The sequence below is a fragment of the Paeniglutamicibacter terrestris genome (assembly GCF_012271785.1).
Lineage (GTDB): Bacteria > Actinomycetota > Actinomycetes > Actinomycetales > Micrococcaceae > Paeniglutamicibacter > Paeniglutamicibacter terrestris.
In genome coordinates this window covers 115,343-230,685 of the sequence record NZ_JAAWVT010000006.1, presented here as the reverse complement: position 1 = coordinate 230,685, position 115,343 = coordinate 115,343, and the positions used below count along the sequence as shown (strand labels likewise).

Sequence of the window (115,343 nt, the reverse complement as noted above, 5' to 3'; positions counted from 1 at the left end):
GGCCACCGTCGACGGGCATATTTATCATGTGGGAGACGCGGAACTACCCTTTTCCATCCAGTCGATTTCCAAGCCGTTCTCCTATGCGCTCGCGCTTGATGACAATGGCCAGGACGCCGTAGATGAAAAAATCGATGTAGAACCCAGCGGTGACGCCTTTAACGAGATCTCGCTGGCTCGAGGCACCGGTCGACCTGCCAACGCGATGATCAACGCCGGCGCCATCGCCACGATCTCGCTGGTCAACGACGAAGAATCCTCGCGTTTCGAACGCATCCTTGAGCATTTCTCCGCCGCGGCCGGACGTCAATTGCAGTACAGCGAAGCCATCTTTGCCTCCGAAATGCGCACCGGGCACCGTAACCGGGCACTGGCTCACCTACTGCGCTCCTTTAACATCATCGAAAAAGACCCCACCCCGGTCCTCGAGGATTACTTCCGGGCCTGCGCGGTCATGGTCAGCACCAATGATCTGGCCATGATGGCAGCAACACTTGCCAACGGGGGAACCCAGCCGCGTACCGGCGAACAGGTGATGAGCAAGGAAGCTGTCCAGCGCACGCTCTCGGTGATGACCACCTGCGGGATGTACGACGACGCGGGGTCATGGATCGCTGCCGTGGGACTACCTGCGAAGTCCGGGGTGGGTGGCGGGCTGATCGCGGTGCTCCCGGGACAGATCGGTCTGGCCATCTACTCCCCCGCCCTTGATCCCCATGGTTCATCGGTCCGTGGACTCGCCGCCAGCGAGCGCATCAGTGCGGATATGGGACTGCACTTCGTGCGCGCGGCACGACTGGGTCGCTCGGTGATTCGCGAGCACTACGACATCACTCAGGTACCTTCCCGCACTCGGCATACCGAGGGCGCGGTGAAACTTTTGGCGGAGGTTGGAATTCGTGCCCACATCGTTGAACTGGGTGGGGACCTCCTCTTTGCCGGAACCGAGTCGATGGTTCGTGAAATCAGCGAACTGGAGGGCACCATCGAATTGGTAATCCTTGACCTGCGCCGGGTAGATGAGATTGATCAGATCGCCGTCCGGATGATTAATCAGTTGGCGGACGGGCTGGCCGCGGAAGGACGCACCCTGGCCCTGGTTCAGGAACATGTATTTGAGCCGTTGGCATCAATTCAGGCCTTCCCCAACCGCAATGAGGCAGTGGAATGGGCCGAATTCACGCTTTTGGCACGCCATGGCAGCCCCGAACTGGTGCCGACCGAAGTGGCAATCCGTGATTTCGCCGCACTGACCCCGCTTGAATCCACGGACATCGCCAGGCTCGAAGCACTCATGGAGGAGAGCCGGATCGAAGATGGGCGGATCCTGCGTACGCCGGGACAAGAGTTCGGCGGTGTGTACTTCATCCTCAGTGGCAAGGTCGTCACCTCCACCGTGCAGGCGGGAAGGTTGGTTCGCCATGCAACACTTTCGGCGGGTATGACCTTCGGCGAGATGGCCTTGGGCGGGGAGGGCGAGCAGACCACCCGGGTGACGGTTGAGGGGCGACTGCATCTGAAGAAATTGTCGGCCGCGGCCATTAACCGTTTGGAGGCCGAGGCCCCCGAGGTGGCGTTGCGTTTCTGGAAGGCAGTTGCCCGTGACGCTTACACCCGGGTGGAAGCCAACATTAAGGATTCGGAGAATCCGCTGCACTAACGCGGCAGCTACACCAGACAATGGATCAATCCTTCGGTCGCGTGCGCTGATCGGTCTCCAACTCCCGCGACGGAAAGCACGCGCGGGTATATCATTTTCAATATTCCAATTACCCCGCCACCGAAGGGTTTTTCGTGAGCGCTGAGACCCCCACCGAAGATCCGGACGTGCCAACGACCCGATTTGGCGCGATCGGCACTCAAACTCCTCACCGACGCACGACTAAAGATGTACCTCTTGCGCTGCTGATCGGCCTGCTGGCCGGCGCATGGGGCCTGCTCCCCTGGTTGTTCACTGGATTACGGCTCCCGCTTCAGAATTTGTGGAATACCGAGGTGTTGCCCGCGCAGATGCCACTATCCCTGCTTCCGTTGAGTCAGTACGAGCTCACCACTCTGGTGGCACTATTGACGGTGGGTGGCGCATCGGCAGGTTTGGCGATACGAATTTGGGCTCCCGAGCGTCGGAAGCTGGCTCTCATCTGCACTGCGGCGGGTGTACTCGTGGTGCAGCTAAGTGCAACTGTTCAGTCATTCATGGTCCTCAAAGCGGGCTTAGACGGCGGAACACGATCGGACCTTTACTTTGCCGGGCTCCTCGCGGGAGTCAGCATTAGCATCATCGCCGCCATGGTGGCACTAATCTTGATTGCCTCCACGTCCCGGGCCATGACGACGCTGGGCGTAGGCCTCATGGCGACTCCACTCACCTCGTGGGTCTCCGAAGCGCTAGTGAATCTGCTGGGGGCAGCAAGTCTGCCCGCCACAGTGTTGATGCTGCTGCGCTGGCTGCCGGCGGTCCTGGTGGGTGCGGGGCTGGCGTGGTGCGGCCTGCGGTCGGTTAAATTCGTGGTGGTATGGCTGGTGAATTTGGTTCTTTTGTGGGTAATTCCCGCGCTGTTCATCACGGTCAATTACGTGCTCGGATCCCGCGTTTTACTCTCGGATCCACAAGAAATCACATCTGCCACTCAGCAGATATTGGCCGCCGCGCTCGGGCCCAACGGAGGAGCCGGCCCCTTGCTGATTCTTGCGCTGACCATCGGGCTCGCTGGTATCGGAGTGCGGGAAGTATTACGCCGGACTAGAAAAGGCTGACGTCATTGGTCGTGCGGTGTGTGCCTTCTGGCTCGTGGATCACTTCATCGTGGCAGCCCCTACGCCAAAGCGTGTCCAACGGGTGCTAGTTTCGAAGCTTAGCCAAGTTCAAAGGAGCACCCCCTCTCGTGTTTTTCCTCGATCAGGATTTGATCTACTCCGCCTCCGACCTTGTGGTCGCGGCAAGTTGCGAGTTCGCCTCGTTGAGCAAGCTTGATGAACGCTTGGGGCGCAGCGCTAAGGTCGACTTCGGCCCCGACGAAATGCTGGATCGCACCGCAGTGCTTGGTGATGCCCATGAGCACAAGGTCCTTGAGGAACTACGTACAAAATTTGGTGACTACGATCCTGCCAGCGGGCGCGGAGTCAAAATGCTTGCCGCCGGGGTCCGCGGGGATCGCGCTTCGCTGCAAAGTGCCCACGACGAAACGTTGCAGGCACTGGTCAAGGGTGCCGATGTGGTGTTTCAGGCGACGTTCTTCGACGGGGAATTTGTTGGCTTTGCCGACTTCCTGATTCGTGAGGACGACGGAAGCTACGCGGTATGGGATACCAAGTTGGCCCGTCATGCACGCGTCACGGCGTTACTCCAGTTGGCCGCCTACGGGGACCAACTGATCACTGCCGGCATCCCCGTGGCCGCTCGCACCACCCTGGTGCTTGGGGACAAGGCCCACTCGATACACCAGATGCATGAGCTACTCCCGGTGTTCAAGGACCGCCGCGCCCGGTTCAAGACCCTAGTTGCTGAGCACCGCGCGGCGACCCAGCCGGTGGCATGGGGCCAGGACGGCATTGGCGCCTGCGGTCGCTGCGACTACTGCTCCGCCCAAGTGAGCGCCCACCGTGATCTGCTGCTTGTAGCTGGCATGAGTACAACCAAACGCAAGAAGCTCATGGATGCCGGGATCACCAGCATCGATGCCCTTGCCGCCAGCAACACGGCGCCGCGCGATGCTCACCACAAGCTCGCCGAGCAGGCGCGCATGCAGGTAGGACTGGCTGCCACCGATGGAACCATCGGCGGAGTTGCCTATAAGATCGCCGGCACCCAAACTATCTCCCGGCTTCCGCTACCGGATACCGGTGACATCTTCTTCGACTTCGAGGGCGACCCCCTGTGGCAGGATCCCTTTGACGAGTCGTGGGGGCTTGAATACCTCTTTGGGATCATCGAAATCGACACCGAAGAACCGGTCTTCAAACCGTTCTGGGCCCATTCGCGGGCCGGCGAGCGCAAGGCCTTCACCGACTTCGTCGCCTATGTTGAGGCTCGGCGGGCCATCCACCCCAAGATGAAGATCTACCACTACGCGGCCTATGAGAAGAGTGCGCTGCGGAATCTCTCGCTGCGCCATGTCGTTGCCGAGGACACCATCGATGCATGGCTGCGCGATGGGTTGCTCGTTGATCTCTACGACACCGTGCGGCATTCCCTCCTGATCTCCGAACGCTCCTATTCCATTAAGAAGCTGGAGCCGCTGTACATGGGTGAGCACCTGCGCGGTGGGGACGTCAAGGACGCAGGAGCCTCGGTGGTGGCCTATGCCAGGTACAACGAACAACTCCTGGTTGATGAAACTGCGGCCCAGCAAATCCTGGAGTCCATTCGCGACTACAACGAATATGACTGCCTCTCCACGCTGCGCCTGCGCGATTGGCTCTTGGGCTTGGTGGAGCATGATGAACGTGCCGAGTGGGTCGAAGAGGCTGCGCTGCCCGGGGTGGATGATGTGGAACCGAGCCCCGAGGAAATTGCGCTGCGCGATTACCTCGAAGCACTGCCACAGGACCGGGCTCTGTCCAACGACGAACGAGCGATCGCCATGGTTGCCGCAGCGACCGGTTACCACCGCCGCGAGGCCAAGCAATTCTGGTGGGAGCACTTCGACCGTTTGGAGAAGCCCTTTGATATCTGGGCGGATACCCGCAATGTGTTTGTCGTTGATGACGCAACGGTCGTTCAGGACTGGCACAAGGCCACGGCCCGTGCCCAGGTGGAAACCCGCGTCACAGAATTGAGCGGCTCCATGGCCGAAGGATCTGATTTCCGCGTTGGCAGTTCCTGGTTCGCTATGTATGCCAGCCCGCTACCGCCGGAGCTGGAACCCAGCAGCGCGGGTCGGGCCGGAATGTTTAATACCGTCGTGCGGGAAAACGATGAGCACTTTGTGATCGCCGAAAAGTCCAATAAGAAGGTGCCCGCCTTTGGCACGCTTCCGGTGGCACTGACCCCTGATCAGCCGATCAATACCACCTCCCTGCGTGAGGCTCTGGCGGAGCTGGCGCGCAGCGTCGGCGGAGCGCTTCCTTCCCTGCCCAAGCACCCGGGCATCGATATTCTGCGCAAGACTGCCCCTCGCTTCAAGAACCTCTCCACGCCCCCGCACCCCGCCCTGGTTGAGGGTCGCGCCAACATCGTGGGTGCCATCGTGGAAGCCTTGATCGATCTTGATCATTCCTATCTTGCCGTTCAGGGACCTCCCGGCACCGGAAAAACCTATGTCGCCTCCCACGTCATCGCGGCACTCGTTAAGCAGGGCTGGAAGGTCGGGGTCGTGGCCCAGTCGCATGCGGTGGTGGACAACGTCCTGACCAAGGCCATCACCGGGGCCGGAGTAAACCCGGAACAGGTCGCCAAAAAGCTCAAGGCCGGGGACAAAACCGAAGTTCCGTGGTCCGGCACCACCGATGATGCCGTGGAGGAACTGCTTAATTCCGATCAGGGCGCACTGATCGGTGGCACCGCATGGACCATGACCGGCAAACGGGTCCCCGAAGGTTCCCTTGACCTGCTGGTCATCGACGAGGCCGGACAGTATTCATTGGCCAACACCTTGGCCGTATCTCGCGCCGCCACCCGGCTACTGCTCTTGGGTGACCCTCAGCAATTGCCACAAGTCACCCAGGGCTCCCACCCGCAACCGGTGGACGAATCAGCCTTGGGCTGGCTCAGCGCGGGGCACCCAACCTTGCCCGAGGAACTCGGCTATTTCCTCGCCGACTCGTGGCGCATGCACCCCGAGCTATGTTCCAAGGTCTCAGCGCTGAGCTACGAATCCAAGCTACAGTCGGCCGCGGTTGCCGCCACTCGCTCACTCGCTCAGGTTCCGGCCGGGGTCGCCACGGTGTTGGTAGAACACCGCGGCAATACGACGGCGTCCCTCGAGGAAGCGCACGAGGTCATCAATCAGGTCCACACCCATTTGGGCTTGTCGTGGATTGGCGGCGAAGGCCAGGCACCGCGTCCGCTAGTCGCCTCGGATATCTTGGTGGTCGCCGCCTACAACGCCCAGGTGAACTTGCTACGCACGGAGCTTGATGCGGCAGCTCTTGAAGACGTCAAGGTGGGCACGGTGGATAAGTTCCAGGGCCAAGAGGCGCCCGTGGTGATTGTTTCCATGGCGTGTTCTTCGGCTGACGATGCCGCGCGCGGCATTGATTTCCTGTTGAACCGAAACCGGATCAATGTGGCAGTTTCGCGCGGGCAATGGCGCGCCGTCATCGTTCGGTCACCAGCACTCACCCACTTTTTGCCCAGCACCCCGGCGGCCTTCGCGCAGCTCGGTGCTTTCTTGGCACTGGGGTCCTGACTCGAGGGGTGCCAGCCTTTCTGCGGTTGGCACCTCTTGGGTTTCATCTCCCGGCCATCGTTCGGCCTTGTTCGGAGGGCATGCTTAGGGGCATGAACAGCTCAGCACCAGATAGCCTCCTCTTCATCACCAACGACTTTGCTATGCGCGCCGTGACTAGCGAGCTGCGTTTACTGAATCTCCATGCCGAAGGACACCACCCAGGAGATGGCAACGGCGGTCTGCTGAGCTCATCGGTCGCCGGTCGTGTGTCAGCTATCCATGTGGACTGATCTGCGGACCATTCTTCTCAGTGATCGCCATCGGTCCTAGCTCAGCGTGAGGTCACTACTCAGAGGCTCCGTGTTGACCGGTGATATCTAACCGGTGAGGTTTACTGAAACGGTTGAGCCTTGGATTCACCGTCCTGATATCTTTTGGCTCGCCGCCAATCTCCCGGGCATCAACTGGCTCAAGGGTGAAGAATGACCTCATGCATCCGCTCACGCCGCGTCTGAAACTGCTCAAATAACCGCAGGGCACGGCGGGCTCCACCAACAGGAGCTAGCTTTTAATGCGGGATGCTCCGTGAGGTCTTAGTGACGAAGTGGGTCGTGCTCGCACCCCCGCTGCACCAAACCCCGTGCTAGAAATGGATGCATGAGACCTCGTTTACTGGCAGGAAAAACCGTCAACCCGCTAGGCTTTGGCGCCATGAATATCGCTCATGGCTACTCTGATTTCCCCACTGATGAGCAAGCCGGACAGCTGCTCAATCGGGTGTTGGACGCAGGTGTTGACCACATCGACACCGCTACCCTTTACGGCGGAAACCGCAGCGAACAACTGATCGGAAAGTACCTCGGCGGCCGGCGCCACGAGTACTTCCTGGCATCCAAGGGCGGACTGGAACTTTCTGAGGGACGCGGAAAGATCGACGGACGCCCCGAGACACTTCGCGCTCAGGTTGACGCTTCGCTATCCCGGCTGGGCACCGATCACATCGACCTGTACTACCTACACCGACTTGACCCAGCGGTTCCGGTCGAAGAATCTGTCGGCGCCTTAGCGTTGGCAGTGGAACAGGGCAAGATCGGTGCCATCGGCCTGTCGGAGATATCGGTCGCCACCTTGCGCGCCGCCACCGAAGTTCACCCCATCGCGGCGGTACAGAATGAGTATTCGCTGGCCACCCGTAACCCAGAACTTGGCATGGTGGACGCCTGCGCAGAACTCGGGACAGCCTTGGTCGCTTTTTCCCCGCTCTACCGGGGCTACCTCTCCGGCAACCTGCGCGGCATCAACGCGCTGCAAGACGGCGACATGCGCCATCATATGCCGCGCTTCAGCGAAGAAAACTACCCCCACAACCTCGCGCTGGTCGACCGTCTCACCGAGCTGGCGACTCGCCTAGAGACCTCCACCGCCGCACTCTCCCTAGCGTGGGTACTGGCACAGGGCGAGCACGTTCATGCCATCCCGGGAACCAAGGAACTGAGCCACTTCACGGAAAACCTTGGCGCCCTTGAGCTCGTACTTTCCCCCGCTGAACTGCAGCAGGCCGGAGAGATCATTAATCAATCGACGATTGCCGGGGCACGCTACAACGTCCACCAGCAAAAGACCATCGATTCCGAGGACTTCGCGCCCGTTTCCTAAGCCGGGACTATTTGGCGGTGGGCCGCTTGGGATCTGCAACCTTCTTCACATCGAAGAAGTACTTCAGCACCGGGCGGTCCCCGCGCTTTTCCTTCTCAAACTGCAATCCGTCGATGTTAATACGTGCTTGGCGTAGGTAACCGGCACCCTGCTGCATCCAATACGGAGTGGTCCCATCCACACCGTAGAAGAAGGAGAACCCATCGTTCTTCAGCATCGTGTACTTTTCACCCGAATATTTGGGGACTCCTGAGATGTCTGCACCAAAGGGGTAAATGAAATGCTCGGTGTCCCCCAGGATGGGGCGCACCTCCGCATCCCACAACTCCATGTCGTTTTTGATGCGCTTAACGGAGCTGGTGGTCATGTTGATGTGTCCCCACGCATGGGAGGCAAACACCCAACCGTCCTTTTTCAGGGCGGTGGCCACTTCGGTGGCTGCGGCGATGTCCTTATCCAAGGTCTTGGAGTCCGCGTATTCACTTTTTGAGGTGCGGTAACCCAATACCCCGTTGTAGCCAGTCAGCGCCAGTATTCCCTTAGCCCCGCGGTACGAGAAGTCGGGGTGCTGCGCAACAAACTCGTCGATGACCGGAGGCATGTCGTAGGCGCCGATGTGCTTATTTCCCTCAGCATCCCGATATTCGTTTTTGACCTTGCCGTCGGCATCAATCATCAGCTTCGTGGCGAAGCCATCACCATCCATATATTCGTAATAGCTCACGTCATCTTCGGAGAGCACCAACGGCGTCTTTCCCTTGGGCAGATGAATGTCCCGATACTTCATCTTCCCCGAGGCATCCAGACCCGCTATATCCTCCGGGCTCACCAGAACAAAGTCGCGCTTGTGCAGTTCGGTGATCATCTTCTTGAACTCGGCCAGGGTGACCATGTAGTCCGCATAACCCTGCTCGCGATCATCCCCATCAAAGGCCCGCTTGGGATCAACGATCAGTGAGTGGACAAAAAGATGGGGGATCTTCGAATTGTCCTTCCACACCACTGCCTTGGATCGAGCTGCCGCAATCTTCGCTTTGGCAGCTGTCGCGGCCTCGGAGTCGAGCCCCGACAGCGTCTTGGTGGCAGCGGCATAGTCGTAGCCAGCGGTGAGTCGCGCGGCTTCCTTGATTCGATCTTCTTCGGTGGGTCCCTCGGCCGTTGCAGACGGCAGCTCTATGGACTGTGGGGCCGAGCCGATGGAGGTCGGGTCATATTGAGTCGGGGGAATATAGGGAGGAGTCTGGCATCCGGACAGGCCCAGCGCCATGACCGCCAACAGGGCAGTCGTTACCGTCAGCCGTTTCACCGGATTCTTCATTGTCACTCCCAACGCATACCGGTCTCGCGGAAAATCGCCGCCCGCTTGTGGGTCACCTGTGTGCTTCAACCGACCCTACTCGTTTGCTGGCAGACCTTAAATGGGCGCGCCGATGGACTAGGATTGTTTGGTCAATCCCCAGCAAAAGGACCGTGATGCGACCTACCCACCAGGCGAGCCCGCTGTGGAGTCAGACGCAACAATTCAGGTCATCAGCCGCCTGGAAATTGCTCTCCACCGCTCCGTGGGCCGTGGCCTTCCTGCGCGCCGAATTTACCAGTGCCAAACCCCGGGTCGGTTTGGAAGTTTTCCATGCCTCCCTCGAATCCTTTCTCAAGGTCGTGCGTTCGGAGGATCCGAGCTTCAACGACTCAACAACCGCCGCCCAATATGCCGATGCCTGGGTGCGTAACCAGTTCTTGGCTAGGCCGCTGCTCGACGGGCACTTCGCCTATGAGCCCACCGCACAGACAGCTCGCGTGCTGAAATTCCTGTCAGATTTCTCCGGGGACCGGACCAACCTGAACTCCTCGCGACTGAATACGTTGCTGGTATCCCTCGAATCATTGGCTCACGAAACTGACCCGGACCCAGCGGCACGCATTCGCGCCCTCGAGGCGGAAATTGCTCAACGACAAGACAAGATCAATGCACTGCGTGACGGAACCTCCCCCGCGGTGTTGCCGCGTGAGGGAGCGTTGGCCGCGACTCGCTCGGTACTGGACATGGCCTCGGGGCTGCCAGCGGACTTTAAACGCATGCGTGATGGGGTCCAAGAGATGCTCCATGCCCTACGCGGAGAAATCATGGAGTCCTCCTCCGTCAAGGGAGTTGCCATTGGTGCGGTGCTCGAGGGCGACAAACAGTTGCGCAGCACCCCACAGGGCGAGACCTTCCGCGGCTTCACCGAATTCCTCAATTCTCCTCAGGCTCAGGCTCGCTTCCGCGAAGCGGTGAATGAGGTCCTCGAGCGCGACTTTGTTGATGCGCTCGATAACCAGGAACGCCACACGCTGGCCAACCTGTTGCGCGAACTACGCCGGCAGGCCTCGGAGGTCCACCAGTCATACGGCAGGCTTTCTGAATCGCTTCACGCCTACGTGCAGTCGGCAGAATTTAAAGAAGCTGCAATTCTGCGTGAGGCGGTACGCAACGCGGAAATTGCCGTTGCCTCTTCCCGCGCCCTGAATTCGCGGACGCCGGTCGCTCCCATCAGGCTTTTTGCCCCCCGTTTCACTTCGGTGTCGACGTTGGGCATCTACGACCCGGACGAGCATGTGGCACCGCCGAAACTTGCCGCTCCTCCGGCACTGTCAGTTGCCGACATCCGGCGCACCCCCTCAACTCCCGCTCCCGATGTCGCAGCGCTCAAGAACGCCATCACGGTCTCTCGCGCCGCGGGCGGCGGTAGCGTGGGACTGAGCAAAATCTACGATTCCCTCGATACCTCACTGAAGCACCTGAACACCATCAGGTACCTCATCGAGGCCGCCCGCAACGGCGGGGAGACCATCGATGTGTCATCACTTGAGGAAATCAGTTTCACCCAGGTCGACGGTGCCACCCGCATTGCCTTGGTACCGGCCATGAGCTTCACGAAGGATCCAGCATGAGCACCCCACTTCCCTCCGGCGCGATCGACGAACGTCGCCTCTTTGACGGCGATACCGGTTCCTTCGAATTGGGCCTGCGGCAGCTGCTGGTACGCCTGTTGCGCGGACCCTACCTTGATGGGGTCGCCGAGCCGCGCCTCTGGCAGCTGGTCCTGGACCGGCGAACGGAGATCTCCGCCTACGTTGCCGAGATCTTCCTGGTGCTCGAGGTTGATGCTAATCGCAAGATCGCGCTGCTGAGTCCCGTTGATCTTGAGGCCGCGCACACCACCGCCATCGCCCCGCGCAGGGCACTCAAGCGCGAAGAAACGCTGCTCGCCTTGCGTCTGCGCCTGCTACTCGAACGGCATGCGGGTTCTGGCACCGACGCGGTGGTGAGCCGGGATGCTGCGCGAGAAATTCTGCTAGAGCACCGCTCCCCCGGCGACACCGATGACAAGAAACTCGAAGAGAACACCGATGCCGCCCTGACAAGGCTGCTGAACCTCAAACTCATCCTGCCCACCGAACTGGCCGACGAATACAAGGTCTCCGGTGCGCTGGCATTGGCCTTGCCGTTCAACACGATCGAAGAAATCCCCGAGTACATCAAGGCCATTGAGCGTGTGGGCACAGATGACACCGAAGAATTTGAGCTGGAGACTGAAGAGCTATGAGCATTGAAATGACCCTCCCGCTCTCCGACGCGATCAACCCCGGTCAGCACCGACTCACCCAGATCCAGGTGATCAACTGGGGAACCTTCCACGGCCGGCACACCCTTTACGTGGACCGTTCGGGCACCCTGCTCACCGGTCACCCCGGCGTCGGAAAATCCACCCTCTTTGACGGCATCGGGCACATCTTCCATGCCGCACCCCGACTCAACGAGTCGGCACACGAGGCCTCCACCCGCAAGGACCGGCGCACCACCTACTCCTATATGCGCGGGCGCCGCTTCAAGACCGAAGCCGGGACGCTATACCAGCGCCCCGGAGCCACCTGGAGCGCACTGGCGCTGGTCTACGAAGACGGGCTGGGCTCGAATGTCTGCATCGGCGCGATCTTCGATCTGCCCGCCAACGGCTTGGAAGGCCAGGTCGGCAAGCACTACGTCATGGGCGACCGGGTGCTGGACACCGCTGCCCTGGAGGACCATGGGGCACGTCGTTTCACCCCCTCCTCATTGCAAAAGTCGCTGCCCGGCTTCGAATCGTTCGACGTGCACCGCGCCTTTGCCGAAAAGTTCCGTCGCCGGTTGGGCATCGATAATGACAAGGCGTTCTCCCTGCTGCGGACGCTGCAGAACGGCAAGGGCCTGGACAAGGGTGTTAACCAGTTCTTCCGCTACGAGGTGCTCGCCGTCCCCGCGACGGTCAAGGCCGCAGCAAGTGCCATTGAAGACTTCTCGCATCTGCGCGGCATCCACCGTCAACTAGAGGAAGCCCGCGCGCAACGTGATGCGCTGGCCTCGGTCCCCGAGCAGAAGCTGCGCCATGATGAGCTCCATACCGAGCTGGCCACCCTCAATACGTTGGTGGGCACGCAGCTGCCAGCCTTTGGTGCCCAACTTGTTGCCCGTGCATTGCAGGGCGAAACCACCAGTCTGACCGCCGCCGTGGAGGCCAACTCCGCATTGATTGAGGAAAGTGCTGCCCGCAAGGACACCCTGGAAACTCGGGTGGCTTCACTCAGCGAACAGCACGAAGCCGGCGGTGGCGCCGGACTGGCAGTGCTGGAGCGTGAGGCCAAGGCCGCCCGCGCCACTCTGGCCGACCGCGAGGCCGTGTTGCAGACCTTGCGGGCGAACTTCGAGGCAGTGGGGCTGAACTTTACCTTTACCGCTTCCGGTCTTCAGGCCATGCGCCGGCAGGCCGCGGTGAGCGCCGAGAATCTCACCTCCATCGCCAAGGACGCACGGACCATGGAGTACGAGGCCATGGCCTCGGTCATGAGTATGAAGGACCGCGCCAAGAAACTGCGGCTCCAGATCGATTCCTACGCCAAGCGCGGCTCCAATATTGATGATCGTTCGATCGCCGCCCGCCGGGCCATCGCCGCCTCCACCAACCTGTCGATCGACGATTTGCCCTTTGCCGGCGAACTGATCGACCTTTCCCCGGCTCACGGGCAGTGGCGAGCCTCGGCCGAGAAGGCGCTGCGTTCCCTGGCCACCACGCTGCTGGTGAAGGGTGAGAACATCAAGGCGGTCACCCACGCCATTGATTCACTCTCGGGCCTAGGCCGGATTCGTTGGATGGACATTTCCAAGTCCCCGCGCGAGGTGACAGCCGGCCCCGGAGACCTGGTGGGCAAGCTGGACTTCAAGCATTCGGCCGCCGGTACCTGGTTGCATGCCAAGATCGCCGCCGATTACCCGTTGGCCTGTGTCGAATCGGACGCCGGACTGCACATCCACGACAAGGCCATCTCCCTGGCCGGGACCATCAAGACCGGCTCGGGGACCTTTGAGCGCGACACTCGAGGCGTGGCAGCCTCCGATTACCTCTTGGGCTTCACCAACGCGGAGAAGATCTCCGAACTCGAGACCAAGCTCGCTGCCTTGGAGGCCGAAACGGCGCGGGCAGCGGCAGTTGCCGATGACCGTTCGGCGGCCAAGGACCAGCTCACGGCCAAACTCTCCCTGTTGGGCACACTGGCCAGCGATGACCGTTCCTTTGCCTCGCTAGATGCCTCCGGCGCGCTGACTATTCTGCAAGACCTTGAGGCGCGCATGGCCGAGGCTCTGGCACAGTCCGGAGACCTTTCCCATGTGCGTCGCGCGCTGGATAAGGCACGCGCGGAGCTCGAGGAGTGTGTGGGCACCCTGGCGGTGGCACGCTCCGAGGCAGCAACGCTGGCCACCAAGCTGGAGCGGGCCAAGAGCTCGCTGCGCGCTGCGCGTGTCCAAGAGAGCAGCACCGAAGAGTGGGCCGTGGAGAAGCTGGCTGCCAGCGAGCAGCTGGCTCCCTTGCTGGCTCGTCTCGAGGAAAACTCCCCGGTGGCCACCGCCGAGTTGGAAGCGGCACTGAACGCGTTGGCGCTGTCCCTGACCGAGTCCGGGGCGGAACTCAAGCGTGAGGCCTACACGCTGGAAGCGGCACTGAAAGACACCTTCAAGTCCTTTGCTCGTGAGTTCGGCAATTCCGCCGCTGTCTCCTACGGAACCTCGGTGGAAGCCGCGGAGCACTACGTGGCCCTGCACCAGGGGATCATCGAGCAGGGCTTGCCGCAGCACGAGGAGGAGTTCCGCGAATACTTCTCCAATCGTTCCTACGAGCGTTTCTCCGACCTTTTGCAGCTGTTGGAGGAGGAGCGACGCTCGATTGCCGAGCGCATCTCGCCGCTGAACCAGATCCTTGCCGACGTGCCATTCGAGCACGGCTCCAAGTTGGCGTTGGAGGTTTCCACCACCATTCCCGATGAGGCCCGAGCCTTCCGCCAGGCGCTGAAGGAGGCGTTGGCCGGTGCCTATTCCTCGCGTGGGGCGGGAACCCTGAGTGAAAGTTACAAGGCACTCGAGACCCTGGTGGATGCGCTGGATGATTCCTCGAAGGCCGCCTGGCGTGACACGGTGCTGGATGTGCGTCAGCACGTGAGCATCAGCTGCAATGAGCACAAGCCCAACGGTGAAATTGAAACCGGTCTTGAACCCGGTACGCTCTCCGGTGGTGAGGGACAGCGTTTCACCTCCTTCATCATGGGTGCGGCACTGGCCTACCAGCTGGGCTTTGCCACCGCGGGCTTCACCGCCTATGGCACCGTGATGATCGATGAGGCATTCATCCAGGCAAACTCCGAATACGCTGCCGCCGGTATCAACGCGTTGCAGGAATTTGGTTTCCAACTGCTGTTGGCCGCCCCGGAAGACAAGATTGATCTCTCCCGGCATCTGGGTTCGGTCTGCGACATCATCAAGCACCCGGAATCCAACGTCTCCGGTTTTGTGGCCTCGGGCCGTTCCCCCGCGGTGGCGACCAGCATTATTTTGCGCTGAGACCTCACATAATGACCCTCCGGCGCGTTTACAGGGTGTGAAGATGACAACAAACCCAGCCTTTGAGGTCGTGGTGCGCGAGCACGGTGGCGCGGTGCTACGCATGTGCACAGCGTTGTTGGGGCCCGGGCCGGACGCGCAGGATGCCTGGAGCGAAACGTTCCTCGCTGCCCTGCGGGCCTATCCGCGCTTGGAGGTGGGAGCCAATCTGCAGGCTTGGTTGGTGACCATCGCGCGGCACAAATCCATTGACGTTTTGCGGGCTAAACATCCGGTGCCGATGGAACAGCTCCCCGAAGTGCCGTTCGCCTTGCCCGAAGGCCTTGATAGCGCCGGGCTTCTTGACCTCTTTGATGCGCTGAATGGGCTCACCGAGTTACAGCGCAAGGTCATTGGCTACCATTACCTGCTCGGCTTTGCCTATGCAGAGATCCCACAGTTTTTAGCCGGTAGCGCCGCCTCGCTGCGGCGGGCTGCCGCCGATGGGATCAAGGCACTGCGTCTGGCACATAGTGATGTGGAGGAACAATCATGAGTGAACTTGAAACCCTGAAGAAGAAGCTCGCCGAGCAAGCGGCAGCTGCTGGACTACTGGATGTTTCCTACCGGCTGCTTGATACCCCGGTGGGCTCGTTGCTGCTGGCGGCGACGGATGCTGGTGTGGTGCGCGTGGCCTTCGCCCGGGAGGACTTTGATACCGTCTTGGGTTCCCTGGCCGAGAAGATTGGGGTGCGGATCCTACAACGCCCGGCCCCGCTTGATGCCGCGGCCCGGCAGCTTGATGAGTACTTCGCTCACCAAAGGACGAGCTTTGAGCTGACCCTGGATCACCGGCTAAGTAGCGGGTACCGCCTGGAGGTCCAGCTGGCGCTGCCCTCCATCGGCTATGGGCAGACCATGAGCTATCGGCAAATAGCCGAGCTGACCGGTCGGCCCGCCGCGGTACGCGCCGTCGGTACCGCCTGCGCCACCAACCCGCTGCCGATCGTAGTGCCGTGCCATCGGGTGTTGCGCAGCGACGGGACGCTGGGTGGGTATCTGGGTGGTGAGGACACCAAGAAGGTCCTGCTCGAATTCGAGCAGGACCTCACTTAGCTACTGTGAACTGGCGAGTGTTATTCGCTCGCCAGTCCCTGGACCGGGGCCAACTTCGCTGCCCGGCGTGCCGGGACGATGGAGGCCGCCAACGCAGCGATCACTGACACAGCGATGACCGCGATCAGCTGGAGCCAGGGGATGGAGATGCTCATGGCCCCAAAGGCACCCATGACCGACTGGGCACCGAGCAAGCCGTAAACCGAGCCGAGCAGTACACCGAGCAGCGCGGCGACGCCACCAATTAATACAGCCTCGGTGGCCAGCATTCGCTTAAGTTGCTTGCGGGTTAAGCCCAGGGCTCGCAGCAGTGAATTTTCCCGGGTGCGTTCAAGCACCGAGAGGCTCAGGGTATTGGCCACACCGATCAGTGCGATGAGCACCGCGACGGCCAACAGGCCGGAGACGATCATCAGCAGCATATCGATGACGGTGTTGAACATCTGCTTCATCATGACGCCACCACCCATAGCCGCTTCTTCCACGCCCAGCGCACTGGCCATGTCGGTGGAGAGCGTACGCAGTGCCGCGGCGTCCAACGAATCATCGGTCTTGACCCACAGAACCGAGAGTGAATCCCGGTCTTTGGCTGCCGAGGCTTCGGTGACACCCAGCATGGTTTCGGCGGTCTGCCACGTGATCACGGGAATCATCGATTCGTTTTCACTCACCAGCAGCTTGAGCTCGCCGGTTTTGTCGCCAAATCCGGTGGCCTTCAGGGTCGTTCCTTCATAGTAGGAGCTGACCAGAACCTCACCGTTCCCGGGCACCTGCTTATTGCTATTGAGGACCGCCTTCAGATCTGCCGGATCGGCAGCCATAATATCTTGGCCTTCCTCGGTGGTGCCAACGCTGGTGAGTTTCGTCAGTGCCTGCACTCCGGCCAATTCCTTGGCCTTGGTGATGGCTTCGGGGCTGAAGGTGGTGCCCTGGTAGTCGTTAACTTCAATGTCCACCAAGAATTCGCTGCCCAGCGCATCACCTAGTGAGGACTTGGCCGTCTGTGCACCGACCATCATCATCGAGACCAGCGTGACACCAATGAGCAGGGCGGTGGCAGTTGCGGTGGTGCGCCCGGGGTTACGCACAGCGTTCAGGCTGGCCAGCTTGCCCGGGACAGTTCCTCCGGAGGTCAACGCGCCAATGGCCGAAACGGTTTTGGGCAGGAACAAGGATCCGAGCATCAGCACTCCGGGGAAGGAGAGCATTCCGCCGCCGAAGGCGATCAGAATATCTCCCTTGATAGCGCCGTAGGCCAGTGCCGCGGCACCGACGATGACCAGCAGCAGTCCCACGATGATGCGGAGTTTGCCGGCCTTGTTGCCTACCGCAGCGTCCTCTGCCGGACGAAGTGCCGCCAGCGGGGAGACCGACATGGCCTTGCGGGCCGGAACCCAGGCCGCGACCAACGTGATGATGGTGCCAGCAAGAATCGGCAGGCCAATAGCCATCGGGCTCACGGCCAGTGTTACGAAGGACATTTCCGCGACGGTATTGGCCAGGATCGCGATCAGTGTCGCCATGATGCCCACGGCCAGCAGCACGCCGGCGGCCGAGGCCAACACACCAATCACGAGGGCTTCAACCAGTACGGAGGAGCGGATCTGTGACCGTACGGCACCCAGGGTACGCATCAGGGCCAGCTCACGGGTGCGCTGGGCGATGAGTACGGCGAAGGTGTTCATGACCACCAGCCCGGTGACGACCAGGGCGATGAGGGCGAAGACCAATAGAACGATGGTGAGCTGGTCGCTGCCGCCGGAGAAGCTGGCCACGTCCTTGACGATTTGCTCATCCGGGGTCAGCACCTGAGCGTATTCCACCCCAGTGCCTTTAAGTGCTGCGGTGATCGAGTTCTTGGTCGCAGCAATATCCGCTGAGTCGCTGAGCTTCACCACGATCTGGCTGTACTCCACTGGATCATCGCCATCGAGTGCATCAAGCAGCGAATCGGTGATGGTCAGGTTCATGACCGAACCCGACATCGGATCATTGGAGCTTGCCGTTGTCCCAGTGACCTTGACCTGACGGTTGATCTGCTTGTCCGTGGACGTCGCAGCTCCCAGGTCCAAAACATCGCCGATGGAGATGTTGTATTCCTTGGCGTAGGTCGAGTCCACCGTCGCTTCGTCGCTACCGGTTGGCAACGAACCTGTTTCCAGTACCGTGTTGCTCAGCTTGGGGTCCTTGGCCGCGGTGTTGAGAGATGCGTAGTAGTCCTTGCTTCCCGCGCGTACGCTCACGCCGAAGTTGCTCGCCGCGTGGGTGGCTTCAACGCCAGCAACATCGTTGATGGCGTTTCGGGCTTTTGCTCCGAGCGAGTAGCTGCTGGACTTTGGTTCGCCAGCACTTTGATTCGCACCGTCCGAGGTGGTCTCGCTGTAGGGATGTTCTGCCTCGTAGGCATCGTAAGCGGCCGTATAGTCGCCGGTCACCACGAGGTCGGCGTTGGCATAGGCGGAGCCAAGGCTGTTCTTCAGCGTTTCGGTGGCCGAGGCATTAACCATCAGCGTGGCGGCGAGGAACGCCGTCCCGATCATGACCGCGAGCGTCACCGCAATGAATCGCCGCGAATAGGTCTTGAGGTTGGCAAAAGCTAATTGCAGCAAGGTTATGCACCCAGCCCGGAAAGAGCCGCGGTCACCGAGTCGACGGTGGGGTCTTCGAGCTGACCGACCAGCTGACCGTCCTTCATCAGCAGCACCGTATCCGCGTAGGAGGCCGCCACCGCATCGTGGGTGACCATGATGATGGTCTGGCCCATTTCTCGGGTGGAGGAACGCAGCAGTGAGAGGACCTCGGCGCCGGTGCGTGAATCCAAGTTTCCGGTGGGCTCATCGCCGAAGACAACCTCGGGGCGAGTGAGCAGGGCACGGGCGACTGCCACACGCTGTTGCTGTCCACCGGAGAGTTCGTGCGGCTTGTGGGCCAATCGGTCACCCAGACCCAGGGTCGTGACGATTCTCTGCAGCCACTCCTTGTCGTGCTTCTTCCCGGCTAGTGCCAAGGGCAGCAGGATGTTGGCTTCGGCGGTGAGGGTGGGGACCAAGTTGAAGGACTGGAAAACAAAGCCGATCTTTTCCCGGCGCATCTTGGTCAGCGCATCATCATTCAGCTTCGAGATATCCGTCCCGCCAATGTAGATCTCCCCACCGTTGGCGTCATCCAGGCCCGCGAGGCAGTGCATCAGGGTGGATTTACCCGAGCCGGATGGGCCCATGATGGCGGTGAACTTGCCGCGAACAAAGGACACGTCGACCCCGCGCAGGGCTTCAACGCGGGTGGTTCCTTCGCCGTAGATCTTGCTGAGGTTGGTGGCGTAAACAGCGATATCGGTGCTGGTATGTGGTGCAGTAATGGTCATAGTTCAACGTTATGTTGCCACTGTATGGTTTCGGATCATCCCAGCGGACCCTTTTATCCACCGCATAGCTCATACCCGGGTATGAGACAGCGACCTCACAGGGTCCATGGATACGCTGAGAAACATCATGCTCTACTTCGCCGTACCCACCGTTGCCCTGCTCATCACCATCGGGCTTGCACTGAGCGCCACCGTTCTAGTGCTACTTCTTGTGCTCGCTGCCAATAACAATCGCAAGGCCATCCGCGCCATCCTCTGGGTGGGGATCCCCTTGTGGGCGATTGGACTGGCAGTGGCGGTATTACCAGGAGCCCCGTCGCCCGACCCAAGCATCCCCTCGGGTACCTTCAACTGGATTCCCTTCTTGGCACAACGCGAACGCGATTTGAGCGTGGAGCTGCTGGCGAACCTCGGCCTCTTTGCCCCGTTGACCCTGATGCTCGCCTTTGTCTGGCGCCGCTACGCGGTCTTCAAATCCACTCTTCTGGTCATGGGTCTTTCCATGAGCGTCGAATTGACCCAATTGCTGCTGCGCAATAACCGGGCATCGGATGTCACTGACATCCTCACCAATACCACCGGTGCCTTTGTGGCGGCACTGGTTGGTTGGGCACTGCTGACCTTGGTGAAACGCCAAGGGGCGCCCCGAGAGCTAACCCAGCAGGTATCGATACTCGAAAATTTCTCTAGCTAGCTCATCGTCAACTCCGTCGAAGTAATCGGGTGAGGTTAGGCATCGACGTGATCATCATCTACTTGCAAGAACTGCTGAAATAGATTCCGTCTCCAATCACCGAACTGGTTCAGCCTGTTCGAATTACCCGAAGCATCAAAAGCCATAGCTGACTCTGCTAGCTCGCAGCACAACCGCTTCGTCGCACGATTCGCACGAAGCCCTACGGTAGGCACATGACGCCCCCGGTGTACCCAGTCGAGTTCCCATTGCCGTGCCGTGCCCACCATAGGAGGCATGGGCGTGGCGCGTTTTTCGTGAATCTTGCGCAATGCCTCGTTTCGGAGTCCCGGCATCAACCGAGAGCAACACCTCATTGATTCCACTTGTCCCTTCAGAATTCAATTTGAGCGCCCACAAAACACGTACGGCAACCCCGATAGTGGCATGTTCCGACGGTTCATCTGATAATGCCGATAGACTGGGCTGAATTTCCGATTGTTTGGCTTGGAGAACCCGATTTGGCTTTGAATATGTCTTTCCAGTCGCAGATCTATCGTGCCTTGCCCGAATTGGAACGTTCTGATGCCATCGTCAACCGCATCTCCAAGGCGATCACGCTTGGCATGCTGCGCGTTGGCGAACGTCTGCCCAACGAAATCGAGATGTCCGAGATGTTCGGCGTGGCAGCGGCCACCCTGCGGGACGCCCTAGCCGTGTTGCGCGACCAGGGAATCGTCGAGACCAGACGCGGACGAAGCGGCGGAACATTCATCCTGAAACAACCGCAATTCCAGCCGGAGGCCATGCGTGAGTGGCTGATGTCCACGTCGATTGCCGAGATCCGGGATCTGGGCGACGAACAGTCAGCCATTGCAGCTGCCACAGTGCGCTTGGCGTGCGACCGAGCCGAGCCGCATGAATTGGAGAGACTGCAGGACATGGCCCGCTCGTTGGTCTTGGCCGAAGGTGCTCCGGCAAGGGCACGGGCCGACAGCCGCTTTCACATTGAATTGGCTGTGACCGCCCAATCCACCCGATTGGCAAATGCAGAAATCCGTTTGCAAGCCGAAACGGTTGAGGTTTTGTGGTCACCGTTGATCGATGAATTCGACGCAGAGCGGGCCACCGCGGAACATCTGGCGCTGGTACGCGCTGTATCAGATAACCGAAGTCAGCAAGGGCAACAATTGGTGATTGATCATATCCGGCGCAACACGCATCATCTCATTGATACGAAGCTGGCCCTGAGCTACTCAACCGACGTGAAGGCAAAACCATGAGTCTCTCCCTACCAGCAGCCGCAGCTTTGGGATCCATTTCCGCTTGGTTTAACGAGGCATCGGCGGCAACCTGCGCAATGGCCGCCGCGGTCACCGAATTGCTCACTCACGATCTCGCCCCGGGATCACTAGTCACGAAGAGCGACCTCGCCGGGCTCAAGGCTCTCGCCTCTGATTCCCTGCGACGGCATCCATACGCCGTTGGATCTGGCGCAACATTCTCCTCGGCGCGGATGAGCGAGGGACAAGGCGTCCTTGAGTGGTGGGCACCTGGACCCAATGGGGCCGAAAAGCTGGCATTTGACCTAGACCCGGGGGGCGAGCGGTTCTACGACTACGAGCATCTTCCCTATTTCAGCGACGCTGAGAGAACTGGCGAGGTAACCATCTGGGGACCATATGTCGATTATTTGGGATCCGACGAATATATCCTCACGCACACCGCCCCGTTCAAAATTCATGGGGAATTCGCAGGGGTTGCGGGCTATGACGTGACGGTTCGGGCATTGGAGGAAATCTTCCTTCCCGCATTGCGTTCGATCCCCGGCCATGCTGCCCTACTTAATTCCAGCCATCGGGTCATCATCGGCAACTCCGGTGCTTACCTCGTTGGCGAAAGGATCAAGGCCGCACCCAGCGAAAGTCGGATCATTCCCTTGGAAGTCCCGCATCTGGGCTTGTCCATGTTAGTGCCTGCTTAGCCGCGTGGCGGGTCGAATATATTCGACCCGCCACGCATATCAGGCGGTCTGCACGTGTTGAGCCAGTTGTCGGCGCCGTAGAAGGCCCTGTTCAACTAGTGCTCCGAAGATCGCGCTGCGGTCTTCAACGGATCCGTCCCGGTCTTCCGGATGCCATTGCACGGCCACGGCCCAGGTTTTCCCAGGGTGCTCGGTTCCCTCCACGATCCCGTCGTCGGCCACCGCGCTGACGATCAAGTCAGGGGCCACGCGATCCACGGCTTGGTGATGACCGGAACGCACAGTGACTCGCTCACGGCCAAGGATCCCGTGGATTTTGCTGCCTTCTGTCAAAGTCACCCCTTCGTCGAGGAACATCGGCTGGCCGAGTTGTCCCTGGTGCAGAGTCGAGGGAACGATATCCGGTACCAATGTCCCGCCGAGAGCCACATTTAGTAGCTGGGATCCCCGGCAGATGGCGAGCAGCGGTTGGTCCTTTTCGAGGGTCCGATGGATCATGGCGATGCAGAATTCATCGGCAGCTAGGTCCACCCCGTAGGCCTTGGGAATCGGCCCTTGAAGTTTGTACAGCGAGCCGTCCACGTCGCCCCCGCCGAGAAACAGCACCGCGTCGGCGTCTTCCGCGGCCAGGGCTGCCTGTGGGTCAGCCGCGGAGCTGTCGATCAGGACAGCTCGGGCCCCGCTTTCCAGCAATTGGTCGAAGGCGCTGCGAGTGAAATCACGCATGATCCTGTAGCTTTCACCGGCCATGCCGGGGAAAGTCAGTGAGACCACCACTGCCACCAGCGGAGCATCCTGCGGAAGTAAGTCGAACCCTTCCGGGATGACTTCTTCCAAGGTCAATACCCGGTCTTCGCGTGGATCGGTGCTCATAAACTCAATTCCTCCAAGGTATTCGTGCCTTCGCGGGAGGACACCCTGGCCCGGCGGGCCAGAGCTGCCTCGACCACCCAACTGAATAGCGCATGATCGGTGGCCGATGCCTCGGCCAAATCCTCGGGATGCCATTGGACTGCCAGCAGTGAAGCGTTGGGACCCTCCAAAGCCTCAACGACTCCGTCCTGCGACCTAGCGGCAACCCGCAACCCCGCGCCGACGCGGTCGACCGCCTGATGATGGTACGAGGAGGTCCGCACTGGGGCATGCCCCAAGACCGAAGCGAGGAGTGTGCCGGGCTCGCAGGTCACCGGATGTTCGGCGCCGCGGTGCTGGATCTCGCCGGGTACCAAATGGCCCACCAGTGTTCCGCCGTGGACGACGTTGAGCAGTTGCATGCCCCGGCAGATGGCCAGAGTCGGGATCCCTGAATCGAGGCAGGCCTGCAGGAGTCCTGCCTCGTAGTCGTCTTGTCCCGGGTAATCGGCTGGCCAATAATGTTCGTCCGGCTCGCGTCCGTAGCGGCTAGGGTCAATATCGGCGCCGCCAGGAATGACCACCCCGTCCAGTCGGGCGAGCTGGTCGGCCGCCGACTCACTGCTTCCCGGAAACAGGACCACGGGTTCCCCGCCGGCCCGATCGATGCCGGCCAGCACCCCGACGGCCACTGCCGCCCCAGCGAAGCGCATGCCCTGCACCTTGGCCGACCACATGCCCGGGACGCCTATCAACGGGCGACGGGCGGACCCTGGAGCGCCCGTCATGTCCGACTGCCCGCGATTGCTTCGAGGCTGCGCTGCAACGGAAAATCGAGCGTTGGCATCCAGATATCCCATACCTCTTCTAGGCTGCCATCGGCAATCACGGCAGCCAGTGCCACGTTGAGTTCCTCGCGCAAGAAGGGGGCGTCCTTAGCGACCCCTATCCCCCACGGGTTGCGAGTTGCCACGGTAAAGGCCACGTCGTAGCGCGGGTCATCGCCCAGGGGCACCAGCACCACATCGTCATCGACCATGGCATCGACGGTCGCGTCGGCGAGAGCAGCCAGCATGTCTTCGTAGACGGTGTCTCCGCTAAAGGGAACGATGATCGCTCCCTCGAAGGTTCGTGCCAAGGCCATGTTGGCGCTGCCATCAATGGCTGCTACTCGGTAGCCGACCAGATCGGCCGGGCTGCGCGCGGGGTCACCCTTACGTACTAGCACCGTTTCGTCGAACACTGCGTACGGGCGGGTGAAATCTACCACGGCCTGACGCTCGGGAATGATGCCTTGTCCGCACCACACCGCGTCCACCTGGTGGTCGCGGACCGCTGGCAGCATCTCGTCCCATCCCATGGTGACCCAGTCGATTTTTCTCCCCATACGTGAGGCAACTAGTTCGGCGGCGGCCGGCTCGTAGCCGGTGCGTTGGCCGTTGGGATCCATGAGCGAGAAGAGCGGTGGTGCAACCGCGTCGATGCAGGCCAGTTTGAGCGTTGTCATTACGGCATCGTCTCCCAGTACATTTCGCGGTCCCACTCGGTGATCGAGCCACAGTAGCGAGCCCATTCCTCTTCCTTGAGCTTGGTGTAGATGGACACCAGATCCGCTGGCAGTGCCGAGGTGAGGTAGGTGTCCGAGACGAATGCCCCGATGGCGTCGCCAAGAGTCAGTGGCAACTGCGCTCCGAGCGCTGGGGCGCTGTCACAGGCCTCGTCGGGAGCGCCAGGTTCAAGCTTGCGGTTGATCCCGTCCTCCATCGAAGCGATCAGCAACGTGTGGGACAGGTAGGGGTTCACCGCGGAGTCCGGCACCCGATACTCCATCCGTCCGTTGGCGGAGATGCGGATCAGGCAGCCGCGCGAGTCAAGGCCCCAGTTAGCGGTGGAGGGAGCGAACTGCCCTGCATCCCAGAATCGCTTGTAGGAGTTCACGGTGGAGGCCATCACGGCCATGGATCCCTGGGCGTGGGCCAGCATGCCGCCAATGGCGTGCCGGGCGGTTTCCGAGACATGCAGTTCCACGCGTCCGGCATCTTCGATGACGTTGGTATCCCCGTCCCAGAGGCTGAGGTTGTGGTGGCAGCCGTTGCCCATCTGGCCGTTGTAGGGCTTAGGCATAAACGAGGCAGTGACCCCGAATTCGCGGGCGACCTGCTTGCAGATCTGCCGGTATGTCACCAGTCTGTCGGCGGTGTTCTCCACGCGGTCATACATCCAGTTCAGTTCGAGCTGTCCGTCGTCCTCGTAGTCGCCCTCGATCATGTCCAGGCCCATGGCCTTGGAATAGGTGACAAGCTTCTTGTAGATCGGGCGCATGCGCTCGAGGTTCTCGATCTGGTAGGCGGGGCTGGAGCCGGGCCGTTTGACGACCTCCATGCCTGGTCCTTCCCAAGTCATTTCAGGTTCGGTGCCCGAGCGCACCTCGAATCCGGTGCGTTCGGTAAACGCGGCATGAGTGCGGGCCAGCAGTGAACGCGTGTCGATGGCTAGCGGGCGACCGCCGACCTCCGGCAGGTGCGGTGGTTCGTAGGCGGTACAGAAGATGCGGGCGACCGAGGTGTCCCAGGGCAGCACCACAAAGGACTCGGGCTCCGGCAGCGCCCAGAATTCGCGGGCCTCGATGCCTCCGCCAATCAGGTTGCCGTGGCGGTCGTTTTGCAGGTCGGAGAGCGCCGTGCGGTGGAAGGCGATGCCCTTTTCCAGGTTACGGCGGAAGTGGTTTGCCGGGACCATCTTGGCGACCACGCGCGAGCCAATGGTGGGTAGCGCGTAGTAGATGTACTCGACACCGGCGGCCTCGATCTTCGCCGCGAGGTCCTTGACGATCTGGGGTTCGAGGTTGCGTGCCTGGTGCCGGGAAAAGGCTTCACGGTCCAGCATGGTGTCGGATTCGTTTCTCAGTGCTTGCAAGGTCATGGGACTCAACTCGTTTCTTCTGGAAGTCTTAGTTGGTGACAAGTGCGCCGGCATCGAGCACCAGCTGGCGGTAATGCAAGTGCCGCGATGCCGGCAGACCGGCGTTGACGACTCCTATGAGTGTGTTCCCGCGGTAGTAGCCCACCGCGACTCCCTCCTGGGGCTGGCCGGGGTCGCCCTCAAGGATTCGGGTTTCTTCGGCGTGGGCAGGGGAACCTACGCCGTTGATCCGGGTTCCGAAGATGTCGGTCCAGAAGGACGGAAGAGGGGCAGGGGCCTCGGCCGGCTGGCGGCCAGCGATCCCGGCGACCAAAGCGGGGGCCGCGATCTTGGCGGTGTCGGTGGGTGTCGCCCAGTGCTCCACGCGCCGGGCGGGAAGCCCGTTACGGACATCGGGATAACGCGCAATGTCACCGACGGCGACGACGCGTGACATCGGCTGCCCGTCCGCGGCCAGGACCCGCAGGTTCCTGTCGCATTCCACGCCGTCGCTGAGGTCCAGTCCGTTTCCCTGTAGCCATTCGACATTGGCATGGGATCCCACGGCCTCGATGATTACCTCCGCGGCCACCAGACTGCCGTCGGAAAGTTCGATGCCGGTGCAGGATCCATCTCCCCGGTATGCGACCACGGAGACTGCCGTCCGACAGTCCACACCACGGCGCGAGAACATCTCCCGCACCCCTGAGGAGAGTGCCGACCCCAAAGGTCGTTCCATGGGGCCGGTCCGTCCCTCCACCAGGGTCACCGTGCAGCCCAACGAGGCCGCAGTGGCCGCGCTTTCGCATCCGATGAACCCCGAGCCGATGACCCCGACCTGGGCCCCTGGCACTAGAACCGCGTGCAGGGCCATGGCATCGTCAATGGTGCGCAAGACGTGACGCCCGTCCACGGGTCCGGGAACCACAACTTGGGCCGGACGCAGCCCAGTGGCTATCACCAGTCCATCGAAACCGATTTCTTCTCCGTCTTCGAGGGTGATGGTTCGGTCGGCCAGGTTGGATGCCGTGATGCGGGTTCCCAAACGCCATTGGATTCCGGTGGCGCTGCGCCGTGCCCTGAAAGCCAGCTTGGCAAGTACTTCTTGGGGAGTTCCGGGGGCGGCTAGGACTTCCTTGGAGAGCGGTGGCCTGTTGTAGGGAGGATGGTTTTCCTCCCCGATGACTATAATTTCTCCCACCCAGCCGGCTGCCCGCAGCTGTTCGGCGGCGCGTAGTCCCCCGAGCGAAGCGCCGGCGACGATGATCCGCTGGTCCATGCCTAGTCCTTCACGAAGATGGCTTGAACCGGACACACATCGATGGCTTCCTCGACTTCGTCCAGCAATGCGTCGTCAAAGGTTTCCTCGAATTCAAGGATTCCTTCGTCGTTCATCGAGAAGACTTTCGGGGCGGCGATGGCGCACTGGCCATGGTTGTCGCATAGTTTACGGTCGACGGTGATCTGTGCCATGGTGAAGCTCGTTTCCTTGGTGCTGATGATGATGTGGAGCGGTGGGTAGGCTTAGCGACGCTTGGTGAATCCGATGGGCAGCCGGATGGGACCGGTGTTGCCCGAGTCGGGCAGCCATTCATCCCCGCCGGTCAGGTGTGGGTTGGCGAGCCGACTGGCCAGCAGCGGCAGTGCTTCACTCATATCGGCGCGTGCCACAAAGTGTCCGAGGCAGTGGTGCACTCCCCCGCCGAATCCATAGTGGGCGGGGTGCTCACCAAGTAAGTCCAGTTCTGGGTTGGGGAACGCGAGAGGGTCGGTGCCGGAGGCCTGCGTGAACAGGTGCACGGTGGTGCCCTCGGCAATCTCAAGTCCTTGGTAGGTGAAGTCCTCGACGGCCTCGCGGGTCACCCACGTGACGGTCGGGTTGATGCGCATGACCTCCTCGACGGCCTTACCCCCGAGTTCTGGCCGTTGGGCCAGCAGTTCCCACTGCTTCGGGTTTCGCATGAACGATTGCATGGCCAGGCCCAGCTGGTTCCGAGTGGTGTCCATGCCCCCGAAGATCAGCAGCACGAGTGCGTTGCGGAGTTCTTCGTCGTTGAGCGTGTCGCCATCTCGGCTGGCCAGGACCAGCCGGGAGACAAAGTCCTCGCCTGGGTTCGCTTGGCGGTCCTTGATGAGGTCCTCGGCGTAGGCGTAGAGCTCGGCCACTGCCGCGTCAACCTTATCCAGATCCTGTTTGAAGGTGACGCCCAGTGCCAGACCGATGGTTGAGGCGAGGCGGGCAATGGTTGGCCATTGGCTTTCCGGGATGCCCAACAAGATTGTTAGCACTCGGGTTGCGTACGGTTCGGCGAAATCTCCGATGAACTCGCACGAACCACCATCGATGAAATCGTCGATGAGTTCGTTGGCGAGCGCCTGGAAGCGAGGAACCAGGTCTTTGATCAGCCGCGGGGAAAATGCCGGGTTGAGCAGACGCCGGATCCGGTGGTGATCCTCTCCCTCCAAGACGAGCAGATTCTTGGTCCACCATTCAAAGAACAAGCCGCCGTGCACGCCGTTGTGCGCGGGCCACTTGGCACTGCCCTGGATGAGTTTGGGGCTCTTGAGCAGCTTGCTGACTTCCTCATAGCGCAACACGGCGATGCCGTAGTTGGTTTTCGCATACCAGTTGGTCTCGCGAGCGTTCCGGAGCTCTTCGGACTGCATCGCGAAGCTCGGATCCGAAATGTCGAGATAGGGGACATTGAGTTGATTCGGGGCGGTTTCGACACTCATGGTGCGATCCTCTCGTCGGGGTATTGGTCTAATCTGGGCATTTGGTCGACAGCTGATGGTGGTTGCTTGGTTTTAGCTGCCGCCGGCGGACTCCTGGGTGTCGATGGCATCTGCGGCGGGAGCATTTCCCTTGAGGTGGGGTTTGCGAAGAGCTAAGTACAGGCCGCCGATTCCCACTACAAAGAGCGAAGAAATTAAGACGATGTAGTTGGCGAACCATCCCGCTTCCGGCGACCGAGGCCAGGCCATGTTGATCATGCCTAGGACGCCCCACAGCAGCGCCATCACGTTGACGGGAACGCCCCAGCGGCCAAGTTGATACTTGCCAGCTGGCTTCCATCCCTTGAGTCTGGCCCGCAGGGATGCCAGCACGACCATTTGGAAGCCCAGGTACATGCCCATGGCGGCGAAGGAGATGATGGCAACCAGCGCATCCTCGGAGATCTTGGAACCGATCACGACCAGTGCTGGGAACACGCCGGCAATCAGGAGTGCGTACGGCGGAACATGGCGGCGTTCGCTGAATCTGCTGAGTAGGGTACTGAAAGGAAGGATCCCGTCCCGGGCCATGGAATAGGTCAGGCGGCTCGCGGCAGCCTGCAGGCTCAAGACGCACGAGACGAAGGAAATCAAGACCACACCGAGAACGACCTTGTATCCAATCGGGCCGAAGGCCGCCATCAACACACCCATGAGTGGGTCCGAATCAGCACCCGAAATCACTGACCCAAAGTCGGGGACGGCGAGGATGAGCGAGAGGCAGACGAACATCGCTGCTGCTCCACCAATGTAAATGGTCATGCGCATGGCCTTCGGGATTGTGCGCCCGGGGTTTGGCACTTCTTCCGCGACGTCGCCGCAGGCTTCAAAGCCGTAGTACTGGAATATACCTATCAAGCCAGCGGCAGCGAAGGCCACGAAGTAGTCCGAGCCCTCCCCTGCGCCGAAGGTGTCAAAGAGGACACTAAGGTCGTGGTGACGATGACCAATGAGCAGCCATAGACCGACTACTACGGCTCCGCCGAGTTCAGCGATGAGACCGAGCATGGCGACTTTATTCAGGACACCGGTACCGAGGAGGTTGAGGCAGGTTGCCAGCGCGATGATGGCTAGCGCTGCGAGGATGGTCGCGTCAACGCTGCTTTGCATTCCGAGGAACGCAGCAAGGTAAGGGCCAGCGCCATATGCCACGGAGGCAATCGTCGTCAAGAGTGCGACTAGGTAGACCCAGCCATTCATCCAGCCCCATTTGCGACCCCACAGGCGTCGCGACCATGGGTAGACCCCTCCGGCTACAGGGTAGTTCGATACGATTTCGCCAAAGATCATGGCGACAAACATCTGCCCGGCTCCCACTATGAGCAATGACCAGAACATCGGGGGGCCGGCAGTTCCCAAAGCAATCGCAAAGAGGGAATAGATTCCCACCACGGGCGATAAATAGGTAAATCCCAGCGAGACGTTCCCCCAGAACGTCATTTCCCGCTTGAACTGAGTTTCGTACTCATAGCCGAGGGCTGCCAAGTGCGCGGCATCCTCGTCATGCTCGTGCGGTGAGGCCTCGGGTGCTTTACGTGACTCTATGGACACGACGTCTCCTAGTTGGCTTTCGATGAATTGATCGAGTGAGCAGAGCCACGCATCCAAGTGATTGACATCACGCGGCGTCCGATAAATAAAAACTGTATCTCTGAATGATTTAGACCACAAGGCTTCGGTCGAAAATTCACCAAATAACTCATCCGGCCTTCATCAACAGGAAATTCGGCAAGAAAATACGGGACTCACGAGGATTCCGACGGGAAAATTGGCCCTTCTGGCATACGAAGTGAATCGACGGAAACCCCAAAGTGCAGCCCGGTTGCCCTATTACATTCATTTCTGAATGTAAACTTGAGCATTAAACATCCCGAACCGCCGGTGTGATTCAGTTCAATCCGAGGATGCTTGCCGATGGGCACCTAGCTAGAGTGCAGAGAATAAAGAAAGCGCTTGCGTACTAGTTTCAAAAACTAGTCCACAAGCGCTTCACACGAAGTTTCAGCGTCCGGCCACAATGCTGGGTAGAGAAATCGCTAGTCGTGCCGCTCGTGCTCCGGAGTCTGATGGCTATGCGACTCAATCTGGAACGTCGAGTGCTCGATGCTTACCTTGAAGTGTTGGGCCACGCAGGATTGCAGTTCCCCCAGGAGGGAGGCGGCAGCTCCGTTGTGGAAGGCAGCATCGTCGACCACAACGTGAGCCGAGAGAATGGGCAGGTTCGACGCGATCTGGCTGGCATGCAAGTCGTGGACGGTGATGACTTGCGGATGCGCAACCAAGTGGGCCCGAACGTCTTCAAGATCCAGTCCCTTAGGAGTGGATTCAAGCAAGATGTGGGTAGTCTCGCCCAACAGCTTCAGTGCCCGCGGAATGATCAGCGCGGCTATCAGCATGGCGGCAATGGAGTCGGCACGCATCCAGCCAGTTGTCGAAATGACGATAGCGGAGATGATCACGGCGACGGATCCCAGCGCGTCGTTGACGACCTCAAGGAAGGCTGCGCGCATGTTCAGGTTATCGTCCTTGCCCGAGGCAAGGATGAACATTGATGCGACATTGCCCAGCAGGCCAATGATGCCAAAAATGAGCAGCCCACCGCCGGTGATCTCGGTGGGTTCAAAGAGTCGCCTGATGCCATCAACTAGGGCATAAACACCCACGCCGAGTAGCAGTGCCGATTGCAGGGTCGCCGAGAGAACTTCGGCACGGCGGAACCCCCACGTGCGTTTTGATGTGGGTCGACGCATGATCAATGTTGCAGCGGTTAGGGCCAATAACAGTCCCGTGGCGTCGGTGAGCATGTGCGCGGCGTCGACCAGCAGCGCCAGCGAGTTGGTCAGAAACGCACCGATGACCTCCGCCACGAGGATCGTCGCGGTGATACCGAAGGCCCACGCCAGCTTGGTGCGGTTGGTGGTCACACTGCCGTGGTCATGGTCATGGCTCATGGGCGTGCCGTTTCGAGTTCGGGCTTCACATCGTGAACCTCGGTAAAGTTGTGAGCCTCGAGGTCATCACCGGCGTTACTGGCGATGTAGTTGTTGGCACCATCTAGCAGCGTCAGTAACTGCGTCGAGTTTGCCAGCGAGAACATGCTGGCACGGCCAACGGCCCGGGACGTCACCAGCCCGCAATCCCGGAGGCAGGACAGGTGAGCACTGACGGTACTTTGTGCCAGTCCCAGGTGCTCGGTGAGTTCCTTAACCTTGTGCTCGCCGGTTCGCAGGTGGGCCAGGATCATTAGTCGGGTGGGGTCCGAAAGTCCGTGGAAAAGTGCAGCGGCAGCACCATGGCCGGCAAGCATGTTTTGGTGACCACTTTCAAACTTTTCTAGCATCGTCATATAACGATATTAGCGCTCGTGGACGATAAGGCCAATAATTACGTCATCATGGCAGGATTGGTGAATGAGCACCTCAGTAATCATTGGAGACGACAGCCTGGCCCGTCCTGCGTGGGCCGCCACCGACCCGATGATGCGCGCGTACTACGACACCGAGTGGGGAATGCCGGTGCACGATGAGCATGGCGTCTTTGAACGGCTGAGCCTCGAGGCCTTCCAATCCGGATTATCGTGGGCCACGATCCTGCGCAAGCGCGAGAACTTCCGTACGGCGTTCTCCAATTTCAACCCGGACATTATTGAGGCTTTCACCGAGATTCAGGTCGAGGAGCTACTCGGCAACGCCGGAATCATCCGCAATCGCGCTAAAATTCTTGCGACCATCAAGAACGCCAAGGCAACCATCGCCTTACGCCAAGACGGTGGACTCGCACAATTCGTCTGGTCCTTCCAGCCGGAATCCACTCCCACCCCTAGAACGATGGACGAGGTGCCCACGACGAGCGTGGAGTCCCTTGCCCTATCCAAAGCGCTAAAGAAACGTGGATTTTCGTTCGTTGGTCCCACCACGATGTTTGCCTTGATGGAAGCACTAGGGATCGTAGACACTCACTTGATAGATTCTCATCGCCGTGGCAGCTCGGGGATCTGGCCAGCATGAGCTCGCGATTCTTGTCTTCCAACGGCCCATTGGATCCTGAGCACATGATGCGCACGCTTGGCATCCACTCGATTCCCGCGATCGACATCCATGAGCCCGCCGAGCATCGGCATACCCGGGTGATAGCCGTCGACTCCGGACCGAGGGCCGTTGCGCTGGAGTTCGCCACGAACGGCGTCCAGCTGTTCTGCGCCGGGACTAAAGACGGCGACCTTGACCAGCTTGAAACCGCGGTCCGCGCTTGGCTGGATCTGGACACAGATCTGTCCGGCATGCAGGAGTCTTTCATCCACGACCGCACGCTTGGTCCGCTGGTCGAGGCACGCCCGTGGTTGCGGTTGGTCGGATACCTCAACGGCTTCGAGGCCGCGGCCACCACGATCCTGGGCCAGCAGGTGACACTGGCCGCCGGCAGGACCTTCGGCGGACGCTTTGTAGCGGCGTACGGAAGCGAGGGGCCCGGTGAGCTGCGCGTCTTTCCGACGCCCGAGGCCGTGGTTTCACGAGGCGTTGAGACCCTGCGCGAAACCATCGGCTTAACCAAGACCCGAGCAGGCACGTTGTTCCTCATGGCCGAGGGATTTGTATACAAGGGTTTCACAGGAACGCCCGGGATCCCGCTGGATCGCTCGGAGCTGCTGGCTTTGCGCGGCGTGGGCCCGTGGACCGCCGACTACCTGCAGATGCGCGGCCGAAGCGATCCCGATGCTTTCGTGCCCGGGGATCTGGTCGCGCGTCGGGCCTTGAACAGGATGAGCGAACGCGATGCCGCTACGCTGGCAAGATCGTGGTCGCCCTACAGGTCCTACGCCATGGTCCATCTTTGGGCCGCCGACTCGATGGGCAGCACGCCAGCCTAGACCCTGCCACCCGAACAAGCTGCAACGTTGACGTTCGGCCGTGGCACCAAGGTTGCGCTACCGCAGCAAGGGTTCCATTGGACGGAAGCGCCTCCACGGTCGTTAATCGACCCGAAGGCTACAGGGCGCACGCAACAACACCCAGTTAGTTCTCTTGAGTCCCTGCTCCGGCAGCCTACCTCGACCAACCGTCGAATTTCGAGCGTTGGTTGCTACGTCTGTTTCAAGGCCTTCCGGTCTTCAACGGAGATTCCCTGTCGTGCGAACTGCTCCAGCGTGGCTTCGTAGAGCCGCATATAGTCAACGGCCGGATAACGCAGAAGATCGATCCTTATGTGGGATCGTCCGTCTTTCGTTTTGTTTCTTCGGGTATCCAAGGCCTTGTCAACATATACATCCAGCGAACGGTTGAGATCGGCGCGGTCCCATAGCAGCTGGACTTTCGAATTGTTCTCATATTGGATACTCGTCACCGAGACAATGGATTCCCAGGGAATCTTATGGCCCCCGCGAACGGTGATCCCGCTTGGTTGAACCTTGAGGTCAATGGCTTCTTTGCCCTTGCGCGAGATGCCCGCCGCTGCGGTAATCATACCGATGCACCCGTAGACAAGTGTCAGCGCGCCCATGACCGTTGGGATCCACTGCACGATGATCTGAGCACGGCGACTCGAAATATCTGGCAGGTCATTCAAAATGAGATACAGCCCCAGCGGCAGCAGGACTGCGGCCAGAACCAAAAGTGATCCACTCTTCTGCATTCGAGGCAGGTGCTGCGAAAGAGAATTCACGAACTCTTCGGGCTGAAGTTTTCCCGTTTTCGGATTATTCAAGAAAACACCGGTCCGTTCTCGTCTTCGTCATGATCGTCGTCTGCAACGCCAAAGGTTACCGTTTCGAATAGCGCGATCATCGGTTCCATCATGAAACCCAACGTAGCCAGATCGGAGTCGAAGGCCTCCAGCAGGAACACCATCCCGTGGCTTCGTCCGACGGTTCTCACATGCCCTATCGCCGGCGACATGACCGTCTCGTCCTCCTTCGGAACCTCGAGGGTAATGGCCGAAGTCGTCTGCACGATCTGGCCGAAGACCGCCGATCCATATTCTTCGACTTGCGCTGGGGTCACCGATTCATACGTCGGCAACGCCAACTGGACCAGGCTTTGGCCCGGATCGTCTTGGAGAACAATCAGATGCGCCGTCCCCATCGCATGCCCATCTTCTGGCGAATACCACAGCGTATGCTCGGCCTCATCCACTTGGTTATTCACCACATCCAATGCCATCAGCTGGTAAGCCTGCCGCATGGCATCGCTCTCGGGGATAGCGACTTCTGCGAGGTCCGCTGCCCACTGCTCTGCCGTATCCCATTGCTCGTCCGGGAAGGAACGCGGGACCGGTAGCCAGTACTCCAGATCCGGTTCGATTTCATATTCGATCACTGAACTGGCACCCACCTAAACGTCCCAAAAATTGCATAACCGAGTTCCTGCAAGGCCTCCGTGAGCTCTGCTTTGCCCTCGCCGGCGTCAACCTGAGCATAGGAATACAACAACCACAACCCTGCCTTCGGATCCGGGTCCTCACTCCCATCCGGCAACGGTCGGGGAATCACCATATTCAAGCCCAAGTTCAAAAATTCTGGGGCCTCGTCGGCTCGCTCTGAGGTGCTCCACCGGTACCACGTCGCCCCATCGACGATCTCCGTTTCCACCGGATTTCCGCCCGCGACCCTGCGCACGGCGTCGGGAAGCGTTCCCGAGGCCCCCACCTTCAGCGGAGTCATGATCATGGATGTCGGAATGGCGCCGCCGTTGACCTTCGCTACCGGCAGCGCGAACCCGAGAGAGCCACGGCGCCGCAAATGCTCGAACATTTCATGCGTTTTCTGCCGAATCAGCAGAACGACGTCAGCGCGGCCAAGCGACTTGGCCTCGGCCGTCGCAAGCTTGGTCAAAATTCCTTCGTGCTCGGCGGTCGTCCTGAACTCACGCCATCCCGGCGGGTACACCATGCTGTATCCGATGCCCCGGGGCTTCGGTTTGGTTTCCGATAGGCTCTGGCTCATCGATTCTCCTGCAGTACTAGAGTTTCATTTGTTCAGGCACCGCTCCGTGAGGTGCTCCGAGAAGCTATTTCTGCCGCTCATTCTCGTATATGCCGAGGCCGAAGGATTGCACGAAGGTACCGGAGTCTTCGAGCCTACCGGCAAACTTGGTTCCCATGGCCCAGTCAACGGCCCGAGGGTCAAGGTCGTCGGAGTGCTCCAGAATATAGTCTGCCAATGCCCGGTGCTTGGCGCTGCCGCCGTCATTGACGTAATTGATGAATTTGAGCGGGTTCTCCTCGAAGGACCTGTTGAACCTCGACAAGTACTCATTGCCATGCTGCAACTTGGCCTGCTGGTATTCCCGTTCAAGCTTGCGGTTGTTACGCCTGATATTGCTCCGGGTCTCGCTGTTTCCCCGGATCTTCGTCTTGACCGGACGCTTGGGTTTCCCCTTGAGGGAGGATCTGACAACGCCACGCCCGGTGCTTGCGCGCGACTTGGTAAAAGCCTTAAACGCCTGCCCCGCCCCTCGACTGCGCGCGGCCTTGAATCCGCCCTTGAACACCTGTCCAAGGCCCGAAATACTTTTGCCCAGAACCCTGCCAAACGGGACCAACCCTATAATGGCCAGTCCCAAGCTGGTCCAGTCACCTTCGCCTTGAGTCATCTTGTAGATTTCGATGGCCAGAGCAATCACTCCCACGACCACCGCGATAATGCCCAGAATCGGCCCTAGAACCGTAGAAGCCAGGATGATCGCCAAGGCGCCCAGCACGATGGCGGCAATACTCAAGATGTCGTTGAGCGAGTCGTACCATTTCTTATCGTCGTTACCCGCGGCGTCGAATGCCTCCTCGATGCCGCTCACAGCCTCGTCATAAGCGTCTTCCCAGTAGGTCACGCGGCCATCGAACTTGCCCCACAGCTCGGCGAGCTCTTCATCGGCTTCCTCGCGTGCGGCTTTCGCATCGGTCAGATCGCTTTTCGCTGCGGCCTTCTGCTCATCGGTGCCTTCTCCGATGCCCAGGAAACCGTCGGCGTCGTCCATTGCGTCGTCGGCGGTGTCCTCTTGGTCTCGTTTCGTGGCCGCCGTCTGGTGCGCCTGCTCTATGTCCGCAATCAGCGCGTTCATCGATGCATGGGAATCCACTCCGCCTTGCACGGTGCACATCTGCAAGGCGCCCTGGACCCGGTCCAACGCCTCTGCATACCTTTTCAGGGCCTCACCGGTCTTTTCATAGCGAATAGCTGCCTTGCGCAGGTCGGGAAATACCTCACCGGCGGACTCGCGAACCGTGGCCACGGCATCGGACTTCAAATCCGTGGTGCCCTCGCTGATCTCTTCCAAGCGGGTTGCTGCATTATCCATGGCAACGCCCGAAGAAATCAGCTTCAGGGCGCTGCAGCGCAAATCGTCGGGTTGCCCGCTGATCAGTTCCAAGGTCGTACCGGTGTTCGGTGACTGCAAAGACATACTGTGTACTTCCCCTATCTACTTGGACGCCGCGGGCTCGTTGGAGACTGGAGAGTTAAGGAATGCCTTTTGCGCATCCAGATCCCACTTCTCAAAGCCGTCTTTGATGTCTTTCAAATGCGTATGCACCCCGTCGAGTTTCTCCACCAGCTCATCGCGGTTCTTGTTCCAGTCGTTTTCGAAGTCCTCGACCCGATCTTTCAGCTTCCCTTTGCCCATCGGGTTGCCCACAGAGCTGGCGATGCCACTGACGATCTTCGAGGCATCCTCGAACTCCTTGATGCTGTTGCCCAGATCGGTGACGATCTCTTCAAGGCGTGCCAAATAAATTTCATCGGCCACGGTTCAACGACTCCTTCAAAGGTGGCGAGCAGATTACCGGTCGTGTGATGCGTGGATTTAGGGAAGACAAGCAAAATGTGGCCGCCCCGGCATTCACAAAGACGACCACATGACCCAGTTATACGAGGATCTACTTGCCTGCCATGGAACGGTCAGTATCCTGGATCTGCTCCATCATGTCGCGCAAGGCGATTGCCATGTCGTTAATGCCGTCAAATGCCCGCTTCAGTCCGTCATTCAGTTCCTTGTAACCCTCGCCGAACTGGCCCGAAGCATGCTCCGTGGTGAAGTCGTCGCCCAGCAACTTGTCCACACTGGACTGCAGCTGTTCCAGCACGCCGTCCAGATCATCGCGCCCGGTATCCAATTTGGAGGCCATGGCTTCCATCTCGCCGTAATTTGCCTTGAAATCGCTCACAACAATGCTCCCTCACACTTCGACAGGCCCTATCGCCGGGCCGCTCCGATTCGTACTCAATCTACGCTAATGTGACAACTGGTTTTATCCAATGGGTAGAACTCCCCGTAGCGGATCCGCACCCGGTTAACGTAGAAAGGTCATATGGACGCCGTAGCATTTTCCCTTGCCAAGGCCCACGAACTCGGGATGCGACCGGCCAATGCTCGCCTGCGTGTCTGGTCCTATGTCATCGACTACGCTGTGTCGCTCGCCGCCCTACTCCCGGCCGGCATCGGGTACCTGATTTACCTTGTTACGAAGCAATACTCGGTGGTCCCGCTGGTCCTAAGTGGGACCAGCGCTTTGCTGCTGGTCGTCTACCTGATCGTCTTGCTGAGCCTAAACAGTCGCAAGGGAAGCTCCCCTGGCAAGGCCGCAATGCGACTGCGGGCCGTGCGCCTTGCCGATTTCGCAGCACCGGGCTTCCCGCGGGTTTTCGGTGCAGCCTTGGTATTCCTTGCCAGCCACCTGGTCCCGGTGTTCGGCCCGGTTTTGTTGCTGCTCTCCTGCCTGTTCGATCGCCAGCATCGTCGCGGCTGGTTGGATAAGCTGACGGGCAGCTATGTGCTCGACTTGCGCAGCGGAATCGACTCCACCAATGAGCGGGTTCTTGCCCGCGCCGAATATCTGCTCACCCGCCCCGACCGCGACAACTCCGAGCACCTGCCCAAGTTGGGTACATTGACTCACGGCGCCTCCGTCGAAGAAGCCGCTCTGCCTCCACGCCCACGCTCCAGTGCCGGGATCGTCGGGGCACGGAACAGCGACTGGCACGCGGCAGCGGGCAGCGGCACGCAGGTGGTCCGCCGGGCAGCCTTGGCCTTCGACGACGGGTCCTACGTCCCGGTCCCCGAAACCGGGCTGATCGGCCGTGCTCCGGTGGCGGAGAGCGCTGATCCCCGCACCTTGCTGATTCCATTGAAGGACCCCGAGCGCTTACTGTCCAAGACCCATCTGTCCTTTGGCAGTGATGGGGCGGACGTGTGGATCATGGACTTGGCTTCCAGCAACGGCACCCAGGTCACCCCCGCTTCGGGCCGGCCACACAACGTGCCGGCGCACACCCGAGCGCTACTGAATGACGGCGACATCGTCCAGGTCGGCAGCCGCACGTTCCGCATCACCTTCCAGGAGACCGAGAAGTGAAAATCAAGGCCACGCTCAGGCGCCACGACTCCAGCACCGTCGACGTCGTATTAACCTGCGACGCCACGGCCACCGTCGGCGACGCGGCCCGGGCGCTCGCACGGGATCAGGCCCCGGAACACCCCACGCTGCTGGCCACCGCGGCCGGAACCGCCTCGGTGCAGCTGGACCCGCAGACCCCGCTCGCCGAGGCGGAGTTAGGCTCCGGATTTACCATCGAGGTGGTTCCGACCACCGATGCCTTCGTCTCCGGCGGATCGGCCGCCGCGGTACTGCGGGTAGCCAGCGGGCCCGACGCTGGCATGGCCTACGCGCTGTCCGCCGGAACCTCAACGCTGGGGCGGTCGGAACAAGCCACCGTCTTTTTGAACGACCGTTTGGTTTCCACCAGACATGCGCGCATCGAGGTCGGCAACAGGATCGAGCTGGTGGACCTCAACTCGGCCAACGGGATCTTGGTGGACGGCGGGCTGGTGCAGCGTCTGGCGGTCATCCCCGGACAGCTGATCACCCTGGGCGCCACGGACGTCTACTTCGAGCTGCTGACCGGGCACAACACACGCGAGTCCCCGGTCTACGAGAAGGGCGGTTCGATCAACTTCAACCGTTCTCCGCGGGTCGAGATCCGCTATCCGGGCAAGGAATTGAACCACCCGGCCATCCCCCAGGAGGCCTCACCGAGGCTCTTCCCCTGGCCGATGATCTTCGCCCCACTGATCATGGGCCTGACGATCTTCGCTTTCACCCAGCGGACTCTCTCCCTGATCGTGGTGCTGGTTTCACCGCTGATGATGCTCGGCAACCTGATCGGCCAGCGCACCCAGAACAACAACAAGTTGCGCCTGGAAATTGAGACCTTCGAGCGACAGTTCGAGCAGCTCGAAGACGAGCTATTCACCGGAGAACAAGCCGAACGAGCCCACCGGCGCAGCGAAGCGCCCGCCACGGCCACCGTGTACGACCAGGCTGAGGCTCTCGGCCCGCTGCTGTGGACTCGGCGCCCGGAACACTGGAATTTCCTGTCTCTGCGTCTGGGCTCCGGGCGCGCGGCCAGCCGCAACTCGGTCACCGAGCTACACGACCGTGCCGGGCTGCAGGACTACGTGCAGCGGGTCGAGGAGCTGACGGAGAAATACCGGATGATCGACGACGTGCCGGTCATCGAGCTGCTGCCCTCGGCCGGGGCGATCGGCATCGCCGGACCCCGCGTGCAATCCGCGGACGCGCTACGGGCACTGGCCGTGCAACTCTTCGGCCTGCATGCGCCCAATGACCTGTGCACCGCCGCCATCATCGACCCCGCCTGGACCGATGACATGGAGTGGTTCAAGTGGCTGCCGCACACCACCGGCCCGCGCTCCCCGCTGGCCCAGGTGGCCCTGGCCGATACCCAGACCTCGGGCACCGTGCTGCTCAACGCCCTAGAAGAACTCATTTCCCTGCGCAGCCAGGAAGGGTCATACCGCTTGGGGCCGCTGGCTGTCCCGGCCACCTCCATGGAGCTGGGCAAGGCCGTCGGGGACCACACCGACAAGTCCTCGCGTGCCAAGGACCTTTCCCTGGTCCTGTTCGTCACCAACGATGCCCCGGTGGATCGCGCCCGGCTCTCCCAAGTCATCGAACGAGGGCCGGAGGTCGGCATCTACACCATCTTTGTCGCCCCGACGCTCGAATCACTGCCCGCCTCCTGCCGCACCTTCGTCGATGTCTCCGAGGGACTTGAACAGGCGAGAGTCGGCTGGGTGCGCGCAGGCGAGGAAGTCCGCCAGGTCGCCATGGAAGGAGTCTCCCGCGAACACGCGGAACACTTCGCTCGGCGGCTGGCCCCCGTGGTGGACTCCAGCTCGCTGATCCCGGACGCCTCGGACATCCCCGATTCCGTGTCCCTGCTGCGAATCTTGGGCACGGATTTGGCCGAGTCTCCCGCCGCGGTGCTCGAGAGGTGGCGGCAGAATAATTCGGTCATCGATCGCGCGGCAGAAGCCGGGTCGCTGCCGCGGCTGAAACGTGCCGGAACTCTGCGCGCCTTTATCGGGCAGGGCACCCCCGATGCGATGAGCTTGGACCTGCGCACCCAGGGGCCTCACGCCCTGGTTGGCGGCACCACGGGCTCAGGCAAGTCCGAGTTCCTGCAGGCCTGGGTGCTGGCGATGGCCGCCGAATACAGCCCCGACCGGGTCACCTTCCTGTTCGTGGACTACAAAGGCGGTTCGGCATTCGCCGATTGCGTGGATTTGCCCCACTGCGTCGGGCTGGTCACGGACCTGTCCCCGCACCTGGTCCGCCGCGCGCTGATGAGTCTGCGCGCCGAGCTACACCACCGCGAGAAGCTCTTCCACCGGAAGAAGGCCAAGGACCTGCTGGAGCTGGAAAAGCGGCAGGACCCACAGACGCCTCCGGCCTTGGTCCTGGTGATCGATGAGTTCGCGGCCCTGGCCGGGGATGTTCCCGAATTCGTGGAGGGCGTGGTGGACATCGCCCAGCGCGGCCGTTCGCTGGGCATCCACCTGATCCTGGCCACGCAGCGCCCAGCCGGGGTAATCAAGGACAATCTGCGCGCCAACACCAACTTGCGTGTGGCATTGCGCATGGCCGACGCCGCGGATTCCAACGATGTCGTGGAGGATCCCATCGCTGCGGGCTTCGATCCCTCCCTTCCCGGGCGCGGCATTGCCAAAACCGGCCCGGGACGGCTCATCCCCTTCCAAAGCGGGTACGCCGGCGGTTGGACCACCGACGAACCCGAACAAGCCGAGGTGCGCGTCGAAGACCTGCGCTTCGGCGGCACCCGGGTGTGGGAACAGCCCGAGTCCCAGTCTCCCAATCTCGAGGAGAACAGCGGACCGAATGATCAAAAGCTCTTGGTCACCAGCTTTATCGCTGCGGCAAACGACGCGTCAATCCCGGCACCGCGGCGCCCCTGGCTAGATGACTTGTCGACCACGATCGACCTGCGTGAACTGAACGCGGACAGTGACAGCAAGATCCCGCTGGCCCTGGCCGATATCCCCGAGCACCAAGCCCAGGAAACCGCGTTCTTCGAGCCGGACACCGACGGGCATCTACTGATCTACGGCACTTCCGGTTCCGGCAAGTCCGCTACCTTGCGCAGTATCGCCATCGCCGCCGGCGCCAATCCGGGGGCCGGTGCGGCAGCCGTGTACGCGCTGGAATTCGGTACCAGTTCTCTGCGTTCACTCTCCCCCATGCCGCACGTTGGCGCGGTGCTCGGTGGGGATGATGTGGAGCGCATCCAGCGTCTTTTCCGCACTCTGGCCACACACCTAGATGACCGTTCAGCTCGCTACGCCGCCGCGAACGCCGCTTCCTTGAGCGAATACCGCCAGGTGACCGGGGATCTGGCCGAACCGCGCATTTTCGTGCTGATCGACGGGTTCGGCCAGTTCCGCAGCGACTGGGAATTGGGCCACGGACGCAGCGAGTTCTACCAAGTGTTCATGCGGATTGTGGGTGAGGGTCGGCCGCTGGGCGTGCACGTGATCACGACCGCCGACCGCTTCGGCGCCGTACCTACCGCCATCAGCGCAAATATCACCCAGCGAGTGGTGCTGCGTATGGCGGACGAACAGGCCTACAGCGTGCTGGGCGTGCCAAAAGATGTACTCACCGAACGCAGTGCACCGGGACGAGCAGTCATCAAGGGCCACGAGGCGCAGATCGCAGTCTTGGGCGGTACCGCTAACGTGGCCGAACAGACGGCGCTGACTACTGCATGGGCCGAGGAGCTACGCGCCGCCGGCGTCCCGCATGCTGCCGGAGTCGAGGCGCTCCCGCAGTCCTTCGAGGCCTCCGAATTGCCGGACTCCGCCAATGGGCAGCCGGTGATCGGCCTGTCCGATATGACGCTGGGCCCGTGCGGATTCGAGTCGGTTGGCACGTTCCTCGTCGTCGGCCCGCCGCAAAGCGGCAAGACCAATGCCCTGCGCGCCATGGTCACGGCCCTGGCACGGGCGAATCCGGCGACCCAGTTCTTCCACCTCGGCGGGCGTCGTGCCGAGCTGCGCAGCTGGCGGACCTGGAACGGCGCTGTCTCCGGGCCCGAGGAAACGCGGCGCTTCGCCAAGGACATGCTGGAAATCGTCACGGACGAATCCATGCCGGGCAAGATCGTGTTTGTGGTGGAGAATATCAGCGAGTTTGCCGATTCGGATGCCGAACGTCCGCTGAAGGAACTGATCAAGGCCATCAATCTCAGCGACCACTTCCTGGTGGCCGACGGGGATGTTAATCAGTTCTCCTCCAGTTTCGGGCTGCTCGGCGAGCTGAAGTCCAACCGGCATGGCCTGGTGCTCAAGCCCGATGGCTACGACGGCGAATCGATCTTCAAGGTGCCTTTCCCCCGCGTCAAGCGCCATGAATTCCCGCCGGGCCGCGGCTTCATGGTCCAAAACGGCCAGCGCGCGCTGGTCCATGTTGCCTTGGTAGATCAATAGACGCTTCTGGATCCGGAGCCGGCGGCCACGCATGCGTGGCTGCCGGTCAGCGCCGCCCCTCGCAAAAGCCGAATACACGGTGGCGTGGATGGCGGCGGTGGGATGCGCCAAATGAACCGCCTGGAGCGCATGCTGCTATGTCCCCTGCTGGCTATATGGCTGCCGTGATGGGGCGTCTGTGATGAGTTAGCGGTTCAGGGTTCATCCGTTGCAGCAGGTGCGCGGCAACGCTTACGGCGATGACGGCCGGATCCTTTCCGACAATCTCGGGCAGCCCGATGGGGCAATCGATCCGGTCAATCAGTTCCGGCGCGTGGCCGCTTTGGCCAAGGTTCTTCTGAAAACGCACCCACTTGGCGCGCGATCCGATCAAGCCGATGGAGCCAAGCTCCAGATGGCGCAAGGATGCATCACACAGATGGAAGTCCTCGGCGTGATCATGGGTCATGATCAGCACGTGGGTGCCTGCTGGCAGGGAACTCAAGATCTGTTCCCCCAGCACCGCGGCCTGCGCATGAACCCGAGCCACGCTGGGTTTTAGAACAACTAGTTCGTCGAGGAATTCGGGACGGGAATCGGTCAAGTACAGGTCAAGATCGTGCCGGGAAAGTATTCGGGCCAGCTCCATTCCGACGTTTCCGACACCAAAGATCGCCACCGATTGCGGTACCGGCAAGGGCTCGAGCAAGAGACTCACTTCTCCTCCACAACATTGCCGACCATAGGTTGCGGGGGTCTTGTCATTCAGCCGCAGGGTCAAACTCTGCGGCTCCTGCTCGCCGCAGCCAATCATTTCGCGGGCCCGTCTCATGGCCGTCATCTCCAGGTTGCCGCCGCCAATGGTGCCGAAAATTTCGTCGTCGGCGATCACCATCTTTGTCCCGGCTGCACGTGGCGCGTGGCCACGCACGGCGACGATGGTAAGCATCACCGCCGGGCGCCGTTGGAGACGCAGCGCCGTTACCGCCTCAATCCATGACATGGCTATTGCCTCTTGTCCTTGGCCCCACCGTGTTCACGAACTGATTCGATGGCCCAGAACACCGATTCCGGAGTGGCCGGGGAGGCGAGCTCCACCGAGCAGCCATCGGGACCAAACGCCGCGACGGCCTGCCGGAGTGCTTCACGGACCGAAAGTGCCAACATCAGTGGTGGTTCGCCAACCGCTTTGGAACCGTACACCGCACCATCTTCATGGGCTTTGTCCAACAGTGAAACGTTGAAGATCTCGGGCATCTCGGAAAAGCTGGGAATCTTATAGGTACTCGCCGCCTGAGTTGCCACTCGTCCGCGTCCCGGACCGTCGGAGGTATCCCACCGCAGATCTTCAAGGGTCAGCCATCCGGTGCCCTGCACAAATCCGCCTTCAATTTGCCCCAGATCCACCAGCGGCGACAAAGAGTCCCCGACGTCGTGGACGATGTCGACCCGGCGAAGCGTGTAGGAGCCGTCAAAGCGGCTGACTTCGACCTCGCTGGCAGCCACCCCGTAAACGAAGTATTTGAACGGGCAGCCCGACATCTGACTCAAGTCCCAATGCAGTCCCTCGGTACGGTAGAACCCGGCGGCCGAGAGCTGGACGCGCTGGAAGTAGGCCTCTTGTACAATCTTTTCCCAGCTCAGTTCCTGGCTCTTGCCCAGTGCGCTGATCCGTCCGTTGCCGAATCGAACGTCATGGGATGAGACTCCGAGTAAGCCAGCGGCAATCGGCGCAAGCCGATTCCGGATCTGCTCGCAGGCGTCCTTCACGGCACCGCCGTTGAGATCGCTACTGGAGCTGGCGGCGGTCGCCGAGGTATTGGGCACCTTGTCCGTCCGAGTGGGAACATTGCGCACCTTTTCTATGGGCACTCCCAAGGCTGTGGCGGCGACCTGCAGCATCTTGGTGTGCAGTCCCTGCCCCATCTCGGTGCCACCATGGTTCAGCAACACCGATCCGTCCTTGTAAACCAGCACCAGGGCACCAGCTTGGTTAAAGGCGGTGAGGTTGAAGGAGATCCCGAACTTTACCGGGGTGAGGGCCAGTGCCCGTTTGGCGTATTCACTGCGCGCGTTAAATTCGCTAATTTCAGCCTCTCGTTGCGCAATCTCGGCCGATTCAAGCACCTGTTGCCAAGCCACTGCGAGTCGTTCGGGATGTCGCACCGGTTGGTAGTACGGGGTGTCTTGAGCCTGTGTGTAGAAATTGCGCCGCCTCAGCTCACGCGCATCGATTCCTAGCTGCGGTGCGACCCGCCCCAAAATGTCCTCCATCACTAGCATCCCCTGCGGCCCTCCAAAGCCACGGAATGCAGTTTGCGACGTCTTATGGCATTTGGCAACGCGTCCGAGCACACGGATATTTGGGATCCAGTAGCCGTTGTCGATATGGCACATAGCACGGGTGAGTACCGGCTCGGACAGATCAAGGCTCCAGCCACCATCCGCGGTGAGGCTGGCATCTAAAGCCAAAATCTTGCCTTCTGCGTCGAAGCCGATCCTCCACGTCGCGTAGAACCCATGACGTTTGCCGGTCATAGTCATATCCAAGGTGCGGTTCAAGCGAACCCGAACCGGACGCCCGGTGAGTACCGCGCCCAGCGCGGCCACGGCGGCGTAGCCATGCGGCTGCATTTCTTTGCCACCGAACCCGCCACCCATCCGCAACACTTGCACTGTCACTTGATGGGCCGGGATGCCGAGCACATGAGAGACAATTCCCTGGGTCTCGGTGGGGTGCTGGGTGGAGCAATGAATCATTATTTGGCCAGACTCATCAATGAGCGCGAGCGAGTTCTGTGTCTCTAGATAAAAATGCTCTTGGCCGGAGAATTCAAAGTCCCCCTCAAAAATGTGAGCCGCGTCGGCAAACGCTCCATCGAGATCTCCTTTTTCAATTTTTGGACTCATACCGTGGAAGCTCTGTGCGGCAATGGCCTCCTGGATGGTGATTAAGGATTGGCGTGGTTCATACTCCACGTTGATTGTGTTGGCTCCAGCCTTGGCGGCTTCCAGGTCTTCACCGAGCACCCAGGCCACCGGTTGGCCGTAGAACATCACCTCATCGGTGGGAAGCATGGGCTCATCGTGTTTGGCGCCTTGGTCATTAACACCCGGAATATCTGCGGCCGTAATGACACGCACGACCCCCGGGATGGCACTGGCCCCGGTGGTGTCGAGGTTGAGTATTTTCGCGTGCGCGTGCGTGGACTGTACCGGGTAGGCGTGGAGCACCCCAGTGAATCTTTGATCCAGATCATCGGTGTAGAGCGCGGTGCCGGTGACATGTTCGGTCGCTGACTCGTGTCGCTGACTCTGACCAACAATGGCCGAGGCAGGGCGATGAGATAGGTGACTCATGAGCTCCGCTCCCCGTTGGCTTTGGCGGAATGCAGCAACTGTTCGGCGAAAAAACGTTCGAGCGATGACTTCAGCATGGCTTTTCGGTAGCTTGAGCTGGCGCGAAGGTCATCCATCGGAGTCCCCTCCAGCGCCATCACTTCGGCGGCAGCATTGATGGTGTCCAAACACCATTCTTGGCCCTCCAAGGCAGCTTCAGTTGCCATAGCCCTTAACGGGGTGGCTGCCACTCCCCCCAAGCCAATGCGCGCCTTGGTGATGTGATTGTTTTCGATGGTCACCGCATAGCCGATGGCCACACTGGAGATATCGTCAAAGCGTCGTTTGGAAATCTTCTGGAAACTGGTTAGTGGTGCCAGCGGCAGTGGGATGCGAACTGCGGTGATCAGTTCCCCAGCGGCGCGCACGGTCTGCCGATAACCGGTGAAGTACTGCGCTAGCGGCACAATGCGATTCCCCGCGGCGCTGCCCAACACGAGCTCTGCCTCCAGCGCTAGCAGCGCCGGAGGGGTATCTCCAATAGGCGAAGCGGTACCCAAATTGCCACCAATGGTGGCTCCATTTCGGATCAATCTGGAGGCGAACTGCGGGAAGAGTTTGCCCAATAGAGGGATCTTTCCGGCCAAAAGACGTTCGATCTCACTGAGCGTGCACGTTGCTCCGAGCTCGATATAATCTGCGGTGAAGTGAATCTGGCGCAAGTCGGTAAGCCTGTCGATGGCCAGTATCGATCGGGCACGTGCGCCCTTGATATTTACTTCAACGCCCCAGTCGGTGCCCCCGGCCACGAGCAGAGTTTCGGGTTCTGCGGCCAGAATACTGAGCGCCTCGTCCAAGCTGGCGGGACGCCTGAAGCGGCCAATCGTTCCGGTGGGCGTGTCAGCACGCTTGATATCGGTGGACACCGCCGCCGGTGCAGCTAGTTCACGCCGGGCAGCCAGCACGTCCTGTGCATCCGGTGCGCCCAAAGCATAAGCCGCATCACGGATGGGCCGATACCCGGTGCAGCGGCACAAGTTCCCGGAAAGTGAGTGCAGATCGAATCCATTGGGACCCCACCGGTGCGCCTCGCCGTGATCCGCGCTGTCTGCGGTGTTGGAGTTTCGCTCCGGGCGGTAGTATTCCGCGGCCATGGAGCAGACGAATCCGGGGGTGCAATAACCGCACTGGGATCCACCGCGATTGGCCATTTCTTCCTGCACCGGATGCAGGTTTTCCACGCTACCGAGGCCTTCTGAAGTGATCACTTCCTGGCCATCGAGCGACGCGGCGGGCATCAGGCAGGCGTTCAACGCCGTCCAGCGGGTCCCCTGCCCGTCGCTGCGAGCCACGAGGATCGAGCAGGCGCCGCATTCACCCTCGGCGCATCCCTCCTTGCAACCGATAAGCCCTTCGCCACGCAGGAAATCTAGCGCGTTGGTATGCGGTGGGCCATCGAATTCATGGACGGTTCCGTTGACGGTTATTCGACAGCTCGATCTTTCCGTTGTCTCGGCGGTCATGCCGCTGACACCTCCTGCGACTGAGGGCTCGGGCTCAATGTGAACGATTCGGATGGTGGCCTAGTTTCCGTCGGGGTACATCCCGTGGAAACGCTCGGTGAACAACGCGCGGAGGGCGATGCTTCCGAGTGCGGCAGCGATTAATCTCCGTGCGCGATCTGTCCCTTAGACCAGGCGACACATCCAGCCATGATTAGCCTCCAGATGTCGGTTCACGGAAATTCAAGCCCATTCATCCCAAGTGAAGTGCATCACAGCAAGTAATGTCAACTTTTGATCGTGATCAGGTCAAGCACGTAGCGCGGTGATCGATCCGCGGGCAAACTACACCAAGAACCCGGCCGCACAAGGCAGGGAACGGACAACAGTCAGCTATCCAGCGCACCAAGCCCGTGTAACAACTTTGCCTTCTTGGGTACCTGCATTCGTACATCACGACGGCAGGGGCTACGGCCTGAACGTCCTTCAAAGCCGGCTGACCCCTGCTCGACTTAGGCGGTGAGTGCCTCGGGGAAGATCTGTCCGATGGGCGACTTCTTTTCGGCTTGGAACTCATCCTCGGCGCGACCGTAGGCCCAGTAAGCGGATAGCGACATGGCCTTGCGGTCTACTCCGCGCTCGCCGTTGAGGTAAGCCCGAAGCGATTTCATGGTTTCACGCTCACCATGGGCAAAGACTTGGACGGTCCCTTCGTGCCATTCGGCGTTGCGCACCGTTTCCTCGAGCTTGGTGCTTTCCGGGGTGTAATAGCCGCCGCGGTGCAGCCAATGCAAGGTAACGCCGTTCGGCACATCCAGGTGGACTTCGTCCTCGGGTCCGGAGACCTCAAGATAGATGTCCCCGATCATCTCCGGGGTCATATCCTCGACGGCTGCGGAAATCGCTGGAAGGGCCGTCTCGTCGCCAATGAGCAGGTGACGGTCGAATGCTGGGTCGGGTGCGTAGAGACCGCCGGGGCTGGTGAAGCAGATCTGATCGCCAAGCTTGGCATTCTGCGCCCATGGACCCGCAAGTCCCTGATCGCCGTGGATGACAAAGTCGATCTGCACCGTCTGCGCTTCAAGATCCACACGGCGCAGGGTGTAGGTGCGGCGGACCGGGAAGTCTTCCGGTGCCAACTGCTCACGCAAGGCATCGAGGTCATACGGGGGCACCAGACCAAGTGCTGGCTTGGCGAAGAGGATCTTTACGTAACGGTCCGAGACGACTTTGTCCTGGAAATTCGTGAAACCCGGCCCGCCGAAAGTCAGTCGCACCATGTGCTCGGACAACTGCTCGCTGGCCAAAACCTCGAGAACTACCTGGGGCCGAACCGGACGTGTCGAACGTTGCGTACTCACTAATGACCGCTTTCTTGGATTAGGGAAGGTAAACCTACTCTAATCGACTGACCATCGACCAAGCCAATACCGAGGTCATGCACCCGACCCACACCACCGTCATTCAGCTGATCGAGGCGATTCAAGCATGCCGCTAGTCAAGCACTCGATCCTGCCAGCTGCGCAGTCTCCAGCTCGCCCCCGGTGCGCTTTCAAGGGTTACTACTCCGGTGTTTGCCAGCGGAATCGGAGAAAGCAGTCCGAAGTCGAAGTTGGCGCTCCGCGCCGAAAGCCAGGTCATCAGCATGGCAGCATGGCTGACCACCACCAGCTTCCCGGTGCCGGCCGCCTTGGCCTGCTCAATGACCGCGTCGAAGCGATCCAGGGCGTTGCGAGCGTCCTCGCCGCCGGGCACCTTTGCCGCCAGGTCCCCCGATAACCAGCGGAAGAAGACCTCGCGATAGGCCAATTGAGCATCACGGTCATTGCGCATTTCCAGTTCGCCAGCGGAGATTTCCGTCAGACCCGCGTGCTCGGCCACCATCAGCCCGCGCGCCGCAGCCAAAGGCGCAGCCGTCATCTTCGCGCGCAACAAACTAGAGGAATACACCGCATCAATCTCACCAAGCTCGGTTTCCAAGCGTGCCACCAGACGCTGGGCTTGGGCCAGCCCCGTCTCATCCAACGGTGCTCCCGGCGCAGAAGTATCCAAGGCTTGAGCCACGTTCGAGGCCGTCTGCCCGTGACGAATCAAGATGAGTTTCATTTCATCACTCTAAAGTGTCGGAGAGCTTTTGGTATGCTAAAACCAGCTTCACGAGATGCACGCCAGATTTTGGGCTCCGACCCGGCGTACACACCAACCCCATGCTTCACGGGTGGTTCGGATGACGAAGCGGTCCTGGCAGCAGCCGCTGCCTTGGGGACAAGAGCACACGAAAGGCGCCAGCACTTGCGCACTCACGGAATCCACTCCGACTCCTGCACCTCTTTTCACCCGGGCCACCGCGGTAATCCGCGCGCGGTCCGTAGCCTCATGGCACGCCCCACATTGTGGGCGCCGGCAGATATTGAGGTTGTTATGACTTTGACTCAGGGATTGATCCTGCACATCTTTGCGGGCGGGACTCAGCACCAGGTTTTCAGCCACGACATTGCCGCCATCAACCAGTTGCTGCGGATTGCCCCGTTCCGCACACCAGGGGTCTCACTCGGGCGGGTTAACTTCCATAATGGCGCCATCGCGTTGCCGGCCGATCCGCGGCACAGCGCCGGGCTTCGCTACTTTTCCTTCAGCACCGAACCGCTGACGGCCTGCATTTTCGACAGAGATCCGGAGCTCGCCCGGGACTTCGAATCGTTGACCGCAGACTTGCAGCTGTCCTAGAAAATCGGATCGGCAGAAAAACGCGCCAGCGCGTCCTTATTCTCGGGGCTCAACCGGAGCAGCCGCTTCTCATCCACGGAAAAGAACGCCAGCGTTGTGGTGGCGCGGACGCACACCCCGCCGTCCACGGGGTCATGGAATTCATAACAGATGTCAAAGCTGGCGCCCTTGATGGTGCTGATCCACAAATCTACGTGCGCCGGCACATTGCGGTAATCAAGAGGCTTGAGGTAGCGAACGCGGTGTTCCACCACCAAGATTTGGGTGTTCTCCGGGACGCTGGAAAACAAATCCGTTTGGGGTGCCATACCCGGCTTGCCGGTGCCTCCGGGTACACCAAACCCGGCGATACGCGCCTCTTCCATCATGCGGACCAGATTCACGTTGTTGATATGCCCGTACGCATCCATGTCACCCCAGCGCATGGGGACCTCAACGCGCAGACTCTTCCGATTCACGCAGCATTTCCCGGAGTGTCGATGGGGCCCATGATGCCCAACGCTTCAAGTCGCGCAGCAATACGTGAGCCGTCCGGCTCATAAACCCAGGGAACCCCGGGAGTCGAGTTGAGAATTCCTTGGCTACGTCCACCGGCCAGCACCGCCTCGGAGGGGCTCAACTGCCGAATCACGATGGCAGCGACGTGCTCCGGATAACGCCTGGCAAACTCCGCGTAGAGATATGGATCGTGTTGGCCATCGTCGCCAATCAGGAGCCACTTCAGCTTCGGGAATTCGGAGGCCAAACGGCGCAGTTGATCCGCCTTGTGTTGCATACCCGAACGGAACCAGCCGCGCTCGGTCGGTCCCCAATCGGTCAGCAGTAGCGGACCCTGCGGGTACAGGTTCCGCGAAAGGAAGCGGGTGAGCGTCTGTGCCACGTTCCAGGCACCGGTGGAAAGGTAGAAGGTGGGGGCGCCGTCCTTGTCATGGATCAGCCGGTCCATCATCACCGGCATCCCGGGGGTGGCCAGCCGGGCATGCTCGGAGAGTACAAATGAATTCCAGGCGGCCAGCAGCGGCCTGGGCAACGCGGTGACCACGACCGTGTCATCCACATCGGAGAGCACGGCGAATTCTTGGGCAGCATCAACCATCAAGACCGGGGCACTGACCGCCGAGCGTCCCTCAGCCAAAAGCGTAACGGTGTTCCACCCCGGAGAAAGCGTTGCCGCTACTCGGACATCAAGTACTCCCCCGCGGTCGGCCTGCACCTCGAAGCGCTCGCCGTTGATCTGCACTTCAACCCGGCCGTTAGGAACGATCGGTGAGGTAAAGTTGCGCCAGCCTCGCACGCCGTCGGCAATCGCTTTGGCCCGATGCGGGCCATCCTCGAAGGCGCCCGGCTTGGCCAAAACCACCCGGGCCAAGATCCGCACCCATCCGCCGTCGGTGGCGGAAAGGCCGTATCCGGTATAGGGCAGCACGGTGGCGACCCATCCGCGTTGACGTGCCCGCGCTGCCCGCAACTCGTGGGCGCGGTCCTCGAAACGTGCGGCGATGTGCCGGGCACGCTCAACTCCTGAATCCTTGACCATGATGCCCAGTCTTTCACGATGCGCGGGCAGGCGGTGGATCGGAAGGATGACTCGCCGGGGCGTATTGAGATGCATCCGCCCCACCTCTAGTATTTTTCTACAATGCGTAGAATACTGTTCACATGATGTTTGACCATGATGCAGATAAGCCCGTCCTGGATTTAACCCCCGAACAGTCGTGGAATCTGCTGGAGCACACCAGCCACGGACGGCTTGCCACGGCAGTGGGTGGCGCGGTCGATATCTTCCCGTTGAATTTCGGTGTTTCCGAACGGACCATCTACATTCGCACAGCCCCGGGCGAAAAGCTCGCGGCGTTGACGGTGCACGATACGGTGGCTTTCGAAGCCGACGGCATACTTTCGGACGAAGCCTGGTCGGTGGTTGTCCATGGCACCGCGCGCCAACTTCAAACCGAAGCCGAAATTGAGATCGCGCGGGCCACCGGAGTGTCCCCCTGGACGCCTACGCAGAAGGAGAGCTGGGTAAAGATCGAGGCCACCAACATCTCCGGGCGGCACTTCATTTTCGGCGCACAGCCCGAAAGCTTCTGAGCGCCGCTTTCTTATTTGTAGTCGTAGAACCCTGCGCCCGATTTGCGTCCCAGCTTGCCCTCGGCAACCAAAGCAGCAACACGCTGGTTGGGGGCATCGGTGTCCGCTCCAGTCTCCGCATGGGTGGCCTGAGCAATGAAGTCGATGACATCGAGGCCCACCATGTCCATCAACGCAAAGGGTCCCATCGGGTGACCCAACGCGGTGCGGGCAGTCGTGTCGATGTCTTCGATGCTAGCGATCCCCGAATCGGCCAAGAAAAGCGCCTCACGCTGGATGGCACCCACTAGTCGGTTGGCAATAAATCCGGGAATCTCGCGGTTGATCAGCACCGGTTCCTTGCCCAGTCGCCGTGCCAATTCCATGGTGGTGGCCACCGTCTCATCACTCGTTTCCTCGTGGCGCACCACCTCCACACACTTCATCACCAGGGCGGGGTTGAAGAAGTGCATATTGCAGACCTGCGTGGGCCGGCCGGTGGCCGCAGCCACCTTAGATGAGCCCAGCGTCGAAGAATTGGTGGCCAGAATGGCGTGAGCGGGAGCTAGGACGCCGAGCTTCTCGAAGATCGCCGTTTTGATGTCAAGGCGCTCGGTGGCTGCCTCGATCACGAAGTCCGCGTTGGCCGCGGCGGAGTCCAAGTCGGTGCTGTAGGACAGAGCATCCAGGGCGGCGGTGGCGGCGCCTTGTTCCAGCTTGCCCTTAGCGACCCGGGAAGCGGCCCAGCCCTCAAGTTCGGTACGCGCCGCGGTCAGGCCCTCTTGGGAAATGTCCTGAATGATCGTGCTGAACCCGGCCAAGGCGGCACTCATGGCGATCTGCCGTCCCATGGTCCCGGCACCAATGACCAGGATGGTGGAAATGTTCTCGATGCTGTTTTCTACGCTCATTCTTGGCTCCGTACTATCGTCGATTGTTCGCTGTCTCACGTTTCCGGCCAGGCCCGATGCTTATCCTAGACACGATGCGGGGCACCTGCCGCATCCTCTCAAACCGGATGACGGCGGGTGCCCCACAACAAAGTTCCTTATGCTCCGCGCAGGTAAACCGTGGTGGTATGCGTGAAGAATTCCTTGGCAGCGCCACCCTGTTCCTTCGGGCCGTATCCACTCTTTTTGGCCCCGCCAAACGGAACGTGCGGATCTGCACCGGCCGATTCGGAATTCACATGCAAAATGCCCACGTCAATACGTTCCATCGCGGCCAGTGCCTTGGAAAGATCCTGTGTGAACAGTGCACAGCTCAGACCGTATTCGGAGTCATTCGCCGCTGCGAAGGCGTCCTGCGTGGTGGTGACCCTGCGCACCGCTAATACCGGGCCGAAGAACTCCTCACGCCAGGCGTTGTTCTCTCCGTTCGGCAACTCCAAGACCGTCGGGGCCACGAAGGCATCACCGAGGCCAGCAACATCACCTTCAAAGCGAACCGTTGCGCCGGCAGCGATCGATGCGGCAATGCCGGCACGAATTTCCTGCGCCGCCGAGACCGAGACCACCGGTCCCATCTGCACTGAGGGATCGGTCGGTTCCCCGGTCTTCCACTCGGTGAGGCGTTCGTGCAACCGGGCCATGAAGGCATCGGCGATGCCCTCCTGCACGATGAGCCGCGAGGTGGCTGTGCACTTCTGCCCGGTGGAGCGGAAGGCCCCGAACAGTACCTGTTCCACGGCGAGCTCAAGGTCCGCGTCATCGAGCACCACCGAGGCATTCTTACCGCCCATTTCCGCTTGGATCGGAACACCCAGGCCAGCTGCGGTGGCCGCGAGCTTTCTGCCCACACCCGTGGAGCCGGTGAAAGTGAGCCCGTCCAAATCCGGGTGGTTCACGATCTCATTGCCCAGCGTTCCGGAGCCGATCACCAGATTCAGCACACCCTGCGGCAGGCCTGCCTCGACCAATGCCTGAGCCAGCCGCATCGCCAGCAGCGGCACGGTGGATGCCGGCTTCCACACCACGGTATTGCCGAAGACCAGCGCCGGGGCGATCTTCCAAGCCGGAATTGCGATGGGGAAGTTGAACGGGGTGATGACACCCACGACGCCCAATGGCTTGCGAGTGACCATGATCGTTTCACCGCGGCGCGGAGAGGAAAACACTTCCCCAGCCAGCCGGTCACCCTCGGCCGCATAGTAGTTAAGGATCTGGGCCGCGCGCAGCACCTCACCCTTGCCTTCCACTGCGGTCTTGCCTTCCTCACGGGCCAGTTCATGGCCCCAGGCATCTGCGTTGTTGATGATGATGCCCGCCGCGCGCGCTAGGTACGATCCACGTTCGGCCATCGGCGTTGCAGCCCAATCCGCTGCTGCCGCGCGTGCGGCAGCCATGGCGGTGCGCACGTCCGCCTCGGTGGCGGTGCCGCCGGCGGCAACCACCGTTGAGGGATTGGCAGGAGAACTGGATTCCAGTTCCTTGCCCGAGCCCTCGATCCATTGCCCGTTAATGAGCAGACGGAGTGAAACGGTGTCGATGTGCGTCATGGTTTCGGTCATCTCTTGCCTCTCGAAACGTTGGGGGTGCGTGTTTAGCGGAAGGCCGGGACGCCGGTGAGCTTATTGCCCAAGATCAGCGTGTGGACCTCATCCGTACCCTCGTAGGTGCGTACCGATTCCAGGTTGTTGGCGTGGCGCAACGGCGAGTACTCCAGGGTGATGCCGTTGCCGCCCAGGATGGTCCGGGCCTCGCGGGCGATCTTGATGGCCTCGCGGCAGTTGTTCAGCTTACCCACCGAGATCTGGTGCAAATCTAGGGTGCCCGCATCCTTCATCCGTCCGATGTGCAGGGCCAGCAGGTAGCCCTTGTTGATCTCCAACGCCATGTCCACGAGCTTCTGCTGGGTCATCTGGTAGCCGGCCAACGGCTTATCGAACTGCATACGGGTCTTGGAATAAGCCAGAGCATCCTCAAAGGAATCACGCGCGGCACCCATGGCACCCCAAATGATGCCATAACGAGCCTCGTTCAGGCAGGAGAACGGGCCTTTAAGCCCCACCACGTTTGGCAGCACCGCGTCGGAGGGAAGACGCACGTCGGTCAGCTCGATCTCGCACTGGATGGAGGCGCGCATCGAGAGCTTGGGCTCGATCGGGGTCGCCTTGAATCCTGCGGTTTGGGTGGGGACCACAAAGCCTCGAATCCCCTCGTCGGTCTGTGCCCAGATCACTGCGACCTGAGCGACGTTAGCCAGCCCAATCCAGCGCTTGGTGCCGTTGATGACCCAGTCATCCCCGTCCCTGCGGGCAAAGGTCTTCATCGCGGAGGGATCCGAACCAGCCGTGGGCTCCGTCAGACCGAAGCAACCAATGGCCTCGCCCGCCGCCATCTTCGGCAGCCATTCCTGTTTCTGCTCCTCCGAACCGTGCTTGTAGATCGCGCTCATGGCCAGTGATCCCTGCACGGAAACGAAGGTGCGCAACCCCGAGTCCCCGGCTTCAAGTTCGGAGCCGGCCAATCCATACTCCACCGCGGTTCCGCCGCCGCAGCCGTAGCCCTTCAGATGCATGCCGAGCAGGCCCAGCTTGCCCATTTCCGGGACGATTTCCAGCGGGAAGACCGCGTCGGCGTACCAGGCGGCGATGTTCGGCTTGATGGCCTCGTTCACGAAGGTACGAACCTTGGAGCGCAGCGCGAGTTCCTTTTCGGTGAGCAGCGCATCAAAGTTGATCAAATCTGCCGGGTCCAGCTGGTGGGTTTCGTGGTCATGGATGGTGAGGGTCATGGTGTTCTCCAAAAAAGTTCGGGGGGGGTGATGGGCGAAGGAGGGGTTCTAGTTGGCGGCGTCGGTGATGGCCTGGGCCAGCACCGCGAGCCCGTCGCGCAGTAGTTCCTCGCCGATGACCAGCGGAGGAAGCAGGCGCACGACGTTGCCGTGGGTGCCGCAGGTCAGGGTCAGTACACCTGCGGCGTGGCAAGCGGCGGAGATTTCCTTGGCCTTATCCGCGCGTGGGGTCAGGGTTCCGGCGTCGGCCAGTTCGATGGCGAGCATGGCGCCGCGGCCACGAACCTCGGCCACAATGGCGGTGGAGGAAAGCAGCGGTTCAAGGATTTCGCGTGCGACCTCCTCGATACGGCGGGCGTTGGCCAGCAAGGAACCGTCCTGGAACTGCTCGAAGACCGCCAGTGCTGCCTCGCAGGCCAGCGGGTTTCCGGCGTAGGTGCCGCCCAGTCCCCCGGCGTGCGGCGCGTTCATCAGCTCGGTGCGTCCGGTGACAGCGGAGAGTGGAACCCCGTTGGCCAGTGCCTTGGCGGTAAGGATCAGGTCCCCCGCAACGCCCTCGTGCTCGGAGGCAAAGAGGGCGCCGGTGCGGCCCATGCCGGCCTGAATTTCGTCGATGACCAGCACGATGCCGTACTTGTCGGCCAGTTTGCGCAGACCGGGGATGAAGCCGGCGGCCGGGACGATGAAGCCACCCTCACCCTGGATCGGCTCGATGACCATGGCGGCGAAGGAATCTGCGCCGTGTTCCAGGATGGTGGCTTCAACGGATTCCAGCGCTGCGGCGGCTCCGGATTCAAGTCCCTCTGCGGGGCGCAGCGGGTTGGCCGAGGCGGCACGGATGATCTCTGCCGGAAGCGGTCCGAAGTTCAGTTTGTACGGGTTGACCTTGGCGGTCATCGCCATGGTGAGCAGTGAGCGGCCGTGGTAGGCCTCGTCGAAGACCAGCACGTTGGGTCGGCCGGTGGCGGCACGGGCGATCTTGATGGCGTTTTCCACGGCTTCGGCGCCGGTGGAGAACAGCCCGGTGCGCTTGTCGAAGTCGCCCGGGGTGTTGGCGTTGAGCCAGGCACAGACCTGCGTGAAGGATTCGTATTCGGTGACCATGAAGCAGGTGTGGGTGAAGGCGTTGAGCTGTGCCGACACGCGTTCGGCGACGCGCTTGTTGCTGGCACCGAGTGAGGTCACGGCGATGCCGGAGGCGAAGTCGATGAGTCGGTTGCCGTCAACATCCTCGATGATGCCACCATCGGCACGGGCCACGAAGACCGGCAGGGTGATGCCGAAGCCGTTGGTCACGTGAGCGATGCGTTCGGCGTGTAGTGCGGTGGAGCGCGGGCCGGGGATGGAGGTGGCGAGGTGGCGGGTCTGCGGGAGCGTCTCGGCGTCGACGGCCAGAAGTGTTTCGGTCATGGGCTAAACGTTAGGCGAGAGAGTGACACGCGTCATTGGATGATCCGCCCAAGTTGCCCCTTGATGTTGGATAATTCAACCTATGATCTCCTTGTTGCAATTAGGCGCCGAGCTCGGCCAAGAGCTTTTGCCATGCCCCGGGGCCGAATTCAGCGCTAAACCAGTAACCGGTGTTCACATCTCCGAGTTGGAGGATCCCACCGCGTTTTTAGACGGCGGCGAGCTGTTGCTGACCACTGGCATGCCCTTCACCAAGTCGGCTGCGCTCTCGCTGGCATATATGAAGCGGCTCGGGGAAAAGGACATTCGTGCCGTGGGTCTAGGTCTGGGCCCGTGGCTGAATCAGGTACCCGGGCACGTGCTGGTCGCCAGCCGCGCGGCGGGAATCGAGCTGGTGATCGTCCCGGACGGGGTGCCATTTCAGCACGTCTCGCGTGCCTACTGGCGCCTGTCCACCCGGGACGACACCACGAATCTCATGGATTCATTGGGCACACAAACGGCACTGGCCAGGGCCGCTATGCGCCCAGATGCCACCAGCGCCGTGGTGCGCGGCCTCGCTCAGGCGCTCGGCGGCTGGGCAGCCTACCTTCCCGCTGATGCCGGAACCGAAACCGTGTGGCCCACCTCCGCAGGATCTCTGGTGGCTGACCTGCGGGCCGAGTCAATGCGCTTTAACAAGGCAGGTGTCCCCTCGGCCGCGACGTTCGAGCTGCACGGGCAGCCGGTAGTGCTTTATCCGATCCTGCTCGGCGCTCGGATCCACGGGTTCCTCTGTATTGGTTCGGGGCGGACGCTCACCAAGGCCGATCGACAAATCATCATGACCGTCTCCACGCTGTTAGCCCTGCGGGCCAGACAACGCGAGGTAGTTGTTGGCACCACCAATGCCTTGGGTGCTGCCACCACCAAATTGCTCTTGCATGGGCAAACCGAGGCCGCACACATGGTGGCAGAAGACGTGGGACTCCCCGAGCTTCCCACCAGAGTTCGACTGCTGGGCATCCGACTGTCCACCGGTGATGACCCTGTTATGGCGGCGCGTGCTGCGGTTCGGTTGGCAGCAGATCCTGGCCTGCCGGATCTGGGCGCCACGGTTGATGCCTGCGTACTACGACACGTCCAGGATTCGATCCTCTACCTCGTGCTGCCAGCCTCCGGGATCGGCAACAGGCCGAAGGTAGGAGGTGAATCGCTGGAACAAGACGCCTTGCTGGGGATTTCGCCCCCCGGCGACCACGAAGTCTCCGGGTCGCTGGCAGCGGCCCTGGGCGACCTGGTGAGCCTGGGAGAAATCCCGGGCAACCTTGCGGTATTGCGCCGTGCCGTACTCCAGGCCCCCGACGGCCGTCTGGTTGCCGTGGGCGCCAGCGATGACGCCAAGGCCGCGGGCTGGGTGCGATTGCTGGCAGGCTATCCGCGTGCCGATCTGCTGGGCACGGTGCGGGCCTACCTCGGGGCTCGCGGCACCTGGGAAGATGCGGCGCGAGCCCTAGGCATCCACCGCAATTCCCTGCGCCATCGGATCTCGGTGGCTACCACGCTCATCGGAGTGGACTTAGATGACCCGGATGTCGCAGCGCACCTTTGGCTGGCCATGCGCGACGGCGAATTAGGAACGAGGCAGCGCTAGAGTCACAAATTCTTCAAGTGACTCGACATCGCTGCTCAGCCAGGCGCGGATAAGTTCGCTATGTTCCCCCAGTTGCGGCGGCGCTTCGCTGCGAACGGCAAACTCCGGGGTCCACGTGATCGGATGACGCACCTGGGTTCCTACCGTCTCCCCCGCCGAGTTGTGCACCTCGATCGTGGGTTTCAGCCCCAACGTTTTGGCGTATTCCAACCCCTCATCGATGCCCGCAACTTTGCCAGCGGGCACCCCCACCGCGGTGAATCGTGTCTGCCAGTTGGCACCCGTATCCTCGCGCAGTGCCTGCTCGAGCAGTGGAATCAGCAACTCGCGGTGACTCACTCGTGCTGTATTCGTGGCGAATCGTGGATCTTCGGCGAGCGTGTCCTGTCCGATTTCGGTGCAGAGCTTGGCAAACTGTCGATCATTGCCGCAGGCCACCGCCACCGAACCGTCAGCGCAGGCAAGCAGCTGGTAGGGCACGATCGAGGGGTGCGCGTTGCCCATTCGTTGGGCGACCTTTCCGGCGCCTAGATAGGCCTGACCCTGGTTGGCCAAGGCACCTTGCAGGCTGGAGAGCAGGTTGACTTCCACGTGGGCTCCGGCGCCGGAGGCATTGCGGGCATGTAATGCGGCAAGCACTCCGATGGTGGCATCCTTGGCTGTGAGGACATCCACCAGGGCCACCCCTGCCTTCATCGCTTCGCCCTCGGCATCCCCGGTAATGGACATCAATCCACCCAGCGCCTGAACGATGAAGTCATATCCGGGCAGCTGCGCCCCCTCAGCCGAGCCGAACCCGGAGATGGATGCGTAGATTACCCCGGGGTTCAGTGTGCTGACTTCCCCGTAACCCAGACCCAATTTGTCCATTCCCCCAGTGAGGAAGTTCTCGACCACAATGTCCGCACGCACCGCCAATTCACGGGCAGCATGACGGTCGGTTGGATCGCTCAGGTCCAGGGTCAGTGATTGCTTATTACGATTCACCGATTCGAAGTAGGTGGATCCGGTGGCGGAGAACGGAGGCCCCCAACTGCGGGTGTCATCCCCGATGCCGGGACGTTCGACCTTGATGACGGTGGCCCCTAAATCGGCTAGCGTCATGGTGCACAACGGTCCAGCAAGAACCCTGGAGAAATCAGCAACGGTAATTCCCGCGAGGGGGCCAGTGGTACTCATCGTGTCGTTTCCTCCGTGGCCTTTTCGACCTGTAGGTTACTTTCGCGTCCCACCGGTTGATTTCCGGCGTTGGCTGCTTTCTTGTCTTTGGCCCGCAGGGCCAGTCGGTTCAGCAGTTCTTCTTCGGCATTAATGCCAGGGACCACACCGCGTGGGATTCGGATCAGGAACAGCATGCCCATTCCCCACCACGCGGCAAAAAGGATCCATGGCTGAATGTTGATGGCGGCCGGCATCCCCGGTAGGTAGAGGCTGACCAATCCCAGGCACAAGATCACCGAGGCGACCCCAATGACTTGCCCGAAGTTCCCCTTGCCACCGATGCGCAGCGGGCGTTCCATCATGGGTTCGCGGCGACGAAGGATTACAAATGCCACCCCGACCAGCAGGTAGGCGATCACGATGGATGGCGACCCGGAGTCGACCAGCCAACCGAGCATCGCCGAACCGAAGAACGGTGCGATTATCGAAAGCCCACCGATGAAGAGCAAAGCGTTCACCGGGGTTCCATATTTAGGGTGCAACTTGGCGAACCATGCCGGGAGCATGCCAGATCCTGCCATGGCGTACAGCAGTCGTGAGGCGCCCATGAGCAGAGAATTCCATGAGGTGAGGATGCCGGCGATACCACCGCAGATAAGTACCTTGGCCATCACATCGGAATTGAAGAGCGCGCCCATGGCGTCGGCGGTGGCCAGCTCGGAGCCGGCCAGTGCACCCTGTCCCATGCCGGAAGCCGTAGCCAGAATGACCATGACGTACCAGGCAGTGGCGATGAGTACGGCGATCACCACGTATTTGCCGATGCGCCGCGGCTCGATGTCACATTCCTCCGCGGATTGCGGGATGACGTCAAAGCCGACAAACATGAACGGGACGATGATCATCACGCCAAAGAATCCGGCCACGCCGTTAGTGAAGAAGGGTTCCATGTTCTCGGTGTTACCTGCGCTGAAGGAACCGAACAGCAGGACCGCACCGATGGCGAAGAGGAAGAGCACCACAAACGTTTGTACAACGCCTGCGGTCTTGATGCCGCGGATATTGATCGCGGTGATGACGACCCCACCCAGTACCCCGACCAGCGCCCACGTCAGATACACCTCGGATCCGGCAACGTCCCACAACTTAATGTGGTTCAGGTTCGGGAAGAGGTACAGCACGGATTTCGGCAAGGCCACCGCTTCGAACGCGACGATGGTGATGTAGCCGCCAACAATGGCCCACGATCCGGCGAATGACCATCGGGCTCCCATGGCTCGAAGCAGGTAGTTGTGCTCACCACCGGCCTTGGGCATGGCCGCCACCAGCTCGGCATAGGTCAAACCGACAACGGCCATGATCCCGCCGCCCACGATCATGGCCAGGGTCGCACCCAGAGGTCCGGCTGTGGTGATCCAGTCGCCGGTCAGCACCACCCAACCGAAGCCGATCATGGCTCCGACGCCGATGGCGAGGGTATCCCAACGTCCTAGGACCTTCTTGAGTTTCGGTGCTGCGCTGGCGGAGTGCTCTTGGCTACTGGTCATCGCGGTTCCTTCCGTATGAACGACGTTGCTCACACTACGGAAGAATGGTGACTGACATCTCGGATGATTCGTCTAAGGCGTTGGATGATACATCCGATTCGGTAATCGAGGGACCTAAGGCAAGGCTCCTTTTGGCCGAACAAAAAGGCCCTCGCTGTCAAGGATTTCCCTTACCAGCGAGGGCCTCAGCGGCGCTTCGTGATCGTTTCTAAATGGTTCGGCGCAAAGGAACTTCCTTGATGAATAAGATGCAGATCAGGGCCACAAAGGCGACCGCTGCGGAGGTCATAAAGACCACGCCCGTGGCATCGCCGAAGGCCGTTTCGTACATGGAACGCACGGCCGGTGGCATGCTGCTGAGGTTGAGTGAGGCTCCCCCGGCAGCCCCGGCGGACCCATCGGGGGAGATCAGGTGAGCGGCCACCAAAGCGTCGGTGAGCAGCCGACTCACCTTGTCCGAAAGCATCGCGCCAAGCACAGCCACACCTGCAGCGCCACCGACCGAACGGAAGAAGGCGACAGAGGAACTTGCCGTGCCAATATCCGTCACCTTCACGGTGTTCTGCACCGCGAGGACGAGGTTTTGCATCATGAAGCCCATACCCACACCGTTAAAGAACATGCCGGTGGCGAGGATCCAGTAGTTGGTGTCATGCGCCATGGTGCCAAGCAGAACCAACGCTCCAACGTTGAGAATGGCCCCGATCACCAAGAAGATTTTCCATCGTCCCAGTCGCGAAATGAGCTGACCGGAGAAGACCGAGCCAAACAGGTTGCCGGCAATCATTGGCAAGGTCATGACCCCGGCGATGGTCGGAGTGGCTTCGCGGGCGACCTGGAAATACTGGCCGAGGAAGGCCCCGGTACCGAACATGGCAACACCGATGGAGATGGAGGCAATGATCGCCAGTGCGGTAGTTCGGGTCGCAATAATCCGCAGCGGGATGACCGGCTCGGGTACCCTACCCTCCACCCAGATCAGCAGCGCGATCAGCGCCAGTGAGCCACCCACCATCAGGTATGTCTGCCAAGAATTTCCTTCAAAGTAGCCCTCCTTGCCGACGTAGGAGACCCAGATCAGTAGCGTTGACACCGAAATCGTCACCAGGATCGCGCCCGCCCAGTCGATGTATACCTTGCGGGCAATGTGGGCGATGTGCAGAGTCTTGTGGATCATCACCATGGAAATGATAGCGATCGGGACCCCGATGAAGAAGGTCCAGCGCCAGCCCAGGGGCGAGTCGACAATCAAGCCACCCAATAGCGGACCACCAGCGGTGGCCGCCGCCATGACCCCACCGAAGTAGCCGGAGTACCGTCCACGTTCACGCGGCGGGATGACCGTGCCGATCACTGCCATGCCCATGGCGGTGAGCCCGCCCATTCCGATGCCTTGAATGACGCGTGCGCTCATGAGCATGGGGATATTGATGGCAAAGCCTGCCAACAATGAGCCGAAAATGAAGATGATGATGCCCACCTGCAGCAACTTCTTCTTGTCGAAGAGGTCAGCTAGTTTGCCCCAGATCGGGGTTGTTGCGGCGTTGGCCAAGAGTGCGGCGGTAATGACCCAGTTGAAATCGGTCTGCGTTCCATCGAGCGCATCCATGATCGTCGGCAAGGCAATAGAAACGATGGTCGAAGCCAGCATGGCCGCGAAGAACGAGGCCAGAACGCCAGTGATGGAACGCAAGACCTCCTTCTGGCTCATTTGTGGCTTGTCCGCGGTGCGTTCACGCACTTCTGTGGACTCCGGGTTCGATTCAGTCATTGCTGTTCTCCTCTGGGCCGGTTGCAGCCTTGGTGTTTTTGGTCGCCATCGATTCCAAGCCGGCACGGAGCACGGTTTGAATCGAGTTGACGGTTTCCGCGGCATCCGAAATTTCTGCTTCGTTCCAGTCGTTGAGCAATTCGGAGAGCACAAGGACACGACGCTCATAGGCCTGCTGAATTTCGTCACTGCCATTGGAAGTCAGCGAGATCAGCTGGGCACGAGCATCGGTGGGACTCGGAGCCCGCACCAGAAGTCCGGAGTTTTCCAGCTCAGCCACCTGCCGGCTCATGGCAGCGGGCCCAATGCCAACCCACTGTGCAATGTCGGTGGCGCGGGTTGGCTGATGGCGTTGGACATAGGCCAGCACCCCCAAAGCGGCAAACCCCACCGAGTGCTTGCCTTCGCCAGCTTGCTCCACACATCGCAGGGTGCGCTTAAGCGCCATCAGGCTTTCGACAAGTTCCAATGTTGGTGTTTCACCGCGTGACAACGGATCGCGCTCCTTCGAAAATTTAGTTGACCAAGGCTAATGTTGCCTAAAGCAACCATATTTGTGAATTAGTTGCCCCGTCAAACTATTTTCGTGTATCTCACACCCGGACTAGGCTGGTGGATCGTGAGCACCCATGAATTCAGCGCCCCGGAAACCGTCCTAGCCGCACGGCTGATGTCCATCGCCGTTGACGCTGCCCGAGAAGCCGCACCGCTCCTGCGCGAAGCATTTCGCCAAGACATGGACCTCGAAAATAAGACCAACCCCCACGACGTGGTGACGGCCTTCGACCGGCGCAGCGAAGAGCTCATCCGTGGCCATCTCCTGACGGCAGAAGCGGATTCGTGGGTGCTGGGCGAAGAAGGCGGAAGCACCGGCGAAGGGTCCATCCAATGGATCGTTGACCCCATCGACGGCACCAGCAATTTCAAACACGGGATCGCGTTCTTCTGCATTTCCATTGCCGCCGCGCGCGATGGACGATTGCTGGCGGCAGTGGTACTGGACCCGATCACCGGTGAGGAGTTTTCTGCCGACGCCCAGCATGCGTACCTGAACGGCAGTATTTTGAGCCCAGCCCCACGTCCCGATCAGCATCATGCAAACATCATGAGCGACTATCCCTCGGCGGAAGCACTGGAGATCGACGGCGATGCGGGGTTGAAAGAATTCGGCACCTGGGTGACCGCATTTGCAACGGTTCGCCGGAAGGTATCGGCGGCATTGGCTCTTGCCCATGTCGCGGCGGGGTGGTGTGATGCCACCATCGGCTTCGACACTAAGCCGTGGGATGTGTCGGCCGGCGCGCTGCTGGTGCGCCGTGCGGGTGGAAGTTATATGGGGCGCAGCTATGACGATTTGCTCCGGCCCGACCATGAGGCCCCATGTTTTGTGGCCCTGGGACCTGGCGCGAACTATCCGGTGCTGGAGGACTCGATCTCACGGATCATGGCATCGCGCCGTGCCCGAGGCTACGGAATCTAGTCAGTCCGTTTTGCCGGCGCTGAGTTCCTCGGGGAAATCAATGTCTTCCATCTGGTGCACCAAAACGTCGCTGAGCTCGCAGGTTGCCATTTGGTAGGGGCCCGTCGCGGTGTCTTGGATCAACAGGTTTCCGGCCGAGTCATTGATGCGGCAACTCACTGTTTCGATCTCACCGGTCGGATTAGTGATCGACATACCGCCAAAGAGTGTTAATGCCTCAACCATCTGGCTAAATGGCCCGTTTTGCATGGTTATTCCATCCGGGCCGCCGTCGACTCCCGTTCGCATGTTCACCTTGTACTCCGCGGTTCCGTCTGCGGTAAATTCATAGGTTTGCGTGTTCTGGGCAACGGAGATCAGCGTCGAAAAAAGGATGGTGTATAGCACCGAGACCAGCAACCCGAACGTTCCTGTGACTAGAGCTGTAATGCTGTATCCCCGGCGCCGGTACCGTTGCGCAATCCCGATGATGCCCAGCACCATCGCCACCGGACCCAGCACATAAGCAACGAAGCCAAGGAACGGAACCAGCGAAATTGCTGCGGCAGTTATACCGACAATCATGGCAAAAATTGTCATCCCATGGCTGCGCGGCGGGGACTGCTGACCCCCATTGGGGTAGTAACCATACGCAGGATATTGGCCGGGATAGGAGCCCGGATACGGCTGCTGCCCCGGGGAGTATTGCCCCGGGTACTGCTGCTGACCCGCAGTGTACTGCCCTTGATATCCGCTTGGTGCAGACCACGATTGTTGGTTCGGATCTCCACCCGGGCGGGTATACGGGTCAGACATGAAACTCCTGGGGGCTCAGAGGACGGCGCGACAATAACCAGCCACCGTTCACCAATGAAAATACCCCTTCGGACAAGATGCGCGCAATTACCTCGATTAGTCTGATCCGTCAGCCAGTCGATAGGACGACCCATCTGGCTGGCGCAGCACTACGCCGTAGTCCACCAGATAGCGCCGGAGAAGTACCGGATCATCAGCAATTTCTCCGAGTTTTACCGTCAGTTCGGCCTCGGTGAGATGCTCCCCGTGGCCCATCACGCGCCCTGAGATCAAGCGCAGCAACGAAACACGTTCTTCGTGATTTTTGGGGTAGCGATCCAGCCGTCCCTGTGCATCAAAAAAGCGCTGTTGGCCAACTCGCGGTTCCGTCCTTGCGCCGTGGGCCAACAGCCGCGCGAAGATGCCATGATCAAGGACACCTTCGCTATCAATGAGCCGAGCCTTGCGCAGATTGGCATCAGCCTTAGCCGCACGTTCCGGCCGCAAATCACTTTCCAGACCCAAAACTTGCTGGGCATAAAAACGCCGGGTCTCCTCGTTAGCCAAGGCCCCGAATATCTGGCGCCAGTCGCCGCTGACTTGTTCTTCCGAATCGTTCATCGTCGTTCCCCTCGTATTTCCCGTTTCTTCGTCCTACCCTGAGGACATGGCTAATCTATTTCACCGAAATTCGCAGGCCACCGTGCACCACCACGGAGGCGGTTCGATCATCCTTGGCGGCGTCTTGGCTGCGTTGCTCTTCGCAACATTCGCTATTTTCCTCATGACGTCCCAAGGCACATGGGAACCGATGATTATCGGTTTCACGTTCAGTATCTCGGCCGTCCTTTTTGGGTTGGTCTATCACTACACCCACTAAATAACGTCCGCTTCTCGAGCCACAAATGTCCCGCAAGTACGTGTGGCGAGCACATGGGTGGCTCGATCTATGACCGCGCATCGACCCCGCCAGCGTGCCTACCAGCGGCCCTGCCACTGAAGAGGCAGCCGCCGAGGAACGTTCCTTCGAGGGCGCGGTAGCCGTGGAAACCGCCGCCACCGAACCCAGCCGCTTCACCCGCTGCATACAGTCCCGGAATCGGTTCACCCGCGAAATCAAGCACACGCGAATCCAGATCGGTCTGAATGCCGCCGAGCGACTTGCGGGTCAAGATCCGTAGTCGAACGGCAATCAGCCCGCCACCCTTGGGATCCAGGAGCCGATGTGGTTTTACGCTGCGCACCAGTTTGTCTCCGAGGTAACGCCTGGCCGAGTTGATCGCCGCAAGCTGGCCGTCCTTGCCAAAGGCGTTCTCCACCGCCCCGTCTCTGGCCGCGACTACGGAGGCTACCGATGCCGGATCCAACAGGTTCTCTCCACTGAGCTCGTTCATTTTGGTGACAAGTTCATCCAGCGTGTCACTCTGGATGAAGTCCTCGCCCCGATCGAGGAATGCCTGGACCGGACCGGGGACATCCACGCGCGCCCTCGCGAGCACCGCACGGATATCTTTGCCGGTGAGATCGGGATTCTGCTCGGAACCGGAGAGCGCAAATTCCTTGCCAATAATGCGTCGGTTCAGAATGAACCAGCTGTAGTCGTATCCGGTGCCGCGGAGGTGTTCTAGGGTGCCCAAGGTATCAAAGCCCGGCCAGAGCGGGTCAGGCAGGCGCTTGCCAGTGGCATCGAGCCACAGTGAACTAGGGCCCGGAAGGATCCTGATGCCGTGTCGTTCCCACACCGGATCCCAGTTGGCGATCCCTTCGGTGTAGTGCCACATTCGGTCTCCATTAATCAGCCGGGCACCCGCTTTTTGGGCAATGTCCAGGCCTCGCCCATCAACGTGTGCGGGAACCCCTGCAACCATCGATTCGGGAGCGGTTCCTAACCGTGCCGGCCATGCAGCGCGGACCTTTTCGAGGTTTCCACCGATACCACCGGTGGCCACGATGACAGACGGGGCAAAGAACTCGAAGTTCGCCACTTTGATCCGGTTACTGGCCTTTCCACGTTCGGCGTTGTCATCCTGGAGTATTGTTCCGCGCACCCCGCTGACGTGCCCATCCGCTAGGACCAGGTCATCAAGTTGGTGTCGCCAAAGCATGGTGAGCTGCCCCTTGGCCTCGGCCACCCTAGCGGCACGGATAAAGGGTTCAAGCAGACCCGGCCCCGTTCCCCAGGTGATGTGGAATCGTGGTACCGAGTTTCCCGGGCCTTGCGCCCCGGCGCCGCCGCGCTCGGCCCAGCCCACCACAGGGAAGAACCTCACGCCGCGTTGATGCAGCCATTCGCGCTTTTCCCCGGCGGCCCAAGTGACATACGCCCTCGCCCATTTCCGGGCCCAGTCATCTTCGCTTCGATCAAATCCTGCGGTGTTCTCCCAGTCCTGTTGGGCAAGCTCTAGGGAATCCTTAACACCCAAGCGGCGTTGTTCTGGCGAATCAACGAGGAAGATCCCGCCAAAGGACCAATGGGCTTGGCCACCCAGGTTGGCCTCGGATTCTTGGTCTATCAGGATCACTCGTGCCCCCGACGCGGTGGCTTCGGTGGCCGCCACGAGGCCGGCCAAGCCAGCGCCAACAACGATGACATCGAAGAGCTGCGAGTGCGGGGTTTTCGACATAAAACCACACTAACCCACGTGTCCCAGGACACATCGTCAGCAACGCCCCGACTAAATGCCCCGCCAGCGTCAAGACTCTGGCCGTGTTAACGTTCAAAGGTGCATACAGTCGAACGCGGAACAGGGACTCCCCTCTTGCTGATTCATGGATTTTGCGTGGATCATCGCCTGTTGCTGGGACTCGACCCGGTATTTGAATCACATGGGTCATGGCGCCGGATCTACGTGGATCTGCCGGGCATGGGAGCATCGGTGGCTGGAGCCGAAATCCGCAGTACCGATGACGTCGCAGCCGAGCTGGTGGCCTTTGTCCGGGCCACGTTCGGAAGCCAAAAATTTGCGGTGCTCGGCCATTCTTTTGGCGGGATGCTCGCCAGGCATCTCGTAGCTGAGTTCGGCGATCAAATCATGGGAATGGCGCTGCTCTGCGCGGTGGTGGTTGCCGATAAAGCTCGCCGAGTCTTGCCACCGGCAACAGTTTTGCAACGGGATTCCGCGTTGTTAGCATCTCTGGATCCGGATGATGCCAGCGCCTACGCGGAGTTGGCTGTTCTCCAGAATCAGGAGAATTGGGCGAGATTCCGCGACGGTGCGCTTCCCGGATTGCGCGCATTTGATCGATCGGCCATCGGCCGGATTGCCGGAAATTATTCGTTGTCATGCGAGCCAGAGCAACGAGTCAGCAATTACTCCGGCCCGACGCTCATCATAACCGGGCGCCAAGATCATGTGGTTGGTTTCGAGGACCAACAGCGGCTGGCTAGTTGCTATGCAGACGCCACCGTGCGAGTGCTTGAGGAAGCGGGCCACAACGCGCACCTTGATCAGCCCGATGCCACCGGTGCGGAGCTAATGCAGTGGTTAAACCGTATTCGGCAAGCAGTTTCAGACCGCACACCGGGAAGCGCCTCGGGCCAATAAACGCCTCGCGCAGCGGCAATCAAAGGACGGATGAGGCCCGTGCTGCTCGCGCCTTGCCGACGGACCCGAACCGGGAAAAGTTCTTTTCGCCCGCTTCTCCCCACACCACTAGAACGCGCAACAGCTCATCTCCCGTGTTACGCAGATCGTGTTGGATCCCGGCAGGGGCCAGCACACTGTCACCGATGCTCAGCTCGTGCACCGTGTCACCCACGTGCATGCTGGCGCTTCCAGCAAGGACGAGGTAAAACTCCTCAAGTGCCAACTCGTGAGATTCGTGGGCGTGCATCCCCTCGTACCCACCGGGTTCAATTTCCCACGTTTGGATCGCGACGGGCATTTTCATCTCATCAACAAAATGGAATTGCATCTTCGTCCCGCTGCCCTCATGCAGCCGGTGCCCAAAGGTGTAAGCGCCTCGCGGTTCAAACATCAGAATGTCCCTCATCTTCAGTCGATACGATTCACGATCCTAAGCTGCCGATGCGCCCAACCGCGTGCTGATCTTCCGCGCTGTCTTCACACAGGCAGTGCCAAGTTCGGCAAGTTGTTCTTTCGAGACCCGGTAATACGGGGCGGCAATCATGGCGCAGGCAACTACCGCTCCGCGATGGTCGAAGATTGGGGCTGCCACCCCGACTTCCTCACTGGAGGTTTCCCCGTGGTTTGCCGCGAAACCGTCTCGGCGCACCATCTCTAGTCGTTTCAGGTAGGCGGCACGTGCGGAAGCAGTGTCCGTGGGCAGCACCACCGATCCGGCTTCCAATAACGCCGCCGCACGTGCCGGCTGTTCATGGGCCAAAAAGACCTGCACGGAAGCACTGAGCGCGGTGTTGTACCGGCTGCCCATCACCGAGGTGTGTTTGACCAAATGAATGCTGGGGATCTGCTCGACCGATACCGATTCGGCGCCATCCCAGATGGTCAGCACCGCGGTTTCACCGGTCTGCGCGGCCAGCTGTTCCAGGAACGGGAAGGAGGTACGGCGAACATCAAGATTGGCAAGCAATGGGCCGGCTATCGCGATCAGTCCCAATCCCAAAGCGTACTTCCGGGTCGCCTCGTCGCGGGCCACGATGCGTTCCTGCTCGAGGGTCGCCAGGATGCGCGAAATACTCGACTTGTGCAGCCCCACCTGAGCGGCGATTTCAGTGACACCCAACAGCGGGTTCTCCACGGTAAAGCAACGCAATACATCAATGACGTTGACAATCACCGAGGCACCACGCTGCTCGGTCGCGGGGGCGGGGATAGTGGTGGTGGCAGCCATGGTGGCATCTCTCCATTGGGTGTTGAGTGCTGGTAGTCGTGTTTACTGTTGTACGGTATCGCGCCGCGACGTTCGCCGGGCGCGTTTAGTTCTCTTCGACGCCGATGTCTTCGTTCCAAAGAGCGGGGTACTCGGTGATAAAGCTTTCCATGAGTGCGGTGGCCTTCGGATCGTCGATGACCACGACATCCACACCGCGGGACCGCAGCAGTTCGAGTTCCCCGGGGAAATTCTCGTCCTCCCCCACCACCACGCGCGGGATGCCGAAGAGGATGATCGATCCGGCGCACATGGCGCACGGAGCCAGCGTGGAGTACAGGGTAGTTCCGGCGTAGGAGGCACGGCGCCCGACCTTGCGCAGCGCATCGATTTCCCCATGCGCCGTCGGATCCCCGTTTTGCACTCGGCGGTTGCGGCCGGCCCCCAGCAGCTTCCCGTTCTGAAAGATGCTCGAGCCAATGGGCACTCCGCCCTCTCCTGCACCCAGGCGGGCCTGCTCAAGGGCGATGGCATAGCCGGCGCGGTCGTGTGCGTCCAGGTTCATGGCGTGGGGCTCGATTCTTCGTCGGGTGCGGGAATAGCTACATTAATCGAAAAGGGGCGGTGGTGCGCACGAGTGCACTCCACCGCCCCCATCATGCCAGTTCGGTACTAGGCGTCGATGATGTTGTTTTCCGGACCGAAGCCGAACTTGGTGATGTTCTCCACGCCGCCGTCCTCGCCAATGACCAGGATGTCGTGCTCGCGGTAGCCTCCGGCACCCGGCTCGCCGTCGGCGATGGTGACCATCGGTTCCATGGAGACCACCATGCCCGGCTCCAGGACCGTGTCGATGTCCTCGCGCAGCTCCAGGCCCGCTTCGCGGCCGTAGTAGTGCGAGAGGACGCCGAAGGAGTGGCCGTAGCCGAAGGTGCGGTTTGGCAGCAGGCCGTGGCCGATGAAGATCTCGTTGAGCTCGGCGGCGATGTCCTTGCAGACAGCTCCGGGCTTGATGAGTTCCAGTCCGCGCTTGTGCACCTCGACGTTGGCGTTCCATACCTGCAGCGAGCGCTCGTCCGGCTCTCCGAGGAACAGGGTGCGCTCCAGGGCGGTGTAGTAGCCCGAAGTCATCGGGAAGCAGTTCAGCGAGAGGATGTCGCCGCGCTCCAGCTTGCGGGTCGTGGCCCAGTTGTGTGCGCCGTCGGTGTTGATGCCGGACTGGAACCAGACCCAGGTGTCGCGCACTTCGCGGTGCGGGAAGGTCTTGGCGATTTCGTGGACCATGGCCTCGGTGCCGATCAGGGCGACCTCGTACTCGGTGATGCCCTCGCGGATGGCTGCCTTGATGGCTTCGCCGCCGATATCGCCGATGCGTGCACCGTGCTTGATGACCTCGATTTCCTCGGCGGACTTGATCATGCGCTGGCGCATGGCAGCCTGCGAGACATCCACCAGGGCGACACCCGGGAACGTGTCGGCGATGGCCTGGCGAGTCATGGTCGGCAGGGCGTCATCCTCGATACCGAGTCGCGCTGCCTTCACGCCGTTGCGCTTCAGTGCTTCTTGGAGTCCGTAGTAGAAGTTGTCACGCTTCCAGTCGGTGTAGACAATGTTGTCGCCATAGCTGGTGCGCCATGGCATGCCGGCATCGATGTTCGCGGTGATGGTGGTCGAGCTGTCGGCGGTGACAACCAGCGCGTAGTTGCGACCGAAGGTGGTGTACAAGAAATCGGAGTAGTACTTGATGCCGTGGTAGCTGGTCAGGATGACCGCGTCCAGGTCGTTGGCGGCCATGATCTGGCGCAGGCCGGTCAGACGACGCTCGAATTCTGCGTCGGAGAACGTGAGCTGCTGCTTGGTCCCGTTGTGCAGGGTCTTCAGGCGCTCGAGTTCGGAAACGTTGGTGGCGCTGTTCGCGGTGGTGGTCAAGGTATTGACTCCTTAGAAGTAATCAGGTGGCAATGCAGACCGGCCCAATCAAAAGGATTGCGTGGATTCTTGGGAACCGCCGGAGAAAGTTTCGGTTTGTTGCATTCATTGCAACTCCGTTGCATTCAGAATATGTGTGCCCCAGCTCACTGTCAAGTGGTTTCCGGCGAGCGTCGAAAGATTTCCGATTCGCGGCACACAACCGGGCCTTTTGCCGGTACTTTCAAGGAGGTTTTCCCTCGCGGCAACGGCGAAGGCCGTGGTCTCCGCCATTGCGGACACCACGGCCTTCGCGCGATTAGTTCTTCTCTGGCAGTCCAGTTTCCTTGCCGCCTTCAAAGGCGACCCTGCGGATCGCGCCCTCCTCCCTCGGATCGGGAACAAAGACCAGCGTCGGGTCAGGGTCATTGATGAATTTTTCCAGCTGCCTAATCGCCTTGTCGCGCTTGAGCAGCCTCCGGATCAGGTTCACGATCATCAGAATGATCACGAAGGAGAACGGGAAAGCCCCGATGATGGTGCCGGTCTGCACCGTGTCGACCACCGCGGTTCCGCCCAATGTCAGCAACACCGTGGTGACCGTACCCACCGAAAGCACCAGCACCACGCGGAACACGGGTCCGGATTTGTGCGGCGCCGAGACAAACTCGCTCAGCGCATAGATCCCCGAGTCCAGGGAAGTGACGTAGTAGGTGGCGACCAGGATGGTGGCCACCACCAGCAGGATGGTGCCAACCACCGGGACGGCGTCGAGCATTGCGAACAGGCCGGCGGAGGTATCGACTGCCACTGCTGCGCTGATGCCGCGGTCGGACTTGTCGTCGTAGAAGATGGCGGCCGAGCCGATCACCGCCACCCAGACCATGACGATCAGGGTCGGGATGACGGTCACGCCCAGGACAAACTCACGGATGGTGCGCCCGCGGGAAATCCGGGCAATGAAGCCTGCGACGAACGGGGAGAAGGCAATGACCCAGCACCAGATGAACACCGTCCACCAGCCGTTCCAGCTGTCCTGCCAACTCTCCAGCGTCGTGGCGGCCAAACCCGAGTCCGTCCACATGCTCATGTCCACGAAGTTCGCCATGAAGCTGCCGAAGGTCTGGGACATATTCGAAATGATGAACAGCGTCGGACCGAAGACCAGCACGGCGAGCACCAGCGCGATGCTCAGGATCGAGTTCACGCTGCTGATCCGGGCCATGCCCTTGTTGATGCCCACGATGGCCGAGACCGAGGTGATGCCTGCGAAGACCAGAATGACCATGAACCACATCATCGGGCTTGCCACGATTCCGGTAAAGGAGGTGATGCCGGAGCTGAACTGCATGGCCGCGAACCCGAAGGACGTGGCCAGGCCGAGCACGGTAGCTATGATGGCCAGCAGTTCGATGACGACGCCTGCCCCGCGGCGCGACCAGCGCGGCAGGATGTCGACGGTGGCTTCGCGGAACGTCAGGGTCTTGCCCAGGTTGTGGTGCGAGTAGGCGAGGCAGACCGCGACGACGCAGTACATCGCCCAGGCGGTCAGGCCCCAGTGGAAGTAGGTCCATACGATTGCGCCCTCGGCGCCGCCGCTGGGTCCGGCCGGGATGACCGGGTTTTCGTCACGCAGCATGATGGGTTCGGCGACCGACCAGAAGATCAGCCCGATGCCCTGCCCGCAGGCGAAGAGCATCGAATACCAGGCGAACTTGCTGTGCTGTGGCTTCGCGTTGGGTCCACCGAGACGAACCTTGCCAACCTTGCTCGTGGCGAGCCAGATGCACACCACCACGGTGAAGACCGAATACAGGATGAACAGCCAGGTGAACTTGCCGGTCACGAATGTACGCATTTCGGAGATCGCTGCCGCAGCTTCCGCCGGGTTTGCCAGCACCCAGATGATCACGCCAACGATGAGCACCGGTGGAATGACGCGGATCAGCAACCTGTCAAGCGGCGGGATGTGCCGCCCCATGAAGCGGGGAAGCTCCACCGGCGCTGCGAACTTGGGGTCGTTGTCGCCTTCGGCACTCGCGGCCGGATGCGGGGTCGTCTTGTCCAGTGACATGTTATGGCACCTCCAGGGTGATGTCCCCGAGCAAGAGTTCGCCCTTAAGGGCATCTGCAACCTGGATGACAACCGCATCGAGCAAGAGCTGGCCGCGCTCTGCGTTCGCACCCTTTGCACTGGAAAGGCAGCCGCTGGCCGGTGTCCGCGCCGGGTCCTCGGGGAAGATGTCGTAGGGGGTCACCTTGGCCGGGGGGTGGTCCACGACGCGTGACATGTCCACCTTTTCCGGGTGTAGCAACAGCATCAGGGAGGTTTCCAGCACCCCGCCGTGTTCGATGTCCCAACCCAGGAAGCCATCGGGGAAGACCTTTTCCAAGGTGGCTTCGTCAACGAAGTCCCAGTAGGAAAGCAGCAGTGCCCGCGAGCTGGTGCCATTGGTGCGCGCCCGGGCAACCGCATTGTCCAGACCCTCATAGATGAACTGGTAATTCTCGAAGTGGCCATTGAGGACCACCACATGCTTGAAGCCTTGGGCCAGGAACGAGGAAACCACATCGTCCACCATCCCGGTCAACGCCGCGGCACCGAGGCTGGTGGTACCTACGCGGTGGTTGCCGCCACCCGAACGCGGCTGGGACTTGTAGCCGTACGCGAATACCGGGGCAACCACTGCGCCGATTTTTTCGGCGACTAACCCGGCGATCGCCTTCGACAGCATGGCATCTACACCCAATGGCATATGCGGACCGTGTTGCTCCGTGGCACCAGTCGGGATGATTACGGTCGATCCTTCCTTCGCCACAATGGCAGAGTAGGTTTCTGCGTCGAGGTCTTCAAGAAATACTGAGGTCATCGTTGTCTCCTAGTATTGACAGCGGACGAGGAATATTGGGACTTCGGCGGAACGTCACGAGTCCCGTGGAAGAAGAACTTTCGTTGCGCAAGGCGCAACCCTGTTGCGTTGAATACTCTCAGTGGCTCAGCTCACAGTCAAGCTTGGTTACTCAGGCGCAAGGCGCAAGCCTCCGACATTCGCAACAAAATTACATGGAATGCTGTCACCGGCACTGTCGAATCACCACATTGACAGCGATCCGCCCGGATCCTGGTCCACCGCGGTGAAAACCCGGCGACGACACCCGCTGGGCCACGGGAGGGGTCCCTGCCATCACCGACCAGGCGGATACTCGTCAGACACAAGTAGTCGGCACCAGGAAAAGAATCCCCTACCCTGGCCTCAACAGGAAGGACGCCACGCAATCTGCCCGACCCAATGCAAGACCGCGTAACGCACCCTCCTCGGGCCACTGCGACCAAGGCCCGACCGACCCCGTTTGGCACCCTAGAGAAGTTACGTGAGACAGAGCGCCAGGATCCCCGGATTGTCGGGGATCCTGGCGCTCTTGGCTCCGTCTGGCTATATTCTGTGGTTTCGGGTGTGCTGGTCAATGAGGTCCATGGCCCGCTGTTGGCGGGGCGTGGGCAGGGAGAGCAGTTCGAAGGACGTCTCGGTGCCCGGAACGCTGGTGGCGTTCCGGACTTGGTGGCCAGGTGGGACAGGAGGTCCCGGTAGCTGGTGACGGTGGTCCCGTCACCGGTTTTCCGGGTGCTGGTCTTGGACGCGGCAGCGGCGGAGCGTTCCACCTTGGAGACCGGTTCCTCGGCGGTTCCGGGGCAAGTCCCTGACATAACTTCTCTAGGAAGGAGAAGGCCCCCGGCCGGCTATGCCAGCGCCTTCTTACTGGTTTCAACCGAGAAGGCCACGGCCACCAGAGAGATGACAGCCGCACCCATGAGGTACCAGCCCGGGGCCAGGGCGGTGCCGGAGGAAGCGATCAAGACGGTTGCCACGAACGGTGCGGTACCGCCGAAGAGTGCATTGGACAGGTTGAAGCTCACGGCGAATCCGGAGTAACGGACCCGGGTGGGGAACATTTCGGCCAGGTAGCTGGGAAGTGTCCCGTCATTGAGGCTGAGCATCGCGCCGAGCAGGATCTGCACCAGGACGACGATGAGGAAGTTGCCGGTTTCTAGCAGCATGAACGCCGGCACCGTCAGCACTACGAAGGTGATCGATGCGCTCATCAGGACCTTCTTGCGCCCGAAGCGGTCGGAGAGCATTCCGACCACGAAAATGAAACCGATGTACGTCGTCAGCGCCACGGTGGTGGCCACATAAGATGCGGTTTCACTGAGTCCGATGTTTTGGGACAAGTGCGTGGGCATGTAACTGAGGATGAGGTAGAAACCCACTGCGTTCAGCAGCACCGCACCGACGGCCTGGATGAGTTGGCGCCAGTGGTTCTTGAACAGCGCACTGACCGGGGCTTTCACGGCATTGTCTTCCTTGGCCAGCTCCTTGAATATCGGCGAGTCCTCGAGCTTGGTGCGGATGTAACGTCCGATCAGGCCCATGGGTGCCGCCAGCAGGAACGGCAGTCGCCAGCCCCAGGACTGCATTTGCTCAGGTTCCAGCATGCCCGTCAGCAGCGCAGCGAGCAGCGAGCCGAGCAACAGGCCCGCGGCCGTGCTGGCCGGAACGACGGCTGCGTAGAGGCCGCGGCGGTTGGCTGGCGCATATTCCACCAGGAAGGCGGAGGCACCCGCGTATTCGCCGGAAGCAGAGAACCCCTGGACGACGCGGATAATCAGCAGCAGGATTGGAGCCCAGACGCCGATGGTGTTGTAGGACGGGATCAAGGCAATGCAGAAGGTTGCCGCGGACATGATCAGGATGGACCACGAGAGTGCCTCGCGCCGGCCGATCTTGTCTCCCAGGTGACCCCAGACGAATCCGCCCAGCGGACGGACCAGGAACGAGATCGCGAAGAGTGCGAAGGTGAGCATCAAGCCGGTTGCCGGGTCGGAGTCCGGGAAGAAGACCGCCGTGATGGTCACTGCAAGGTAGCCGTAGACGGCGTAGTCGAACCATTCCACAAAGTTGCCGATGAAGCTGGCAGCAACGACCTTGGTGCGGGTTTTCTTGCCAATCCCGGCCGGGTCCGCACGGTCCTGCCCGCTGAGCGTTGGGCCGAGATCGGAGGCGTGGGTATTGGCGAGCGTGCTCATTGCAGAACGCTCGCGGGCATCGCTGCCGTCCGCGGAGTTGTTGCGCTGAATCATGTGGGAACCACCAGAGTTTATTTTGGTTGCATCCATTGCAACCCTGTTGCGCTCACTTTATTTGTGTCTCGCATCACTGTCAAGGGTCAGGTTTGGCCTGCTTCGCATCCGCTGCCCGTGGCGTCAAAAAGCGTGGGCGCCCGGTCTCCCGGGCGCCCAAACCTGCATGACATTCATGCCCTACGGAACCGTCGACATGCCGGCGCACGCTCGCCGCGAATCCGACATGCTGCTACGACCGGACACAATTGCCGCTACCTGACCGCCAGGGATTCCAGTGACAACGAGTACTCGTCCTCGATGGCCCGGGCCACGCCGTTGGTCACGGCATCCAGGAGCAACTTCCCTCGTTCGGCGCTAGCGCCGAACGGTGAGGACAGGCATCCACTGGCCGGGGTGCGCTCCGGGTCCTCGGGAAAGATGTCGTAGGGCTTCAACTGCGCCGGCGGGTGGTTGACGGCTCGGGACATGTCGACCTTTTCCGGATGCAGCAGAAGCATGAGAGAGGTTTCCAGCACCCCGCCATGCTCGATGTCCCAGCCCAGGAAACCGTCGGGGAAGACCTTCTCCAGGGTTTCCTCATCGACGAAATCCCAGTAGGAAAGCAGCATGGCCCGTGCATCGAGTCCCATTTCCCGGGCACGGCCCACCGCGATTTCCAGGCCCTCGTAAATGAATTGGTAGTTTTCAAAGTGGCCATTGAGGATAACGACCTTGGTGAACCCCTGCCCGATGAAGGACCGGGCAACGTCCTCGACCTGGCCGGAGAGCGTTGCCCCGCTCAGGCTCGTGGTCCCCACCCGGTGATTGCCGCCGCCGGAGCGTGGCTGTGACTTGTATCCATAGGACAATGTTGGCGCGACCAGGGAGCCAAGCTTAGTGGCCACCACCCCGGCAATGGCTCGCGAAAGCATCGCGTCGACGCCCAGCGGCATATGCGGACCGTGTTGCTCGGTGGCGCCGGCGGGGATGATGAGCGTTGCATGGGGCTGGGTTATATAGGCGGCGTAGGTTTCCGCATCGATATCTTCCAGAAAAACCGACTGCATCGAGAGGCTCCTTGTGGTGTTGGTGCGCGGGTGCCCGTCGTTGGTTCGCCTCGCGCACCAGGAGACTCATGGGAAAGGGTAAAGAAGAACTGCGATCAACGCACCCCGGTTGCATCGATCACCGCGATGCCCGGACGTGTCCGCGGCACATGGGAGCGGGTCCCGTGGCGAATTAATCCGCCACGGGACCCGCTGGCCATCATAGGTATTACTGGCCGTTCGTGTGCACTTCAGATGCGGCCTCGGTGGACGCCTCCGCAGTCGGGTCCACGTCGTCGATCCGCTGCTCGGCGAGCAGGAACTCCGCGCTACCGTGCTGGCGAATGAACTCCGCGTCGGAGCAGTCAAGCTTCAGTCCCAGCGGCACGCCCTGTTCGATGCGGGACTTGAAGCGGCTCAAGCCCAGTACGTAGTACAGCCCCGCACTGGTGGCGGTTCCCGCCAGCCAGGAGAAGTCGATGCCGCCCACAGCCGTGGCGATTGGGCCTTGGAGCGCCGGAACCGAACCGTACATGCACATCCAGGTCATGAAGATGCCGCCTGCGAAGGCAATGAATGCCGCGGGGTTGAAGGCCTTGAGCTTGGTCGACTTCGGATCCAGGAACAGGTAAGAGAAATCCTTGTGTCTGCGTTCGAAGACGAAGTAGTGCACCACCATGATGCCGCCCCAGGTGGCCACCCACGCCGCGATGGCAATGATCCAGTTGTGTAGAACCTCGGCAAAGTCATGGGCGAAGAGGAAGGCGATGACGGCACCCATGGCCAATACGCCGACCATGATCGAGAGCTTCTTGCGCGAGACGTTGATGTCCAGAGCCTGCGTGGCAACGCCAAAGGTGTACATGTTGATGATGTTTGTGGCGATCGGCCCGTGAATCACCAGCAGGATGACGGGGATCGAGAGAGTACCGAAGCTTTCAACAATCAACTGGCCGGGGTCGGCCGTGCCATTCTTGGTGGCAAGGCTGGCACCCAGGATGCCGAGCCATACCACCGGGAGGAACTGGCCCAGGACGCTGACCATATACAGCTTGCTCGGCTTGATGCGCTTAGAGACGAAGCGGGAGTAGTCCGGCGCGTAGGTGAACCAACCGATGCCCCAGCCGATGCCGATGGCGGTCATAATCGAAGACATTGCCGCGAGACGCGGCATGCCGGTGAGCACCTCGCCCACCGGGCCCTGGTAGGTCCAGTCGATGTCCAGCTGCGTCCAGGCCAGGATCGACATGGCGATCAGCACGATGATGGTCGGCGGCATGGTGATGCGCTCGAAGCGGGCAATGGCCTTGTAGCCGCGGTAGCAAATGGCCACCTGGATGGACATGATGACCGCCGCCGTCGAGATCTTCCACATCAGGTTGGCTGCGGTTGGGTCGACCCAGCCGATCATTCCGAACAGGGCCATGATCAGGTCGAGGATGACCCAGGTGTTGACTGCCGACCAACCAATGGCGATGACCGCCTGGATGGCGGCCGGCAGGTAGGCGCCGCGGCGGCCAAAGGCTCCGCGGGCAAGCAGCATCCCGGTGGCGCCGGTCCGCTGCCCCAAGATCACGAAGAATCCGAAGCCGAGCATGCCGATGACGTTTCCGGCAATCAGCACGGTCAGGGTGTCGGCAAGGCCCAGTCCCAGGTGGATGCCTAGGGCACCGAGGATCCAGTTGATGGGGGCGACGTTGGCCCCTGCCCAGATCCAGAACTGCCCAGAAAGTTTGGTGGTCCTGGCTGATTCGGGAATCGGCTGAAGGGAATCCTCGACCTCATGGGTCACGCTTTCAGATGAATTGGCGACTTGTCTACTCATTGGTTCACTTTCTCGACTGCGAGGTTGGTTCAAAAAGAACGTATGCATAAGCGTAGAAGTGATCTGCGCCACGCAGTACACTCAATCTGTATGTTTCTTATCGGCGTTGGTCGACAAAGTGTCACCACCCGTGCGTCCGGGGGCACTACCATCGCCGCCACGCCTAGAGCTAGGAACCCCGCATGCTGCTGAACCTCAACGATGTTCTGGCCACCCCACTCTTCATGAAGGCTCGCCCCCGCATCATGGCGGGGGCCGCGAATGCGGCGACCACCCAGGTTCGTTGGGTGCACTCGAGCGAGGTCCTCGAGATCGCGCCGTTGTTACGTGGTGAAGAGCTGCTGCTTAGCGGGGGCCAGAACCTGGTGGCACTTCGGGTCGAGGCCCAGGTCCAGTACATCCAGAGCCTGGCCGAGCGAAAGGTTGCCGCCCTAGCCATTGACACCGTGGGCCTGAACCGGTCGCTGTCCCCCGCCCTCATTGAGGCGGCCGAAATGGCGGGCCTGCCGCTGATCGAGCTGCGCGCCACCGTGCCATTCGTTGAACTGGCCGAGACCATCAACCGGGCCATCGTCTCCGCCCAGGCATTGGCCCTGCAACGCGCCGACGAGGTCTCCCAGAGTTTGGCCCACCGAATCGCCACCTCGGGACCGGGACTGACCCCGCTGGTGGCATTGATCGCCCAGAACCTGGACGTCAACGCGCTGCTGGTCGATATGGGCGGCAATACCCTGGCCAGCAGCCGAGACATCCCCGATGCGCAGATCGAAATGAAGGTCCTCTCCGACATCTTCCTTTCCGACGTTGTCGCGGCGCGGCTGCAGCTGGAGAGCCGCCACGAAGCCGAAAAGGAGTTCTTGTCCACGGTGGCAGAGCGGCTGGGAAGCATCCTGGCGCTCGCACTGTCCCAGCACCATCGGCCAACCCGGTCACAGATTGCCGATTCGGCCCTTATGCAGGCGATCATCCGCGACTCCAGCTCCAGCGAAATCAAGGACCTTTGCGTGCAGATCGGGCTCGACGCCACCGTCCCGGTGGCTGTCATGGTGTTCCGCGGGGTCGAACTGGGTCGGGTCCGCAGCGCAGTGGAGAGGATCCTGCGGCACAACTGCCCCGACATCAAAACCTATCTCGATTCCGAATACCTCTACGGCGTGCTTCCACTGAAGGGGATCTCACCTCGGCAGGAACGCCGGCGGATCCTACTGGGGTTGCGCGCCGAAATCGAGGCGGTGTCGGTCCAGGGCGTCATGGGCCCGTGGGTGCCCGATGCCTCACACGGGCCATGGTCCCTGCAGCAGGCCCTTGTGACCGAGCGGCTCGCGTTGCCCATGCCGAACTCGGGGGCGGTGCGCGATTGCGAGGACGTCGCTCTGGAGCGCCTATGCGAGCGCGATGTCGGGCCAAAAAAGATCGAGCGCTACATCCAGGAAATCCTTTCGGACCTGCTGGTCCATGACAGCCTGCGATCCGGCGACCTGGTCGCCACACTGGACGCCTGGCTGTCGAGCGGGTGCAATTCCACGGCCGCCGCAGCCGCGCTCTTCATGGAACGCCAGACCCTGCACAAGCGACTGAACAAGATCTTCGACCTGCTCGGCGGCGACCCGCGCGGCACCTCGCGCCTTGCTGCGGTCCACTTGGCGACCCGGCTGGCCCTCGCGAACCTGGGCACGCGCAAATGAGGCACGGCACCCGGGAACGTAGCAGGGTCGGGCTCTAGAGCACCGCCCGGATGGTCTGCTCGAAACTGGTGATGTGCGCCAGCGCCAGCGTTTCTGCCGTTGCGGCGTTTCCCGCCACGATGGCATCGAGCAGGTCGACGTGTTCCTCGATGTGTCCGGCCACCGACGGCACCTTGTCCAGGACTAGGCACCAGATTCGCGTGGCCAGGTTGTCCAGGCGGATTAGCGTTTCCTCGAGGTGGTGGTTTCCCGCGGCCCGGTAGATCAGCCGGTGGACGCTGAGGTCGTATTCCATCAGCCCGCGCTTGTCCACCTCCTTCTCCTCAAGCCGCTCGATGTCACGGGCCAGGGCACGCAGGGCTTCGCGGTCGGCATCCGAGGCGCTGAGCGCGGCCTTGCGGGCAGCCAGCGGCTCCAGGGAACGGCGAAGTTCCGAGACGTCGGCCAACTCGGTGATGTCCACGATCGTGGCAAAGGTGCCGCGACGCGGATAGGAAATTACCAAGTGGTCGATTTCCAGGCGCTTGAGAGCCTCTCGCACCGGCGTCCGTCCGACACCAAGCTCAAGCGCGAGCTGCCCGTCGTTGATGGGTTCTCCCGGGCGGATGTCGAGCATGATCAACCGGTCGCGGATGTCCCGGTAGGACTGTTCGGCCAGCGAAATCGACTCGGCCAGCACCTCCGGGCCTGCGGAGACAGCGCTCATGTGTTTTTCTCCTTGTTGTTGCCGATCAACTTTAGTGTGACCGGCGTGGCGACTTTTTCAGGTCGGCTGTTGACACCCTGTGATCCCCATCATAGCATTGAGCCTAGTTCTGATATATCAATAATCAACAACTTGTACTTCAAGGAGTGAATTCTGGATGACAGCCACCAACACCTCGCTTGTCGAGTCAACTCTGACCGAGAGCATTAACACCCTCGATCCGGAGATCGCGGAGCGTATCGACGCGGAGCTCGCTCGCCAGCAGCGTGGCCTGGAAATGATCGCCTCGGAGAACCACACGGCCCTCGCGGTGATGCAGGCCCAGGGTTCGGTGCTGACTAACAAGTACGCCGAGGGTTACCCGGGACGCCGCTACTACGGTGGCTGCGAAGAGGTCGACGTGGTGGAAACGCTGGCACTCGAGCGGGTCAAGGCCCTCTTTGGTGCCGAATTCGCGAACGTGCAGCCGCACTCCGGTGCCCAGGCTAACGCCTCGGTGATGCACGCGCTGATCCGTCCGGGTGACACCATCATGGGCCTGAACCTGGCGCACGGCGGTCACCTGACCCACGGGATGAAGATTAACTTCTCCGGCCGCCTCTACAACATCGTCCCGTACGGCGTTGAAGAGGACACCCTGGTGGTGGACATGGACAAGGTTGAAGCCCTGGCCATTGAACACTCCCCGAAGATGATTGTTGCCGGCTGGTCCGCCTACCCGCGGCAGTTGGACTTCGAGCGTTTCCGCGCGATTGCCGACAAGGTCGGTGCGTACCTGTTTGTGGACATGGCGCACTTCGCCGGGTTGGTCGCCGCCGGGCTGCACCCCTCACCGGTGCCGCACGCTCATGTGGTCTCCTCCACCACGCACAAGACCCTGGCCGGTCCGCGTGGCGGGATCATCCTGACCAACGATGCAGATATTGCCAAGAAGATTAACTCTGCCGTTTTCCCCGGTCAGCAGGGTGGCCCGTTGGAGCACGTGATTGCCGGTAAGGCCGTCGCGTTCAAGATCGCTGCGACGCAGGAGTTCAAGGATCGTCAGGTTCGTACGCTGGCCGGTGCCCACATTCTGGCCGAACGTTTGAATGCTCCGGATGTGGCTGCGGTGGGCATTTCGGTGCTCACCGGTGGCACCGATGTGCACCTGGTTCTGGTGGACTTGCGTCACTCGGAGCTCAATGGGCAGCAGGGTGAAGATCTGTTGGCGAAGGTGGAAATCACGGTGAACCGTAATGCGGTTCCCTTTGACCCACGCCCGCCGATGGTCACCTCGGGGTTGCGTATTGGCACCCCGGCACTGGCGACCCGTGGTTTCTCCGAGGCAGCGTTTGTGGAGGTCGCGGACATCATTGCCGAGACGCTCATCGCTGGCACGCAGGAGAACAACGAGGCTACCCTCGCGGCTCTGAAGGACCGTGTGCACGCCCTGGCCAACGCCCACCCGCTATACCCGAACCTCGCCCCGATTGGAGCCTAAGACCATGGCTGACGTTCTCCCCGAACACCCCGAATTCCTCTGGCGCAACCCCGAGCCCAAGTCCTCCTATGACGCAGTCATCGTGGGAGGTGGCGGACACGGCCTGGCCACCGCCTACTACCTGGCCAAGAACCACGGCATGACAAACATTGCCGTCCTGGAACGCGGCTGGCTGGCCGGCGGCAACATGGCCCGCAACACCACCATCATTCGCTCCAACTACCTCTGGGACGAATCCGCCGGCATCTACGAGAAGTCTCTCAAGCTCTGGGAGCAGCTGCCCGAGGAACTGGAATACGACTTCCTCTTCTCCCAGCGCGGGGTCATGAACCTCGCCCACACCCTGGGAGATGTGCGCGAATCCATGCGCCGGGTCGGTGCCAACCAGCTCAACGGCGTCGACGCCGAATGGATCACCCCCGAGCAGGTCAAGGAACTGTGCCCGATCATCAACATCGGGGACGACATCCGCTACCCGGTCATGGGCGCGACCTACCAGCCGCGTGCAGGCATCGCCAAGCACGACCACGTCGCCTGGGCCTTCGCCCGCAAGTGCGACGAAATGGGCGTGGACATCATCCAGAACTGCGAAGTCACCGGCTTCATCAAGGACGGCAACCGGGTCACCGGGGTGAAGACGTCCCGCGGCACCATCAATGCCGGCAAGGTCGCCCTCTGCGGCGCCGGGCACTCCTCGGTGCTCGCCGAACAGGCCGGCTTCGACCTGCCGATCCAGTCCCACCCGCTGCAGGCACTGGTCTCCGAACTGCACGAACCGGTCCACCCGACGGTCGTCATGTCCAACCACGTCCACGTCTACGTCTCCCAGGCCCACAAGGGCGAACTGGTCATGGGCGCGGGCATCGACAGCTACAACGGCTACGGCCAGCGCGGCGCCTTCCACGTCATCGAGGAGCAAATGGCGGCCGCCGTCGAACTTTTCCCGATCTTTGGCCGGGCACACGTGCTGCGCACCTGGGGCGGCATCGTGGACACCACCATGGATGCCTCCCCGATCGTCTCCAAGACCCCGATCGACCAGCTCTACGTGAACTGCGGCTGGGGAACCGGCGGCTTCAAGGGCACCCCGGGCGCTGGCTACACCTTCGCCCATACCATCGCCAACGATGAGGCGCACGAGCTCAACGCGGGCTTCTCCATCGAGCGCTTCGAGACCGGCCACCTCATCGACGAACACGGCGCCGCAGCCGTGGCCCACTAGAAAGGGATCCACACAAAATGATGCTCATCGAATGCCCCTGGTGTGGGCCCCGAAACGAGACCGAATACGGCTACGGCGGCGAGGCCCACGTGGCCTACCCCGCAGACCCCTCGGCACTGAACGACAACGAGTGGGCCAAGTACCTGTTCTACCGCAAGAACCCCAAGGGGCTCTTCGCCGAACGCTGGGTCCACTCGGCCGGCTGCCGCCGCTGGTTCAACGCGGTCCGCGACACCGTGACCTATGAATTCAAGGCCGTCTACAAGCCAGACGAGCCGCAACCGATCAAGACCACCAACGCCCCGGCACAGGGAGGAACCAAGTGAGCACCACCACGTCGCACCGACTCGGCGCAGAAGCAGCCGTCTCCGCCCGCATCGACCGCACCCGCGAGCTCACCTTCACCGTTGACGGCAAGTCCTTCACCGGTTTTGCCGGGGACACCGTTGCCTCGGCCATGCTCGGCGCCGGCCTCCGGGCCTGCGGGGACTCGCTCTACCTCAAGCGCCCGCGCGGCATCGTCTCTTCCGGCGTCGAGGAATCCAACGCGCTGATCAAGGTCGGCTCCCGCTGGGCCGGACACGTGAACGAATCGATGCTCCCGGCCACCACGGTGGAACTCACCGACGGCATGGACGTCACCCTGCTGCAGGGCCTGGGCCAGTTGGATCCGCGCGCCGATGAGGCCGTCTACGACCGCAAGCATGTGCACACCGACTTGCTCATCGTCGGTGCCGGACCGGCAGGGCTCGCCGCTGCCCGCGAGGCGGCCAAGTCCGGCGCCCGGGTCATCCTCATCGACGAGCAGTCCGAGGCAGGCGGCTCGCTGCTTTCGGCCTCCTCGGAAAGAATCGACGGCAAGCCCGCCGCGCAGTGGGTCACCGAGACCCGCCAGGCAATGGCGGAAGCCGAGGAGTTCACCTACCTTTCGCGCAGTACCGCGTTCGGCAGCTACGACGCCAACTACTTCGTCGCCGTCCAGCGCCGCACCGACCACCTGACCGGAGAGCTGGGTGCCGGGGTGTCCCGCGAGCGCATTTGGCACATCCGTGCCACCCAGGTCGTGCTGGCCACCGGTGCGCACGAGCGCCCGCTGGTCTTTGAGAACAACGACCGCCCGGGCATCATGCTTGCCTCCGCCGCACGCTCCTACCTGAACCGCTACGGCGTGCTGGTGGGCAACAACATCGTCGTGGCAACCACCAACGACTCGGCCTACGCGCTGGTCGAGGACCTGCTGGCCGCAGGCACCACCGTCGCCGCGGTCGTCGATGCCCGCGAGGAGCCCTCGATCCGTGCGACGGAACTCTCCGCACGCGGCGTCCGGATCCTGACCGGTTCGGTTGTCGCCAACACTTCCGCGCGCACCGACGGCTCCCTGGCCTCGGTCACCGTCAGCGGCATCGATGCACAAGGCGCCCTGAGCGGCAGCGTCGAGACGATCGGTGCCGATGTACTGGCCGTCTCCGGTGGCTGGAACCCGGTGGTGCACCTGCACTCGCAGCGCGAACGCCGGCTGGGCTGGGACGAATCGCTTTCCGCTTTCGTCCCGGCACACCCGGTCGCCCACCAGCAGACCGCCGGCGCCATGAACGGCCGCCTGGAGCTGGCCTCCGCATTGGCCGAGGGCGCCCGCGCCGGAGCCGACGCAGCAACCGCCGCCGGATTCTCCACCACCGCCTCGGTGCCCAGCGCCCCGGTGGAGACCCCGGGTGCTTCCCGGGCCCTGTGGCTGGTGCCCTCGCTTGCAGGCGACGGCGCCGACTATAAGTCCCACTTCGTGGACTTCCAGCGCGACCAGACCGTGGCCGACGTGCTGCGTTCGGTCGGCGCCGGAATGCGCTCGGTGGAGCACGTGAAGCGCTACACCTCGATCTCCACCGCGAACGACCAGGGCAAGACCTCGGGGGTCAACGCCATCGGCGTGATTGCCGCCGCCCTGGGCACCACCGACGTGGCGGGCATCGGCACCACCGCGTTCCGCGCCCCCTACACCCCGGTGGCCTTTGCGGCCCTGGCCGGACGCGAGCGCGGGGAGCTCTTCGACCCCGCACGCCTGACCTCCCTCCACCCGTGGCACGTTGAACGAGGAGCGCTCTTCGAGGACGTCGGACAATGGAAGCGTCCCTGGTACTACCCGCTGGCCGGCGAGGACATGGACACCGCGGTCTACCGCGAGTCTAAGGCCGTACGTGACTCGGTGGGCTTCATGGACGCTTCCACGCTGGGCAAGATCGAGATCCGCGGCAAGGATGCCGGCGAATTCCTGAACCGCATGTACACCAACGCGTTCAAGAAGCTTAAGCCCGGACTGGCCCGCTACGGGCTCATGTGCAGTGCGGACGGCATGATCTTCGATGACGGGGTGACGCTGCGCCTGGATGAGGACCGTTTCTTCATGACCACCACCACCGGTGGCGCAGCCAAGGTGCTGGACTGGTTGGAGGAATGGCTGCAGACCGAATGGCCAGACTTCGACGTTACCTGCACCTCGGTCACCGAGCAGGTGTCGACCGTCGCTGTGGTGGGGCCCAAATCCCGCGCCGTGCTGGCCAAGCTGGCCCCCGACGTTGATTTGGATGTCGAAGCCTTCCCGTTTATGGCCTTCAAGGAAACCACCCTGGCTTCCGGGATTCAGGCGCGGATCTGCCGGATCTCCTTCTCCGGCGAGCTCGCCTACGAGATCAACGTGCCGTCCTGGTACGGGCAGAAGGTCTGGGAAGATGTGGCCGCGGCCGGGGAGGAATTCAACATCACCCCCTATGGCACCGAAACCATGCACGTGCTGCGCGCCGAAAAGGGCTTCATCATCGTCGGCCAGGACACCGATGGCACGGTCACCCCGCAGGATGCCTCGATGGGCTGGGTTGTCTCCAAGGTCAAGGACTTTGTGGGCAAGCGTTCCTTCGACCGAGTGGACAACCAGCGCGAGGATCGCAAGCAGCTGGTCACGGTGCTTCCGGTGGACAAATCATTCCGCCTGCCGGAGGGCACCCAGCTGGTGAATGCCGGAACCGCGATCACCCCGGAGGTTGCTCCGGTGAAGATGCAGGGTTACGTCACCTCCAGTTACCATTCCCCGGCGCTGGGCCGTAGCTTCGCCATGGCACTGATTACCAATGGCCGAAACCGCATCGGCGAGGAACTGCAGGCCTATGTTGATGGCAAGCTGGTTGACGTCGTCGTTTCCGAAACCGTACTTTTTGATTCCGAAGGGAGCCGTCGAGATGGCTGAGCAGGTTTTGACTGAAATTTCCGTATTGCGCACCAGTCCGTTGGCGCATCTTCAATCCGCACTTGAGCAGGGTGCGGTACAGGGAGATCGGGGTGTGAGCGTGAGCGAGATCGCCTTCATGACCCAGATCGGCCTGCGCGCCGAGCCGGGAACCGCTGCCCACGTGGCCTTGGCCGCGGCAACCGGTGTGGGCCTGCCCGCAGCGGTGGGCCAGGTCGCCGGGGACGCCAATGGCACAGCAGTGCTGTGGAGCGGTCCGGATGAGTTCTTGTTAGTGGCACCGGATGGCACCGAGTTTCTCGATGACCTGCTCAGTGCCCTAGGGCAGGAGCCAGGTCAGGTGGTTGACCTCTCGGCGAACCGCACTGTCATCGAGCTCTCGGGACCCAGCGCCCGAGCGGTGCTGGAGAAGGGTTGCCCGGCGGATCTGCACCCACGGAGCTTCACAAAGGGAACCGCGATCACCACGGTGCTCGGCCCGGTGCCGGTGTTGTTGTGGAAGAGTGCGGAAGACACTTTCCGACTGTTGCCGCGGGCGTCCTTCGCCGACTACACGGCGCGCTGGCTACTCGACGCGATGGCGGAATTCGCTTCCGCTCCGATCGACTAGAGACAGCAGCACCGCACCAAGAAGGTGGGCGGCCTTTCCCGATCTTCGGGTAGGGCCGCCCACTGATATGGGACTCGGCACCATCTGAACGAAAACGTCTCACCAAATCCGGTGGGCTGAAGCCCCCTGCACCTAAAATGATGTTGCGGATAGATGGATGTCCACTTTTATCGCGGCCCACCGTGGCTCGCACCTTCACGGATCTAACGGAGTGCCACACATGGAAATCCACAATGAAGTCGAACATGTCCTTACCGTCGCCTGCCCCGAACGCCCGGGCATCGTCCACGCTGTTACCGGGTTCCTCCTCGCTCAGGGCCGCGACATCGTTGAGCTTAAGCATTTTGGTGACCGTCGCGCCGGGCAGTTTTTCATGCGCGTCGATGTTGCCGGGAGCGATGACCCCGAACTGACCGAGCGCATGCGCGCCGACTTCGCACCCCTGGCCGACGAATACGGGATCACCTGGACGCTGGAGCCCAAGGGCACCAAGAAACGCGTACTGATCATGGTCTCCAAGTTTGATCACTGCCTCAATGACCTGCTCCACCGGGCACGTTTGGGCGAGCTGCCCATCGACGTGGTCGCCGTGGTTTCCAACCACACCGACCACCAGAGCCTTGCCGAATGGCACAATGTGCCCTTCTTCCACGTCCCGGTCACCGCCGAGACCAAGCCGGTCGCCGAGGCCAAGCTGCTTGAGCTCATCGACCAGTTCGACGTGGAGCTGGTGGTGCTGGCGCGCTACATGCAGGTACTCAGCGACGAGCTCAGCCGCAAGCTCACCGGCAAAACCATCAACATCCACCACTCCTTCCTGCCCTCCTTCAAGGGAGCCAAGCCGTACCACCAGGCCTGGGACCGCGGGGTCAAGACCGTGGGCGCCACCGCGCACTACGTCAACGCCGAGCTCGACGAGGGACCAATCATCTCCCAGCAGGTTCAGGATGTTGACCACACTTACTCCCCCGCTGACTTGGTTGCGGCCGGGCGCGACACCGAGTGCAAGGCACTGTCCAACGCGGTGAAGTGGCACGCCGAGGGACGCGTGTTCCTTTACGAGAACCGCACCGTCGTCCTGCGCTAGGGTCCTACGGACCAGAACCACTTTGATCGGCTTCGGGCCGGCGAGAACCCGCTGGGGTTCCCGCCGGCCCGAAGCTTTTTGTTCCGTGGCTCCGTTGCCGCGTCGCTACCGACCTGAGCCTCGGGCTCCAGAACCACCATGTCGGCCGCACCGACGTTGCAAGGACCTAGTGTCGCGGCATCGTCTTGCGGTGGCAGCAACACGTGCCGCCGTTGCGCGACCCAGGACCCGGCATACCGCAGGCGGGCGACGAGTAAATAGCGCCGAATACCAACTCAGTGGGCAGCTATAGACGGAACCCCCGGGGTAATGCCATCCTATGATCACCAAGGTCCGGCGCCTCAAGGCCTGTCTGAAACCTCGATCACTCGACGCTGTGGAAGGTTGGAACGATGACTGATGATGCACGTCGGCGACAGCTAGGAGATAACAGTGCCCCGGTGGAGGAGGAGATTGAGGAAGCCTTCGACCGTATCATCGAAGAGGGAGCCCAACGTCTGTCCCGTTCCTGGACCACGGTTCTGGTGACTGGAACCTTCGGCGGACTGGAAGTCGGCGTCGGTATCATGGCCTATTTGGCGGTCATGCACGAAACCCACAACTACCTGCTGGCGGGGCTGGCTTTCGGCATCGGGATGATCGCCTTGCTGTTGGCCAAGAGCGAGCTGTTCACCGAAGGTTTTCTGGTGCCGATCACCGCGGTGGTCGCCAAGGAAGCCAGTGTGAGCCAGCTGGTCAAGCTCTGGGGCGGCACACTGGTGATGAACCTCGTGGGCGGATGGGTGTTCATGTGGATTGTGGTGCAGGCTTTTCCCCAGTGGAAGCCCGAGCTGGAATCATCCGCATTGCACTTTGTGGAGGCTGGATTCACGCTGCAGTCGGTGTGTTTAGCCATATTGGCAGGAAGTACCATCACACTAATGACGCGCATGCAGTTGGGAACCGACTCGGATGTAGCGAAGATGGCCGTAGCCGTGGCCGACGGGTTCCTGCTCGTGGGGCTGCAACTGTTCCATTCGGTCCTTGATTCGTTCTTTATTTTTGGCGCGATCCATGCCGGGGTGGAGCTGGACTACCTGGATTGGCTGGGCTGGTTTGGCTATGCGCTACTTTTCAACATTCTCGGAGGATTGCTGCTGGTCACGGTCTTGCGGTTGGTGCGCAATAAGGATCTGATTCGCGAACGCCGGGAAAAGGCACCCGCGGATCCGGAAGCGGCCCGCTGAGTTTTACGGCGCTGTACCCGTTCCGCGCCGGACCGATGATGGAATACTCTCTGGCCTCGGCACCCGGCAAAGCAGGAGTCTGCATTCGTTGACATTGACGCAACGTCAAGCTTTATCGTTGGTCCCATGGAACGTTCGATTCAACAGGTTGCCAAGCTCGCAGGCACCACCAGCCGCACGCTGCGCCACTACGACGACATCGGCTTGTTGTCACCCAGCAGGATCGGGCACAACGGTTACAGGTACTACGACGAATCCAGCCTCATCCGACTCCAGCGCGTCCTGCTGCTGCGTGATTTGGGGCTCGGCTTGCCGCAGATATCCCAGATCATCGAGGCACAAACGGGTGCGGCTTCGGCATTAACAACTCATCTGTCCCTGTTGCGTGCCGAACAGCAGCGTTTGGCGCGGCAGATTACCGCCGTTCAGCACACCATCAACTCACTGCAAGGAAAAGGAAAGCTCATGGCCGAGGACATGTTTGACGGTTTTGACCACACGGTCCACCAGGAGGAAGTTGAACAGCGCTGGGGCAAGGACGCCTACGCGCGTTCAGACTCCTGGTGGCGCGGTTTGGGCAAGGACGGACAGGCTCAATGGAAGCGCCAACTCCAGGAACTGAATAATGACTGGATGGCCGCGTCCAAGGATCCGGCGATTACCCCGGATTCACCGCAGGCCCAGGATCTGGCAGTACGCCATGTTCAGTGGTTAACTAGCATCCCGGGAACCCCCGCGGGCTCTGCGGACGGCACCAAGGCTTATGTCCTCGGTCTGGCAGAGATGTATGTTGCCGACGAGCGCTTCGCCGTGAACTACGGCGGGAGTGAGGGCGCATCCTTTGTACGCGATGCCTTGAAGGCCCACATCACGACGATGCGGTAGCGCCATAGCGCCGTTCGCAACGTTAAGCGTGAAAGCCTCGGGCTCCGATGACGATGGCAATCGTCATCGGGGCCCGAGGCTTCATTGGAGGTTGCGGTTACTCCAAGTGCGTGGGGGCAAACATTTTCAGCAGCGTCTGGACCACCACCACGTTGGGGCCTTGCGCGCTGAATGATTCGCTCAGCGCAGCCCCCACGTTTTCTGGCTCCACGTACCGGGCGGGAATCCCGAAGGACTGTGCCAGGGCCACGAAATCGGGCCGTGCCAGCTCCGTAGCAGTGGCCTTGCCGAAGGCACCGACCATGTATTCGCGCAGAATCCCGTAGCCACCGTCATCAACGATCAGCCAAGTGACAGGTGCATTGTGTTGCTTGGCGGTGGCCAGTTCGGCAATCGAGTACATGGCCGATCCGTCACCGGATACCGCCAGCACACGAGCCTGCGCCGGGGTCTTGCCGGCGACCTGAAGGCCCAAGGCGCCACCGATGGCTGAGGGGAAGCCGAAGCCGAGCCCACCGGCACCCTGCGCGGAATGGAATTCACCCTGCCGGGCATCCCAGCAGCTCCAACCCCAGTAGGCCGAAATGGTCATATCCCAGAACGTCTGCATGTCATCGGGCACAGCGGCACGAATGTCGGCCATGAAGGTGCGTTCCTTGGCCAGGTCCTGGGCGTCAAGCCGTGCCATGACCTTGGTCAAGGTCTCGGCAACAACGTTTTCCGGAGTGTGTCCGTGCCAGTCCGCCGCGACGGCGCCGTCGAAGGTTCCCAGGGCTTCGCCCAGGTATTCCAGGGCAGCCTTAGCATCGGCTCGAATGCCCAAGGCGGGACGGTTTGATTCGAGGACCCGCGGTTCGGCATCAATCTGGATCAGGTGCCCACGTGGTTCAAGGGTGAAGTAGTTGCTAGTGACCTCGCCGAGTGCCGAACCCACAACGATCAGTACGTCGGCGTCTTCGAGAACCTCGGTCACATGCCGGTCCTCAACCCATGATTGCAGGGACAGCGGATGATTCCAGGGGAAGGCGCCGTTGCCTCCGGGCGAGCACACCACCGGTGCGCCTAGGGCCTCGGCCACGGCAAGTAATGCGTCCTTGGCCCCGGCCCGGCGCACTCCTCCGCCGGCCACGATCACCGGGCGGCTGGCCTCGGCCAGCCAACGCACGGCTTCGTTAATAAGCTCAAGTCGTGGCGGGTGTTCATAGGCCTCGGCCAGGGCATCAACAACCGGCGGCACCAAAACCGGGGCCAGCAGCACGTCCTGCGGAACTTCAACCCAGACCGGACCTTGCGGGACGGTGATCGCGTCGGCCCAGGCATCCTGGATGGCCGATGGAATTCCCGAGGCGTGGTGCACGGTGCGTTGGGACTTGGTGACGTTGGCGGCCGAGGCCTTCTGATCATCAAGCTGATGCAGCATGCCCTTGCGCCTGGCGCCAAGTCCGTCCAGCGGGATCTGACTGGCCACCACCACCATGGGCACACTCGTGGCATAGGCTTCCTGAAGCCCGGCCAGAGAGGTCAGCGCACCGGGGCCTGTGGAAAGGAAGAGCACTCCGACCTCACCGGTGGCACGAGCATAGCCGTCTGCGGCGAAGGCCGAGTTGTTCTCCACTCGCGAGGAGACGAAGTGCAGCTTTGAGCGGGAAAGCGCGTCAAAAAGACCCAGTGCGTGCTGCCCGGGGATGCCAAAAACCGTGGTGGATCCCAGTGCCTCAAGCGTCTCGATGACCAGATCCCCGCCATTGCGTTGCGCAGCTTCGGGCTGATTCACCTGGCTCATGCCTCGTTCGCTAGGTCTTTGGCGCGCTGGTCGTTGGCGCGCTTATCGGCAATCAAGGAGACAAGGTCGTAGGCGACGTGCGATGCGGCAACGCCGGTCATCTCGGCGTGGTCGTAGGCCGGTGAAACCTCAACGATGTCTGCGCCGACAATGTTCAGTCCGCGCAGTCCGCGGATAATTTCGAGCAGTTCGCGGCTGGTGATGCCTCCAGCTTCGGGAGTTCCGGTGCCCGGAGCGTGGGCGGGGTCGAGCACATCGATATCTACCGAGATGTACAGCGGACGGTTACCGATCCGGTCGCGCAGCTTGTCAACGATTTCTCGCACGCCTTGGTAGTAGACATCCGAGCTGGTGACGATGCCGAAGCCGAAGCGCTTGTCATCTTCGAGGTCTTTCTTGCCGTAGAGCGGGCCACGGGTTCCTACGTGGGAAATCGCTTCGGTATCGAGGATGCCCTCTTCCACCGCGCGACGGAAGGGGGTGCCGTGGGTGTATTCGGCTCCGAAGTAGGTATCCCAGGTGTCCAGGTGCGCATCGAAGTGCAGCATGGCCACCGGCGCTCCGGCGCGTTCGCTGGCCGCGCGGAGCAGTGGCAGGGCGATGGTGTGGTCTCCACCCAGGGTCACCAAGCTGGCGCCGTCGGCGGTGAGATCCAGCGCGTTTTGCTGGATGGTTTCGATGGCTTCGTTGATGTTAAACGGGTTCACTGCCATGTCTCCGGCGTCGGCCACCTGGGCCACGGCGAAGGGCGAGACATTCAGCGCCGGGTTGTAGGGGCGCAGCAACCTGGATGATTCGCGGATGTGGGTGGATCCGAAGCGCGCCCCGGGGCGGTAGGAAACACCGGAGTCAAAAGGAACACCCACAAGTTTAATGTCGGCCGCAGTTACCTGGTCAAGGCGCGGAAGCCGCGCGTAGGTTCCCAGCCCTGCGTAGCGCGGGATCTGCGAGGCATCAATCGGGCCGATGTTTCCGTTTTCTTCAACACGGATTTCTTGCACGTTTTGCTCCCTAGGGGTTTCCGGCTTCGGAGTGAACCGAACAGTGATTGTTGCTTCACATGAAACAACTGTTGCCCTACATGCTATTTGTGGTGTCGCTTACAGTCAAGATCGCTTGTCTTTTTACCCCTGATTTTCGAGCATGTCGCGTAACGCAGCAACATGCCCCACATAGGCGCTTCGTCCGGCGAGTGTCAGTGAGGCGCGAACATGACTGCGCCCCGCCTTGGAGAATCGCTCGATCTCGACATAGCCGGCATCGGCCAGCTGCTTCATGTGCTTACTGAGTACTGAGTCGGCCACCGCCAACGCGGCGCGCAGCTGGGCAAATTCCGCCCACTGCACCGGTGCCAGGCTGGCGCAAATACGCAGCCGCGCCGGAGCATGAATCAGGTCATCAAATTTCGGAGCATTAGACGGAGTGCTCATTGGCGTCCTTGACTCGACTCTTGATGGCAGCAATCCGCATGCGAGAGATGCAGAAGTGCAGCAGGACGAACACGGCTATCCACTTTGCCCCGATTTCCCACCAAAGATGCGCCTCCCAGAACCTTCCTGCCTGCGTCACCAGTACCATCAGCAGCGCGTAACGCATATAGGGCCCGGAGTGGCTGAGAATAGTTCGAGGTTTAGGCCGCTTGCGCATGGTCATGAAGTACCAGATGCTCAGCGGGATACCCAGACCGAGTATCGACAGTGAAACACCCCACGGAACAGCGTGAATCAGAGCCATCACGGTGGAGATGATCGCCACCAAGGAGATCATAAAAAGGCGCGAGGGTTCAGCTTTTTCGGCCATGGAAATTGAGGCACGTTCAACTTCAGCAAGGGCCTTGAGTGCTTCGGACGGATGAAGCGAAGGGTGCTGGTCCGACATATTGAATCCTACTATCCGTTACGGAAAGTCTTGTCTTTCCATGATGGAAAGTCAAGCATTAGGCCTCGTCGAGGCGGACTTTCGGCTTAACGAAAGAGGAAAACAGCGATCGATCGGCCCCGTAGATGCAGATCGAGATCCCGACGGTCAATACCAGTGCCTTGATGACGATCTCCTGTGGATTCGACGGTAGCAACACCACTTGGGCGGGGCCCACCAGGAATATCAGCAGCATTATCCACACTAGATAGGAGAAGGACAGTGGAGGCTGGAGAGCTTCGGAGTGAGTCTGTCGACGCAGGATCGTGGCGACGCTGATCACGACGATGATGAGCCCTAAGGCTATCGCTCCGGGGATGACGAAGGCCTTGTAGGCCCGAAGCAATGTCATGGTTGCCCCGATAGCACCGCCCAACAGCAGTGCCGCCCACCAAGGCACCCACAGCCGTTTGGGTCGCCAAGGAGCTGTGGCGGTTTCTTCGGGCAGGGAGCTCACAAGCGGTGTCCTTAAGCAGGCGGCGCGGCCGAGGGAATGGCTTCCCTGCGAATGCCGCTACAAAATGGTTGCTTTTCGCAGGTGAAATGTCAAAGTAGGAGGTGTATCGCAGATCACCATGGGCGTTTTGCTCTTGGTCTATCCAGACTGGCCAGTGCAGGAGTAGCGTTCCCTCTCGTGAATAAAGTATCGGGCTTTCCCAAACGTGTTTCGCCCGCACAGCCCAAGGGCCGCACGGCACGCTTTTCCACGTGGCTCAGGGACACAGACGCCGGAAATGAACACGCAGAGAACCCCGATGCTAAACCCACGGGGCATCGCTGGTGGCAGGTCATGTGCCTTTCAGGCTTGGACTACTTTTCGACCCTGGGCTACCAGCCGGCGATCGCGGCACTGGCGGCCGGAGCGCTAGCTCCGATGGCCACGCTCTTGCTCGTGATTGTGACCCTCTGCGCCGCGCTGCCGGTCTACCGTCGCGTAGCTGAGGAATCGCCTCACGGTCAGGGCTCCATCGCCATGCTTGAGCGCTTGCTCCCGCATTGGAAAGGCAAGGTTTTTGTTCTGGTTTTGCTCGGCTTTGCCGCAACAGATTTCATGATCACCATTACCCTTTCTTCCGCAGATGCCTCGGCGCACATTATCGAAAACCCCTTCACGCCCGATTGGTTCCACGGGCAGCAGATCGCCATCACCGTCATCCTGATCTTGTTGCTCGGTGTGCTATTCATGCGCGGATTCCAGGAGGTCATCTCGCTGGCCGTTGGCCTAGTGGCAGCTTATTTGCTGCTCAACGCCGTGGTCATCGCCGTTTCGGTGGCCTCGCTGATCAAGAACCCGGCTCCCGTTGACCACTGGTGGCTCAACCTAACCGCCTCCCATGCCAACCCCTGGCTCATGGTTGCCGTGGCCCTCCTAGTCTTCCCGAAACTGGCACTGGGTCTTTCCGGCTTCGAAACCGGCGTGGCAGTGATGCCGCAAATCAAGGCGGGAGCCGGCGATACCGAGGCCAATCCGCGGGCCCGCATCGCCGGAGCCAAGAAGATGTTGCTCACCGCAGCACTGACCATGAGTATTTTCCTCGTGTTCTCCTCGATCGTGACGACACTGCTGATTCCGGCCCCGGAGTTCCAGCCCGGTGGCGCGGCCAATGGACGCGCCCTCTCATTCCTCGCCCATGACATGCTCGGTGACGGATTCGGCAGCGTATACGACATCTCCACCATTCTGATTCTGTGGTTCGCCGGAGCCTCTGCCCTGGCAGGGATGCTTAACCTCATTCCGCGCTATCTGCCACGCTTTGGCATGGCCCCGGAATGGGCCAGCGCGGTGCGGCCGCTGGTACTGGTGCTCATCGTTGTTGCACTGACCATCACGGTGCTCTTCGAAGCGGATGTGGATGCCCAGGGAGCCGCCTATGCCACCGGCGTGCTGGTACTGATGTCCTCGGCCGGCGTGGCAGTGACCATTTCCGCCAGACGAAAGAAGCAGCATTGGCGGGCCATCGGCTTCGGAGTCATCTCCGTTGTCTTCTTGTACACCACCGGCGCGAACGTGGTTGAACGTCCGGACGGCATCAAGATTGCCGCGTTCTTCATCACCGGCATCATTGTCATTTCACTAATTTCACGGCTTCGTCGCTCCACCGAGCTGCGCGCCACCTCCGTCACGCTCGATGATGCGGCGAAGGAGATCATCACCTCCGCCAGCCAGAATTCAATTCTTCAGCTCATCGCTCATGAGCCCGTGAGGGTCACGGCCGCACGCTACCGGCATAAGCTGATGCACGCTCAAATGGCCAGCCACCTGCCCGACGTCTCGCAGGTGGTGTTCATCGAAATCACCGTCTCCGACTTCTCTGACTTCGCCCAAGATATTGAAGTCACCGGAACCACCCGCCACGGTTTTAAGATCCTGCAGGCCGCAGCGCCCTCGGTATCCACCGCGATCGCTGCGATCTGCTTGGAAATCCGCGACTCAACCGGGATCATGCCGCACATCTACTTCCGTTGGACGGAAGGGGACCCGATGCGGAACATGCTGCGTTTTATGTTCCTCGGCCAGGGCGAAATTGCACCGCTCACCCGTGAGGTGCTGCGTGAGGCCGAGCCGGAGATCTCCCGTCGACCGTGGGTACATGTGGGCTAACGCGCGGAGGCGAGCACCAGCGTCCAGGTGACCACCGCTTCGGTGTCGGTGGGGTTCACCCAGCTGTGCGGCTCGCGCCCCGGGAAGGTTACGGTGTCCCCCGCATCAAGTTCAAAGCGCTCATTGGCAAAGACCAGCACAAAGCGCCCGGAGATCACATGGAGCACCTCAACCTCACAGTCCACCGCGTACAGCTCGGACTCGCCCTCACCGTGTGGGGCAATGACGGCGCGAATGACCTGCAGGCGGCGTTCCGAGCGAGCCGTCAGCAGCTGCTCCACGATCCCCTTGCCACCGAGCGAAATCTTCGGCGCCTCGGCCAGCCTCACCACGTGAGTGTCTGGCTGGGTGAACAGCGCTCCAACTTCCAGGGATAGGACTTGGCATAGCGTGACCAGTGAAGCTACCGACGGGCTGGTGAGGTCCCGCTCCACCCGCGAGAGAAACCCCTTGGTCAACCCCGTGGATTCGGCGACCTGATCGATGGTCAGTCGTTGCGATTGGCGCGCGGCCCGAATGCGTGAGCCGATGGCTAACGCGGCACTGCTGGGTTCAACGGGCAGGGCTTTCATCGGCGCAGATCTCCGTAGGGACTCAAAGAAATATTTGGTTCATCTAGCTTAGGCCAATTGACCTGTAAGCCAACTCACAATAGCCTGTAGTGCAACAAATGTTTACTGGCAGGCATCCCCGTTGTGCTTGTTCACTCGCTCCACTGCAAAGGCGAACGCTCATGGAACATATCAATGGCATTATCGTCGCCGTCTATCTGGCGGCCATGCTCATCTTCGGATGGTGGGGGAAATCGCGCACCAAGAACAGCAGCGACTACCTCGTCGCTGGCCGCAGGCTGGGCCCCTTCCTCTACACCGGAACCATGGCGGCCGTCGTTCTGGGTGGAGCTTCCACCGTGGGCGGCGTGGGCTTGGGTTACAAGTGGGGCATTTCGGGCATGTGGCTGGTGGTGGCGATCGGCGCCGGCGTCATCCTACTCTCGCTGCTCTTCGCTCCCACACTCCAACGCCTGAAGATCTTCACTGTCTCGCAGATGCTCACCCTGCGTTACGGCAGCAAGGCCGCGACCAATACCTCGGGCATCGTCATGCTGGCCTACACGCTGATGCTCTGCGCCACCTCCACCAGCGCCTATGCAACCATTTTTGTGGTGCTCTTCGGCTGGGAACGCTGGATGGCGATCGCCATCGGCGGAGTCATCGTGGTCATCTACTCCACCATCGGTGGAATGTGGTCAATCACCCTGGCCGACCAGGTGCAATTTGTCATCAAGACCATCGGCATCTTCTTCTTGATGTTGCCCTTCGCTTTGAACGCCGCCGGTGGTATGAATGGGATCCGCGAACGCATCGGGGATGAATTCTTCAGCTTCACCGGTATCGGTGTGCAGTCCATCATCACCTACTTCGTGGTCTACACCCTGGGCCTGCTCATCGGTCAAGACATCTGGCAGCGCGTCTTCACCGCTAAAACTCCGAAGGTGGCCCGCTGGGGCGGCACCACCGCGGGCATCTACTGCGTTCTCTACGGAGCCGCGGGTGCCATCATCGGCATGGCCGCCAAGGTCGTTCTCCCGGAGATCATTGGGGCCGACAGCAACAAGGACGTCGTCTACGCGGAGGTTGCTACTCAGCTGCTCCCCGTCGCGATCGGCGGTCTGGTTTTGGCGGCCGCCGTTGCCGCGATGATGTCCACCGCATCCGGTGCGCTGATTGCCGCGGCAACCGTAGCGCGCACCGATGTCACCCCGTTTGTGGCCAGCTGGTTCGGTAAGAACGTGCAGGTCAATACCAATCAGAATCCCGAGCACGATGTGCGTGCCAACCGCATCTGGGTACTGCTCTTGGGCCTGGTGAGCATCGTCTTGGCCATCATGGTTTCCGACGTTGTCGCGGCCCTGACCATTGCCTACGACATCCTGGTTGGCGGGCTGCTGGTCGCCATTATTGGCGGACTCATCTGGAAGCGTGGCAACGGAATCGGCGCCGCAGCCTCGATGGCCGCAGGATCCGTGGTCACCCTAGGCACCATGATCATTTTGGAGATTCAGGCGGAGAACCAATTTGATGGCGTGTACGCCAATGAGCCGATCTACTTCGGACTCATCGCCTCGGCACTGACATTTGTGCTGGTTTCACTACTCACCCGGCCCACCGCAACCTCGGTCATCACCCGCTGGGAAGCACGGGTCGCTGGGCAGAGCGATGCAGAAGGTGCCGACCTCAACGAGGCAGCGACCCGATAGTCCACCGCGGCCCTGCCACCGAGAGGACCCGCCGTTTGCTCATCATCGAGCAACCAGCGGGTCCTCTCTGCTGTGTGGCAGCTATTCCCAGCATCCCCCCTGCCCGCTTAGGCTGAAGGGCATGGACGATTTCAAAGACCACCTGATCACCTATCTCAGCCGTTCACGTCAGGCGGTGTTGTGGAAGGCCGAGGGACTCAGCGATGCAGAGGTCACCCGACCGATGGTTGGTTCCGGCACCAACATTTTGGGTGTGATCCAGCATCTGGCGTCGGTCGAGTACGGCTACTTTGTTCAATGCCTCGGCTTCACGATCACTGACGAGCGTTATGCGGCGCTAGAAGCCGATCCCGAGCCGAGTGCCGACATGTGGGTTCCGGCCGAGATCTCGCGCCAAGAGATCATGGACTTCTACCAGCGCGCCATCACCGCAGCGGACGCCAACATCGCCGCGCTCCCGCTTGAAGCTCCGGCCACGGTGCCATGGTGGCGTCCCGAGACCCGACAGACCACCCTGGGTCGGCTCTTGCTGCACATGAATGTGGAAAATTCGCGCCATGCCGGACACCTGGACATCGTGCGCGAACTCATCGATGGGTCCACCGGGCTACTGAAGGAAAACACGAATATTCCGCCATATGACGCAACAGAATGGAAGGAACTACAGCAAAAAATCCTCTCCGCTTCGCAGTCACGGTAGAGTGATTTTCAGCTTCACGAGATGCGGCGCCAAGCTCCGACTGGCCGCACACCAACCCGCAGTTCATGGGTGGTTCGGATGAGGAAGCGGCCCCCGCCATGAGGCTGGGGCAAGAGCTAGTGAAAGGTTTTGCCTGCATCATGGCACCCTCGATCCCCGTACTCCCCCTGCTTGATGTGCACCGTTCGGTGCTTGAACTCCGACTCTCGGGCACCTGGCAGTCCTTTCACGTCCCGGATGGAGCCGCCCTAGCCGCAGCTCTTGCCGACGCGGTGGGCAGACCCCGTTGGGATACCGCCACCAGCCAATTGATGGTCAGGGTGCCGTTGCGCGGAAACGCCTCCGGAAGGACCTTGTTTTTTAGTCTCATCAAATTTTCCCTTCCGCTTCCGACCGCTAGACTCGTGGGTTGAAGGGGAGTAGTTCCCATACCCGCAGAACTTGCGGGGAAGCGGTGCGTCGACATACTGGTTACAGCGTAGTAACCCGGCAATCCACCTAAGGGCACGGGCAATTTTTCCGACTCTGGGCGAACGAGACCTTCGGTCCACATTTTGGTGGCCCGAGGCTCAACGTACCCAAATTTATTCTCATTGGGCCTCCCCATCACGTGGCCAGCCATGGCCACGAACGCCTAACGAGGATGAGAGTATGCCGCAGCTGGCACCAACCCCAACCCCTGCTCAAATCAAACGCTGGCGCCAGTACCTGGCCGACGAAATCGCCGAAGGCGCCGTCTACCGCGAACTGGCCAACAACCGCACCGGCGAGGAACGCCTGATCCTGCTCGGCCTGGCTGAAGCCGAAACCCGACACGAAGAACACTGGCGGGGCCTTCTGGGCGAGAACGCCGCCAAAACCACCGCCCCCTCGCTGCGCCGCACCATGCTCCGCTTCCTGGCGCGGCACTTTGGCTCGGTATTTGTGCTGGCCCTGGCCCAGCGCGCCGAGGGCAACTCGCCCTATGCCGCGGACACCGACGCGACGCGGCAAATGGCCGCGGACGAACTCGTCCACGAAGAAGTCGTCAGGGGTTTGGCCACTCGTGGCCGCAACCGGCTCTCGGGCAACTTCCGGGCAGCCGTGTTCGGGGCCAACGACGGATTGGTCTCGAACTTGGCCCTCGTCATGGGCATTGGTGCCACCGGCGTGGCTACCTCCATGGTGCTTTTCTCCGGTATCGCCGGGCTCTTAGCCGGTGCGCTGTCGATGGCAGCCGGCGAATACGTCTCCGTGCGCTCCCAACGCGAATTACTCGACGCTTCCAAACCCACCGAGGTAACCCTCGCTGCGGCACCGGATTTAGATCTGGATGCCAATGAACTGGTGCTGGTCTACAAGGCTCGAGGGATGAGTGACGAAGATGCTGCGCACCGCGCCGCCGAACGCATGGGCATGTACTCCTGCGACTGCAATCCCTCCACCTCGCTACGCTCAGAGCTGGCGGAAATTGCCGATACCGAAGAGCACGAGGAAATCGGTTCCGCCATGGGCGCGGCTTCCGCGTCGTTCTGCTTCTTTGCCTCCGGAGCCGTCATCCCGATCCTTCCGTTCATCTTCGGCATGAGCGGCACGCCCGCCATTCTGCTGTCCGCCGCCTTGGTTGGTATCGCCCTGTTGGTTACCGGAGGGGTCGTCGGTCTGCTCTCCGGAGCCTCGCCGACCAAGCGCGGGCTGCGTCAGCTGGCCATCGGTTTGGGTGCCGCGGCCGTCACCTACGTTTTGGGTCTGTTCTTCGGCACCTCGGTAGCCTAGGAGCGCGCCGCATTTCCCCACCTCCAATCAGCAATGGTGTAGTCACTCCCGCAGGGAAAGTGACTACACCATTTTTGTGAGTTGGACGAAGGTGAGCGGTGTTTACAAGCTCATGAGGAAATCGATGGATGCGCCGACATCGGTTTTGGCAGTGGCCGCGTCGGATGTCGTATCGAGCACTGCATCTTGTTCCATGACATACCAGCCCTGATAACCCGATTCTTGGAGCAAAGAAACGATTTGGCCGATCTCGCAATCGCCCTGACCCAACGGGACAAACATGCCGTCTTTTACTGCCTGAACAAAGCCGAGCTCTCCACGTTCGACGGTGGCGGCGATCTCGGCTCGCACATCCTTCAGGTGAGCAATGCCAACCCGTGCAGCGTGCCGTTGCACTAGCTGCAGTGGATTGGTTCCGCCGACCAGTAGGTGGCCGGTGTCTAGGCAGATTTGCACGGTGGTTGATTCCAGCAAACGCTGGACTGAGGAAGCGGATTCGATCATGGTGCCCACATGTGGGTGGAGCACGGCGAGGATGCCGGATTCGGCCGCAAGGTCAACCACTGCCTGTAGGTTGTTCCCGAAGACCTCCCACTGTGCCTCATCCATTTCATGGTGTTCTTCGTAGTCTCCGGTTCCGGAGTCGGCGGCCAGTACCATCACCGATGCCCCGGCTGCGATGAATGCCATCAATTCGGTGCTGACCAGCACCAACGGATCCACGTCGGGATCATGCAACACCACCGGGAGGAAACCGCCAACTGCCTTCAACCCATAATCCTCCAGGTGTGCCGCACGAGAAGCTGGGTCGGTGGGCAAAAAACCCAATGGACCAAATTCCGTGGCTTTAATGCCCAGTTCCCGCATGTCGCTCAGGACCTGGTCCGGACTCAACTGGATGCCCCAGTCTGCGGCCTCGCACACGCCCCAAGAGATCGGGGCAGCGGCAAGCTGATCGGCAATGCTAGTGCTCATGGTGGATTTCCTTTGCGTCATGAATTGGTGAAGGCGTGCGGTACTTATTGAGAAGGGTTAGGCCACTGGGACGGGATTGATGGCCACAGGGGCCCCGGTGAGCAACGATTCTTGGGCAGCATCAGCAACCCGCGAGGCTGCCACGGCGTCCCAGGCGGAACAGGGATTTTCCCGCTCCCCCAGCACGTACTCAATGAATGCCACCATTTCCGCGCGGTAGGCACCGTCAAAGCGCTCAATGAATGTTTGGTGCGAGGTACCTGTCGGAAATTCGACTCCCAGCTCTGCCGAATGCATGGCTGATTGTTCGTCTAGCCCGACCACCACGGTGGACTTGGAGCCCTGAATTTCTAGACGCACATCGTGGCCAGCCCCGTTATAGCGGGTGGCACTTGCCGTGGCCACGGTGCCGTCGTCAAAGGTCAGGACCGCCAAGGCGGTATCTACATCGCCTGCTGCGCCAATTCCCGGGTCTCCGTTGTTCGACCCCTTGGCGTAGACCTCAACAATTTCCTTGCCGGTGAGCCAACGCAGGATGTCGAAGTCGTGGACCGAGCAGTCACGGAACAGCCCTCCGGAGGTGGCGATGAATTCCAGCGAAGGCGGGACCATGTCACCCGTTACAGCTCGCATGGTGTGGATCCAGCCCAGGTCTCCGGCATCCAACCGACGTTTGGCTTCAAGATACCCGGCATCAAAGCGGCGCTGGTGCCCAATTTGCACCCGTCCGTTACTGGCGGCAATTTCTTCGAGCAACGGGAGCGCGGATTCCACGTCTCCGGCCACGGGCTTTTCACAGAAGACCGGCAGGTTTGCTGCGATCCCGGCCCGGATCAAATCGGGGTGCGTCATGGTTCCGGTGGCGATCAGCAGGGCGTCAACCCCGGCCTCGATCATGGCGTTTACGGAGTCAAAGAAGGTGGCGCCCAGCCCGGCGGCCACGATGCGCGCATAGTCAGCGGCGACATCTGTGATCCACAGATTCACCTCCAGGCCTCGATCGGCCAGCTGCGGCCGGAGCGCATTGAGGTTGTTGGCGTGCATCGTGCCGATGCGACCGACGCCGATAAGTCCAAGATTCAGGGTCTTCATGGTGTTTACTTCCGTGTGGTGGTTTCGGGGAGTGTGACGCCGATCTGACGGCGAATTTCATCGGCCAGTTCTAGCGTCATGAGCGTGTCAGCCAAGGGACGTTGCGGGGCTTGGGTCAATCCCTGAGCGATGCATCGGGCAACGGCCGCGGCCTCAAAGTGCAGTCCTTCGAGATGGGCCCCTGCCGCCTGGTCGTAGCGTAGTTCACGCCCGTCATGATGACGCAGGGTGAAGCCGCCCGGCATGTTGAAGGGCCCATCGATGTGCAGTGTTGCTTCGGTTCCGGTGATCAACGCGGTGGTGGGGGTGAAGTTGTGGAGGTGAGTGTTCACGGTGCCGTGCCCACCACCGGCAAAACGTAGTAGGGCCGAAAGCTGACCGTTTACCCCGGTGGGGTGTTGGGTGCCGATCGCCGCCACGGTGTCGGGGGCGCCCATGACCCTGCTGACAAAAGCCAGCGGGTATGTACCCAAATCTAGAAGCGGCCCACCGGCCAGATCCTGATCAAAGATTCGGTGGTCGGGTTCAAAGTACTCGCCGTATTCTGCCGCAACGGTGACCAGCTCCCCCAGCGCTCCGGCCTCCAATAGTTGGGTAATCACGTCGAATTTGGGCAGGAAGAATGTCCACATGGCCTCGGCAGCGAACACCTGATGGGCGTCCGCGGCCTTGATGATGGCCGCAACCTCGGTGGCGGTGATCCCCATGGGTTTTTCTATCAGGACGTGTTTGCCCGACTCAATGGCGGTCATTGCTACATCGAAGTGGTGCGGGTGCGGAGTCGCGACGTAGACGATGTCCACGTTCGGATCCTGAGCAAGTTCCTTGTAGCTTCCATGGCTCGCGGGAACCGAGTGTTTAGCGGAAAAATCGGCGGCCCGCGCTGCTGATCGGGAGCCAACCGCCGCCAGATTCTGGTGTGTATGGGCCCGGACGGACTCGATGAATCGTTCGGCTATCCATCCGGGGCCGGCAATTCCCCAATTGAGCACCGGTGCATCTCGAGAGTCCGGGACCCGGGACTCGGGCAAGGCATCGGGGAAGATGCTCATCTGAGCTCCTTTATTTGTTGGTGTTGGTGTTGGTAACGAAGGGCGCCGTGTTTGGTTCGCTGGGGTGGCCCTGCATCGGCGCGTCGAGAGCCACCCCTAGATTTCTTTCATGGTTTTAGGCCCGATGGCTGGGTTCTTGTGTTCCCAGGGTCTCGGCAACCTCGGCCTTTACTTCGGCGAGCACCTCGTCGTGGCCACCGGCCTGCTCGAGCTCATGAGCTAGCTCGGCCAGCTCCGCGCCACCGGCCATTTGGCTGGTCAACTCGTCGATGGTGATGTCCTTCTTGTCGTAGTAACCAATCGACTTGCCGCGCTTGAGCAACAGGAAGCGGTCCCCGACGGGGAAGGCATGGTGCGGGTTGTGTGTAATAAAGATGACGCCCAGGCCGCGATCACGGGCCTGCAGAATATAGCGCAGCACCACACCGGACTGTTTGACGCCCAAGGCAGCGGTGGGCTCATCAAGGATCAGGACCTTGGCCCCGAAATGCACTGCGCGGGCAATGGCAACACATTGACGTTCGCCACCGGAGAGCTGTCCGATGGGCTGTTCCACGTCACGCAGGTCGATGCCCATGGCGGCGAGCTCATCCTTGGTAATTTTCTTCATCGCCTCCACGTCGAGGCTCTTAAACGGGCCGATACCCTTGGTGAGCTCAGAACCGAGGAAGAAATTGCGCCAGATGGGCATCAAGGAGACCACCGCGAGGTCCTGATAAACGGCCGCGATACCGGAGTCCAATGCCTCTCGTGGAGAGTTGAGTTTTCGTTCGGCACCCATGATTTCCAGGGTGCCGGTGGTGTGCTGGTGCAATCCTGCGATGATCTTGATCAACGTGGATTTTCCGGCTCCATTATCGCCCAGCACGCAGGTGACGCGTCCGGTGTCCACGGCCATCGTGACACCGGTCAGGGCGATGATGTTGCCGTAATGTTTGCCGACATCCTTGAGCTCAAGAAGGTGAACCGGTGTGTGTGTCAGGGGGTCGGTCTGTTCATGTAGCAGCGTCGCCTGGTCGATACGTTCGGCTGCTGGGGAATTCTTGGTATTGGTCATGGGATTCGCTCCTTGGTTCCTTACGCTGCTACTTGGTCTCTGCACGTTTCTTCACGACCAGGTTCACGATCGTGGCCAGCAGTAACATCAGACCCAGGAAGAACTTGAACCAGTCCGGGTTCCATTCCGCGTAGACAATGCCCTTGTTGGCCATGCCGAAGATGAAGGCACCGATGGCACCACCGACGGCCGATCCGTAGCCACCGGTCAGCAGGCAACCACCGATGACGGCGGCAATGATGTAGAGAAATTCGTTACCGATACCCTCACCGGACTGGACCGTAGCGAACGCAAAGAGGTTGTGCATGCCCAGGATCCAGGCGCAGAAACCCACACCCATAAAGAGTCCAATCTTGGTGCGGACAACGGGGACACCTACCGCACGGGCGGCCTTGTCGTCGCCACCAACGGCAAAGATCCAGTTCCCCACCCGGGTGCGGAGCAAGATCCAGGAGGCAACTGCCACCAAAGCGATCCAGATGAAGACGGTAATTTTCACGTCGACCCCGGCAATGTTCACCGAAGAGGCAAAGACCGCCTTAGCCGATTCAAAACCGTCCATATCGGCAATCGAGGGGGTGGACACCGAGCCACCGATCAGGCGCGTCAATCCTAGGTTCAGACCGGTGAGCATCAAGAATGTGGCCAGGGTGACGATGAAGGACGGGAGGTTGGTCTTGATCAGAATCCAACCGTTGATGAAGCCGACGGCCAACGAAACGATTAGTGCAAGTACCACGCCCACCCAAACATTGGTTCCAAAGTACCAAGAGAAGAGTGAAGCGCTTAGAGCCGAAGAAATAACCGCAACACCGGTGGAGAGGTCAAATTCTCCACCGATCATGAGCAGCGAAACGCCGACGGCCATGATGCCGATGGTCGATGACCCGTACAACACGGTCGCGAAAGATGAGGGCTGCAAAAATACGGGTGCCACGAGGGCGAAGAACGCAAACATGGCAACCGCGCCAACTAGGGCACCGAATTCGGGGCGACCGAGCAGCGTAGTGATGGCGCCCTTTGACGCCACCCGCTCGTCGGCCGCCTTTGGTGCGGCGGGTGGAGTGAGGACTGTGTTCGTCATGATGTGAATTACTTTCCGTTGGTCCGTGCCGGTGGTGGATGTCTCCACCACCGGCACGTGGGTCATTGACTTCTAGCGGACGCCTTCTTTGGCGAATTCGAGGACTTCCGCTGCGTTATCGGGAGTGATGATGGCTGGTCCGGTCAGTACCGGCAGGCCTCCACCGATTTCGAAACCGCCACGGGTGTTCTGCCACAGTGCATCAATCGCGCCGTAGCCCTGGAGCCAGGGCTGCTGGTCGACGGTGAAAAGGACCTTTCCGTCAACGATTTGCTGTGCCAATTCTGGATTCATGTCAAAGGAAGCGACCTTGGCAGTGGACTTTGCGCCAGCCACAGATTTCAGGATGGTCAAGGTGAAGGGAGCGCCGAGACCAATAACCACGTCGACGTCCTTGCTGGCTTGCAGCTTGGCTGTGACGGTCGATTCGACCTGCGTCATGTCGGTGCCCTGCACGTAGAGGATCTCCGAGCCGGGGACCTTTTCTTTCACACCCGCACAACGATTCTCGAGGCCAACGTGGCCCTGTTCCTGGATGACGCAAACCGGATGCTTGTAACCTTCCGCGGCAAGTTTTTCGCCGACCGCTTCACCTGCAATTTTTTCATTGGAACCGAAGTGAGTAAAAGCCCCAAGCTCCTTGAAACGGTCTTCGCCGGCATTCAGGCTAACGACGGGAATGCCTGCCGCCGTTGCCTTCTTGAGGGCAGAAGCCAAAGCATCGGGCTTCGCCAGTGTGACGGCAATGCCGTCGACTTTTTGGTCAATTGCCTGCTCGATAAGCTGGGCCTGGCGCCCGCCATCCGGATCCGAAAGATACTGCAGGTCAACGTTGTCCTTGACTGCTGCTTCCTCAGCCCCCTTGCGCACGGTGTCCCAGAAAGTGTCGCCGGGAGCTGCGTGGGTTATCAAGGCAACCTTGATTTTCGGGGTCGCTGCAACGGCTCCGGCTCCCTCGCCGGTGCTTGGCTCGGGGGCTCGGCCGCCACCGCTGGAACAGGCGGTCAAAGCGAGGGCAGGAACCATCACGGCTGCCACCGCGACCTTACGCCAAGAAATTTTTGCCATTACACGAATCTCCTCGAGTTGTCGGCCGGCCTGTCTCCCAAGGCGGCCTCAGGGACTCCAGCCGAAAATCGAAGGCGTCTTTGTCGCCAACCAGCTATTCCCTTTCCATTGATCATCGTGACTACTGTCACACATGTCAATAGATTGTTAGGACATATTTACATCAGCCCTAACCTTAGGAGGTTCACAGCAGCTTCACCGGCGTGGATCTTGCCATGAAAAGTTCCAGGATTTCAGCGGAGTGATCCGCGGGGCGGCGGGTAGATCAGGCCAAGCCCCCCACCCCGCGGCACCCTACCGAATGCCGCCCTTGGCGAACTCCAGCACCGCTTCGGCATTGTTCTTGTCAACAATGCTCGGGCCCGTGGGCACCGGCTTTCCGCCACCCAAGGCAAATCCACCATGGGCGTCAAGCCAAATAGCATCAACTGCCGCATACCCCTGAAGCCATGGCTGCTGGTCGACGGTAAAGAGAATTTCACCGTCAACAATTTTCTGAGCCATTTCGGCATTCATATCAAAGGAAGCGACCTTGGCAGCACTCCCCGATTCGGCAATCGATTTCAACAGCGTCAGGCTAATCGGCGCTCCCAGACCAATGACCACATCCACGTCCTTGGCGGTTTGCAGCTTTGCGGTCGCCGTCGACTGAACCTGCGTCATGTCGGTTCCCTGTACGTAAAGCACTTCAGTGGCCGGGATTTTTGACTTCACTCCGGCACACCGGGCTTCCAAACCCACATGGCCCTGGACCTGAATCACACAGATAGGATTCCTGTAGTTTTCGTCCAGAAGCTTCTCCCCCACGGCTTCGCCGGCCGCCCGCTCGTCCGAACCAAAGTTCGCAAAGGCGCCCAGCTCCTTGTAACGATCTTCTCCACCATTGAGGCTCGTAATCGGTATGCCAGCCGCCTTCGCCTTGGCCAGCGCGCCAGCGATCGCGTCGGGCTTGGCCAAGGTCACGGCAATGCCGTCAACACCCTGATCAACTGCTTGCTCGATCAGCTGAGCCTGATTACCGCCCTCTGGATCATTGAGATATTGCAGATCAATATTGTCCTTGGCAGCGGCCGCCTCCGCCCCCTTTCGTACGATGTCCCAGAACGTGTCACCAGCTGGCGCATGCGTGATCAGGGCAATCTTAAGGCGCGGAGTGTCAGCAACTGCTCCTGCCGCCGGTACATCCACGCTCGGAGCGCGACCACCCTGACCGGAGCAGGCCGTCAACCCGAGTGCTGGAATCAGCACCAGCGTCGCCGAAATAGTGCGCCACGAAAGATTTTTGGACATAAAAATACTCCTCGAATTAGCAGTGAATTGAAGGTGATGATGCCGCGGTGAGATTCCGCAAGGGAGGACGGCGACTTAGCGCTGGGCCATCAGTTTCATCACAATCGAGCATGATTTGTTAATTTCAAGAAGTCAATAGATTGTCAGGACAAATATTTTAATATAATTACAAGAACACGACAAATAAAGCCATTCACAAATGGGTGAACTAGCTCTATATTTGGATGCGAATTACGAGTTAGTTGCTATTCGCGGGCCTCGGCGGTGGAGCCACGGACAACAAGCTGCGGCTCCACGAGATTGATCACGGTATCTTGCTGACCGCCATCAAAGCGGGCCAACAGTGCTTTGGCTGCGCGGCGCCCAACCTCACCGTTTACTGCATCCACCGTCGTCAACCGCAAGAGATTAGAAGATGCCAATGGGGAATTGTCATACCCGATCAGGGAGACATCCCGGGGCACTTGCAGACCGGCGTCCTTAATCGCCGCCGCCGCTCCCATGGCCATCGAATCGTTGGCGGCAAAAACGGCTGTAATGCCCGGATGGGTCAAGAGCAGCTGCCGGGTAAAGCGAAATCCATCTTGCTCCGATGTGCCCCCATCGCCCACAATGACGGGAACAACACCTGCATTGCGCAGCGCCTCCCTAAATCCCTCACAGCGCTCACGAGCCGATCCACCACCGCCGGTGACATGGCCAATCTTCCGGTGTCCTAGCCCCAAGAGGTGATTGGCGGCCAACCCGCCTCCGAATCTGTCGTCACTCGTGGCAATGTCGGCCCCAGGGATTTGCTGAAGCCGGTTTCCGGCCAAGACTGCTGGAACCCCAATCCCCCGACCCATTTCATCGCTGGGCTCGGAGGCTACAACTATTCCGTCCACTCGCATCGCCAGAAAACCTTCCAACGGCGAGGCATCCACGTGGGAGTTGAACGATCTGTCGGCTACCGCCACCCGGATGCCGCGTTCGGCCAGAACCTCCTGCATGCCATGTAGAAAATCCACGAACCACAGGTTCCGGTAGTCATCGATGATGACTCCGATGGTGCCCGTGCGATTTCCTGCGAGCGCTGCCGCCGCTTGACTCGGTCGGTAGCCCAGCTCGGCAATCGCAGTTTCCACGGCGGTTCGGCGCTCGGCAGAGACGTTGGAAGACCCCCTTAAGACCAAGGAAACCAATGACTTGGATACTCCAGCTCGCGTGGCAACGTCGTAGATGGTGGGACGCGGAGCATCCGGAGAACGGGATGATGGGGATTTTTCAGCCACTTTCAAAACCTTCCAGAAAAAGATTGACAGGACATATGGACAACCGTAACGTTCTTATGGAGCGCTCCAATAGTCTAGAGCATCAGCACAACGATTGACCATCAACCTCCAATTTTTGCTTTCTAAAGGAGTCATCACATGTCGAATGAAATCAGGGTTGCCGTCATCGGCGCCGGCATGGCGGGCAAGGCCCACGCGGCCGCCTTCCGTAGCGCCTCCACCCTCTACTCGCCCGTCCTACCGCCCATCAAGCTCGTGTCGATTGCTGACATGAATCCCGAGTTCGGCTCCCTTGCTGCTCGCCGCTTTGGCTACGAACGCACTGACACTAGCTGGCAGGCCATTGCCGCGGCCGACGACATTGACGTTGTCAGCGTCGTGATCGCCAATTCGCTTCACCGCCAAGCCGTCGAGGGACTGCTTGCGGCAGGCAAGCATGTTTTGTGCGAAAAGCCGCTAAGCGACACCATGGAGGATGCCCGTGCCATGGCCGAACTTGCAGCCAATGCCCCCGGGATCGCCCGAGTCGGTTTCACCTTCCGCCGTACGCCGGGCATCGCCTATATCCGCGACCTGATCCGCAACGGAGTCTTGGGTAACGTCTTGCACTTCAGTGGCCGGTATTGGACGGACTACGGCTTCGACCCGGCAGCCCCCATGAGCTGGCGATACAAGGGCAGTGCCGGATCCGGAGCGCTGGCCGATGTGGGCAGCCATTTGACCTACGTTTCCGAATTCCTCTGCGGCGACATCACCGCAGTCAGCGGTGGTCGGCTGAGCACCGCCATCAAGGAACGCCCACTTCCCCTGGGCGCCGTCATGGGTCACGACCATGTAGCCGTCAGCGATACATTCGAGGCTGTTGAAAACGACGACTACGCTGCCTTCTCCGCTGAATTCGCCAACGGCGGTTCCGGCGGCTTCGAAGTCTCCCGTGTGGCCGCGGGGCATGCCAATTCGCTGATCTTCGAGGTCTTCTGCGCCAACGGCTCGGCACGCTTCGACCAGCGGCGCCCGTCGGAGATCCAGCTATTCCTGAACCAAGGCGACAGCGCACAGAACGGCTACCGTCAGGTCATTCTTGGCCCGGAGCACCCCTACCTGTCCGGTGGTCTGCCCATGGATGCACCGAGCGTCGGATTCGGCCAGAACGAGGCCTTTTCCTATCAGGCCCGTGCCTTCCTCGAAGAGGTTGCCGGTGTACCGGAAGCCGACTCGCTGCCGCGTTGCGCCACCTTCGATGAAGGCGTGCGCAACATGGAAATCTTGGACGCGGTGACGGCCTCGGCTCAGGCCAACGGAAAACTCATCACCCTCTAGTTGAACAGCGCAGACCGCAAAGCCGGGGCGACGAGCCCAAAGCACCAACAATCGTCGCCCCGGCTGCCCGCAACGCCACAGCGTCACAGCGTCACAACCACTGATCACCAAGGGAAAGGGTTGCCATCGAATGCATCATGACCCCGATATCCGCGTCGGCTTAGTCGGCTATGGCTGGGGCGGGCGCTACTTTCATGCGCCAGTCATTGAGGCCGCGGTCGGAGCCGTGCTGGCCGGAGTGGTGAGCACATCGGAGACACGACGGGTCGAACTGGGCGCCGATTTTCCCGAGGTTCCGATACACGATTCGCTTGAATCGCTGGTTGCAACCGGCGTCGACGCCCTAGTTCTTTCGGTTCCAGTTCCAGCACGGGAGTCCGTGGTCACGGCGGCCATGGAATTGTGCCCGCTAGTCATCTTGGACAAGCCATTTGCCACCGACGCCGCAGCAGCCATGGAACTGATCGCCGGAGCACGCGCTGCCGGATGCCGCTTGGGCGTTTATCAAAACCGGCGCTGGGACACTAACATCACCACGTTGCGATCGGTGCTCGCCGAGGACAAGCTCGGAACGATCCGTGGCTTTGAGTCGGTCTTCGACCAAGACGAACCTCGTTCGGTAGAATCCAGGACCAGCGGTGGAACCCTGCTCGATCTGGGTAGCCACCTGGTGGACCAAGCCCTGTGGCTCTTTGGCGGAGCAGCGCACGTCTCGGCGACCATGATCTGGACGGACACCTCGTGGGGAATCAACGATTCGGCTTTTACGCTGCGTATTGACCACTCCAATGGCGTCACCAGCTGGCTTTCGGCAGACAAACTGG

100 protein-coding genes and 2 riboswitches (2 of these 102 running past the window's edge) are annotated in these 115,343 nt (G+C 60.9%); of the genes, 39 read left to right on the top strand and 61 right to left on the bottom strand.

The genetic code is table 11. The annotated features are described in order from the left end of the window. The 5 genes from glsA to HED64_RS13575 all read left to right on the top strand — a co-directional run. A protein-coding gene (gene glsA / locus HED64_RS13595; protein ID WP_168152564.1) for a glutaminase A crosses the window boundary here: on the top strand, window positions 1–1,660 show its 3' portion. 128 nt of this gene lie to the left of the window's left edge; the window shows 1,660 of its 1,788 coding nt (coding positions 129–1,788); the start codon falls outside the window, past its left edge; it ends in the stop codon at window positions 1,658–1,660. 134 nt (window positions 1,661–1,794) lie between these two features. Beyond that, window positions 1,795–2,757 carry a hypothetical protein gene (locus HED64_RS13590; protein WP_342590726.1) on the top strand — a complete coding sequence of 321 codons (963 nt, stop codon included), beginning with the start codon at window positions 1,795–1,797 and terminating at the stop codon, window positions 2,755–2,757. Between the two features lie 128 nt (window positions 2,758–2,885). After that, on the top strand, window positions 2,886–6,350 hold the full coding sequence (locus tag HED64_RS13585) for a TM0106 family RecB-like putative nuclease (RefSeq protein ID WP_168152563.1): 3,465 nt from the start codon (window positions 2,886–2,888) through the stop codon (window positions 6,348–6,350). A 92-nt stretch (window positions 6,351–6,442) separates the two neighbouring features. Next, complete coding sequence (locus HED64_RS13580; protein WP_168152562.1) at window positions 6,443–6,622, top strand: hypothetical protein; 180 nt, start codon at window positions 6,443–6,445, stop codon at window positions 6,620–6,622. Between the two features lie 367 nt (window positions 6,623–6,989). Then, the gene (locus tag HED64_RS13575) at window positions 6,990–7,988 is read left to right on the top strand and encodes an aldo/keto reductase (RefSeq protein WP_168152561.1); all 999 of its coding nucleotides are present in this window, start codon (window positions 6,990–6,992) and stop codon (window positions 7,986–7,988) included. Between the two features lie 7 nt (window positions 7,989–7,995). Here the strand turns inward: HED64_RS13575 and HED64_RS13570 are convergent, their stop codons facing one another. Further along, the gene (locus HED64_RS13570) at window positions 7,996–9,306 is read right to left on the bottom strand and encodes a polysaccharide deacetylase family protein (RefSeq protein WP_168152560.1); all 1,311 of its coding nucleotides are present in this window, start codon (window positions 9,304–9,306) and stop codon (window positions 7,996–7,998) included. Window positions 9,307–9,461: 155 nt separating this feature from the next. On the opposite strand from HED64_RS13570, the gene HED64_RS13565 reads away from it, so the two are divergent. From HED64_RS13565 to HED64_RS13545, 5 genes are read left to right on the top strand one after another with little or no spacing between them, the layout of a single operon-like run. Beyond that, entirely contained in the window at window positions 9,462–10,919 is a 1,458-nt protein-coding gene (locus HED64_RS13565; RefSeq protein ID WP_168152559.1) for a DUF3375 domain-containing protein, read from the top strand. Continuing rightward, window positions 10,916–11,575: a DUF4194 domain-containing protein gene (locus tag HED64_RS13560; RefSeq protein ID WP_168152558.1), complete on the top strand. Its 660-nt coding sequence runs from the start codon at window positions 10,916–10,918 to the stop codon at window positions 11,573–11,575. Before HED64_RS13565 ends, HED64_RS13560 begins: the two co-directional genes overlap by 4 nt. Continuing rightward, complete coding sequence (locus HED64_RS13555) at window positions 11,572–14,895, top strand: ATP-binding protein (RefSeq protein WP_168152557.1); 3,324 nt, start codon at window positions 11,572–11,574, stop codon at window positions 14,893–14,895. Before HED64_RS13560 ends, HED64_RS13555 begins: the two co-directional genes overlap by 4 nt. A 43-nt stretch (window positions 14,896–14,938) precedes the next feature. Next, window positions 14,939–15,430 carry an RNA polymerase sigma factor gene (locus tag HED64_RS13550; protein WP_168152556.1) on the top strand — a complete coding sequence of 164 codons (492 nt, stop codon included), beginning with the start codon at window positions 14,939–14,941 and terminating at the stop codon, window positions 15,428–15,430. Next, the gene (locus HED64_RS13545) at window positions 15,427–15,990 is read left to right on the top strand and encodes a methylated-DNA--[protein]-cysteine S-methyltransferase (protein WP_168152555.1); all 564 of its coding nucleotides are present in this window, start codon (window positions 15,427–15,429) and stop codon (window positions 15,988–15,990) included. The genes HED64_RS13550 and HED64_RS13545 overlap by 4 nt, the downstream gene beginning before the upstream one ends. Before the next feature lie 20 nt (window positions 15,991–16,010). Here the strand turns inward: HED64_RS13545 and HED64_RS13540 are convergent, their stop codons facing one another. Further along, window positions 16,011–18,599 carry an ABC transporter permease gene (locus tag HED64_RS13540; protein WP_168152554.1) on the bottom strand — a complete coding sequence of 863 codons (2,589 nt, stop codon included), beginning with the start codon at window positions 18,597–18,599 and terminating at the stop codon, window positions 16,011–16,013. Window positions 18,600–18,601: 2 nt separating this feature from the next. Then, on the bottom strand, window positions 18,602–19,354 hold the full coding sequence (locus tag HED64_RS13535; RefSeq protein WP_168152553.1) for an ABC transporter ATP-binding protein: 753 nt from the start codon (window positions 19,352–19,354) through the stop codon (window positions 18,602–18,604). Between the two features lie 106 nt (window positions 19,355–19,460). On the opposite strand from HED64_RS13535, the gene HED64_RS13530 reads away from it, so the two are divergent. From HED64_RS13530 to HED64_RS13520, 3 genes are all read left to right on the top strand, one after another. Then, a complete protein-coding gene (locus tag HED64_RS13530) occupies window positions 19,461–20,048 on the top strand; it encodes a VanZ family protein (RefSeq protein ID WP_168152552.1) in 588 nt (195 codons plus the stop codon). Between the two features lie 449 nt (window positions 20,049–20,497). Continuing rightward, entirely contained in the window at window positions 20,498–21,310 is an 813-nt protein-coding gene (locus tag HED64_RS13525) for a FadR/GntR family transcriptional regulator (RefSeq protein WP_245325985.1), read from the top strand. Next, entirely contained in the window at window positions 21,307–22,011 is a 705-nt protein-coding gene (locus HED64_RS13520; protein WP_168152551.1) for a cache domain-containing protein, read from the top strand. Before HED64_RS13525 ends, HED64_RS13520 begins: the two co-directional genes overlap by 4 nt. Window positions 22,012–22,050: 39 nt before the next feature. Here HED64_RS13520 and HED64_RS13515 read toward each other — a convergent pair whose 3' ends face one another. From HED64_RS13515 to HED64_RS13470, 10 genes are all read right to left on the bottom strand, one after another. Further along, a complete protein-coding gene (locus tag HED64_RS13515; protein ID WP_168152550.1) occupies window positions 22,051–22,884 on the bottom strand; it encodes a gamma-glutamyl-gamma-aminobutyrate hydrolase family protein in 834 nt (277 codons plus the stop codon). After that, window positions 22,881–23,651, bottom strand: coding sequence for a gamma-glutamyl-gamma-aminobutyrate hydrolase family protein (locus HED64_RS13510; RefSeq protein WP_168152549.1), 771 nt, complete (start codon window positions 23,649–23,651; stop codon window positions 22,881–22,883). Before HED64_RS13510 ends, HED64_RS13515 begins: the two co-directional genes overlap by 4 nt. Next, entirely contained in the window at window positions 23,648–24,370 is a 723-nt protein-coding gene (locus HED64_RS13505; protein WP_168152548.1) for an ABC transporter substrate-binding protein, read from the bottom strand. The genes HED64_RS13510 and HED64_RS13505 overlap by 4 nt, the downstream gene beginning before the upstream one ends. Continuing rightward, window positions 24,370–25,785, bottom strand: coding sequence for a glutamine synthetase family protein (locus HED64_RS13500; RefSeq protein WP_210149686.1), 1,416 nt, complete (start codon window positions 25,783–25,785; stop codon window positions 24,370–24,372). The genes HED64_RS13505 and HED64_RS13500 overlap by 1 nt, the downstream gene beginning before the upstream one ends. A 28-nt stretch (window positions 25,786–25,813) precedes the next feature. After that, window positions 25,814–27,043, bottom strand: a complete 1,230-nt coding sequence (locus HED64_RS13495) for an NAD(P)/FAD-dependent oxidoreductase (protein ID WP_168152547.1) — start codon at window positions 27,041–27,043, stop codon at window positions 25,814–25,816. 2 nt (window positions 27,044–27,045) lie between these two features. Next, window positions 27,046–27,237: a ferredoxin gene (locus HED64_RS13490; protein ID WP_168152546.1), complete on the bottom strand. Its 192-nt coding sequence runs from the start codon at window positions 27,235–27,237 to the stop codon at window positions 27,046–27,048. Between the two features lie 51 nt (window positions 27,238–27,288). Next, the gene (locus tag HED64_RS13485) at window positions 27,289–28,500 is read right to left on the bottom strand and encodes a cytochrome P450 (RefSeq protein ID WP_168152545.1); all 1,212 of its coding nucleotides are present in this window, start codon (window positions 28,498–28,500) and stop codon (window positions 27,289–27,291) included. Window positions 28,501–28,572: 72 nt separating this feature from the next. Further along, window positions 28,573–30,090 carry an APC family permease gene (locus HED64_RS13480; protein ID WP_168152544.1) on the bottom strand — a complete coding sequence of 506 codons (1,518 nt, stop codon included), beginning with the start codon at window positions 30,088–30,090 and terminating at the stop codon, window positions 28,573–28,575. A gap of 485 nt (window positions 30,091–30,575) precedes the next feature. Then, a complete protein-coding gene (locus tag HED64_RS13475) occupies window positions 30,576–31,490 on the bottom strand; it encodes a cation diffusion facilitator family transporter (protein WP_168152543.1) in 915 nt (304 codons plus the stop codon). After that, window positions 31,487–31,846, bottom strand: coding sequence for an ArsR/SmtB family transcription factor (locus HED64_RS13470; RefSeq protein WP_245325984.1), 360 nt, complete (start codon window positions 31,844–31,846; stop codon window positions 31,487–31,489). Before HED64_RS13470 ends, HED64_RS13475 begins: the two co-directional genes overlap by 4 nt. 103 nt (window positions 31,847–31,949) lie before the next feature. Here HED64_RS13470 and HED64_RS13465 point away from each other — a divergent pair, with 103 nt between their 5' ends. Both HED64_RS13465 and HED64_RS13460 read left to right on the top strand, forming a co-directional pair. Next, entirely contained in the window at window positions 31,950–32,546 is a 597-nt protein-coding gene (locus tag HED64_RS13465) for a DNA-3-methyladenine glycosylase I (RefSeq protein WP_168152541.1), read from the top strand. Further along, window positions 32,543–33,406, top strand: coding sequence for a DNA-3-methyladenine glycosylase family protein (locus HED64_RS13460; protein WP_281069235.1), 864 nt, complete (start codon window positions 32,543–32,545; stop codon window positions 33,404–33,406). Before HED64_RS13465 ends, HED64_RS13460 begins: the two co-directional genes overlap by 4 nt. 212 nt (window positions 33,407–33,618) lie before the next feature. On the opposite strand, the gene HED64_RS13455 is transcribed toward HED64_RS13460, so the two are convergent. The 6 genes from HED64_RS13455 to HED64_RS13430 form a co-directional block, all read right to left on the bottom strand. Continuing rightward, on the bottom strand, window positions 33,619–34,239 hold the full coding sequence (locus HED64_RS13455) for a hypothetical protein (protein ID WP_168152539.1): 621 nt from the start codon (window positions 34,237–34,239) through the stop codon (window positions 33,619–33,621). Next, window positions 34,236–34,850 (bottom strand): hypothetical protein, encoded by a 615-nt coding sequence (locus HED64_RS13450; protein WP_168152538.1) that lies wholly within the window; start codon window positions 34,848–34,850, stop codon window positions 34,236–34,238. Before HED64_RS13450 ends, HED64_RS13455 begins: the two co-directional genes overlap by 4 nt. Then, on the bottom strand, window positions 34,847–35,476 hold the full coding sequence (locus HED64_RS13445; protein ID WP_168152537.1) for a hypothetical protein: 630 nt from the start codon (window positions 35,474–35,476) through the stop codon (window positions 34,847–34,849). Before HED64_RS13445 ends, HED64_RS13450 begins: the two co-directional genes overlap by 4 nt. A gap of 64 nt (window positions 35,477–35,540) precedes the next feature. Further along, a complete protein-coding gene (locus HED64_RS13440) occupies window positions 35,541–36,932 on the bottom strand; it encodes a DUF308 domain-containing protein (RefSeq protein ID WP_168152536.1) in 1,392 nt (463 codons plus the stop codon). 18 nt (window positions 36,933–36,950) lie between these two features. Then, complete coding sequence (locus tag HED64_RS13435; RefSeq protein ID WP_168152535.1) at window positions 36,951–37,274, bottom strand: hypothetical protein; 324 nt, start codon at window positions 37,272–37,274, stop codon at window positions 36,951–36,953. A gap of 130 nt (window positions 37,275–37,404) precedes the next feature. After that, window positions 37,405–37,692, bottom strand: a complete 288-nt coding sequence (locus HED64_RS13430) for a WXG100 family type VII secretion target (RefSeq protein WP_168152534.1) — start codon at window positions 37,690–37,692, stop codon at window positions 37,405–37,407. A gap of 144 nt (window positions 37,693–37,836) precedes the next feature. On the opposite strand from HED64_RS13430, the gene HED64_RS13425 reads away from it, so the two are divergent. Together HED64_RS13425 and HED64_RS13420 are read left to right on the top strand one after the other, a co-directional pair. Then, complete coding sequence (locus HED64_RS13425) at window positions 37,837–38,880, top strand: RDD family protein (protein ID WP_168152533.1); 1,044 nt, start codon at window positions 37,837–37,839, stop codon at window positions 38,878–38,880. Further along, a complete protein-coding gene (locus tag HED64_RS13420; RefSeq protein WP_168152532.1) occupies window positions 38,877–43,334 on the top strand; it encodes an FtsK/SpoIIIE domain-containing protein in 4,458 nt (1,485 codons plus the stop codon). The genes HED64_RS13425 and HED64_RS13420 overlap by 4 nt, the downstream gene beginning before the upstream one ends. Before the next feature lie 151 nt (window positions 43,335–43,485). Here HED64_RS13420 and xdhC read toward each other — a convergent pair whose 3' ends face one another. From xdhC to HED64_RS13395, 5 genes are all read right to left on the bottom strand, one after another. Then, complete coding sequence (gene xdhC, locus HED64_RS13415; RefSeq protein WP_168152531.1) at window positions 43,486–44,316, bottom strand: xanthine dehydrogenase accessory protein XdhC; 831 nt, start codon at window positions 44,314–44,316, stop codon at window positions 43,486–43,488. Window positions 44,317–44,318: 2 nt separating this feature from the next. After that, a complete protein-coding gene (gene xdhB / locus HED64_RS13410; RefSeq protein WP_168152530.1) occupies window positions 44,319–46,673 on the bottom strand; it encodes a xanthine dehydrogenase molybdopterin binding subunit in 2,355 nt (784 codons plus the stop codon). Next, the gene (locus HED64_RS13405) at window positions 46,670–48,175 is read right to left on the bottom strand and encodes a xanthine dehydrogenase small subunit (RefSeq protein WP_168152529.1); all 1,506 of its coding nucleotides are present in this window, start codon (window positions 48,173–48,175) and stop codon (window positions 46,670–46,672) included. The genes xdhB and HED64_RS13405 overlap by 4 nt, the downstream gene beginning before the upstream one ends. A gap of 491 nt (window positions 48,176–48,666) precedes the next feature. Next, the gene (locus HED64_RS13400) at window positions 48,667–49,515 is read right to left on the bottom strand and encodes an SIP domain-containing protein (protein WP_168152528.1); all 849 of its coding nucleotides are present in this window, start codon (window positions 49,513–49,515) and stop codon (window positions 48,667–48,669) included. A 133-nt stretch (window positions 49,516–49,648) separates the two neighbouring features. Next, entirely contained in the window at window positions 49,649–50,260 is a 612-nt protein-coding gene (locus tag HED64_RS13395; RefSeq protein ID WP_168152527.1) for a histidine phosphatase family protein, read from the bottom strand. A gap of 46 nt (window positions 50,261–50,306) precedes the next feature. Beyond that, a riboswitch (SAM riboswitch) is annotated at window positions 50,307–50,432 on the top strand. Between the two features lie 143 nt (window positions 50,433–50,575). Here HED64_RS13395 and HED64_RS13390 point away from each other — a divergent pair. Beyond that, the gene (locus HED64_RS13390; protein ID WP_168152526.1) at window positions 50,576–50,881 is read left to right on the top strand and encodes a hypothetical protein; all 306 of its coding nucleotides are present in this window, start codon (window positions 50,576–50,578) and stop codon (window positions 50,879–50,881) included. Here the strand turns inward: HED64_RS13390 and HED64_RS13385 are convergent. After that, the gene (locus HED64_RS13385; RefSeq protein ID WP_168152525.1) at window positions 50,878–51,339 is read right to left on the bottom strand and encodes an acyl-CoA thioesterase; all 462 of its coding nucleotides are present in this window, start codon (window positions 51,337–51,339) and stop codon (window positions 50,878–50,880) included. The genes HED64_RS13390 and HED64_RS13385 overlap by 4 nt on opposite strands. Further along, window positions 51,336–52,493: an App1 family protein phosphatidate phosphatase gene (locus tag HED64_RS13380; RefSeq protein ID WP_245325983.1), complete on the bottom strand. Its 1,158-nt coding sequence runs from the start codon at window positions 52,491–52,493 to the stop codon at window positions 51,336–51,338. The genes HED64_RS13385 and HED64_RS13380 overlap by 4 nt, the downstream gene beginning before the upstream one ends. Before the next feature lie 47 nt (window positions 52,494–52,540). On the opposite strand from HED64_RS13380, the gene HED64_RS13375 reads away from it, so the two are divergent. Continuing rightward, entirely contained in the window at window positions 52,541–52,972 is a 432-nt protein-coding gene (locus HED64_RS13375) for a pyridoxamine 5'-phosphate oxidase family protein (protein ID WP_168152524.1), read from the top strand. Between the two features lie 11 nt (window positions 52,973–52,983). On the opposite strand, the gene HED64_RS13370 is transcribed toward HED64_RS13375, so the two are convergent. From HED64_RS13370 to HED64_RS13355, 4 genes are all read right to left on the bottom strand, one after another. Continuing rightward, entirely contained in the window at window positions 52,984–53,862 is an 879-nt protein-coding gene (locus HED64_RS13370; protein WP_168152523.1) for a 3-hydroxyacyl-CoA dehydrogenase family protein, read from the bottom strand. Window positions 53,863–53,999: 137 nt separating this feature from the next. Next, a complete protein-coding gene (locus HED64_RS13365) occupies window positions 54,000–55,460 on the bottom strand; it encodes an aldehyde dehydrogenase family protein (RefSeq protein ID WP_210149684.1) in 1,461 nt (486 codons plus the stop codon). Window positions 55,461–55,492: 32 nt separating this feature from the next. After that, entirely contained in the window at window positions 55,493–56,686 is a 1,194-nt protein-coding gene (locus tag HED64_RS13360; protein WP_168152522.1) for an acyl-CoA dehydrogenase family protein, read from the bottom strand. 48 nt (window positions 56,687–56,734) lie between these two features. Continuing rightward, entirely contained in the window at window positions 56,735–58,096 is a 1,362-nt protein-coding gene (locus HED64_RS13355) for an aminotransferase class III-fold pyridoxal phosphate-dependent enzyme (protein ID WP_168152521.1), read from the bottom strand. A gap of 82 nt (window positions 58,097–58,178) precedes the next feature. Here HED64_RS13355 and HED64_RS13350 point away from each other — a divergent pair, with 82 nt between their 5' ends. After that, complete coding sequence (locus HED64_RS13350) at window positions 58,179–59,729, top strand: PucR family transcriptional regulator (RefSeq protein ID WP_168152520.1); 1,551 nt, start codon at window positions 58,179–58,181, stop codon at window positions 59,727–59,729. On the opposite strand, the gene HED64_RS13345 is transcribed toward HED64_RS13350, so the two are convergent. The 4 genes from HED64_RS13345 to HED64_RS13330 all read right to left on the bottom strand — a co-directional run bounded on the left by HED64_RS13345 (window position 59,709) and on the right by HED64_RS13330 (window position 64,701). Continuing rightward, entirely contained in the window at window positions 59,709–60,908 is a 1,200-nt protein-coding gene (locus tag HED64_RS13345) for a CaiB/BaiF CoA transferase family protein (protein WP_168152519.1), read from the bottom strand. The two genes, HED64_RS13350 and HED64_RS13345, sit on opposite strands and share 21 nt — an antisense overlap. Next, entirely contained in the window at window positions 60,905–62,437 is a 1,533-nt protein-coding gene (locus HED64_RS13340; protein ID WP_168152518.1) for an APC family permease, read from the bottom strand. Before HED64_RS13340 ends, HED64_RS13345 begins: the two co-directional genes overlap by 4 nt. A 208-nt stretch (window positions 62,438–62,645) precedes the next feature. Beyond that, window positions 62,646–64,208, bottom strand: coding sequence for an MFS transporter (locus HED64_RS13335; protein ID WP_168152517.1), 1,563 nt, complete (start codon window positions 64,206–64,208; stop codon window positions 62,646–62,648). Further along, window positions 64,201–64,701 (bottom strand): MarR family winged helix-turn-helix transcriptional regulator, encoded by a 501-nt coding sequence (locus tag HED64_RS13330; RefSeq protein WP_168152516.1) that lies wholly within the window; start codon window positions 64,699–64,701, stop codon window positions 64,201–64,203. The genes HED64_RS13335 and HED64_RS13330 overlap by 8 nt, the downstream gene beginning before the upstream one ends. A 126-nt stretch (window positions 64,702–64,827) precedes the next feature. Here HED64_RS13330 and HED64_RS13325 point away from each other — a divergent pair, with 126 nt between their 5' ends. Further along, the gene (locus tag HED64_RS13325; RefSeq protein ID WP_168152515.1) at window positions 64,828–65,688 is read left to right on the top strand and encodes an inositol monophosphatase family protein; all 861 of its coding nucleotides are present in this window, start codon (window positions 64,828–64,830) and stop codon (window positions 65,686–65,688) included. Here the strand turns inward: HED64_RS13325 and HED64_RS13320 are convergent, their stop codons facing one another. Together HED64_RS13320 and HED64_RS13315 are read right to left on the bottom strand one after the other, a co-directional pair. Next, window positions 65,689–66,483, bottom strand: a complete 795-nt coding sequence (locus tag HED64_RS13320) for a hypothetical protein (protein WP_168152514.1) — start codon at window positions 66,481–66,483, stop codon at window positions 65,689–65,691. Between the two features lie 96 nt (window positions 66,484–66,579). Then, window positions 66,580–67,083 (bottom strand): DUF2087 domain-containing protein, encoded by a 504-nt coding sequence (locus tag HED64_RS13315; protein ID WP_168152513.1) that lies wholly within the window; start codon window positions 67,081–67,083, stop codon window positions 66,580–66,582. Window positions 67,084–67,129: 46 nt separating this feature from the next. Between HED64_RS13315 and HED64_RS13310 the strand changes: the two genes are divergently transcribed. Then, complete coding sequence (locus tag HED64_RS13310) at window positions 67,130–67,342, top strand: hypothetical protein (protein ID WP_168152512.1); 213 nt, start codon at window positions 67,130–67,132, stop codon at window positions 67,340–67,342. A gap of 67 nt (window positions 67,343–67,409) precedes the next feature. Here HED64_RS13310 and HED64_RS13305 read toward each other — a convergent pair whose 3' ends face one another. Beyond that, window positions 67,410–69,086 carry an FAD-binding dehydrogenase gene (locus HED64_RS13305; RefSeq protein WP_168152511.1) on the bottom strand — a complete coding sequence of 559 codons (1,677 nt, stop codon included), beginning with the start codon at window positions 69,084–69,086 and terminating at the stop codon, window positions 67,410–67,412. A 99-nt stretch (window positions 69,087–69,185) separates the two neighbouring features. On the opposite strand from HED64_RS13305, the gene HED64_RS13300 reads away from it, so the two are divergent. Next, on the top strand, window positions 69,186–70,007 hold the full coding sequence (locus HED64_RS13300; protein ID WP_342590725.1) for an alpha/beta fold hydrolase: 822 nt from the start codon (window positions 69,186–69,188) through the stop codon (window positions 70,005–70,007). Window positions 70,008–70,026: 19 nt separating this feature from the next. On the opposite strand, the gene HED64_RS13295 is transcribed toward HED64_RS13300, so the two are convergent. The 9 genes from HED64_RS13295 to HED64_RS13255 form a co-directional block, all read right to left on the bottom strand. Then, window positions 70,027–70,440 (bottom strand): cupin domain-containing protein, encoded by a 414-nt coding sequence (locus tag HED64_RS13295; RefSeq protein ID WP_168152509.1) that lies wholly within the window; start codon window positions 70,438–70,440, stop codon window positions 70,027–70,029. A 39-nt stretch (window positions 70,441–70,479) separates the two neighbouring features. Next, complete coding sequence (locus HED64_RS13290) at window positions 70,480–71,277, bottom strand: IclR family transcriptional regulator (RefSeq protein ID WP_168152508.1); 798 nt, start codon at window positions 71,275–71,277, stop codon at window positions 70,480–70,482. A gap of 85 nt (window positions 71,278–71,362) precedes the next feature. Continuing rightward, window positions 71,363–71,821: a nucleoside deaminase gene (locus HED64_RS13285; protein ID WP_168152507.1), complete on the bottom strand. Its 459-nt coding sequence runs from the start codon at window positions 71,819–71,821 to the stop codon at window positions 71,363–71,365. A gap of 107 nt (window positions 71,822–71,928) precedes the next feature. Further along, window positions 71,929–73,185: an aminopeptidase P family protein gene (locus HED64_RS13280; RefSeq protein ID WP_168152506.1), complete on the bottom strand. Its 1,257-nt coding sequence runs from the start codon at window positions 73,183–73,185 to the stop codon at window positions 71,929–71,931. Window positions 73,186–73,483: 298 nt separating this feature from the next. Next, a complete protein-coding gene (locus HED64_RS13275; RefSeq protein ID WP_425351802.1) occupies window positions 73,484–75,238 on the bottom strand; it encodes a BCCT family transporter in 1,755 nt (584 codons plus the stop codon). A gap of 1 nt (window position 75,239) precedes the next feature. Then, the gene (locus HED64_RS13270; protein WP_168152505.1) at window positions 75,240–76,034 is read right to left on the bottom strand and encodes a creatininase; all 795 of its coding nucleotides are present in this window, start codon (window positions 76,032–76,034) and stop codon (window positions 75,240–75,242) included. 869 nt (window positions 76,035–76,903) lie between these two features. Then, complete coding sequence (locus tag HED64_RS13265) at window positions 76,904–78,250, bottom strand: MFS transporter (protein ID WP_210149712.1); 1,347 nt, start codon at window positions 78,248–78,250, stop codon at window positions 76,904–76,906. Between the two features lie 308 nt (window positions 78,251–78,558). Further along, window positions 78,559–79,353 (bottom strand): creatininase, encoded by a 795-nt coding sequence (locus tag HED64_RS13260; RefSeq protein ID WP_168152504.1) that lies wholly within the window; start codon window positions 79,351–79,353, stop codon window positions 78,559–78,561. Window positions 79,354–79,561: 208 nt separating this feature from the next. Continuing rightward, on the bottom strand, window positions 79,562–81,157 hold the full coding sequence (locus HED64_RS13255) for a purine-cytosine permease family protein (protein ID WP_168152503.1): 1,596 nt from the start codon (window positions 81,155–81,157) through the stop codon (window positions 79,562–79,564). A gap of 182 nt (window positions 81,158–81,339) precedes the next feature. On the opposite strand from HED64_RS13255, the gene HED64_RS13250 reads away from it, so the two are divergent. Next, the gene (locus tag HED64_RS13250) at window positions 81,340–82,842 is read left to right on the top strand and encodes a PucR family transcriptional regulator (protein WP_168152502.1); all 1,503 of its coding nucleotides are present in this window, start codon (window positions 81,340–81,342) and stop codon (window positions 82,840–82,842) included. Between the two features lie 34 nt (window positions 82,843–82,876). Here HED64_RS13250 and HED64_RS13245 read toward each other — a convergent pair whose 3' ends face one another. Beyond that, window positions 82,877–83,548 (bottom strand): GntR family transcriptional regulator, encoded by a 672-nt coding sequence (locus tag HED64_RS13245; RefSeq protein ID WP_168152501.1) that lies wholly within the window; start codon window positions 83,546–83,548, stop codon window positions 82,877–82,879. Window positions 83,549–83,705: 157 nt separating this feature from the next. Between HED64_RS13245 and glyA the strand changes: the two genes are divergently transcribed. The 8 genes from glyA (at window position 83,706) to HED64_RS13205 (ending at window position 93,293) form a co-directional block, all read left to right on the top strand. Then, complete coding sequence (gene glyA / locus HED64_RS13240) at window positions 83,706–85,028, top strand: serine hydroxymethyltransferase (protein ID WP_168152500.1); 1,323 nt, start codon at window positions 83,706–83,708, stop codon at window positions 85,026–85,028. 4 nt (window positions 85,029–85,032) lie between these two features. Next, window positions 85,033–86,250 (top strand): sarcosine oxidase subunit beta family protein, encoded by a 1,218-nt coding sequence (locus tag HED64_RS13235; protein ID WP_168152499.1) that lies wholly within the window; start codon window positions 85,033–85,035, stop codon window positions 86,248–86,250. Between the two features lie 17 nt (window positions 86,251–86,267). Then, complete coding sequence (locus HED64_RS13230) at window positions 86,268–86,576, top strand: sarcosine oxidase subunit delta (protein ID WP_168152498.1); 309 nt, start codon at window positions 86,268–86,270, stop codon at window positions 86,574–86,576. Beyond that, window positions 86,573–89,485 carry a sarcosine oxidase subunit alpha family protein gene (locus HED64_RS13225; protein ID WP_168152497.1) on the top strand — a complete coding sequence of 971 codons (2,913 nt, stop codon included), beginning with the start codon at window positions 86,573–86,575 and terminating at the stop codon, window positions 89,483–89,485. The genes HED64_RS13230 and HED64_RS13225 overlap by 4 nt, the downstream gene beginning before the upstream one ends. Further along, window positions 89,478–90,095 (top strand): sarcosine oxidase subunit gamma, encoded by a 618-nt coding sequence (locus tag HED64_RS13220; RefSeq protein ID WP_168152496.1) that lies wholly within the window; start codon window positions 89,478–89,480, stop codon window positions 90,093–90,095. Before HED64_RS13225 ends, HED64_RS13220 begins: the two co-directional genes overlap by 8 nt. Before the next feature lie 220 nt (window positions 90,096–90,315). Continuing rightward, complete coding sequence (gene purU / locus HED64_RS13215; protein ID WP_168152495.1) at window positions 90,316–91,182, top strand: formyltetrahydrofolate deformylase; 867 nt, start codon at window positions 90,316–90,318, stop codon at window positions 91,180–91,182. 392 nt (window positions 91,183–91,574) lie between these two features. Continuing rightward, complete coding sequence (locus tag HED64_RS13210) at window positions 91,575–92,408, top strand: formate/nitrite transporter family protein (protein ID WP_168152494.1); 834 nt, start codon at window positions 91,575–91,577, stop codon at window positions 92,406–92,408. A 126-nt stretch (window positions 92,409–92,534) separates the two neighbouring features. Continuing rightward, the gene (locus HED64_RS13205; RefSeq protein WP_168152493.1) at window positions 92,535–93,293 is read left to right on the top strand and encodes a MerR family transcriptional regulator; all 759 of its coding nucleotides are present in this window, start codon (window positions 92,535–92,537) and stop codon (window positions 93,291–93,293) included. 97 nt (window positions 93,294–93,390) lie between these two features. On the opposite strand, the gene HED64_RS13200 is transcribed toward HED64_RS13205, so the two are convergent. From HED64_RS13200 to HED64_RS13180, 5 genes are all read right to left on the bottom strand, one after another. Continuing rightward, window positions 93,391–95,076 (bottom strand): thiamine pyrophosphate-binding protein, encoded by a 1,686-nt coding sequence (locus HED64_RS13200; protein ID WP_168152492.1) that lies wholly within the window; start codon window positions 95,074–95,076, stop codon window positions 93,391–93,393. After that, window positions 95,073–96,077: an agmatinase gene (speB, locus tag HED64_RS13195; RefSeq protein ID WP_168152491.1), complete on the bottom strand. Its 1,005-nt coding sequence runs from the start codon at window positions 96,075–96,077 to the stop codon at window positions 95,073–95,075. Before speB ends, HED64_RS13200 begins: the two co-directional genes overlap by 4 nt. 123 nt (window positions 96,078–96,200) lie before the next feature. Continuing rightward, window positions 96,201–96,506, bottom strand: a complete 306-nt coding sequence (locus tag HED64_RS13190; protein ID WP_168152490.1) for a transcriptional regulator — start codon at window positions 96,504–96,506, stop codon at window positions 96,201–96,203. Next, the gene (locus HED64_RS13185; protein WP_168152489.1) at window positions 96,490–96,954 is read right to left on the bottom strand and encodes a hypothetical protein; all 465 of its coding nucleotides are present in this window, start codon (window positions 96,952–96,954) and stop codon (window positions 96,490–96,492) included. The genes HED64_RS13190 and HED64_RS13185 overlap by 17 nt, the downstream gene beginning before the upstream one ends. A 58-nt stretch (window positions 96,955–97,012) precedes the next feature. Beyond that, window positions 97,013–97,450, bottom strand: coding sequence for a hypothetical protein (locus HED64_RS13180; RefSeq protein ID WP_168152488.1), 438 nt, complete (start codon window positions 97,448–97,450; stop codon window positions 97,013–97,015). 177 nt (window positions 97,451–97,627) lie between these two features. On the opposite strand from HED64_RS13180, the gene HED64_RS13175 reads away from it, so the two are divergent. Further along, the gene (locus tag HED64_RS13175; RefSeq protein WP_425351801.1) at window positions 97,628–99,595 is read left to right on the top strand and encodes an APC family permease; all 1,968 of its coding nucleotides are present in this window, start codon (window positions 97,628–97,630) and stop codon (window positions 99,593–99,595) included. Here the strand turns inward: HED64_RS13175 and HED64_RS13170 are convergent. Next, window positions 99,592–100,167 carry a cupin domain-containing protein gene (locus tag HED64_RS13170; RefSeq protein WP_132362353.1) on the bottom strand — a complete coding sequence of 192 codons (576 nt, stop codon included), beginning with the start codon at window positions 100,165–100,167 and terminating at the stop codon, window positions 99,592–99,594. The two genes, HED64_RS13175 and HED64_RS13170, sit on opposite strands and share 4 nt — an antisense overlap. A gap of 161 nt (window positions 100,168–100,328) precedes the next feature. On the opposite strand from HED64_RS13170, the gene HED64_RS13165 reads away from it, so the two are divergent. The 4 genes from HED64_RS13165 (at window position 100,329) to HED64_RS13150 (ending at window position 104,310) form a co-directional block, all read left to right on the top strand. Continuing rightward, complete coding sequence (locus HED64_RS13165) at window positions 100,329–101,855, top strand: sodium:solute symporter family protein (protein WP_168152487.1); 1,527 nt, start codon at window positions 100,329–100,331, stop codon at window positions 101,853–101,855. A gap of 121 nt (window positions 101,856–101,976) precedes the next feature. Beyond that, on the top strand, window positions 101,977–102,555 hold the full coding sequence (locus HED64_RS13160; RefSeq protein WP_168152486.1) for a DinB family protein: 579 nt from the start codon (window positions 101,977–101,979) through the stop codon (window positions 102,553–102,555). Window positions 102,556–102,567: 12 nt separating this feature from the next. Continuing rightward, a riboswitch (SAM riboswitch) is annotated at window positions 102,568–102,677 on the top strand. 18 nt (window positions 102,678–102,695) lie between these two features. After that, window positions 102,696–102,968: a hypothetical protein gene (locus HED64_RS13155; RefSeq protein ID WP_168152485.1), complete on the top strand. Its 273-nt coding sequence runs from the start codon at window positions 102,696–102,698 to the stop codon at window positions 102,966–102,968. A 238-nt stretch (window positions 102,969–103,206) separates the two neighbouring features. After that, window positions 103,207–104,310 (top strand): VIT1/CCC1 transporter family protein, encoded by a 1,104-nt coding sequence (locus HED64_RS13150; RefSeq protein ID WP_168152484.1) that lies wholly within the window; start codon window positions 103,207–103,209, stop codon window positions 104,308–104,310. 102 nt (window positions 104,311–104,412) lie between these two features. Here HED64_RS13150 and HED64_RS13145 read toward each other — a convergent pair whose 3' ends face one another. The 8 genes from HED64_RS13145 to HED64_RS13110 form a co-directional block, all read right to left on the bottom strand. After that, window positions 104,413–105,285, bottom strand: coding sequence for a sugar phosphate isomerase/epimerase family protein (locus HED64_RS13145; RefSeq protein ID WP_168152483.1), 873 nt, complete (start codon window positions 105,283–105,285; stop codon window positions 104,413–104,415). Between the two features lie 57 nt (window positions 105,286–105,342). Beyond that, window positions 105,343–106,377: a Gfo/Idh/MocA family oxidoreductase gene (locus tag HED64_RS13140; protein ID WP_168152482.1), complete on the bottom strand. Its 1,035-nt coding sequence runs from the start codon at window positions 106,375–106,377 to the stop codon at window positions 105,343–105,345. A 5-nt stretch (window positions 106,378–106,382) separates the two neighbouring features. Next, window positions 106,383–107,429 carry a Gfo/Idh/MocA family protein gene (locus tag HED64_RS13135; protein ID WP_168152481.1) on the bottom strand — a complete coding sequence of 349 codons (1,047 nt, stop codon included), beginning with the start codon at window positions 107,427–107,429 and terminating at the stop codon, window positions 106,383–106,385. Window positions 107,430–107,544: 115 nt separating this feature from the next. Next, window positions 107,545–108,486, bottom strand: a complete 942-nt coding sequence (locus HED64_RS13130; RefSeq protein ID WP_168152480.1) for an ATP-binding cassette domain-containing protein — start codon at window positions 108,484–108,486, stop codon at window positions 107,545–107,547. Between the two features lie 28 nt (window positions 108,487–108,514). Further along, window positions 108,515–109,570, bottom strand: a complete 1,056-nt coding sequence (locus HED64_RS13125) for an ABC transporter permease (RefSeq protein ID WP_168152479.1) — start codon at window positions 109,568–109,570, stop codon at window positions 108,515–108,517. 72 nt (window positions 109,571–109,642) lie between these two features. Then, window positions 109,643–110,638, bottom strand: coding sequence for a sugar ABC transporter substrate-binding protein (locus HED64_RS13120; RefSeq protein WP_168152478.1), 996 nt, complete (start codon window positions 110,636–110,638; stop codon window positions 109,643–109,645). 294 nt (window positions 110,639–110,932) lie between these two features. Next, window positions 110,933–111,928, bottom strand: coding sequence for a substrate-binding domain-containing protein (locus HED64_RS13115; RefSeq protein WP_168152477.1), 996 nt, complete (start codon window positions 111,926–111,928; stop codon window positions 110,933–110,935). Between the two features lie 245 nt (window positions 111,929–112,173). Beyond that, window positions 112,174–113,199 carry a substrate-binding domain-containing protein gene (locus HED64_RS13110; RefSeq protein WP_168152476.1) on the bottom strand — a complete coding sequence of 342 codons (1,026 nt, stop codon included), beginning with the start codon at window positions 113,197–113,199 and terminating at the stop codon, window positions 112,174–112,176. A 138-nt stretch (window positions 113,200–113,337) separates the two neighbouring features. On the opposite strand from HED64_RS13110, the gene HED64_RS13105 reads away from it, so the two are divergent. Beyond that, window positions 113,338–114,519: a Gfo/Idh/MocA family protein gene (locus HED64_RS13105; RefSeq protein WP_168152475.1), complete on the top strand. Its 1,182-nt coding sequence runs from the start codon at window positions 113,338–113,340 to the stop codon at window positions 114,517–114,519. A gap of 130 nt (window positions 114,520–114,649) precedes the next feature. After that, window positions 114,650–115,343, top strand: the 5' portion of a protein-coding gene (locus HED64_RS13100; protein WP_168152474.1) for a Gfo/Idh/MocA family protein. 377 nt of this gene lie beyond the right edge of the window; only the first 694 of its 1,071 coding nucleotides appear in the window; its start codon is at window positions 114,650–114,652; the stop codon falls past the right edge of the window.

Bases quoted from the DNA above. Each gene is read 5' to 3' on its own strand.
- HED64_RS13390 (WP_168152526.1), top strand. From the start codon at position 50,576: ATGACTTTGACTCAGGGATTGATCCTGCACATCTTTGCGGGCGGGACT.
- HED64_RS13290 (WP_168152508.1), bottom strand. From the start codon at position 71,277: ATGGCTGCCACCACCACTATCCCCGCCCCCGCGACCGAGCAGCGTGGT.
- HED64_RS13470 (WP_245325984.1), bottom strand. From the start codon at position 31,846: ATGCTTGCCGGCCATGGTGCTGCCGCTGCACTTTTCCACGGACTTTCG.
- HED64_RS13570 (WP_168152560.1), bottom strand. From the start codon at position 9,306: ATGAAGAATCCGGTGAAACGGCTGACGGTAACGACTGCCCTGTTGGCG.
- HED64_RS13130 (WP_168152480.1), bottom strand. From the start codon at position 108,486: ATGACCAATACCAAGAATTCCCCAGCAGCCGAACGTATCGACCAGGCG.
- xdhC (WP_168152531.1), bottom strand. From the start codon at position 44,316: ATGTCATGGATTGAGGCGGTAACGGCGCTGCGTCTCCAACGGCGCCCG.
- HED64_RS13340 (WP_168152518.1), bottom strand. From the start codon at position 62,437: ATGACCAGTAGCCAAGAGCACTCCGCCAGCGCAGCACCGAAACTCAAG.
- HED64_RS13545 (WP_168152555.1), top strand. From the start codon at position 15,427: ATGAGTGAACTTGAAACCCTGAAGAAGAAGCTCGCCGAGCAAGCGGCA.
- HED64_RS13150 (WP_168152484.1), top strand. From the start codon at position 103,207: ATGCCGCAGCTGGCACCAACCCCAACCCCTGCTCAAATCAAACGCTGG.
- HED64_RS13380 (WP_245325983.1), bottom strand. From the start codon at position 52,493: ATGCATCTCAATACGCCCCGGCGAGTCATCCTTCCGATCCACCGCCTG.
- HED64_RS13375 (WP_168152524.1), top strand. From the start codon at position 52,541: ATGATGTTTGACCATGATGCAGATAAGCCCGTCCTGGATTTAACCCCC.
- HED64_RS13125 (WP_168152479.1), bottom strand. From the start codon at position 109,570: ATGACGAACACAGTCCTCACTCCACCCGCCGCACCAAAGGCGGCCGAC.
- HED64_RS13345 (WP_168152519.1), bottom strand. From the start codon at position 60,908: ATGAGTACCACTGGCCCCCTCGCGGGAATTACCGTTGCTGATTTCTCC.
- HED64_RS13565 (WP_168152559.1), top strand. From the start codon at position 9,462: ATGCGACCTACCCACCAGGCGAGCCCGCTGTGGAGTCAGACGCAACAA.
- HED64_RS13425 (WP_168152533.1), top strand. From the start codon at position 37,837: ATGGACGCCGTAGCATTTTCCCTTGCCAAGGCCCACGAACTCGGGATG.
- HED64_RS13305 (WP_168152511.1), bottom strand. From the start codon at position 69,086: ATGTCGAAAACCCCGCACTCGCAGCTCTTCGATGTCATCGTTGTTGGC.
- HED64_RS13205 (WP_168152493.1), top strand. From the start codon at position 92,535: ATGGAACGTTCGATTCAACAGGTTGCCAAGCTCGCAGGCACCACCAGC.
- HED64_RS13465 (WP_168152541.1), top strand. From the start codon at position 31,950: ATGAGCACCTCAGTAATCATTGGAGACGACAGCCTGGCCCGTCCTGCG.
- HED64_RS13265 (WP_210149712.1), bottom strand. From the start codon at position 78,250: ATGAGCACGCTCGCCAATACCCACGCCTCCGATCTCGGCCCAACGCTC.
- HED64_RS13160 (WP_168152486.1), top strand. From the start codon at position 101,977: ATGGACGATTTCAAAGACCACCTGATCACCTATCTCAGCCGTTCACGT.
- HED64_RS13145 (WP_168152483.1), bottom strand. From the start codon at position 105,285: ATGAGCACTAGCATTGCCGATCAGCTTGCCGCTGCCCCGATCTCTTGG.
- HED64_RS13200 (WP_168152492.1), bottom strand. From the start codon at position 95,076: ATGAGCCAGGTGAATCAGCCCGAAGCTGCGCAACGCAATGGCGGGGAT.
- HED64_RS13105 (WP_168152475.1), top strand. From the start codon at position 113,338: ATGTCGAATGAAATCAGGGTTGCCGTCATCGGCGCCGGCATGGCGGGC.
- HED64_RS13490 (WP_168152546.1), bottom strand. From the start codon at position 27,237: ATGGCACAGATCACCGTCGACCGTAAACTATGCGACAACCATGGCCAG.
- HED64_RS13355 (WP_168152521.1), bottom strand. From the start codon at position 58,096: ATGACCGAAACACTTCTGGCCGTCGACGCCGAGACGCTCCCGCAGACC.
- HED64_RS13185 (WP_168152489.1), bottom strand. From the start codon at position 96,954: ATGTCGGACCAGCACCCTTCGCTTCATCCGTCCGAAGCACTCAAGGCC.
- HED64_RS13120 (WP_168152478.1), bottom strand. From the start codon at position 110,638: ATGGCAAAAATTTCTTGGCGTAAGGTCGCGGTGGCAGCCGTGATGGTT.
- HED64_RS13270 (WP_168152505.1), bottom strand. From the start codon at position 76,034: ATGACCTCAGTATTTCTTGAAGACCTCGACGCAGAAACCTACTCTGCC.
- HED64_RS13320 (WP_168152514.1), bottom strand. From the start codon at position 66,483: ATGTCTGACCCGTATACCCGCCCGGGTGGAGATCCGAACCAACAATCG.
- HED64_RS13350 (WP_168152520.1), top strand. From the start codon at position 58,179: ATGATCTCCTTGTTGCAATTAGGCGCCGAGCTCGGCCAAGAGCTTTTG.
- HED64_RS13500 (WP_210149686.1), bottom strand. From the start codon at position 25,785: ATGACCTTGCAAGCACTGAGAAACGAATCCGACACCATGCTGGACCGT.
- HED64_RS13190 (WP_168152490.1), bottom strand. From the start codon at position 96,506: ATGAGCACTCCGTCTAATGCTCCGAAATTTGATGACCTGATTCATGCT.
- HED64_RS13140 (WP_168152482.1), bottom strand. From the start codon at position 106,377: ATGAAGACCCTGAATCTTGGACTTATCGGCGTCGGTCGCATCGGCACG.
- HED64_RS13515 (WP_168152550.1), bottom strand. From the start codon at position 22,884: ATGAGCACCGATCCACGCGAAGACCGGGTATTGACCTTGGAAGAAGTC.
- HED64_RS13505 (WP_168152548.1), bottom strand. From the start codon at position 24,370: ATGACAACGCTCAAACTGGCCTGCATCGACGCGGTTGCACCACCGCTC.
- HED64_RS13445 (WP_168152537.1), bottom strand. From the start codon at position 35,476: ATGAGCCAGAGCCTATCGGAAACCAAACCGAAGCCCCGGGGCATCGGA.
- HED64_RS13440 (WP_168152536.1), bottom strand. From the start codon at position 36,932: ATGTCTTTGCAGTCACCGAACACCGGTACGACCTTGGAACTGATCAGC.
- HED64_RS13525 (WP_245325985.1), top strand. From the start codon at position 20,498: ATGCCGATAGACTGGGCTGAATTTCCGATTGTTTGGCTTGGAGAACCC.
- HED64_RS13560 (WP_168152558.1), top strand. From the start codon at position 10,916: ATGAGCACCCCACTTCCCTCCGGCGCGATCGACGAACGTCGCCTCTTT.
- HED64_RS13495 (WP_168152547.1), bottom strand. From the start codon at position 27,043: ATGGACCAGCGGATCATCGTCGCCGGCGCTTCGCTCGGGGGACTACGC.
- HED64_RS13365 (WP_210149684.1), bottom strand. From the start codon at position 55,460: ATGACCGAAACCATGACGCACATCGACACCGTTTCACTCCGTCTGCTC.
- HED64_RS13315 (WP_168152513.1), bottom strand. From the start codon at position 67,083: ATGAACGATTCGGAAGAACAAGTCAGCGGCGACTGGCGCCAGATATTC.
- HED64_RS13520 (WP_168152551.1), top strand. From the start codon at position 21,307: ATGAGTCTCTCCCTACCAGCAGCCGCAGCTTTGGGATCCATTTCCGCT.
- HED64_RS13250 (WP_168152502.1), top strand. From the start codon at position 81,340: ATGCTGCTGAACCTCAACGATGTTCTGGCCACCCCACTCTTCATGAAG.
- HED64_RS13155 (WP_168152485.1), top strand. From the start codon at position 102,696: ATGGCACCCTCGATCCCCGTACTCCCCCTGCTTGATGTGCACCGTTCG.
- HED64_RS13275 (WP_425351802.1), bottom strand. From the start codon at position 75,238: ATGTCACTGGACAAGACGACCCCGCATCCGGCCGCGAGTGCCGAAGGC.
- HED64_RS13220 (WP_168152496.1), top strand. From the start codon at position 89,478: ATGGCTGAGCAGGTTTTGACTGAAATTTCCGTATTGCGCACCAGTCCG.
- HED64_RS13395 (WP_168152527.1), bottom strand. From the start codon at position 50,260: ATGAAACTCATCTTGATTCGTCACGGGCAGACGGCCTCGAACGTGGCT.
- purU (WP_168152495.1), top strand. From the start codon at position 90,316: ATGGAAATCCACAATGAAGTCGAACATGTCCTTACCGTCGCCTGCCCC.
- HED64_RS13530 (WP_168152552.1), top strand. From the start codon at position 19,461: ATGGATACGCTGAGAAACATCATGCTCTACTTCGCCGTACCCACCGTT.
- HED64_RS13535 (WP_168152553.1), bottom strand. From the start codon at position 19,354: ATGACCATTACTGCACCACATACCAGCACCGATATCGCTGTTTACGCC.
- HED64_RS13360 (WP_168152522.1), bottom strand. From the start codon at position 56,686: ATGACCCTCACCATCCATGACCACGAAACCCACCAGCTGGACCCGGCA.
- glyA (WP_168152500.1), top strand. From the start codon at position 83,706: ATGACAGCCACCAACACCTCGCTTGTCGAGTCAACTCTGACCGAGAGC.
- HED64_RS13575 (WP_168152561.1), top strand. From the start codon at position 6,990: ATGAGACCTCGTTTACTGGCAGGAAAAACCGTCAACCCGCTAGGCTTT.
- HED64_RS13485 (WP_168152545.1), bottom strand. From the start codon at position 28,500: ATGAGTGTCGAAACCGCCCCGAATCAACTCAATGTCCCCTATCTCGAC.
- HED64_RS13580 (WP_168152562.1), top strand. From the start codon at position 6,443: ATGAACAGCTCAGCACCAGATAGCCTCCTCTTCATCACCAACGACTTT.
- HED64_RS13230 (WP_168152498.1), top strand. From the start codon at position 86,268: ATGATGCTCATCGAATGCCCCTGGTGTGGGCCCCGAAACGAGACCGAA.
- HED64_RS13405 (WP_168152529.1), bottom strand. From the start codon at position 48,175: ATGACCGCCGAGACAACGGAAAGATCGAGCTGTCGAATAACCGTCAAC.
- HED64_RS13555 (WP_168152557.1), top strand. From the start codon at position 11,572: ATGAGCATTGAAATGACCCTCCCGCTCTCCGACGCGATCAACCCCGGT.
- HED64_RS13310 (WP_168152512.1), top strand. From the start codon at position 67,130: ATGGCTAATCTATTTCACCGAAATTCGCAGGCCACCGTGCACCACCAC.
- HED64_RS13235 (WP_168152499.1), top strand. From the start codon at position 85,033: ATGGCTGACGTTCTCCCCGAACACCCCGAATTCCTCTGGCGCAACCCC.
- HED64_RS13370 (WP_168152523.1), bottom strand. From the start codon at position 53,862: ATGAGCGTAGAAAACAGCATCGAGAACATTTCCACCATCCTGGTCATT.
- HED64_RS13295 (WP_168152509.1), bottom strand. From the start codon at position 70,440: ATGTTTGAACCGCGAGGCGCTTACACCTTTGGGCACCGGCTGCATGAG.
- HED64_RS13255 (WP_168152503.1), bottom strand. From the start codon at position 81,157: ATGAGTAGACAAGTCGCCAATTCATCTGAAAGCGTGACCCATGAGGTC.
- HED64_RS13210 (WP_168152494.1), top strand. From the start codon at position 91,575: ATGACTGATGATGCACGTCGGCGACAGCTAGGAGATAACAGTGCCCCG.
- HED64_RS13135 (WP_168152481.1), bottom strand. From the start codon at position 107,429: ATGAGCATCTTCCCCGATGCCTTGCCCGAGTCCCGGGTCCCGGACTCT.
- HED64_RS13285 (WP_168152507.1), bottom strand. From the start codon at position 71,821: ATGAACCTGGACGCACACGACCGCGCCGGCTATGCCATCGCCCTTGAG.
- HED64_RS13475 (WP_168152543.1), bottom strand. From the start codon at position 31,490: ATGAGCCATGACCATGACCACGGCAGTGTGACCACCAACCGCACCAAG.
- HED64_RS13510 (WP_168152549.1), bottom strand. From the start codon at position 23,651: ATGACGGGCGCTCCAGGGTCCGCCCGTCGCCCGTTGATAGGCGTCCCG.
- HED64_RS13165 (WP_168152487.1), top strand. From the start codon at position 100,329: ATGGAACATATCAATGGCATTATCGTCGCCGTCTATCTGGCGGCCATG.
- xdhB (WP_168152530.1), bottom strand. From the start codon at position 46,673: ATGAGTCACCTATCTCATCGCCCTGCCTCGGCCATTGTTGGTCAGAGT.
- HED64_RS13170 (WP_132362353.1), bottom strand. From the start codon at position 100,167: ATGAAAGCCCTGCCCGTTGAACCCAGCAGTGCCGCGTTAGCCATCGGC.
- HED64_RS13245 (WP_168152501.1), bottom strand. From the start codon at position 83,548: ATGAGCGCTGTCTCCGCAGGCCCGGAGGTGCTGGCCGAGTCGATTTCG.
- HED64_RS13115 (WP_168152477.1), bottom strand. From the start codon at position 111,928: ATGTCCAAAAATCTTTCGTGGCGCACTATTTCGGCGACGCTGGTGCTG.
- HED64_RS13260 (WP_168152504.1), bottom strand. From the start codon at position 79,353: ATGCAGTCGGTTTTTCTGGAAGATATCGATGCGGAAACCTACGCCGCC.
- HED64_RS13335 (WP_168152517.1), bottom strand. From the start codon at position 64,208: ATGACTGAATCGAACCCGGAGTCCACAGAAGTGCGTGAACGCACCGCG.
- HED64_RS13550 (WP_168152556.1), top strand. From the start codon at position 14,939: ATGACAACAAACCCAGCCTTTGAGGTCGTGGTGCGCGAGCACGGTGGC.
- HED64_RS13460 (WP_281069235.1), top strand. From the start codon at position 32,543: ATGAGCTCGCGATTCTTGTCTTCCAACGGCCCATTGGATCCTGAGCAC.